General features: G+C 41.6%; 108 protein-coding genes, 1 other RNA gene and 3 pseudogenes (1 of these 112 running past the window's edge). 55 read left to right on the top strand and 57 right to left on the bottom strand.

Annotated elements, in window-relative coordinates:
- Positions 1 to 127: 127 nt before the first annotated feature.
- From upp to ndhC, 14 genes and pseudogenes are all read right to left on the bottom strand, one after another.
- Positions 128 to 454 (bottom strand): annotated as a pseudogene (gene upp / locus HYG89_RS07445) (uracil phosphoribosyltransferase); the annotation flags it as partial.
- Positions 455 to 580: 126 nt separating this feature from the next.
- Positions 581 to 2,074 carry an NADH-quinone oxidoreductase subunit NuoN gene (gene nuoN, locus HYG89_RS07450; RefSeq protein ID WP_154320447.1) on the bottom strand — a complete coding sequence of 498 codons (1,494 nt, stop codon included), beginning with the start codon at positions 2,072 to 2,074 and terminating at the stop codon, positions 581 to 583.
- Between the two features lie 3 nt (positions 2,075 to 2,077).
- A complete protein-coding gene (nuoM, locus tag HYG89_RS07455) occupies positions 2,078 to 3,691 on the bottom strand; it encodes an NADH-quinone oxidoreductase subunit M (RefSeq protein WP_004975471.1) in 1,614 nt (537 codons plus the stop codon).
- A gap of 1 nt (position 3,692) precedes the next feature.
- The gene (nuoL, locus tag HYG89_RS07460) at positions 3,693 to 5,588 is read right to left on the bottom strand and encodes an NADH-quinone oxidoreductase subunit L (protein ID WP_096901802.1); all 1,896 of its coding nucleotides are present in this window, start codon (positions 5,586 to 5,588) and stop codon (positions 3,693 to 3,695) included.
- A complete protein-coding gene (nuoK, locus tag HYG89_RS07465; protein WP_004975463.1) occupies positions 5,585 to 5,893 on the bottom strand; it encodes an NADH-quinone oxidoreductase subunit NuoK in 309 nt (102 codons plus the stop codon). The genes nuoL and nuoK overlap by 4 nt, the downstream gene beginning before the upstream one ends.
- Positions 5,893 to 6,411 (bottom strand): NADH-quinone oxidoreductase subunit J, encoded by a 519-nt coding sequence (gene nuoJ, locus HYG89_RS07470; RefSeq protein ID WP_171062597.1) that lies wholly within the window; start codon positions 6,409 to 6,411, stop codon positions 5,893 to 5,895. The genes nuoK and nuoJ overlap by 1 nt, the downstream gene beginning before the upstream one ends.
- The gene (gene nuoI, locus HYG89_RS07475; protein ID WP_004975460.1) at positions 6,411 to 6,953 is read right to left on the bottom strand and encodes an NADH-quinone oxidoreductase subunit NuoI; all 543 of its coding nucleotides are present in this window, start codon (positions 6,951 to 6,953) and stop codon (positions 6,411 to 6,413) included. Before nuoI ends, nuoJ begins: the two co-directional genes overlap by 1 nt.
- A gap of 18 nt (positions 6,954 to 6,971) precedes the next feature.
- Positions 6,972 to 7,991, bottom strand: a complete 1,020-nt coding sequence (nuoH, locus tag HYG89_RS07480; protein ID WP_004975457.1) for an NADH-quinone oxidoreductase subunit NuoH — start codon at positions 7,989 to 7,991, stop codon at positions 6,972 to 6,974.
- Positions 7,992 to 7,994: 3 nt separating this feature from the next.
- A complete protein-coding gene (gene nuoG, locus HYG89_RS07485; RefSeq protein ID WP_131261530.1) occupies positions 7,995 to 10,679 on the bottom strand; it encodes an NADH-quinone oxidoreductase subunit NuoG in 2,685 nt (894 codons plus the stop codon).
- 11 nt (positions 10,680 to 10,690) lie between these two features.
- Positions 10,691 to 12,028 carry an NADH-quinone oxidoreductase subunit NuoF gene (gene nuoF / locus HYG89_RS07490; protein ID WP_004975453.1) on the bottom strand — a complete coding sequence of 446 codons (1,338 nt, stop codon included), beginning with the start codon at positions 12,026 to 12,028 and terminating at the stop codon, positions 10,691 to 10,693.
- Complete coding sequence (gene nuoE, locus HYG89_RS07495; protein WP_004975451.1) at positions 12,025 to 12,534, bottom strand: NADH-quinone oxidoreductase subunit NuoE; 510 nt, start codon at positions 12,532 to 12,534, stop codon at positions 12,025 to 12,027. Before nuoE ends, nuoF begins: the two co-directional genes overlap by 4 nt.
- 14 nt (positions 12,535 to 12,548) lie before the next feature.
- Positions 12,549 to 14,336, bottom strand: a complete 1,788-nt coding sequence (gene nuoC / locus HYG89_RS07500) for an NADH-quinone oxidoreductase subunit C/D (RefSeq protein ID WP_178866900.1) — start codon at positions 14,334 to 14,336, stop codon at positions 12,549 to 12,551.
- An 85-nt stretch (positions 14,337 to 14,421) separates the two neighbouring features.
- A complete protein-coding gene (locus tag HYG89_RS07505; RefSeq protein WP_004975447.1) occupies positions 14,422 to 15,099 on the bottom strand; it encodes an NADH-quinone oxidoreductase subunit B family protein in 678 nt (225 codons plus the stop codon).
- A 6-nt stretch (positions 15,100 to 15,105) separates the two neighbouring features.
- The gene (gene ndhC / locus HYG89_RS07510; RefSeq protein WP_004975445.1) at positions 15,106 to 15,651 is read right to left on the bottom strand and encodes an NADH-quinone oxidoreductase subunit A; all 546 of its coding nucleotides are present in this window, start codon (positions 15,649 to 15,651) and stop codon (positions 15,106 to 15,108) included.
- Between the two features lie 440 nt (positions 15,652 to 16,091).
- Here ndhC and HYG89_RS07515 point away from each other — a divergent pair, with 440 nt between their 5' ends.
- Positions 16,092 to 16,448 carry a hypothetical protein gene (locus tag HYG89_RS07515; protein WP_096901797.1) on the top strand — a complete coding sequence of 119 codons (357 nt, stop codon included), beginning with the start codon at positions 16,092 to 16,094 and terminating at the stop codon, positions 16,446 to 16,448.
- A gap of 124 nt (positions 16,449 to 16,572) precedes the next feature.
- Here the strand turns inward: HYG89_RS07515 and HYG89_RS07520 are convergent, their stop codons facing one another.
- Both HYG89_RS07520 and prpF read right to left on the bottom strand, forming a co-directional pair.
- The gene (locus tag HYG89_RS07520) at positions 16,573 to 17,508 is read right to left on the bottom strand and encodes a polyprenyl synthetase family protein (protein WP_178866902.1); all 936 of its coding nucleotides are present in this window, start codon (positions 17,506 to 17,508) and stop codon (positions 16,573 to 16,575) included.
- Positions 17,509 to 17,702: 194 nt separating this feature from the next.
- Positions 17,703 to 18,893, bottom strand: coding sequence for a 2-methylaconitate cis-trans isomerase PrpF (gene prpF / locus HYG89_RS07525; protein WP_178866904.1), 1,191 nt, complete (start codon positions 18,891 to 18,893; stop codon positions 17,703 to 17,705).
- A gap of 321 nt (positions 18,894 to 19,214) precedes the next feature.
- Between prpF and HYG89_RS07530 the strand changes: the two genes are divergently transcribed.
- The 6 genes from HYG89_RS07530 to HYG89_RS07555 all read left to right on the top strand — a co-directional run bounded on the left by HYG89_RS07530 (position 19,215) and on the right by HYG89_RS07555 (position 27,817).
- Positions 19,215 to 20,570, top strand: a complete 1,356-nt coding sequence (locus tag HYG89_RS07530) for an amino acid permease (RefSeq protein ID WP_178867000.1) — start codon at positions 19,215 to 19,217, stop codon at positions 20,568 to 20,570.
- 283 nt (positions 20,571 to 20,853) lie between these two features.
- Positions 20,854 to 21,972: an ABC transporter ATP-binding protein gene (locus HYG89_RS07535; protein WP_178866906.1), complete on the top strand. Its 1,119-nt coding sequence runs from the start codon at positions 20,854 to 20,856 to the stop codon at positions 21,970 to 21,972.
- Positions 21,973 to 22,006: 34 nt separating this feature from the next.
- On the top strand, positions 22,007 to 23,023 hold the full coding sequence (locus tag HYG89_RS07540; protein WP_178318218.1) for an extracellular solute-binding protein: 1,017 nt from the start codon (positions 22,007 to 22,009) through the stop codon (positions 23,021 to 23,023).
- An 87-nt stretch (positions 23,024 to 23,110) separates the two neighbouring features.
- On the top strand, positions 23,111 to 24,733 hold the full coding sequence (locus HYG89_RS07545; protein ID WP_178866908.1) for an iron ABC transporter permease: 1,623 nt from the start codon (positions 23,111 to 23,113) through the stop codon (positions 24,731 to 24,733).
- A 355-nt stretch (positions 24,734 to 25,088) separates the two neighbouring features.
- Positions 25,089 to 26,360, top strand: a complete 1,272-nt coding sequence (locus HYG89_RS07550) for an OmpP1/FadL family transporter (protein WP_178866910.1) — start codon at positions 25,089 to 25,091, stop codon at positions 26,358 to 26,360.
- A 323-nt stretch (positions 26,361 to 26,683) separates the two neighbouring features.
- A complete protein-coding gene (locus tag HYG89_RS07555) occupies positions 26,684 to 27,817 on the top strand; it encodes an OmpP1/FadL family transporter (RefSeq protein WP_178866912.1) in 1,134 nt (377 codons plus the stop codon).
- A 73-nt stretch (positions 27,818 to 27,890) separates the two neighbouring features.
- Here HYG89_RS07555 and thrH read toward each other — a convergent pair whose 3' ends face one another.
- Positions 27,891 to 28,508, bottom strand: coding sequence for a bifunctional phosphoserine phosphatase/homoserine phosphotransferase ThrH (gene thrH, locus HYG89_RS07560; RefSeq protein ID WP_178866914.1), 618 nt, complete (start codon positions 28,506 to 28,508; stop codon positions 27,891 to 27,893).
- Positions 28,509 to 28,698: 190 nt separating this feature from the next.
- On the opposite strand from thrH, the gene HYG89_RS07565 reads away from it, so the two are divergent.
- Both HYG89_RS07565 and HYG89_RS07570 read left to right on the top strand, forming a co-directional pair.
- Positions 28,699 to 29,430, top strand: a complete 732-nt coding sequence (locus HYG89_RS07565; RefSeq protein ID WP_178866916.1) for a phosphoadenylyl-sulfate reductase — start codon at positions 28,699 to 28,701, stop codon at positions 29,428 to 29,430.
- Positions 29,431 to 29,608: 178 nt separating this feature from the next.
- Positions 29,609 to 30,988 (top strand): wax ester/triacylglycerol synthase family O-acyltransferase, encoded by a 1,380-nt coding sequence (locus HYG89_RS07570; RefSeq protein ID WP_004975420.1) that lies wholly within the window; start codon positions 29,609 to 29,611, stop codon positions 30,986 to 30,988.
- 59 nt (positions 30,989 to 31,047) lie between these two features.
- Here the strand turns inward: HYG89_RS07570 and HYG89_RS07575 are convergent, their stop codons facing one another.
- The 6 genes from HYG89_RS07575 to HYG89_RS07600 all read right to left on the bottom strand — a co-directional run bounded on the left by HYG89_RS07575 (position 31,048) and on the right by HYG89_RS07600 (position 35,809).
- Complete coding sequence (locus tag HYG89_RS07575) at positions 31,048 to 31,218, bottom strand: PA1571 family protein (RefSeq protein WP_004975418.1); 171 nt, start codon at positions 31,216 to 31,218, stop codon at positions 31,048 to 31,050.
- Positions 31,219 to 31,347: 129 nt separating this feature from the next.
- Positions 31,348 to 32,802 (bottom strand): ribonuclease G, encoded by a 1,455-nt coding sequence (gene rng / locus HYG89_RS07580; RefSeq protein ID WP_178866918.1) that lies wholly within the window; start codon positions 32,800 to 32,802, stop codon positions 31,348 to 31,350.
- 39 nt (positions 32,803 to 32,841) lie between these two features.
- A complete protein-coding gene (locus tag HYG89_RS07585) occupies positions 32,842 to 33,408 on the bottom strand; it encodes a Maf-like protein (RefSeq protein ID WP_004975413.1) in 567 nt (188 codons plus the stop codon).
- A complete protein-coding gene (mreD, locus tag HYG89_RS07590) occupies positions 33,396 to 33,902 on the bottom strand; it encodes a rod shape-determining protein MreD (protein ID WP_178866920.1) in 507 nt (168 codons plus the stop codon). Before mreD ends, HYG89_RS07585 begins: the two co-directional genes overlap by 13 nt.
- A complete protein-coding gene (mreC, locus tag HYG89_RS07595) occupies positions 33,889 to 34,746 on the bottom strand; it encodes a rod shape-determining protein MreC (protein WP_167846190.1) in 858 nt (285 codons plus the stop codon). The genes mreD and mreC overlap by 14 nt, the downstream gene beginning before the upstream one ends.
- Before the next feature lie 16 nt (positions 34,747 to 34,762).
- Positions 34,763 to 35,809, bottom strand: coding sequence for a rod shape-determining protein (locus tag HYG89_RS07600; RefSeq protein ID WP_004975408.1), 1,047 nt, complete (start codon positions 35,807 to 35,809; stop codon positions 34,763 to 34,765).
- Between the two features lie 137 nt (positions 35,810 to 35,946).
- Between HYG89_RS07600 and gatC the strand changes: the two genes are divergently transcribed.
- Genes gatC through gatB form a run of 3 tightly spaced genes read left to right on the top strand, consistent with a single transcriptional unit; the run spans position 35,947 to position 39,267 of the window.
- Positions 35,947 to 36,261 (top strand): Asp-tRNA(Asn)/Glu-tRNA(Gln) amidotransferase subunit GatC, encoded by a 315-nt coding sequence (gene gatC, locus HYG89_RS07605; RefSeq protein WP_178866922.1) that lies wholly within the window; start codon positions 35,947 to 35,949, stop codon positions 36,259 to 36,261.
- Positions 36,262 to 36,313: 52 nt separating this feature from the next.
- On the top strand, positions 36,314 to 37,792 hold the full coding sequence (gene gatA, locus HYG89_RS07610) for an Asp-tRNA(Asn)/Glu-tRNA(Gln) amidotransferase subunit GatA (protein ID WP_004975402.1): 1,479 nt from the start codon (positions 36,314 to 36,316) through the stop codon (positions 37,790 to 37,792).
- Positions 37,792 to 39,267: an Asp-tRNA(Asn)/Glu-tRNA(Gln) amidotransferase subunit GatB gene (gene gatB, locus HYG89_RS07615; protein ID WP_178866924.1), complete on the top strand. Its 1,476-nt coding sequence runs from the start codon at positions 37,792 to 37,794 to the stop codon at positions 39,265 to 39,267. Before gatA ends, gatB begins: the two co-directional genes overlap by 1 nt.
- A 47-nt stretch (positions 39,268 to 39,314) precedes the next feature.
- Here the strand turns inward: gatB and HYG89_RS07620 are convergent, their stop codons facing one another.
- Positions 39,315 to 40,085, bottom strand: a complete 771-nt coding sequence (locus tag HYG89_RS07620; RefSeq protein ID WP_256733958.1) for an SIR2 family protein — start codon at positions 40,083 to 40,085, stop codon at positions 39,315 to 39,317.
- A 490-nt stretch (positions 40,086 to 40,575) separates the two neighbouring features.
- On the opposite strand from HYG89_RS07620, the gene HYG89_RS07625 reads away from it, so the two are divergent.
- A complete protein-coding gene (locus HYG89_RS07625; RefSeq protein WP_178866926.1) occupies positions 40,576 to 41,181 on the top strand; it encodes a hypothetical protein in 606 nt (201 codons plus the stop codon).
- 76 nt (positions 41,182 to 41,257) lie between these two features.
- On the opposite strand, the gene HYG89_RS07630 is transcribed toward HYG89_RS07625, so the two are convergent.
- The 4 genes from HYG89_RS07630 to sbmA all read right to left on the bottom strand — a co-directional run bounded on the left by HYG89_RS07630 (position 41,258) and on the right by sbmA (position 45,102).
- On the bottom strand, positions 41,258 to 41,581 hold the full coding sequence (locus HYG89_RS07630) for a hypothetical protein (protein ID WP_178866928.1): 324 nt from the start codon (positions 41,579 to 41,581) through the stop codon (positions 41,258 to 41,260).
- A gap of 172 nt (positions 41,582 to 41,753) precedes the next feature.
- Positions 41,754 to 42,410: a hypothetical protein gene (locus HYG89_RS07635; RefSeq protein ID WP_178866930.1), complete on the bottom strand. Its 657-nt coding sequence runs from the start codon at positions 42,408 to 42,410 to the stop codon at positions 41,754 to 41,756.
- Positions 42,411 to 42,658: 248 nt separating this feature from the next.
- A complete protein-coding gene (locus HYG89_RS07640; protein ID WP_178867002.1) occupies positions 42,659 to 43,600 on the bottom strand; it encodes a hypothetical protein in 942 nt (313 codons plus the stop codon).
- 305 nt (positions 43,601 to 43,905) lie between these two features.
- Positions 43,906 to 45,102, bottom strand: coding sequence for a peptide antibiotic transporter SbmA (gene sbmA, locus HYG89_RS07645; protein ID WP_178866932.1), 1,197 nt, complete (start codon positions 45,100 to 45,102; stop codon positions 43,906 to 43,908).
- Positions 45,103 to 45,497: 395 nt separating this feature from the next.
- Between sbmA and HYG89_RS07650 the strand changes: the two genes are divergently transcribed.
- Positions 45,498 to 45,704, top strand: coding sequence for a hypothetical protein (locus HYG89_RS07650; protein ID WP_004975391.1), 207 nt, complete (start codon positions 45,498 to 45,500; stop codon positions 45,702 to 45,704).
- Positions 45,705 to 46,368: 664 nt separating this feature from the next.
- Positions 46,369 to 47,727, top strand: coding sequence for an NAD(P)-binding domain-containing protein (locus tag HYG89_RS07655; RefSeq protein WP_178866934.1), 1,359 nt, complete (start codon positions 46,369 to 46,371; stop codon positions 47,725 to 47,727).
- Positions 47,728 to 47,858: 131 nt separating this feature from the next.
- Here HYG89_RS07655 and glpK read toward each other — a convergent pair whose 3' ends face one another.
- Positions 47,859 to 49,343 carry a glycerol kinase GlpK gene (glpK, locus tag HYG89_RS07660; protein WP_178866936.1) on the bottom strand — a complete coding sequence of 495 codons (1,485 nt, stop codon included), beginning with the start codon at positions 49,341 to 49,343 and terminating at the stop codon, positions 47,859 to 47,861.
- Between the two features lie 130 nt (positions 49,344 to 49,473).
- Here glpK and ssrA point away from each other — a divergent pair.
- From ssrA to HYG89_RS07735, 15 genes and pseudogenes are all read left to right on the top strand, one after another.
- Positions 49,474 to 49,833, top strand: a transfer-messenger RNA (tmRNA) gene (gene ssrA, locus HYG89_RS07665).
- Positions 49,834 to 50,012: 179 nt separating this feature from the next.
- Complete coding sequence (locus tag HYG89_RS07670; RefSeq protein WP_178866938.1) at positions 50,013 to 51,242, top strand: tyrosine-type recombinase/integrase; 1,230 nt, start codon at positions 50,013 to 50,015, stop codon at positions 51,240 to 51,242.
- 150 nt (positions 51,243 to 51,392) lie between these two features.
- Positions 51,393 to 51,968 carry a hypothetical protein gene (locus HYG89_RS07675; protein ID WP_178866940.1) on the top strand — a complete coding sequence of 192 codons (576 nt, stop codon included), beginning with the start codon at positions 51,393 to 51,395 and terminating at the stop codon, positions 51,966 to 51,968.
- Positions 51,969 to 52,007: 39 nt separating this feature from the next.
- A complete protein-coding gene (locus tag HYG89_RS07680) occupies positions 52,008 to 52,499 on the top strand; it encodes a hypothetical protein (protein ID WP_178866942.1) in 492 nt (163 codons plus the stop codon).
- 135 nt (positions 52,500 to 52,634) lie between these two features.
- Positions 52,635 to 52,850, top strand: coding sequence for a transcriptional regulator (locus HYG89_RS07685; RefSeq protein ID WP_178866944.1), 216 nt, complete (start codon positions 52,635 to 52,637; stop codon positions 52,848 to 52,850).
- Positions 52,851 to 52,853: 3 nt separating this feature from the next.
- Positions 52,854 to 53,072 (top strand): helix-turn-helix domain-containing protein, encoded by a 219-nt coding sequence (locus HYG89_RS07690; RefSeq protein WP_019837972.1) that lies wholly within the window; start codon positions 52,854 to 52,856, stop codon positions 53,070 to 53,072.
- Entirely contained in the window at positions 53,069 to 53,320 is a 252-nt protein-coding gene (locus HYG89_RS07695; RefSeq protein ID WP_178866946.1) for a hypothetical protein, read from the top strand. The genes HYG89_RS07690 and HYG89_RS07695 overlap by 4 nt, the downstream gene beginning before the upstream one ends.
- Positions 53,317 to 53,700 carry a hypothetical protein gene (locus HYG89_RS07700; protein ID WP_256733961.1) on the top strand — a complete coding sequence of 128 codons (384 nt, stop codon included), beginning with the start codon at positions 53,317 to 53,319 and terminating at the stop codon, positions 53,698 to 53,700. Before HYG89_RS07695 ends, HYG89_RS07700 begins: the two co-directional genes overlap by 4 nt.
- Positions 53,693 to 53,974, top strand: a complete 282-nt coding sequence (locus HYG89_RS07705) for a hypothetical protein (protein ID WP_178866948.1) — start codon at positions 53,693 to 53,695, stop codon at positions 53,972 to 53,974. Before HYG89_RS07700 ends, HYG89_RS07705 begins: the two co-directional genes overlap by 8 nt.
- Before the next feature lie 2 nt (positions 53,975 to 53,976).
- Positions 53,977 to 54,267 carry a hypothetical protein gene (locus tag HYG89_RS07710; protein WP_178866950.1) on the top strand — a complete coding sequence of 97 codons (291 nt, stop codon included), beginning with the start codon at positions 53,977 to 53,979 and terminating at the stop codon, positions 54,265 to 54,267.
- A pseudogene (locus HYG89_RS07715) lies at positions 54,251 to 56,653 on the top strand (DUF927 domain-containing protein); the annotation flags it as partial. The gene HYG89_RS07710 and the pseudogene HYG89_RS07715, both read left to right, overlap by 17 nt.
- A 395-nt stretch (positions 56,654 to 57,048) precedes the next feature.
- Positions 57,049 to 57,561, top strand: a complete 513-nt coding sequence (locus tag HYG89_RS07720) for a hypothetical protein (protein WP_178866952.1) — start codon at positions 57,049 to 57,051, stop codon at positions 57,559 to 57,561.
- 10 nt (positions 57,562 to 57,571) lie between these two features.
- Positions 57,572 to 57,898, top strand: a complete 327-nt coding sequence (gene ssb / locus HYG89_RS07725; RefSeq protein ID WP_178866954.1) for a single-stranded DNA-binding protein — start codon at positions 57,572 to 57,574, stop codon at positions 57,896 to 57,898.
- A 332-nt stretch (positions 57,899 to 58,230) separates the two neighbouring features.
- Positions 58,231 to 58,830: a hypothetical protein gene (locus HYG89_RS07730; RefSeq protein ID WP_178866956.1), complete on the top strand. Its 600-nt coding sequence runs from the start codon at positions 58,231 to 58,233 to the stop codon at positions 58,828 to 58,830.
- 203 nt (positions 58,831 to 59,033) lie between these two features.
- Complete coding sequence (locus HYG89_RS07735; protein ID WP_178866957.1) at positions 59,034 to 59,255, top strand: kynureninase; 222 nt, start codon at positions 59,034 to 59,036, stop codon at positions 59,253 to 59,255.
- A gap of 88 nt (positions 59,256 to 59,343) precedes the next feature.
- On the opposite strand, the gene HYG89_RS07740 is transcribed toward HYG89_RS07735, so the two are convergent.
- Positions 59,344 to 60,009: a hypothetical protein gene (locus HYG89_RS07740; protein WP_178866959.1), complete on the bottom strand. Its 666-nt coding sequence runs from the start codon at positions 60,007 to 60,009 to the stop codon at positions 59,344 to 59,346.
- 1,004 nt (positions 60,010 to 61,013) lie between these two features.
- On the opposite strand from HYG89_RS07740, the pseudogene HYG89_RS07745 reads away from it, so the two are divergent.
- The 6 genes and pseudogenes from HYG89_RS07745 to HYG89_RS07770 form a co-directional block, all read left to right on the top strand.
- Positions 61,014 to 61,325: pseudogene (locus HYG89_RS07745) on the top strand (Arm DNA-binding domain-containing protein); the annotation flags it as partial.
- Between the two features lie 212 nt (positions 61,326 to 61,537).
- Positions 61,538 to 62,689 (top strand): efflux RND transporter periplasmic adaptor subunit, encoded by a 1,152-nt coding sequence (locus HYG89_RS07750; protein ID WP_178866961.1) that lies wholly within the window; start codon positions 61,538 to 61,540, stop codon positions 62,687 to 62,689.
- Positions 62,686 to 63,894 (top strand): ABC transporter permease, encoded by a 1,209-nt coding sequence (locus tag HYG89_RS07755; RefSeq protein WP_136144179.1) that lies wholly within the window; start codon positions 62,686 to 62,688, stop codon positions 63,892 to 63,894. The genes HYG89_RS07750 and HYG89_RS07755 overlap by 4 nt, the downstream gene beginning before the upstream one ends.
- 1 nt (position 63,895) lies before the next feature.
- Positions 63,896 to 64,603 carry an ABC transporter ATP-binding protein gene (locus tag HYG89_RS07760; RefSeq protein ID WP_178866963.1) on the top strand — a complete coding sequence of 236 codons (708 nt, stop codon included), beginning with the start codon at positions 63,896 to 63,898 and terminating at the stop codon, positions 64,601 to 64,603.
- A gap of 274 nt (positions 64,604 to 64,877) precedes the next feature.
- Complete coding sequence (locus tag HYG89_RS07765) at positions 64,878 to 65,135, top strand: hypothetical protein (protein WP_004975373.1); 258 nt, start codon at positions 64,878 to 64,880, stop codon at positions 65,133 to 65,135.
- 3 nt (positions 65,136 to 65,138) lie between these two features.
- Positions 65,139 to 65,921, top strand: coding sequence for a hypothetical protein (locus HYG89_RS07770; RefSeq protein ID WP_225543583.1), 783 nt, complete (start codon positions 65,139 to 65,141; stop codon positions 65,919 to 65,921).
- A 94-nt stretch (positions 65,922 to 66,015) separates the two neighbouring features.
- Here HYG89_RS07770 and HYG89_RS07775 read toward each other — a convergent pair whose 3' ends face one another.
- The 3 genes from HYG89_RS07775 to HYG89_RS07785 all read right to left on the bottom strand — a co-directional run bounded on the left by HYG89_RS07775 (position 66,016) and on the right by HYG89_RS07785 (position 67,984).
- The gene (locus HYG89_RS07775) at positions 66,016 to 66,333 is read right to left on the bottom strand and encodes a hypothetical protein (protein WP_004975369.1); all 318 of its coding nucleotides are present in this window, start codon (positions 66,331 to 66,333) and stop codon (positions 66,016 to 66,018) included.
- A gap of 140 nt (positions 66,334 to 66,473) precedes the next feature.
- Positions 66,474 to 67,256, bottom strand: a complete 783-nt coding sequence (locus tag HYG89_RS07780) for a sulfite exporter TauE/SafE family protein (protein WP_178866965.1) — start codon at positions 67,254 to 67,256, stop codon at positions 66,474 to 66,476.
- A gap of 44 nt (positions 67,257 to 67,300) precedes the next feature.
- A complete protein-coding gene (locus HYG89_RS07785) occupies positions 67,301 to 67,984 on the bottom strand; it encodes an MBL fold metallo-hydrolase (protein WP_004975362.1) in 684 nt (227 codons plus the stop codon).
- Positions 67,985 to 68,177: 193 nt separating this feature from the next.
- On the opposite strand from HYG89_RS07785, the gene HYG89_RS07790 reads away from it, so the two are divergent.
- Positions 68,178 to 69,515: a sigma-54-dependent Fis family transcriptional regulator gene (locus tag HYG89_RS07790; protein ID WP_178866967.1), complete on the top strand. Its 1,338-nt coding sequence runs from the start codon at positions 68,178 to 68,180 to the stop codon at positions 69,513 to 69,515.
- On the opposite strand, the gene HYG89_RS07795 is transcribed toward HYG89_RS07790, so the two are convergent.
- The 5 genes from HYG89_RS07795 to HYG89_RS07815 all read right to left on the bottom strand — a co-directional run bounded on the left by HYG89_RS07795 (position 69,510) and on the right by HYG89_RS07815 (position 74,426).
- A complete protein-coding gene (locus tag HYG89_RS07795) occupies positions 69,510 to 70,343 on the bottom strand; it encodes an SDR family oxidoreductase (protein WP_096902277.1) in 834 nt (277 codons plus the stop codon). The two genes, HYG89_RS07790 and HYG89_RS07795, sit on opposite strands and share 6 nt — an antisense overlap.
- A 40-nt stretch (positions 70,344 to 70,383) precedes the next feature.
- The gene (locus HYG89_RS07800; protein WP_178866969.1) at positions 70,384 to 71,238 is read right to left on the bottom strand and encodes a TauD/TfdA family dioxygenase; all 855 of its coding nucleotides are present in this window, start codon (positions 71,236 to 71,238) and stop codon (positions 70,384 to 70,386) included.
- A complete protein-coding gene (locus HYG89_RS07805) occupies positions 71,192 to 72,883 on the bottom strand; it encodes an AMP-binding protein (RefSeq protein ID WP_178866971.1) in 1,692 nt (563 codons plus the stop codon). The genes HYG89_RS07800 and HYG89_RS07805 overlap by 47 nt, the downstream gene beginning before the upstream one ends.
- A gap of 28 nt (positions 72,884 to 72,911) precedes the next feature.
- A complete protein-coding gene (locus HYG89_RS07810) occupies positions 72,912 to 73,706 on the bottom strand; it encodes a thermostable hemolysin (RefSeq protein ID WP_167846200.1) in 795 nt (264 codons plus the stop codon).
- 222 nt (positions 73,707 to 73,928) lie between these two features.
- A complete protein-coding gene (locus HYG89_RS07815; RefSeq protein WP_178866973.1) occupies positions 73,929 to 74,426 on the bottom strand; it encodes a thioesterase family protein in 498 nt (165 codons plus the stop codon).
- 120 nt (positions 74,427 to 74,546) lie between these two features.
- Here HYG89_RS07815 and hemB point away from each other — a divergent pair, with 120 nt between their 5' ends.
- Together hemB and thiO are read left to right on the top strand one after the other, a co-directional pair.
- Positions 74,547 to 75,560: a porphobilinogen synthase gene (hemB, locus tag HYG89_RS07820; protein WP_004975342.1), complete on the top strand. Its 1,014-nt coding sequence runs from the start codon at positions 74,547 to 74,549 to the stop codon at positions 75,558 to 75,560.
- 13 nt (positions 75,561 to 75,573) lie between these two features.
- Positions 75,574 to 76,692: a glycine oxidase ThiO gene (gene thiO, locus HYG89_RS07825; RefSeq protein ID WP_004975341.1), complete on the top strand. Its 1,119-nt coding sequence runs from the start codon at positions 75,574 to 75,576 to the stop codon at positions 76,690 to 76,692.
- A gap of 20 nt (positions 76,693 to 76,712) precedes the next feature.
- On the opposite strand, the gene HYG89_RS07830 is transcribed toward thiO, so the two are convergent.
- Positions 76,713 to 77,630, bottom strand: a complete 918-nt coding sequence (locus HYG89_RS07830; protein ID WP_178866975.1) for a TIGR01777 family oxidoreductase — start codon at positions 77,628 to 77,630, stop codon at positions 76,713 to 76,715.
- Positions 77,631 to 77,766: 136 nt separating this feature from the next.
- Positions 77,767 to 78,213: an ABZJ_00895 family protein gene (locus HYG89_RS07835; protein ID WP_004975337.1), complete on the bottom strand. Its 447-nt coding sequence runs from the start codon at positions 78,211 to 78,213 to the stop codon at positions 77,767 to 77,769.
- 481 nt (positions 78,214 to 78,694) lie between these two features.
- Here HYG89_RS07835 and HYG89_RS07840 point away from each other — a divergent pair, with 481 nt between their 5' ends.
- From HYG89_RS07840 to HYG89_RS07850, 3 genes are all read left to right on the top strand, one after another.
- Positions 78,695 to 79,945, top strand: coding sequence for an exonuclease SbcCD subunit D C-terminal domain-containing protein (locus HYG89_RS07840; protein ID WP_154320420.1), 1,251 nt, complete (start codon positions 78,695 to 78,697; stop codon positions 79,943 to 79,945).
- 9 nt (positions 79,946 to 79,954) lie between these two features.
- On the top strand, positions 79,955 to 83,566 hold the full coding sequence (locus tag HYG89_RS07845; RefSeq protein WP_178866977.1) for an AAA family ATPase: 3,612 nt from the start codon (positions 79,955 to 79,957) through the stop codon (positions 83,564 to 83,566).
- A gap of 139 nt (positions 83,567 to 83,705) precedes the next feature.
- Positions 83,706 to 83,963, top strand: coding sequence for a hypothetical protein (locus tag HYG89_RS07850; RefSeq protein WP_178866979.1), 258 nt, complete (start codon positions 83,706 to 83,708; stop codon positions 83,961 to 83,963).
- 378 nt (positions 83,964 to 84,341) lie between these two features.
- Here the strand turns inward: HYG89_RS07850 and HYG89_RS07855 are convergent, their stop codons facing one another.
- The gene (locus tag HYG89_RS07855; protein ID WP_178867005.1) at positions 84,342 to 85,031 is read right to left on the bottom strand and encodes a YggS family pyridoxal phosphate-dependent enzyme; all 690 of its coding nucleotides are present in this window, start codon (positions 85,029 to 85,031) and stop codon (positions 84,342 to 84,344) included.
- A gap of 124 nt (positions 85,032 to 85,155) precedes the next feature.
- On the opposite strand from HYG89_RS07855, the gene HYG89_RS07860 reads away from it, so the two are divergent.
- Together HYG89_RS07860 and HYG89_RS07865 are read left to right on the top strand one after the other, a co-directional pair.
- On the top strand, positions 85,156 to 86,193 hold the full coding sequence (locus tag HYG89_RS07860) for a type IV pilus twitching motility protein PilT (protein ID WP_178866981.1): 1,038 nt from the start codon (positions 85,156 to 85,158) through the stop codon (positions 86,191 to 86,193).
- Between the two features lie 21 nt (positions 86,194 to 86,214).
- The gene (locus HYG89_RS07865) at positions 86,215 to 87,333 is read left to right on the top strand and encodes a PilT/PilU family type 4a pilus ATPase (RefSeq protein WP_004975326.1); all 1,119 of its coding nucleotides are present in this window, start codon (positions 86,215 to 86,217) and stop codon (positions 87,331 to 87,333) included.
- 72 nt (positions 87,334 to 87,405) lie between these two features.
- On the opposite strand, the gene fur is transcribed toward HYG89_RS07865, so the two are convergent.
- Entirely contained in the window at positions 87,406 to 87,843 is a 438-nt protein-coding gene (gene fur / locus HYG89_RS07870) for a ferric iron uptake transcriptional regulator (RefSeq protein WP_004975325.1), read from the bottom strand.
- A gap of 118 nt (positions 87,844 to 87,961) precedes the next feature.
- On the opposite strand from fur, the gene HYG89_RS07875 reads away from it, so the two are divergent.
- Positions 87,962 to 88,360 (top strand): outer membrane protein assembly factor BamE, encoded by a 399-nt coding sequence (locus HYG89_RS07875; RefSeq protein ID WP_178318246.1) that lies wholly within the window; start codon positions 87,962 to 87,964, stop codon positions 88,358 to 88,360.
- 56 nt (positions 88,361 to 88,416) lie between these two features.
- Here the strand turns inward: HYG89_RS07875 and HYG89_RS07880 are convergent, their stop codons facing one another.
- The 10 genes from HYG89_RS07880 to HYG89_RS07925 all read right to left on the bottom strand — a co-directional run bounded on the left by HYG89_RS07880 (position 88,417) and on the right by HYG89_RS07925 (position 98,684).
- On the bottom strand, positions 88,417 to 88,737 hold the full coding sequence (locus HYG89_RS07880; protein ID WP_004975319.1) for an RnfH family protein: 321 nt from the start codon (positions 88,735 to 88,737) through the stop codon (positions 88,417 to 88,419).
- The gene (locus tag HYG89_RS07885; RefSeq protein WP_178866983.1) at positions 88,734 to 89,819 is read right to left on the bottom strand and encodes a hypothetical protein; all 1,086 of its coding nucleotides are present in this window, start codon (positions 89,817 to 89,819) and stop codon (positions 88,734 to 88,736) included. The genes HYG89_RS07880 and HYG89_RS07885 overlap by 4 nt, the downstream gene beginning before the upstream one ends.
- 147 nt (positions 89,820 to 89,966) lie before the next feature.
- A complete protein-coding gene (locus HYG89_RS07890) occupies positions 89,967 to 90,422 on the bottom strand; it encodes a bacteriohemerythrin (RefSeq protein WP_004975314.1) in 456 nt (151 codons plus the stop codon).
- Positions 90,423 to 90,685: 263 nt separating this feature from the next.
- Entirely contained in the window at positions 90,686 to 91,534 is an 849-nt protein-coding gene (locus HYG89_RS07895; RefSeq protein WP_096902262.1) for a class II glutamine amidotransferase, read from the bottom strand.
- A gap of 149 nt (positions 91,535 to 91,683) precedes the next feature.
- Entirely contained in the window at positions 91,684 to 92,484 is an 801-nt protein-coding gene (locus HYG89_RS07900; protein WP_178867007.1) for a GNAT family N-acetyltransferase, read from the bottom strand.
- 209 nt (positions 92,485 to 92,693) lie between these two features.
- On the bottom strand, positions 92,694 to 93,599 hold the full coding sequence (gene argB / locus HYG89_RS07905) for an acetylglutamate kinase (RefSeq protein WP_004975310.1): 906 nt from the start codon (positions 93,597 to 93,599) through the stop codon (positions 92,694 to 92,696).
- Positions 93,600 to 93,609: 10 nt separating this feature from the next.
- Positions 93,610 to 95,052 carry a phosphomannomutase/phosphoglucomutase gene (locus tag HYG89_RS07910; RefSeq protein ID WP_004975308.1) on the bottom strand — a complete coding sequence of 481 codons (1,443 nt, stop codon included), beginning with the start codon at positions 95,050 to 95,052 and terminating at the stop codon, positions 93,610 to 93,612.
- Positions 95,053 to 95,271: 219 nt separating this feature from the next.
- On the bottom strand, positions 95,272 to 95,724 hold the full coding sequence (dut, locus tag HYG89_RS07915; RefSeq protein WP_004975307.1) for a dUTP diphosphatase: 453 nt from the start codon (positions 95,722 to 95,724) through the stop codon (positions 95,272 to 95,274).
- Positions 95,725 to 95,821: 97 nt separating this feature from the next.
- Entirely contained in the window at positions 95,822 to 97,861 is a 2,040-nt protein-coding gene (locus HYG89_RS07920; RefSeq protein ID WP_154320416.1) for a UvrD-helicase domain-containing protein, read from the bottom strand.
- Positions 97,862 to 98,030: 169 nt separating this feature from the next.
- A complete protein-coding gene (locus HYG89_RS07925; protein ID WP_104852412.1) occupies positions 98,031 to 98,684 on the bottom strand; it encodes an OmpA family protein in 654 nt (217 codons plus the stop codon).
- Between the two features lie 256 nt (positions 98,685 to 98,940).
- On the opposite strand from HYG89_RS07925, the gene HYG89_RS07930 reads away from it, so the two are divergent.
- From HYG89_RS07930 to HYG89_RS07955, 6 genes are all read left to right on the top strand, one after another.
- Positions 98,941 to 99,867, top strand: coding sequence for an acyltransferase (locus HYG89_RS07930; RefSeq protein ID WP_104852413.1), 927 nt, complete (start codon positions 98,941 to 98,943; stop codon positions 99,865 to 99,867).
- 15 nt (positions 99,868 to 99,882) lie between these two features.
- A complete protein-coding gene (locus HYG89_RS07935) occupies positions 99,883 to 100,941 on the top strand; it encodes a hypothetical protein (RefSeq protein WP_004975298.1) in 1,059 nt (352 codons plus the stop codon).
- A 143-nt stretch (positions 100,942 to 101,084) separates the two neighbouring features.
- The gene (gene minC, locus HYG89_RS07940; protein WP_004975296.1) at positions 101,085 to 101,810 is read left to right on the top strand and encodes a septum site-determining protein MinC; all 726 of its coding nucleotides are present in this window, start codon (positions 101,085 to 101,087) and stop codon (positions 101,808 to 101,810) included.
- A 69-nt stretch (positions 101,811 to 101,879) separates the two neighbouring features.
- Positions 101,880 to 102,692 carry a septum site-determining protein MinD gene (minD, locus tag HYG89_RS07945; RefSeq protein ID WP_096902697.1) on the top strand — a complete coding sequence of 271 codons (813 nt, stop codon included), beginning with the start codon at positions 101,880 to 101,882 and terminating at the stop codon, positions 102,690 to 102,692.
- A gap of 2 nt (positions 102,693 to 102,694) precedes the next feature.
- Positions 102,695 to 102,967, top strand: a complete 273-nt coding sequence (gene minE / locus HYG89_RS07950; RefSeq protein ID WP_178866985.1) for a cell division topological specificity factor MinE — start codon at positions 102,695 to 102,697, stop codon at positions 102,965 to 102,967.
- Between the two features lie 242 nt (positions 102,968 to 103,209).
- Entirely contained in the window at positions 103,210 to 103,497 is a 288-nt protein-coding gene (locus HYG89_RS07955; RefSeq protein ID WP_178866987.1) for a PA4642 family protein, read from the top strand.
- Positions 103,498 to 103,627: 130 nt separating this feature from the next.
- Here HYG89_RS07955 and HYG89_RS07960 read toward each other — a convergent pair whose 3' ends face one another.
- Positions 103,628 to 106,816, bottom strand: a complete 3,189-nt coding sequence (locus tag HYG89_RS07960; RefSeq protein WP_104853253.1) for a DNA translocase FtsK — start codon at positions 106,814 to 106,816, stop codon at positions 103,628 to 103,630.
- A 341-nt stretch (positions 106,817 to 107,157) separates the two neighbouring features.
- Here HYG89_RS07960 and trxB point away from each other — a divergent pair, with 341 nt between their 5' ends.
- The 4 genes from trxB (at position 107,158) to HYG89_RS07980 (ending at position 111,436) form a co-directional block, all read left to right on the top strand.
- The gene (gene trxB / locus HYG89_RS07965; protein ID WP_178866990.1) at positions 107,158 to 108,108 is read left to right on the top strand and encodes a thioredoxin-disulfide reductase; all 951 of its coding nucleotides are present in this window, start codon (positions 107,158 to 107,160) and stop codon (positions 108,106 to 108,108) included.
- 112 nt (positions 108,109 to 108,220) lie between these two features.
- The gene (locus HYG89_RS07970; RefSeq protein ID WP_178866992.1) at positions 108,221 to 109,777 is read left to right on the top strand and encodes a class I SAM-dependent methyltransferase; all 1,557 of its coding nucleotides are present in this window, start codon (positions 108,221 to 108,223) and stop codon (positions 109,775 to 109,777) included.
- Positions 109,778 to 109,864: 87 nt separating this feature from the next.
- Positions 109,865 to 110,596 carry a leucyl/phenylalanyl-tRNA--protein transferase gene (gene aat, locus HYG89_RS07975; protein WP_178866994.1) on the top strand — a complete coding sequence of 244 codons (732 nt, stop codon included), beginning with the start codon at positions 109,865 to 109,867 and terminating at the stop codon, positions 110,594 to 110,596.
- Between the two features lie 24 nt (positions 110,597 to 110,620).
- Positions 110,621 to 111,436 (top strand): arginyltransferase, encoded by an 816-nt coding sequence (locus HYG89_RS07980; RefSeq protein WP_178866996.1) that lies wholly within the window; start codon positions 110,621 to 110,623, stop codon positions 111,434 to 111,436.
- Between the two features lie 39 nt (positions 111,437 to 111,475).
- Here HYG89_RS07980 and rimI read toward each other — a convergent pair whose 3' ends face one another.
- The 4 genes from rimI to fusA form a co-directional block, all read right to left on the bottom strand.
- A complete protein-coding gene (gene rimI, locus HYG89_RS07985; protein ID WP_178866998.1) occupies positions 111,476 to 111,934 on the bottom strand; it encodes a ribosomal protein S18-alanine N-acetyltransferase in 459 nt (152 codons plus the stop codon).
- A 106-nt stretch (positions 111,935 to 112,040) separates the two neighbouring features.
- The gene (locus HYG89_RS07990) at positions 112,041 to 112,922 is read right to left on the bottom strand and encodes a metal-dependent hydrolase (RefSeq protein WP_096902701.1); all 882 of its coding nucleotides are present in this window, start codon (positions 112,920 to 112,922) and stop codon (positions 112,041 to 112,043) included.
- A 501-nt stretch (positions 112,923 to 113,423) separates the two neighbouring features.
- The gene (gene tuf / locus HYG89_RS07995; RefSeq protein WP_004975768.1) at positions 113,424 to 114,614 is read right to left on the bottom strand and encodes an elongation factor Tu; all 1,191 of its coding nucleotides are present in this window, start codon (positions 114,612 to 114,614) and stop codon (positions 113,424 to 113,426) included.
- A 95-nt stretch (positions 114,615 to 114,709) separates the two neighbouring features.
- Positions 114,710 to 115,343, bottom strand: partial view of an elongation factor G gene (gene fusA, locus HYG89_RS08000; protein WP_096902149.1) — the end only. 1,502 nt of this gene lie beyond the right edge of the window; the window shows 634 of its 2,136 coding nt (coding positions 1,503-2,136); its start codon lies beyond the right edge, outside the window; the stop codon is at positions 114,710 to 114,712.

Genomic DNA, 115,343 nt, shown 5'->3' on the forward strand with positions numbered 1-115,343 from the left:
TCGCAAGAGATGCGATGGATGTCTGATTATTTGTAGTCATAAATTTAAGTCCCCACTTGTTTCTAAGTGGGGACTAAATTAAGGCTTATAGGATGAATTCAGAAGGTGTGTTCAGCGGACGCTTACCTTCTAAAGTTTCTTCATCACGTTCCAAGCCAAGTACAGACACTTTGGCACTTGGAATCAAGTTTAAGAAACCATCTAACATGCCAATACCTGCACGTAAAATAGGCACAACCGTAATTTTTTTACCCGCAATACGGTCTACAGTGACTGCACCATTCCAACCCGCAATTTCGTGCTCGACCATAGGCAAATCTTTGGTCGCTTCATAAGTCAGCAACATGGTGACTTCTTGTGCCAATTCACGGAAGTTTTTGGTGCTGATATCAGCACGACGTAATAGCCCTAATTTATGACGAATAAGCGGATGTCGGATTTCATGAATAGCCACGGGAGAACACCTAAAAGGAAAGAAAAGCAAATATCATTTTATTATATGCTGTTTTTATTGTGTATATAAACCAAAAAGCCCTCAATTTATGAAGGCTTTTTGACTGAAAGTTAAACTTCTTTCAAATTATTGCTGTGACAGCATGAAATGGATTGGTGACAAAATTTCAGCTTCAAGTGCAATTTTGATAATTGGGTCTGGATAAACACCAATCACCAATACCGCTAAAGCTGCAGCCAATACCATAATACCGCCCACTTTTTGACCCCAATGATCAACAGCGTCCATTTTTGGTTCGTCTGGTGGCGTCATGTACATCACCACCATTACACGTAAGTAATAGTACAAACCAATACCTGAACCCACAATGATCATAGCAGCCAAGAACCAGTGCTGAGTCGTAACAGCAGCCATCACCACCAAGAACTTACCAATGAAGCCTGCAGTGAGTGGAATACCTGCTAGAGAAAGCATCATGACAGTTAATACAGCAGTCAATACAGGACGACGCCAGAACAAACCACGGTAGTCTGCTAAGCTTTCTGCTTCAGCTACGTTGTTATACGGGCTAGACATTAATGCCACTGCACCGAACGCACCAATGGTGGTCAATACATAAGTGATCACATATACGCTGACATTGCCCAAACTTGCATAGGTCATGCTGATTAAACCAATCAACAAATAACCAAAGTGCGCAATAGATGAGTAAGCCAAAATACGCTTCAAGTTAACTTGACGTACAGCTAGGAAGTTACCCACCAAAATTGAAAGCACAGCAATAATGGTCATGATGGTTACAATTGAGTCGATCAGGATTGCACCTGAACCCAAAATGTAACGTACAAACAAACCAATGGTTGCTACTTTTGCTGCAGTCGCAAGAAAGGTTGCGATTGGTGCAGGCGCACCGTCATAAACGTCTGGCGTCCATTTGTGGAATGGTGCCAACGACAATTTAAATGCAACAGCAAAGACAATTAAGCCTAGACCTAAAACTACCAATGGCTGTTGGATATTTTGCATTAATGCTTGTACAGAGTCATAGAAAGACAATGAACCAGTGTATGCATAAATGTACGCCATACCCATGAGCAACATTGCAGATGCGGTTGCAGACAAGACTAAGTACTTCACGCCTGCTTCTAAAGATTTAGAACGTTGGTGAGTGTATGCCAATAAGCCATAAACAGGAATTGACATTAACTCAAGGCTAATGAAGAACGACGCATAGTGCGAGCTTGACACCATCAACATAGCGCCCGCCACTGAACACAACATTAAGATGTAGAGTTCTTCGCGGTTGTCTTTATACGTTTCAATATACGCATGTGACAAAGTAGAACATGCTAATGCAGCGATCAGAATCACCAGTTGATATAACAAGGTGAACGGATCAATCATAAACATGCCCATCACGCTGGCAGGAGCAAAATTCCCGCCAAACATCATGAGTAAAAGGTAAGCCGCAGCGAGGTTCAAGCCCACCACTGATGCTGTAGCAATTAAGTTATGGTTACGCTTAATTGCAGTAAGGATCATCACGATAATCGCAGTTAAAGCCACGATCATCACAGGAGCTAAAGGCATAAGCTCAGAAAATGACATTGTGAAGTTCATGGCTTATTGGATCTCCACATTTTCGAGTTGAGCTGTTACTTCTTGTGTAACTTCAACTACTTCTTGAACTGGGATGTAGCTATTTGCTAACCACGCCATACTTGAATTTGAAATATCAAGGAAGGTTTGTGGATACAGACCAAGCCATACTAGACCCAGCGCACAAATTGAAAGAATCACAACTTCACGTGCATTTAAATCTTTTAACGGATTTGCATAGTGTTGTTTTTGCTCTTCATTTGGTACACCAAATAAGGCTTTGTGAATCAGGATTAAACCGTAAACACCTGCAAAAACTAAACTGATTGCCGCAATAATTGTGAAGGCTGGGAACTGTTCAAATGAACCCATTAAAATCAGGAATTCACCAATAAAGTTACCTAAACCAGGAATACCGACTAACGCAGCCACAAAGAACATGAGGAAGAATGAAAGGTATTGGAATTGACCACGAATACCGCCCATTAAACGCATGTCACGTGTATGTACGCGCTCGTAAATTTGACCACACATAATGAACAATGCTGCAGATGACAAGCCATGTGCCAACATCATGATCATTAAGCCTTGGTAAGTCAGGATATTACCTGCATAAATTGCAAGTAATACAAAGCCCATGTGCGAAATTGAGGTATAGGCAAGTAAACGCTTCATATCGGTTTGCTGGAAAGCACACCACGCGCCGTAGAACACACCAATTAAACCCAAAATAATGGCAATGTCTGCAAACTGAGCAGAAGCCGCTGGGAAGAATGGAATCACGAAACGTAATAAGCCGTATGCCGCAGTTTTAATCAAAATACCTGCAAGGTCGACAGAACCCGCTGTAGGCGCTTGTGCGTGTGCATCTGGTAACCAACCGTGTAATGGGAAAACTGGAAGTTTTACCGCAAAACCGATGAATAAACAGATCATGAAAGCATAAGCGACTGCTGGTAATTGTGCGTCAAGGGTATTCGCTACAGCCAATAAATAGTTGTAGTTGAATGAAATAGTACCTGACATCATGTATCCATAGATCACTAGACCTAAGATACCAATCAACATGATTAAACCAGCAACTTGCGTGTAGATAAAGAATTTGGTTGCAGCGTAAACACGTGAACGACCGTTTGAACCTTTATGACCCCATAACGCAATCAGGAAGTAGATTGGTACAAGCATCATCTCCCAGAAGAAGAAGAACAGGAACAAGTCAATCGCAAGGAATACGCCAATTACCCCACCCAAAGACCATAAAAGGTTAAGGTGGAAGAAACCGACGTTCTTTTGAATCTCACCAAATGAACAGCCTACCGCTAAAATACCCAGTAATGCAGTTAAACCCACCATGAGTAAAGATAAGCCATCCACCGCTAAGTGAATGTTGATGCCTAGGGTTTGAATCCAAGGCAGCATAAATTCAGCCGACCAAGTTGGAACTTGAGCGCCTAATTCATAGTTATAGCTAGCACCTTGCCACAATGCGACAGTTAAGCCCAAAGTAACAAGCATGCCCACTAAAGCAATGTAACGCGGTAATTTATCGTCGAGTTTATCGACCAACCAGCAAATAAAACCTGCAATGAACGGAACAAGGATCAGCGCGGGTAGAATTAAATTGTTTGGAGTATCCATCTTATTTCCCCACGACCTGAATCACGATCAAGATCATTAGTAAGACCACCACACCAAGTGCCATACTTGATGCGTACTCACGCAATGAACCTGTTTGACGTGAACTTGTGAAGCTATGACCACCTTTCACCAGTGCAGGCAGTACCAACCACATACCATCAACTGGATCACGACCTAATAGTTTGGCAATCAGCAAGAATGGTTTTACAAATACGATGTCATACAACGCATCGAAACCAAGTGCATTACGGCAAATGTTGGCAAGGCCTGCGCCCAATGAAGTTTGCGCAAAACCTTTTACAGCATTGTAAGCAAAGGCAAATAACACCACACCTACTGCTAAACCAGCCAAAGCCACACCAATTGCAACATACTCTGCACCATGTGCGCCTGCTTCTAATGCTTCAGGAATCACAAATGCTGGGATTTTTGCAGCATCAAGAATGCTCATCACTGGTGCTTTTAATACAATCGCTAAACCAGTTGAAAGTACTGCAAGCACTGCCAATGGGAACCAGTAAGTTGCGCCTTTGATCTCGTGATACGGTGTGTTTTCTTTACCAAAGAATACAACCCAAATTAAGCGGAATGTATAAATTGACGTTAAGAATGCACCTGCTACACCCACCCAATATAAGGTGTTATATAGCGGAATACCTGCGATATGACTTTGCGTCCAAACTGCTGCCAAAATAGCGTCTTTTGAGAAGAAACCAATGGTCAAGAATGGAATCGCTGCCAATGCACCGCCACCAATTGCGAAACATGCAAATAGGAATTTGTTCTTGTAGAACAAGCCACCCATTTTGAAAATGTTTTGTTCGTGATGGTAAGCCAAAATCACCGCACCAGAAGACAAGAATAATAATGCCTTGAAGAATGCGTGAGTTAACATGTGGAATAGACCCGCTTGGTATGCTTCTGCACCAACTGCCATAAACATATAACCCAGCTGACTCATAGTTGAGTAAGCCAAAATACGTTTGATGTCGGTTTGAACCAATGCTGCAAAACCAGCAACTAGCAAGGTCACAGCACCTGTAATTGAAATGAATAACATCACTTCAGGTGCAAGTTCAAATACGCTGAACATACGGCAGCATAAGTAAACACCCGCAGTTACCATGGTTGCAGCGTGGATTAATGCAGATACAGGTGTAGGACCTGCCATCGCATCGGCTAACCAAGTTTGCAACGGAATTTGTGCAGATTTACCCGCAGCACCCAAGAACAACATTAACGCTGTCCAAATGGTGATCGACGAGCTTTGAGTCATTACATTGGCTGCATTTTCTACGATGTATTGTGTGTTCAACGTACCAAATTGTTGATACAACAAGAACAACGCGATCAGTAGGAAAACGTCACCCACACGTGTTACGGTAAATGCTTTGATTGCTGCAAAACCGTTTGCAGGGTTTTGGTAGTAATAACCAATCAGCAAGTAAGAGCACAAACCTACACCTTCCCAACCTAGGAACAATAACGCCAAGTTATCGCCAAGTACCAACAACAACATGCTCGCAACGAACAAGTTGAAGTAAGAGAAGAAACGTGCAAAGTCTTCTTCACCACGCATATACCATGATGCAAAGATGTGAATTAAGAAACCCACGCCTGTAATCATGCCCAGCATGAGCAAAGATAAACCGTCTAAGTGCAAGCTAAACGCAGGTGCAAAACCACCCACATTGAACCAAGTCCATAAATGTTGAGTCGTTGCAACCGAACCGTTGTTCACAAAGTCCATGCCTGCAATTAGCGCAAATAATGCAGACAGACCCACTGAACCTACGCCAATAATCGCAGCAACTTTTTCAGGTAAGTTGTTACGCCCTGCCGCTAAAAGGATAAAACCAATGAGCGGAAACAATACTGTTAGATATAAATAACTCATCCGCGCATCTCACTAGCAGCATCCACATCCAAATGATGGAAGCGATGATAGAACTGAAGGACGATCGCAAGACCGATACACGCCTCTGCCGCAGCAAGTGTCAAGATCAAGATAAACATGATCTGACCATCTGGTTGTACCCATGCACTACCAGCCAAGACAAACGCCAATGCCGCAGCGTTCATCATGATTTCAAGGCCCATTAAAATAAATAGTAGGTTGCGTCGCACCATCACACCGTAAAAACCGAGTGCAAAAAGAATGGTCGCGACAATCAAACCATGTTCTAAAGGGATGTTGCCCATTATTCTTTTTCCTCTTCTGCACTTGGTTCACGTTTACCGATGTGGAAGCCTGCAACCAAAGCTGCAAGTAATAACATTGCGGCAACTTCAACCAACAATAAGTACTGAGTAAAGAGTGCTTGACCCACTGCTTTTGGACCCACCATTTCGGTGCCCATAAGCGCGCTTGGTGCAGTGTAGTCTGAGCTTAATGACCACACTAAAACCAAACCAATTAGGAAGCTCATCAAAGCTGGGTATGCCCAAGTTGATGAAGTCAACCATTTACGCTCTTGCTCAACAGTTTGCTGACCAAGGTTGAGCATCATCACCACGAATACGAACAAGACCATGATCGCACCCGCATAAACAATGATTTCTAAGGCACCAGCAAATGGTGCACCCACGATCATGAACATGCCTGCAACCGCAAGTAATGACACGATCAAGCTTAATAAAGCATGTACTGGGTTCGCGTTAGTCACTACACGAACCGTAGAAACAATGGCCACGAGTGCCATCAAGTAAAACGGCCACATCATGGTAATAGACTCCGTACATCAATAGGTGCGCTTTCACGTTGCGCTTGACCTTTGTCTTTACCTGTAACAGCCATACCCGTTACACGGTAGAAGTTGTAGTCAGGATATTTACCAGGACCTGAAATGAGTAAGTGTTCTTTCTCATACACCAAGTCTTGACGCACATATTCACCTAACTCAAAGTCAGGTGTTAACTGAATTGCAGTCGTTGGACATGCTTCTTCACACATACCGCAGAAAATACAGCGTGAGAAGTTGATACGGAAAAACTCTGGGTACCAACGACCATCTTCCTGTTCTGCTTTTTGCAGTGAAATACAACCAACTGGACAGGCAACTGCACAGAGGTTACATGCTACACAACGCTCTTCGCCATCTGGATCGCGTGTTAACACAATACGACCACGGAAGCGTGGAGGTACAATTTCTTCGGCTGGCACTTCCGGATACAAAATGGTGTCACGTTTACGTGTCACGTGTGAGAAAACCATCCACAGTGAACGTACAATTGACCCAAACCCAGCTAGAAACTTAAACATATTGTTCTCCCTGCTGTCTTAGGCCGAATGATTCATAAGAATCACAGCACCAGTTACCAAAAGGTTAACAAGCGCCAATGGCAAGCAAATTTTCCAACCAAAGTTCATCACTTGGTCATAACGTGGACGCATTAAAGAACCACGAGCCAAGACAAACATCATCACAAAGAATGCTGTTTTGATAATGAACCAGAAAGCTGCTGGAATGAATGGAATTTCAAGGTTAAACGGCGCTAGCCATCCACCGAAGAATAGAGTCACGATAAGCGCAGAGATCAGTACCACGTTGACATATTCTGCAACGAAGAACATCCCCCACTTCATACCGCCATATTCGACGTGATAACCTTCAGCCAATTCTTGTTCTGCTTCTGGTTGGTCAAATGGGTGACGGTGAGTTACCGCAACGCCTGCAACCACGAAAATCAAGAAACCTAAGAATTGTGGAATCACAAACCAAACATCACGTTGCGCTTCAACAATTTCACGCATGTTGAATGAGCCTGCAATAGCAACCACACCCATGAGTGAAATACCCAAGAACACTTCATAAGAAATGGTTTGAGCGGCTGAACGTAAACCACCAAGCAATGCGTATTTGTTGTTTGATGACCAACCACCAAATAACACCGCATACACTGCGATACCTGCCATTGCCATAAAGAACAACAGGCCAATGCTCATGTCTGCCACACCTAAATAAGGTGATACAGGAATAACCATGAACGACAGTACCGCAGTTGCCATTGCAACTGCTGGTGCCATACGGAACGTAAGTTTGTCGGCAAATTTTGGTGTCCAGTCTTCTTTGAACATGATTTTCAGCATGTCGGCAACAATCTGGAACATACCGCCTGGACCTACACGGTTCGGACCATAACGGTCTTGCCATAAGCCCAGTAAACGACGCTCAATAAAAGACATGAGTGCAGCAATCAATACCACAACCAGTAAGATGACAATCGCTTGAATGACTGAATAGGCAATTGGCCAGTTCTCAGCCCACAGCGGCGTCTGACGGATTAATTCTTGTTGCATGAATTACACTCCTACCGCGACTGAAACAGGCTCTGCAAGAGATACCGTTGGTGCAAGACCAATTGGGTAGCCAATATAACCTGTAGGTAAATATTCAATCACTTGTACTGGCAACACGATAGATGTTTCGCCTGCTTGTACAGTAATTGTTTGACCATCTTGTAGATTCAAACGCTGCGCATCCTGCGTACCTACAGCAAATACTGCTTCAGGAATACGTGATTCCATTGCAGGAGTTTTCACCGTAAATTCCCCCGATGCAAAAATGTGATGCATTGGAATTAAACGGAAGCTGTCTGGATTTGCAAGTACTGGTGCAGGTGCAACATAGCTACGTGCAGGACGTTTCGCCAAACGGTCGAATAAACGAATACCTGCGTCACCACCTTTTAAGTGACCACCCACGTTGTCTTGGAATTTGTTCCAAGCTTGTGGCGAGTTCCAACCTGCAGACCAAGCAAATGGTACAAGTGCCGCTGGCGTTTGATTACCCACATAACCTTCCATAGAGAATGTTAATGCTGAATCTACATCGACAGGTTGTTTTGGTTCGTGAATGGATAACGGTGCACGCATAGCGGTACGACCTGAGTAACGACGTGGTTCACGCGCAACTTTTAAGCCATGTACACGGAAACCTGCATCTGGTGCAACATCTTGAATTGCTTCAAGTGCTGGAACATTCTTCACTACAGATTCAATCACGTCATCTAAAACAGTCCAAGCAATTGCTTTGCCTTTTAAGCCTGTTTCAAGTGCGTGTAACCAGCGCCAAGATTCTTTAATCGCCAATTCAGGTTTGTAGTAGCTTGGGTCATAAACTTGGAAGAAGCGTTGTGCACGACCTTCCTGACTCACCACCGTACCATCACCTTCCGCGAAGCTTGCTGCAGAAAGTACGATATTGGCTTTTTGCACAGTTGCGGTTTCAGCATGATCTAGCACGATGACATCTTGTGCTTTCGCTAAAGCTGCATCGACTTGTACTGCAGGTAAACGACGATATAAGTCATTTTCAACCACAATCACAGCATCATAATCTTGTGCAAATGCTTGCTCTAAGCTTTGCCCACCAAATATAGCCAAGCCCATTGAGTTCACTTCTGGCACAGTTAAGCTTAAACCTGCGTTTTCACCCAAGTTTTGTGCCACTTGTGCAGCCGCTTCCATAATGGCAGCGTCTAGTAAGCTTGTACCTGAAATCACCAATGGTTTTTTCGCAGCTTTTAACGTGTCAGCAATGGTTTGTGCAAATGCTTTCGCATCGTCATCTAAACCTGTGATCACGTCACCTGCAACCGCAGCAGCAATGGCAAAACCTAAACGTGCGATATCATTTGGAGAAGCAACCACTTCACCTGTTGCGACATCAGCTAAACGAGTTTGCGTTGCAGCCAAAATGTAAATTGGTGATTTTGCATCTTGCGCAATACGTTGCACAGGTTCAGCCAACCAATCTGGCGTACGACGCTCTGCCGCCATTTCTTTGGCTTTGTTTTTCGCCGCTTGACGAACAGACAACGCCATACGTGGTGCAGTTTGGGTTAAATCTTCACCCAAAATTAACACAGCATCGTAGTCTTCAATTTCACGCATACCCGGGTTGTAAATCCCTTCGGTTTGCATGATTGAAGCTGCAAGTTCAACCAAGTTTTGCTCTTTTTGCGATAAACCTGTTGAGTAGTTGTCTTGGCCAACCAACTCACGCAAAGCAAAGTTTGATTCAAGCGATGCACGCGGTGAACCAATACCCAAAACTTTTTTGCCTTGAACTTTGGCAATAATCGTATCAAGTGCAGCATCTACAGAAACGGTTTCTACGCTCGCACCGTTACGGAACTGAGGCTGACGTGGACGATCTTCACGGTTCACATAACCTGTACCGAATCGACCTTTATCGCATAGGAAGTATTGGTTGACTTCACCGTTAAAGCGGTTTTCTACACGACGCAATTCGCCATAACGCTCACCCGGAGAGATGTTACAACCTGAAGAACAGCCTTGGCATACGCTAGGCGCATACTGCATGTCCCACTTACGGTTATAACGCGCAGAGTGAGTTTTGTCGGTGAATACACCTGTTGGACAGACTTCAGTCAAGTTACCTGAGAATTCAGATTCCAAAGTACCCGATTCAGGACGACCAAAGTAAACACGTGATGCGTTGGCATAGACACCAAAGTCTGTACCGCCTGCATAGTCTTTGTAGTAACGCACGCAACGATAACACGCGATACAACGGTTCATTTCATGCGCGATGAACGAACCAAGCTCTTGGTTATAGTGAGTACGTTTAGTAAAGCGGTAACGACGACGATCGTGCTGTGTCATTACAGTCATATCTTGTAAATGACAGTGACCACCTTCTTCACAGACTGGACAGTCGTGTGGGTGGTTGGTCATCAAGAACTCTACAATTGAAGCACGGAACTCAGTTGCTTCCTTGTCTTCAATCGAGATATAGGTATTGTCAGCAGCAGGTGTCATACATGACATCACCAAGCGACCACGAGTATCTTCAGGGTTCGCATATTGGGTCACGGCACATTGACGGCAAGAACCGACAGAACCTAAGGATGGATGCCAACAAAAGTACGGAATGTCGATCCCAAGGCTCAAACATGCTTGCAGCAAGTTTTCCGAGCCATTGACTTCGTACGATTTTCCATCGACATGAATTGTAGCCATAGTCGAATTCCTTAAGCTTGTTCTACGTTGCTAGCTTGAGCAGCAGGACGGCTATTTGCCACTTTTGCTTCAAACTCGCCACGGAAATATTTGAGTGCGCCCATTAATGGCTCCATCGCACCTGGTGCGTGAGCACAGAAGGTCTTACCAATCCACAATTTTTTGGTGAGTTCTTGAAGATGTTGAATGTCTTCTTCTTTCCCTTCGCCATTTTCAATTGCTTTGAGTGCTTTTACAGCCCACGGTAAACCATCACGACATGGGGTACAGAAACCACATGATTCGCGCGCAAAGAATTCTTCTAAGTTACGGGTTGCAGAAACCATACATTGGGTTTCATCGACCACCATAAGCAAACACGTGCCTAAACGTGAACCTGCCTTCATGATGCTTTCTGCATCCATAGGCAAGTCAATGTGTTCTGCTGCCAAGAAGTCGGTAGATGCACCACCCGGTAACCATGCTTTTAGCTTCAAGCCATCACGCATGCCACCCGCATAGTCTTCAATTACTTCACGTGCAGTCGTACCAAATGGAAGCTCCCATAGACCTGGGAATTTCACCTTACCAGAAGCACCGTAAATTTTTGTGCCAGGGTCTTTCGATTTACCTGCAGATAAACCGATATACCACTCTGCACCACGCAACATGATTGCAGGTAAGTTGTTATAGGTTTCTACGTTGTTGACAATCGTTGGACGACCCCATGCCCCTGCAACTTGCGGGAATGGTGGTTTAGTACGTGGGTTAGCACGACGACCTTCAAGCGAGTTAATCAATGCGGTTTCTTCACCACAGATATAACGACCTGCGCCCGTGTGCACGTATAGTTCAAAGCCCCAGTTAGTACCTAAAATGTTTTCGCCCAAATAACCTTTGGCACGAATTTGCTCAATCGCTTCATTTAAGTACTGTGCAGCTTCGATGTATTCGCCACGAATAAAGATATAGCCGTGGGTTGCTTCAAGCGTGTACGCAGCAATCAGCATACCTTCAATCAGTTGGTGTGGAAGTTTTTCCATCAACAAACGGTCTTTGAAAGTACCCGGTTCCATCTCATCGGCATTACAAATCAGGTAACGTGGACCTGAATTGTCGTTTGGCGCCATCAGTGACCATTTGATCCCTGCTGGGAAGCCTGCACCACCACGACCTTTTACTGTCGCAGCTTTAATGACTTCAAGCACATCTTTAGGCGGCATAGAAATCGCTTTCTTAAAGCCTGCATAACCTTCTAGTGCTTCGTAATCATCTGCATTACGCACGTGCTCTTGCTTGCTTAAACGCCAAGTTAATGGATGCGTTTCTGGGTTACCGTCACCATAAATTGGTCTTGGTTCGGTATTCATACATACTTCTCCAATAACTGTTGCACCGATGTCACCTCAACTAAACCGTGAGTATCTTCATCAATCATCAAGGTTGGACCCTTATCGCAATTTCCTAAACAGCAAATTGGCAATAACGTGAAACGACCATCTGCAGTCGTTTGACCAAACTGAATGCCTAATTCACGCTGGAATGCTTCTGCCAGTGTTTCTGCACCCATCAAAAAGCATGCAATCGAGTCACACAATAAAATCACGTGACGACCTACAGGCTGGCGATAAATACGGTTATAGAATGTTGCGACACCTTCTAAATCAGCAACGCTGATGGTTAGAAGCTGTGCAATCGCATTGAGCTGCGCATCATCTACCCAGCCATTACGGCGCTGTACACACTTCAAGGCATCTAAAGATGCTGCACGTGGGTACGGATAATGACCAATGTGATGTTCAATTTCATGGATTTCTTCCGCAGTCAAAATCCCTTCAACATTCACACGTGGCTTTTTATCAGTCAAAATCATCATAATGCGTTTACCCCTTAGCGATCCACGTCTGCCATTACGACGTCAATGGTCGCTAAATAAATGATTAAGTCAGATACCAGACTGCCGTTAATCACAGAAGGCATTTGCTGTAAATGCGTGAAAGTTGGTGTACGAATACGGGTACGGTAACTCATCGTTGTCTTATCTGAAGTCAAGTAGTAATTCGATGCACCTTTCACCACTTCTGCCATTACAGATGCTTCACCAGCAGGCATTACAGGACCCCAAGACACGCTTAAGAAGTGCGTAATCAGGGTTTCAATATCTTGTAATGTCTTGTCTTTTGGTGGTGGAACAGCCAATGGATGGTCTGCTTTATATGGACCAGATGGCATGTTATCTAGACATTGTTTGATGATTTTCAATGACTCTTCGATTTCACGGAAGTGAACCAGTACACGAGCGTAAGCATCGCCTTCGTACTCTACAGGTACTTCGAAGTCATAGTTTTCATAACCACTGTATGGACGGTATTTACGCACGTCAAAGTCGATACCTGTTGCACGTAAACCAGTACCTGTCACACCCCAAGCCAAGGCAGATTTCGCATCATACTGCGCTACGCCTTGCGTACGACCCATGAATACCGAGTTGCGTAATGCCGCAGTGTAGTATTCGTTCATACGTTTTGGCATCCACTCTAAGATTTCACGAATCAGGTGTTGCCAATTGTTTGGTAAGTCGTGTGCGGTACCACCGATACGGAACCATGCTGGGTGCATACGGTAACCGGTAATAGCTTCAATCGCATCGTAGATTTTTTGACGGTCTGCGAACATATAGAATACAGGGGTCATACCGCCCGCATCCTGAATTGCAGTACCAATGAACAATAAGTGGTTATTGATACGGAACAATTCCGACATCATGACACGGATACATTGTGCGCGGTCTGGCACAGTAATGCCTGCCAGTTGTTCCACACCCATGACATACGGCATGTTTTGCGCACAACCACCCAAGTAGTCCACACGGTCTGTATAAGGAATGAATGAATGCCAAGTTTGACGCTCAGCCATCTTTTCCACACCACGGTGGTGATAGCCGATATCTGGCACACAGTCTTTCACTTCTTCACCATCCAACTGCAAAATTACACGGAACGCACCGTGCGCAGATGGGTGGTTAGGACCCAAGTTCAGGAACATGAAGTCTTCGTCTTTATTACCGCGCTTTAAGCCCCAATCTTCAGGCACAAAGCGAAGGTGTTCTTGCTCGAAGTCTTGTTTGGCTTGGTTCTGCATATACGGTGTATATTCCGTTGCACGTGCAGAATACTCTTTGCGTAACGGATGACCTTCCCAATATGTTGGCAACAAGATACGACGAAGCATTGGATGCCCTTCGAAGTTGATACCAAACATATCGTAAGCTTCACGCTCGTACCAGTTGGCATTTGGCCAAATGTTGGTTGCTGTTGGAATATTGAGATCACTCTCATTCAACGCAACTTTAATACGAATGTCCGTGTTACGCTCTAGCGATAACAAGTGATAGAACACAGTAAAGTCAGACGCAGGTAGACCATCGCGGTGAGTACGCAAACGCTCATCTACCGCAGACAAGTCGAACAACATCACGTATGGACGTGACACTGTACGCAAGAACATTAAAACTTCTTGTACACGTGCGCGCTCAACCCAGACTGTTGGAAAATCTTCAAAAGTCGTTTGCACATAGAAGTTCTCACCAAATTTGGTTTTGAGCTCTTCTACAATTGCAAATGCTGGGCGTGAATCAACTGCTGTTGATTCTGGCATAGCAATGTCAGTTTCAGCCATTGGCTTGGCTTCCTATTTAATACAAATTCAGTCAACCTAAACGACAACTACACCCGTCGGGTGCATCAATATTTGTACGTTTAAATTATTTAATTTCATCCATAGAGCGTAAGTTTTTCACCGCAATACGCTGCGCATTCTTACGGTCACGTTCTGGCATCATCTTCGGCTTATATACTGGCTTAAGATCATCACCAATCACCGCAGACAACGGACGACGCTCTAATTGAATTTGGTCTTGTAATAACATCAATGCTTGGATTAATGCTTCAGGACGTGGTGGGCAACCCGGAATGTACACATCCACAGGAATGATTTTATCCACACCTTGCACAACTGAATAAATGTCGTACATACCACCTGAGTTTGCACATGCGCCCATTGAGATTACCCACTTAGGCTCAAGCATTTGCTCGTACAAACGTTGAATTACAGGTGCCATTTTCACAAAACACGTACCTGCAACAATCATCAAGTCTGCCTGACGCGGTGAAGCACGAATAACTTCTGCACCAAAACGTGACAAGTCATGCACACCTGTTAAGGTAGTTGCATACTCTACGTAGCAGCACGATGTACCAAAGTTAAACGGCCAAACTGAGTTCTTACGTCCCCAGTTTACTGCTGTATGTGCCAAGTCCTCTAAACGAGTCATGAACACATTTTTATTCACTTCTTCTTCAAGCGGATCGGTTACGATCTGACGCTCTTGAAGTGGATATTGATCAGCATCGGGATTCGCACGGGTTAAGGTATATTTCATCCCGAGTTACTCCTTGTCAGATGAGGTAGTCGCAGATTTTTTTACACGACCAGAGGATTGAGCTGGAATTTGACCGGTAGGGTCCGTTACCAATTCTTCAATTGAGTTAAAGCGTGTGATTTCTGCAAGATCCATATTTGGCGAACCAATTTTAGGTTTAATCCCTGCTGCTTTACGCTTATCAGATGGAGCCCAGTTCAGCGCACCAGTTGATAATTCATAAATTAAGCCAACGAGTAAAACTAAAATAAATACAGCAGCCGTTGCAAAGCCCACCCAACCTACTTCACGAACAGAAGCTGCCCATGCGTATAGATAAAGTGCTTCTAAGTCGAAAACAACGAAGAAAATTGCAACCAAATAGAACTTTGCAGATAAGCGGATACGTGCTCCACCAGCACCTACAACACCCGACTCAAACTGCTCTTGCTTCGCACGCCCCCATGATTTACCCCCAAGGAGTAAAGGAACGGTCAGCATAAAGACGCATAAAAATGTAACGCCGATCACGAAGGCAATAATTGCCCATTCGTATGGAGTAATGGCACTCATGCGGGGATAACTCCTGGCAGGCCTATTTATTAACAAAGAATGTATGTATTGGCCTTCAAATACACCAAACACAAAATTAATCACGCCAATTGTACCTGATTTATGATTTCACTTGCTAGTTCATAAGTCTTAGTCTTTCGGATGATTTTTTATTCAAATACTTGATATTTTAGAATTCCACTACTCCGTAGGGCTCTTAATCGCTTTAACAAATAGATAAGTCAGTTGTGATTATTTTTTCCAAAACACCAATTGAGCGGTTCGTTGCAAAGTTTTTAAATTTATAGAGAGATCATCGCAACTTCAGGTTTCAGCTTAGTTTAAGCCGCACAAAATTTTGTGTAGTTTTTGCAACTTAGACCCTGAGTTTCTTTAATTTTTCACCCAGAGTGTGCTATTCCTAGTAAGCATTAAAAATTTGAATAATAAGGAGTAAACACATGAGCTTAGACTATACCCACAAACCAAATTACTTTATGTTTGCGCAATTATTTATTCGTCATTTGCAAAATTATTTTGAAAAACATCCTGACGCACAAAATGCAATTTTTGACCTGCGTGATATTTACGAGTTATTTCGCCAAGACAAAGCATCTGCCACCATTAATTTAGACGGCATTATGAATATTGCAGATGAATACCGCCTTGAAACCTTACAAGGCGATCAAAAATTAATTAGCCGTTATGCGATTGATCCACAAAATAATTCTTTGTTGGTAGATTTTAACCGCGAGGCTTTAGACAGCTTAAAACAAGGCAAAGCAATTTTACCACCTGATGCAACGCTACAAGAATAAAGCCGTATAGAATCTGCATTAAAGTGTGTTGCTTAAAACAGCCAACACTTTCATAAAGCACAAAAAAGCGAGCATCTGCTCGCTTTTGAGTATTGAGAGCCACAAGCCCTCCATCTAGAATAATTTAGCTTTTACGTGACAATAAAAACTCGGAAATTTGCTGTAACTCTAAGACGGTATCAGTTTTAAAATATGCCAACGCAGCAAAGGCTTGATCGTGCAATTCTTGTGCATAAGCTTGTGCTTTTTCCAAGCCCATGAGTGCAGGATAGGTCGATTTTTCAACTTGTTCATCTTTCCCTGCAGTTTTACCTAGTACTTCAGTATCCGAAATAATATCTAAAATATCGTCTTGTACCTGAAAGGCTAAACCAATCGCCTGTGCATATTCACGCAATTGCGGAATCGCTTTATCTCGCCCATCAAACACGGTCACAGCTGCCATCATCACCGCTGCAGAAATTAAAGCCCCTGTTTTATTGCGGTGGATATTCTCCAAAGTCGCCTGGTCAACCTGTTTACCTTCAGACTGCAAGTCTAAAACCTGTCCACAGACCATTTTTGAAGAAGCAGTGGCTAAAATTTGCATCTGTTTGAGCACAATGCCTTGATCTACTGCAACAGCCTGATCAAACAAACGACTGCCTAAAATTTCAAATGCCATCGACTGTAAGATGTCGCCTGCCAACAATGCTGTATCTTCACCATACGCTGCATGGCACGTCGGTTGCCCACGACGCAACAAGTCATTGTCCATACACGGCAAGTCATCATGTGCCAATGAATAGCAATGAATCAGCTCAATCGCAACTGCAGCACGGCGTACCGCAGCAGAGTTTTGATTCGGTCTTAATGCTGCGGTGGCATAACACAAGGCAGGGCGAACACGTTTTCCACCCAACATGACGGCATGATGCACGGCAGACTTTAACGGTTCTGGCAATGCAAAAGCCTCTAAAGCGGTAAGCAAGTCTTGCTGAATACGTTGTTGGGCTGCGGTTAATGCATGCGCCTGTAAATCGTGAAGTGATGACACATTCGCCTCGAGTGGTTGGTTCATGTCTAATAAGCAGTAAGCTGCCTGTGTTGCAGCATTGTACCTGTAATTCAAAGTTTTTTAAGCCTTAACTGAACTGATATAACATTTCAGCCATAAGAAAGCCCCTATCGAAATAGAGGCTGTATTTAGTTAACTAGAGTCTATGACACTTCGTCTATCCTATCCTTCACTGCGCCTTGCACTGCAAACAAAACTTATTCTAATGTTTCCGCAGGTACACGCACCCAACCTTCCATTAATACACGTGCACTACGGCTCATCAGGGCTTTTTTCACTTGCCATTGTCCATTTTCGTGTAAGGCTTGCGCACCCACACGAAGCGTACCTGATGGATGTCCAAAGCGCACTGCTTCACGCTCTCCCCCGCCCGCAGCCAAGTTGACCAATGTTCCCGGAATGGCTGCAGCTGTACCAATCGCGACTGCTGCTGTACCCATCATGGCATGGTGTAATTTACCCATCGACAATGCACGTACCAATAAATCGGTATCTTCAGCCTGAATTTGTTTACCACTTGAAGATACATAACTTTTTGGCGCAGAAACAAAGGCAATTTTTGGCGTATGCTGGCGTTTTTCAGCTTCAGCAATTTCCTGAATCAACCCCATTTGTTTAGCCCCATAAGCGCGAATAGTTTCAAAACGAGCCAAAGCTTGCGCATCACCATTGATTGCATCTTGCAGTTCTGTGCCTGTATAACCAATTTCTTCTGCATTTAGGAAAATTGTTGGAATACCCGCATTAATAAAGGTCGCTTGGAATGTTCCAATATCTGGCACATGCAAAGTGTCCACCACATTTCCAGTTGGGAACATCGCCCCACCTTCTTCGCCATCATCGGCAGGGTCTAAGAATTCAATTTGTACTTCTGCGGCAGGAAAAGTCACGCCATCCAACTCAAAATCACCCGTTTCCTGCACCTGACCATGCGTCATTGGAACATGCGCAATAATGGTTTTTTCAATATTTTTCTGCCAAATACGTACGGTACAAATGCCGTTTTGTGGAATTTTACTGGCATCAACCAAGCCATTGCTGATCGCAAATGCACCGACTGCAGCTGTTAAGTTACCGCAGTTGCCACTCCAATCGACAAATGGCTGATCAATCGAAACTTGCCCAAACAAATAATCGACATCGTGATCGGGTTGAGTGCTTTTGGCTAAAATTACGGTTTTACTGGTACTTGAGCTTGCACCGCCCATTCCATCAATTTGTTTGGCATAAGGGTCTGGACTGCCAATCACACGTAATAAAATTTGATCTCTAATTTTGCCTGGCTGCTGTGCCGCTGCAGGTAAATCATCAAGTTTAAAAAATACGCCTTTACTGGTACCGCCGCGCATATAAGTCGCTGGAATTTTAACTTGTGGTGCAAAACGCATGAATTTTATTCCCTTGTTTTTTGATTGTTATGGCCATATAAAAAGACCCTTTTGCATCATAACGGTTTTTATTCAAAAGGTATCGCGGTCTTGACTTAAGTATAAAAAAACAACATTTGGTAAATTTTACCCTAACCAGTCATCTTGATTTATAAGGCAAAAATAAAATTAATATATTGATTCACTTATCTTTTATACAAATAAAAACCATAAAATATTTTAATATTTATCATAAATTTATTTCATTATTGTCTAGCTACTAGGCTAATGAAATTTGATCTATTACAATCTTGTCACTTTTTCCTTGTCGGGCTGAATACTTTGAACAACGAGTCTTCACAACTTCAGCGTGGCTTAAAGAACCGCCATATTCAATTGATTGCCATGGGTGGCGCAATTGGTACAGGCTTATTCTTAGGTTCCGCGCAGGTCATCCAATCTGCTGGCCCTTCTATTATTTTGGGTTACGCCATTGGTGGTCTTATTGCATTTTTAATTATGCGCCAATTGGGGGAAATGATTGTTCATGAGCCCGTTGCAGGATCATTCAGTCACTTTGCCTATAAATATGCAGGTAAATTCCCTGGCTTTTTAGCAGGTTGGAACTACTGGATTTTGTATATTTTGGTGGCAATGGCAGAACTCACCGCAGTTGCCAAATATATTAACTACTGGTGGCCGCATATTCCTGCTTGGACTTCGGCATTGTTCTTTTTCATTGTGATTACCATTATTAACTTGGGCAATGTAAAGTTCTATGGTGAGTCAGAATTCTGGCTAGCAATCATTAAAGTCGCTGCTGTGGTTTCGATGATTGTGTTTGGTTTATATCTCTTACTTTCTGCAGATGCCAATTCAACCGCATCATTCAGCAACCTTTGGGCGCATGGGGGGTTCTTCCCGAATGGCTTTGAAGGTCTGTTCTTCATGCTTGCATTCCTCATGTTTGCCTTTGGCGGCATTGAGTTGATTGGTATGGCTGCCGCAGAAGCGCAAGATCCTGAAAAAACCATTCCTAAAGCCATTAACCAAGTGGTGTTCCGTATTCTAATTTTCTATATCGGTTCACTCACCATTCTATTGTCTTTAGTGCCTTGGAATCAGTTAGATTTAGGTGGTTTAGATAAAAGTCCATTCGTAATGATTTTTAGTCAAATGGGCATTGAATGGGCAGCGCACTTACTGAATTTCGTGATTTTGACTGCGGCACTTTCTGTGTATAACAGTGGGATGTATGCCAACAGCCGTATGCTGTTTGGTTTGGCCAAACAAGGTAACGCACCAAAAATTTTCCTAAAAGTGAATAAACAAGGTGTGCCAATTCCAGCAGTATTATTCTCTGCGGTATTAATTTTCGGCTGTGTATTGTTGAACTACTTTGTACCTGAAGAAGCTTTAAGCCACCTCATGTATATTGTTGTGGGTGCATTGGTTTTAAACTGGGCGATGATCAGTTTGACTCACCTCAAATTTACCAGCACACTGAAAAAATTAGCGATTCCAACCAAATTCCCTGCACTCTGGTCACCATTCAGCAACTATTTGGTTTTAGCGTTTATTGCAGTGGTACTTTATATTATGTGGACACAAGGCTTTAAAGAATCAGTCATTATGATTCCTCTATGGGTGGTCTTGATGTACATTTTATTTAGAGTGCTTAATGCGAAAAAACCTTAATTTGCATAGTACGCATAGTACAGATTTCTAAAAATTAAAAAGTTATTGCTTCGGCAGTAACTTTTTGCTTTTAAGCCCCCCTTTTAATAGCCCATAAATAAAGTGCTGCACTTAAAATAATTTAAATTCCAACCCATTCTTTTCAGTTGATATTTCAACTTTTTTGTAGCAAAAGCTACATCATTTACATTCTAATCATTTACATTCTAAATGATAAAAAGACTCTACATGAGAAGAGTTCTTAGTTATCATTTGAGCACAAAATTTGTCGTGTGAATAAACTATGAATGCGTACGCTGCTCAACCTGCCAATGTCTTGACGATCCAACAGCTCAGTAAAAAGTTTGGTTCGCGTTTTGCAGTGCAACAAGCAACATGGTCAGCGATGAGTGGACAAATTGTGTGTTTATTAGGTCATTCAGGCTGCGGCAAAACCACAATGCTACGTCTGATTGCAGGCTTGGAAACACCAAGCAGCGGCACAATCCAACTGGAACAAAATACCTTGTGGAGTGAGCAAGCACAGATTCCTGCGGAAGCACGCAATATTGGTTTAGTGTTTCAGGATTATGCACTTTTCCCACATTTAAGTGTGTTAGACAATGTTATGTTTGGCTTAAAGAAATTTCCCAAAGCGCAGCGGGAAACCATTGCCAAACAAGCTTTAGCGCATGTTTCCATGTTGCATCATCAAGATAGCTACCCATATACACTTTCAGGCGGCGAACAACAACGCGTTGCCTTAGCACGTGCCTTAGCACCAGAACCGCAAGTTTTGTTGATGGATGAACCTTTTTCAAATTTGGATCATCGTCTGCGTGATCAAATTCGTCAAAATACCATTCAACTCCTCAAACAAACTGCAACGACTACGGTTATCGTGACACATGACCCAGAAGAAGCATTGCAAATTGCCGATCAAATTATTTTGATGCATCAAGGGCAAATTATTCAAATTGGTTCACCGAAACAACTTTATTTACAGCCTAAAACGTTATTTGCTGCACGCTATTTTTCCACATTGAATGAAATCCCAGCGCAAATCGATCACCAAGAAATTCATACCGTATTTGGCAAGATTGATTTGCCAGAACATACCACCGCTCAAGATTCACTGGTCTGCTGCTTCCGTCCGCATCACTTGCGTGTCAGCCAAACACCAAGTGAAAATGCGTTGCCCGCAAGCGTTGTGTCATCCAGTTTTATGGGTCATGCACAACAACTGCATCTAAAACTACGCGATCATGATCTCACGCTTTTAGCACAAGTGAACCACCTTCAAGATATTCAACCTACTGATCAGGTCTATGTTTCTGTCGATTTAAACAGCTGTTATTACTTGGCTTCTGATGAGCAATCAGCCACCACACCGCCTTCTTCTCAGACCGCGATTCAGGTTTAGATTTCAATTTAAATTTTTTAATTAGGAATACTGTATGAAACCATTGTCGAAACTATCATTGCTTGTTACAGGTCTACTTGCATTTGGTGCAAGTGTCGCACAAGCAGCGGAAGTCAATTTATACACCACACGTGAACCTGTGCTCATTCAAACTTTATTGACTGAATTTACCCAAAAAACTGGGGTAAAAGTGAATACGGTTTTTATTAAAGATGGTTTATTAGAACGTGTGAAAGCAGAAGGCCGTCGCTCGCCTGCCGACGTTATGTTGACTGTAGATTTTGGGAATTTGGTTGATTTGGTTGAAAGTGGTCTAACTCAGCGCGTGAGTTCTAAAACCTTAAATAGTGCAATTCCTGCCAATTTACGTGCTGCCAATGGTCATTGGTATGCCTTGTCGATGCGTGCACGTGCAGTCTACGCCTCTAAAGACCGTACACCGCTTAATGCGATTACTTATGAAGATTTAGCCAATCCAAAATGGAAAAATAAAATCTGTATTCGTTCAGGCAACCATCCATATAACACTGCTTTAATTGCAGCGTATATTGCCCATCATGGCGAAAAACAAGCCGAAACTTGGTTGCGTGGCGTAAAAGCCAATTTAGCCCGTCCAGCCAGCGGTGGTGACCGTGATGTGGCACGTGATATTTTAGGAAAAATTTGTGATATTGGCGTAGCCAATACCTACTATGTCGGCACGATGCGTACAGGCGATGCCGAACAACAACGTTGGGGCAATGCCATTAACGTGGTACTTCCGCGTTTTAAAAATGGTGGAACGCATGTCAACGTATCGGGTGCAGTGGTTTCAAAACATGCACCAAACCGCAAAGAAGCCGTGCAACTGCTTGAGTTTCTAGCTTCAGATCATGCACAAGCCATCTACGCACAAAACGGCTTTGAATACCCAGTCAAACCTGGGGTAAAAATTGACCCTATTATTGCCAGCTTCGGTAAACTCAATATCGACTCGATTCGCTTAAGCGATATTGCACGTCACCGTAAAGCCGCCAACTTATTGGTCGATAAAGTCCAGTTTAACCGCTAAAATTTCCTGCTTTTGTCTTACAGTGCAGCGCTTTGCACTGTAAGATGCTCTGCTGCTCCCTCCCCCTTATTTAGTACCTCTATCGCAATGCTTAAAAATAAATTTAATTTTTTATTTTCGCTCAGTGGGTTATTGACGCTACTCGCCTGTTTACCTGTGCTCGCTTTAATTTGGACAGCATTACAAGGTGATAGCGAAATTTGGGGGCATCTGCTGCGTTATGTAATTCCACACACGTTGGCAGAAACAGGGATTTTATTGTTGGGTGTGGGTATTCTCACCATCCTGATTGGTACAGGCAGCGCATGGATTGTAACAGCATATCAATTCCGAGGTCGTGCATTTTTAGATTGGGCCTTACTGCTGCCTTTAGCCGTACCAACTTATATTATTGCGTATAGTTATATCGACATTTTGCACCCCATTGGCCCTGTGCAAAGTATCCTGCGGGATGGGTTTAATTTAGAATTACAACAGTTTTGGTTTCCTAATATTCGTACAGTTTGGGGCGGCATCTTCTTGCTTAGCTTTGTACTGTATCCGTATGTGTATTTAAGCACCCGTGCAATGTTTCTGATGCAATCGGCCAGTTTAATTGAGGTTGCACGTACATTAGGATTAAAACCCGATCAAGTGTTTTTACGTGTTGCAATTCCACTGGCACGTCCTGCAATTGCTGTGGGTACTAGTCTGGTTTTAATGGAAACCATTAATGATATTGGTGCAACAGAATTTTTAGGCATTAAAACCTTAACTTTGTCGATTTATTCAACCTGGACCAATCAGTCCGATTTAGCCAGTGCTGCACAAATTGCCATTTTCATGTTGATGATTATTACCTTATTGGTGTTAGTAGAGCGTTTAGGACGACGTAAACAGCGCTATATGAACTCGGCTCAACGCAGCCGTTTAATGCCTGCACAATCGGTCAAAGGGCTTAAAGCGCTTGTGTTACTAGGCGTGGGCTTAATTCCTGTTTGTATTGGCTTTTTAATTCCAACCAGTCATTTATTGGTCGAATCCTATAAACGCATTCAATATGCAGGCTTTTCAGATTTCCTATTACAAGCCTCAATCAACACACTAATCCTTGCCAGTCTTGCAACTGTGGTAACTATTTTGATTGGTTTCTTTATTGTCAGTGCGGCACGTTTTAGCAAACACAACTGGTTTAGCCGTATTGCCAGTTTAGGTTATGCCATTCCAGGAACTGTTTTAGCCATTGGTCTCATGCTAGCTTTGGGCAAAATTGATCGTGCCATTGCAGATTTTTTAGAATTTAAGTTAGGGATACACACAGGTTTATTATTTCTCGGTACTAGTTTTACCCTTATTTATGCTTATGCTGTGCGTTTTTTAGCTATTTCGGTGGGCGGCATTGAGTCAGGCTATAACCGTATTCATGGTGTTTTTGATGATGCTGCACGCAATTTAGGGCAAAACAACTTTGCACTGTTGTGGCGTGTACACCTGCCATTATTACGCCCTGCTATTATTTCTGCAGCTTTATTAATTTTTGTAGATTGCATGAAAGAGCTACCTGCCACTTTGTTGCTCCGTCCCTTAAATATGGAAACACTCGCTACTCAGCTATATGCAGAAGCCTCTAGGGGCACTTATGAAGATGGTGCCGTAGCAGCTTTATTAATTGTATTGGTTGGGCTGATTCCTGTCATTCTTTTGGCAAAGCTTGGAAAAACCACACGTTAATGCACCCCATTTTGTTGCAAGATATGCCTTACAACAAAATGAAATTCGATAAAAAGTATTTTTTTTAACCAATTAAAAACATTTAAACAAGAGATTGATTTTTAAATTTTATTATTTAATTTCAATCACTAACAAGCCAAAATCCCAAACCAATTAGAACAAATACTCTATTCAGCGTGTTTTTTATACTGATTAGTTTTTTCTAGAGCATTTACTCTTATTTTAATTGTGATATTTTTGTCACATGGAGTAACAAATGGTCTCGGTTTGCACAAATCGAAATCATCCTAAATGAAAGCTTAAAGCATCAACAAAAACTGTCATAAAAGACTTTATAGCCCAAGGGAAATGTATAATGAAACTAAAAGCACTTAGCACAGCAATGATTTTAGCAACTGTACCAATGACGGGGGCATTTGCTGCTGCTCTAGATCGTTCAGGTCAGTCAATCTCTGCATTTTTGCAACCTGGTAACTACTTTGAAGCAGGTATTTCTGTACTAGATCCAAATGTCTCAGGTAAAGTACGTAATGGATATTCACCAAGCGCAGCACCTCCAAGTGCGATTGGCTTACAAAATACTAATCTAAGTGACATGGGCGATGATTATTATTTTCCAAGTGCTGCACTAAAACTACAAGTAACAGATCATTTTTCTTTTGGTTTACTTTACGACCAACCATTTGGTGCAGATGCTACTTACTCACTATCTGATACAGTATCAGTTGCTGCTGGTGGTGTAGGCCTTTTTCATAATGGTACTGAGTCAACAGAAGTTGAAGTCAAAACGCAAAGTATTTCAATGATATTTGGTTATCAACCAACTGAAAATTTTAATTTTTATGCTGGCCCTGTCTATCAAACAGTTGAAGGTGATGTTCAACTTCGTGGTTTAGCATATGGTGGAAATGCTACTTTTGGTGGCTATAATGCAAGTATTAAAGAAACTGGTGATATTGGCTGGTTAGCTGGTGCGGCTTTCCAAATTCCTGATATTGCATTAAAAGCATCTGTTACATATCGCTCTGAAATTGAACACTCTGTAAATGTTAAAGAAAGTTTTAATTCAGCTGGTCTATTTGCTGGTTTAAATGCAGCACCTTCTCTAAATACAGATATCACGACCCCACAATCTGTAAACCTAGATTTCCAAACAGGCATCATGGCAAATACAGTTGCTTTTGCTAATGTTCGTTGGGTTGATTGGTCAAATTTCTCTATTCAACCTTATAAGTTTGGTTTAGCAAGTAAAAATGCACTTGTACAAAGTCAAAGTGGTAAGCCTGAATTTGATCTTGTTGCATATACTGACGACCAAATTTCTGCAACAGTAGGTGTTGGACGTAAGTTAAATGATCAATGGGCAGGTAACGTTTCTGTAGGTTGGGACTCTGGTGCAGGTAATCCTGTAACCACGCTAGGTCCAACAGAAGGTTATTGGAACGTAGGTTTAGGTGCTCAATTTAGCCCAACACCACAAACTTTCATTGCTGGCGGCGTGAAATACTTCTGGTTAGGTGATGCTAAAGCCCAAACTGGCGCTCAGTTTGATACAGCAGGTTATGTAGCAGAATTCAAAGATAACCATGCAATTGCATACGGCCTAAAAATGGGCTACAAATTCTAATTATTAATGCTGAAAAAACCATCTGTAAAGATGGTTTTTTCTTTTTCAACAATGACATCCACGCTCTTTTTTATACACTTGCGATTCATTTGAGCAACAAATAAACACTTAAATATTTTGCATAATATTCAATCAGCCACTCAGCATCCAAAAATAAATCTATATAAATCATAAAATTAATATTTTTTTTAGTGTTTTTACTCTACACAAGTACATTTTTTAACTTTTAAGTTCATTTATTCTGCGAAGTCGAGCATTTACTCTTTTTTTAAATATGTTACTTTTCCTGCACTTTTTGTTACATAAAGCATCAGGGAACGACCATGAAGCTCAATAAAATCTATTCGGCTATTTTACTTAGCACTCTCCCACTTACACCTGCGCTTGCTGCTGGTTTAGATCGTTCTGGTCAGTCTATTGCTGCATTTTTACAATCAGGCAATTATGCAGAAGCAGGTATTTCAGTTTTAGATCCAACAGTTAAAGGAAAAGATCTTATAAAAAATAACGTCAGCGATATGGCTGAAGATTATTACTTCCCTTCCGCTGCAATTAAAGTACAAGCGACTGAACAAATTTCTTTAGGTCTTTTATATGACCAGCCATTTGGTGCAGATGCGATGTATAGCCTAGAACAGAGCATGTTTACTAATGGAATTGAAGGCACAAAAGTAGAAGTGGAAACACACAACCTTACTGCTTTAATTGGTTACCAACCTACAGAAAACTGGAATTTCTACGCTGGTCCAGTTTGGCAAACCGTAAAAGGCACAGTATCGTTACGTGGGCTTGCATACGGAGGTGAGGATAAACTTGGCAGCTACGACATTAATTTAAAAGAAGATGATGCTTACGGCTGGCTTGCTGGTTTTGCTTATCAAATTCCTGAAATCGCATTGAGAGCTGCGGTTACCTATCGTTCAGAAATCAAACATGAACTCGATACAACTGAAACTTTTGGGTTTGGCGCAATTCAACGACCAAATGCACTCACTGAAGTTGTAACTCCGCAATCAGTAAACATTGATTTTCAAACAGGTGTTGCAGCCAATACTTTAGCTTTTGCAAATATTCGCTGGGTACATTGGGATCAATTTGCCGTTAGCCCTAAATTTTTAAATACAGCATCTGGCAACAACCTCATCGACTACTCAGATGACCAATGGTCTGCAACAGTCGGTGTAGGCCGTAAATTTAACAATCAATGGTCTGGTTCTGCTTCTGTAGGTTGGGATTCTGGTGCAGGTAACCCTGTAACTACTTTAGGCCCTGTTGAAGGCTTCTGGAGCGTAGGTTTAGGTGGTCAATATAGCCCTGCGGAAAATTATTTTATTCAAGCTGGCGTAAAATACTTCTGGTTGGGTGATGCCACTGCACGTACGGGTACAACAGACGTTGGTGAATTTGAAGACAACTATGCTTTGGGTTATGGTCTAAAAATCGGCTACCGCTTCTAAATCAATGCACTGTTAATATCGCATAAAAACAAAGGGCATCAAATGATGCCCTTTATTGTATTCAGCTTCGGAATTAAGCTGGAATATCACGTACCGAAGCACCACGAATTGCTTCTTTTAATGCTTCATAACCATAAATTGCAGGGAATTGTGGGAATTCTGCAATCACATTTTCAGGTGCATCAAATAAGAAACCATGATCCGCTTCACCTAGCATCGTGGTGTCGTTATATGAATCACCTGCAGCAATTACACGGAAATTTAAACCGTGTAAGGCTTTAACAGCTTGACGTTTTTGATCAGGTTGACGCAATTTATAAGCGGTAATCATGCCATTTTCATCTGATTCTAACTTGTGGCAGAAAATTGTTGGCCAACCCAATTGCTTCATCAACGGATGTGCAAATTCATAGAACGTATCTGAAAGAATAATCAATTGGAAGTGTGTGCTCACCCACTCGACAAACTCTTTCGCGCCAGGGAATGGCCCCATATCAGCAATCACCGCTTGAATATCATTCAAACCCAAACCATGCTGTTTTAGAATATTTAAACGCTGAGTCATCAACACATCGTAGTCAGGAATATCACGTGTAGTTGCTTCAAGTTCTTTAATGCCAGTTTTTTTAGCAAAGTTAATCCAAATTTCTGGAACTAACACACCTTCAAGATCAAGACATACGATTTCCATGGGTTCTCCCAAAATACCTGTAAAAGTTTTTCCCTATCATAGCCGAAGATTTGCTATTTGCCTTGTTCTTTTTTAAATCTATTTCATTCATAAGCATTTATTTTTTAGTGATAAGACCTTTTTAGGAATTCCATTAAAATAATCCGCTCAAGAACAAAGATTAGCCCTCAAGCCGACTGCAGGAAGACTTATGCACACCATTCCCACCATAGATATCGTTGATGCACTCGCAACCGAATATGCAGACAAATCGCCTAGCGAGATTTTAAAACTTGCTTTGAACCAGCAGGGTGAAGTTGCAATTTCTTTTTCTGGCGCAGAAGATGTGGTACTGATTGATATGGCGTCTAATTTAGGTTTGCCATTTCGTGTATTTAGTTTAGATACAGGACGTTTGCATCCTGAAACCTATCAATTTTTAGAAACTGTACGCAAATATTATAATATTGAGATCGAAATTTGCTTTCCTGAAACCGAAACAGTCCAACAATTGGTACAAGAAAAAGGCTTATTTAGTTTTTTTGAAGATGGACATCAGGAATGTTGCGGAATTCGTAAAGTTCAGCCTTTACGCAAAAAGCTGGCAACACTAGATGGCTGGATTACAGGACAACGTAAAGACCAAAGTCCGGGTACACGCCAAGATATTCCTGTCGTACAAGCAGATGCAGGATTTTCAGGTCCTAACAAGCAATTAATCAAATACAATCCACTGGCAAACTGGTCAAGCAGTGACGTGTGGAATTATATTCGCATGATGGAAATTCCATACAATCGTTTGCATGAAAAAGGTTTTATTTCAATTGGCTGTGAACCTTGCACCCGGCCTGTGTTGCCAAATCAACATGAACGTGAAGGTCGTTGGTGGTGGGAAGAAGCAACGCACAAAGAATGCGGTCTACATGCTGGAAATTTAAAATAATACATCTATTACTACAATAAAAATCACAGTTTTACTGTGATTTTTATTGACTTGCGATGGCGCAAAAATCACTATATTTGTTTGATAAAAAAGATATACTGAATTAAATCTTATATAACTCTAAAAACCTTGTTCAGATAAGAACAAGCGTAGAAATTGCAGTGAGGCAATCCACAATATGCGTCCATTACACCCTATTGATTTTATTTTCCTATCACTCGAAAAACGTCAACAGCCCATGCATGTGGGTGGATTATTCTTATTCCAAATTCCAGAACATGCGCCAGACACTTTTATTCAAGACTTGGTTGCCGATATTCGCAATTCAAAGTCGATGCCTATTGCACCATTTAACAATAAGCTCAATGGTCTATTTTGGGATGAAGATGAAGAGTTCGATCTCGATCATCACTTCCGTCATATTGCCTTGCCAAAACCAGGTCGCATTCGTGAATTATTAACGTATATTTCACAAGAACACAGTTCACTGATTGATCGCGCCAAACCTTTATGGACTTGCCATATTATTGAAGGTATTGAAGATAATCGTTTTGCGATGTTCTTTAAAATTCATCATGCTATGGTAGATGGCATTGCAGGCATGCGTTTGGTGGAAAAATCCCTATCGCATGACGAAAATGCAAAAAGAATTGTACCACCTTGGTGTGTGGAAGGCCCACGTGCTAAACGTCTGAAAGAACCGAAAGTCAGCCGTTTAAAGAAAATTTTTGGTGGGGTTAAAGGTCATGTTGAAGCAACCCCTCGCGCAGTTTATGAAGTATCACAAACCGTTGCTAAAGATATGGGACGTAACCCCGATTATGTTTCTAGCTTCCAAGCACCAAGCACCATCTTAAACCAACGTGTGAGCGCCTCACGTCGTTTTGCCGCGCAATCTTTTGAGTTTGCACGTTTGCATCGCATTGCTAAAGCTTTGGGCGTAACCATTAATGATGTGGTACTGGCAATTTGCTCAGGCGCATTGCGTGAGTACTTACTCAGCCAATATGCTTTACCGAAAAAACCTTTAATTGCGATGGTGCCTGCCTCTATTCGTGATGACGATTCTGAAGTATCTAATCGAATCACCATGATTTTAGCCAACTTGGGTACGCACAAAGAAGATCCGCTTGAGCGTTTAAAAATTGTGCGCCGCAGTGTACAAAATGCCAAGCAGCGTTTTAAGCGCATGAATGCCAATCAAATTATGAACTATAGTGCTTTTGTTTACGGCGCTGCTGGTTTAAATATTTTGTCAGGCATTATGCCAAAGCGTCAGGCCTTTAACTTGGTTATTTCCAATGTACCTGGCCCACGTGAACCTTTGTATTGGAATGGTGCAAAGCTAGATGCACTATACCCTGCTTCAATCGTGTTAGATGGACAAGCTTTAAACATTACCATGACCAGCTATTTAGACAAATTAGAAGTTGGTTTAACTGCTTGTCGTCATGCCTTACCGAAAATGCAAAACTTATTGCAACACTTAGAAGATGAAATTCAGCGCTTTGAACAGATTATTGATGCGCCTGAAGGGGTCAATAAAATCGTGGATTGATACGTCAATCCATCAGAAAAATAATTCAATAGAATCAATTAAGGGGCAATTGCTGCCCCTTATTTTTGAATAGTACGACACTGTTTTAATAATTGCTGACAAACTGCGCTAACCATTGCAGTGGTAATTTGAGTTTCTTTACCTTGCTCATCCACAATATAACCGTTATGTGTCACTTTACGATCTAATACTTTTAAACTCTTTTGAATCACAACTTTACTCATACCCATGACATACCTCATTTGCTAAACCGAGGGAGATGTTCGGCTTTGGCTACTCTGTATGCTTAGTATTGAGAATTCACTCAAAAAAGTAAAATTTCAGATGTAACAACTGTTTAGCGATATCCTGTTACAATTTCAGCTCAGAATGATATCGTATTGCTCTTGCGTATATAAATTTTCCACCTGAAATTTAATCACACGGCTGACAAAGTGCTCTAAATCCGCCACTGCTGGCGCTTCGGCAGTTAACAATCGGTCAATCACCGATGGGTGTGCAACGACAGTAAAGCCACGTTGTGATTCAAATGCGCGTGCATATCTTAAAATTTCTCGAAAAATTTCGTAACACACTGACTCTGCTGTTTTGACATATCCCCGCCCCTGACAAGTTGGACAGGCTTCACAAAGTAAATGTTCTAATGATTCACGGGTGCGTTTACGGGTCATCTCGACCAAGCCCAATTCAGACACTTGGGTAATTTTGGTCTTGGCATGATCTCGTTCAAGCATACGCTCAAACTGACTCAAGACTTCATCACGATGCTGTACTTCTTGCATATCAATGAAGTCAATAATGATGATGCCACCCAAATTACGCAAACGTAACTGGCGGGCAATGACCTGTGTCGCTTCCATATTGGTTTTAAATACGGTGTCTTCTAAAGTCCGACCACCGACATAAGAACCCGTATTCACATCAATAGTGGTCATGGCTTCGGTCTGATCAATCATCAGATAACCGCCTGACTTTAATGCCACACGGGTTTGCAACGCTTTTTGAATATCTTCTTCGACATTGTATAAATCGAACAGTGGACGCTCACCAGGGTAATGAATCAGGCGATTGTGCATATTGGGCACAAACTCATCCACAAATTCTTTTAATTTGGCGTGAATTTCACGTGAATCGACATAAATTTTAGCGGTGTTATCATTTGCCAAATCACGAATTACACGTTGCGGTAACGGCAACTCTTCAAAAATCAAGGAAGGCACAGCAATGCTTTTTTGTTTACGCTGAATGTATTCCCACAATTTTGCTAAGTAACACATATCTTGCACTAAAGCCGTTTCATCGACGCCTTCGGCAGCTGTGCGTACAATCACTGAACCTGGCAATTTATGCTCGGCCTGAATGGTTTCAATGATCCCGCGTAGACGCTCACGTTCTTCACTCGATTCAATGCGTTGTGATACGCCAATATGACTGCCATACGGCATTAGAACCAAATAACGCGAAGGAATGGAAAGATCAGTGCTCAGTCGTGCGCCTTTAGTACCGAGCATATCTTTCATCACTTGCACGGTTAGAATTTGCCCAGGCTGCAATAATTCAAAGACATTCGGTGTAGGTTGGCTGCGCGGCCAAATCATGTCATTGATATGCAAAAAAGCAGTACGCGATAAACCAATATCGACAAAAGCGGCTTGCATGCCTGGCAGCACGCGCACCACTTTGCCTTTATAAATATTGCCCACCAAACCACGCTTGGCTGTACGCTCAACGAATAGTTCATTGACCGTGCCGTTTTGAATTAACGCCACCCGACACTCCATCGGTGTGACGTTAATCAACAACTCGTCAGACATAATAAAACTCAAAACATTATAAAAATTTTTGTGCAGCAGTTAATTTAGTGCCTTAACTGTCTGTAATAACTGTACGGTTTCATAGAGTGGCAGGCCGACAACATTGCTATAACTGCCCTCAATACGCGGAATATAACGTGCTGCGATGCCCTGAATCGCATAAGCACCCGCTTTTCCAATCGGCTCACCTGTTGCCCAGTAGCTTTCCATATCATCTAGGCTAAGCGATTGAAATTCAACCTGTGTACGTACCACTATACTGGATTTTTTCTGTTTTGTACGCACACAAACCCCTGAAAAAACATCATGTTTTCGACCAGAAAGTTGTGACCAAATGGCAAAGGCATGTGCTTTGGATTCTGGCTTGCCCAAAATCTGCCCATCTACGCCTAGACTGGTATCGGCAGCAATCACAATAGCATCAGGAAATAGCCGTAAAACCGCATCGGCTTTGGCACATGCCAACCGCTCAACATACGCGGCAACATCTTCGCCCGCTAAAATAGATTCATCGATGTCTGGACTGTAAATTTCAAATTCCAGCCCAAGCTGTTGCAGGAGTTCCCGACGGCGCGGTGAACTTGAGGCAAGAATTAAATGCGCCATTTTCGCAAGAAATAATACAGCACAGGCCAGAGCAAAATACTACTCAGCAAAGGTTGCCAATGACGGGCAAATGGGAACTGAATCCCACCCATGACTTGCATCACCCAAATCAGGGCGAGGTGTGCCAAAATTGCGATTACACTAATGACCCATAAATTCGCAAACGTCATAATACGGCGCTCACGAGTCAGGAAACGCGCCACAAAAGTAATCACCACAAAACTTAGGGCATTCATGCCCAAAGGTGCATCGAGGAGCAAGTCTGCAAACAAGCCTGTACCAAAGGCAAACCAAATACCACACCAAGTTGGTTGCCCAAGCACCCAAAACAAGGTCACCATCAACATAAACAATGGTCGCCAACCCGAGCCTGTATAAGACAGCGGATACACCATGAGTACAGATGCAGCAATTACAGAAATAATAATCGGAAATAGTGGATCTTTATTCTTGTTTTGTCCGAGTCGGGTTTGTCCAATTTTAGCGATTGGCATTTGGCTGCTCCTTCGCTAAAGATTCTGAGAACAGCACCACCACATGATGACCACCCGCCAATTGTGCTGCAGGCATCACATCAATTTGTGCAAACTCACCAGAATTATGTCGGCTGATTTTGGCAATGCTTCCAACCAAATATCCTGCAGGGAAATGCTCGCCCAAGCCTGAGCTATAGACTTTCTCTCCAACCTGAATATTGGCACTGGTCGGTACATATTCCATTTTCAAACGCCCTAAATCGCCCGTACCCGACACAATGGCTCGCATGCCTGTATGTTCCAAACGCACTGAAAGTGAGTGTTCTTTGTCAGAAAGCAACATGACACGGCTACTGTGTGGATACACAGCAATGATCTGCCCCATAATGCCTTTATCATCCAAAACGGTTTGCCCGACTTTGAGCTGATTTTGTGAACCACGGTTAATCACAATAATGTGGCGCAAAGGATCGGCATCGGTACCAATTACTTCAGCAATTTCCATGCGTCCATCAATGATTAGAGGCGTATCGAGTAGACCACGCAGGCGGGTATTTTCTGCAGAGAGTTCAGACAATTTTTGCAAACGGACTTGAGCCTGTAATAGCTCTGCCTGCATCGCGGTATTTTCACGACGCAATTGAGCCTCAGACTTACTTTGTTGACTTAGCCATTCTCGCGACAATACAGGATAGCTTGCAAGGGCATAAATTGGATTATATGCCGCATACAAAACATCACGTGCAGGTTGAATTACATGCGGGACACGCCAGTTAAAGAACAGGATGACCAAGCAAGTAATGACCGCAATTATAAAAGAGCGAAAAGATGGCGGTTGTCTGGAAAACAGATTTGTTTGCACCGCCGAATCCTATGTATTAGCCAACAAATAACATATCGTGGTTTGGATTATCAAAGAATTCCAAGACCTTGCCACCACCACGGGTAACGCAAGTTAATGGTTCTTCTGCGACTACCACAGGCAAGCCAGTTTCTTGTGCCAAAAGCTTGTCTAGGTTACGCAATAACGCACCGCCACCGGTGAGCACAATTCCACGCTCTGCAATATCGGAAGAAAGTTCTGGTGGAGTTTGTTCCAGTGCAGATTTTACTGCCGATACAATGCTTTGTAACGGATCAGAAATGGCTTGGGTAATTTCATCAGAAGTTACAGTAATGGCACGTGGCACACCTTCTGCCAAGTTACGACCACGCACTTCAATTTCCAGTGGTTTAGCACCTTCATCTGGCAATGCCATGCCAACTTCTTTCTTAATGGTTTCTGCTGTGGTTTCACCAATCACACAACCATGTGCCTTACGCACGTAGTTAATGATTTGCTCATCAAATACATCACCACCAATACGCAATGAATCTGAATAAACACAACCTTGTAATGAAATGATCGCGATTTCTGTCGTGCCACCGCCAACATCTACCACCATTGAACCACAGGCTTGCTCGACTGGCATACCTGCGCCAATTGCTGCTGCCATTGGCTCTTCAATTAAACGTACATCACGTGCGCCTGCGTTAAACACGGCTTCACGAATGGCACGGCGCTCTACCAAAGTAGATTTGCATGGTACACACACCACTACACGCGGTGCAGGTGGGAATAAACGTTTTTCATGCACTTTGCCAATAAATTGGTTCAGCATGGTTTCAGTCACTTCAAAATCAGCGATGACACCATCTTTCATTGGGCGAATTGCAGAAATGTTTGCAGGGGTACGACCCAACATTTGTTTGGCATCAAGACCGACTGCGGCAACAATTTTCTGTGAACCGCTGTGACGAATTGCCACAACTGTCGGTTCATTTAATATAATGCCTCGTCCTGGCGCATAAATAAGTGTATTTGCTGTACCTAAATCAATGGCTAGGTCTGGCGAAAACAAGCCAATTAGTCGTTTTAGAATCACGGAGTCGTTCTCGATTAAACTTTATGTGGACGCAAGTTGGCAACTTTAACTAAATGTGGTGCGTTGAACAAGTCAATCGCTTATTATAACGCACGATATTTTGAAATTTTTTATTAATACTGATTTTAGGTGATGTTATGTCTACCTCGGATGCTCAGCATTCTGCAGATTTAAATGCACAAACAGTTTCAGCAATTGCCCATCTTGCTCGTCTTAAACTCAATGATACGCAATCTGCTGAGTATGCTCAAAGTCTAAATAAAATTTTAGGCATGATGGAAAGCTTAAAAGGCATAAATACCGATGACGTTGAGCCTTTAAAAAGCCCATTTGACCACCATCAACCATTACGTGAAGACGTCGTAACCGAACAGAATCATCGTGAGCAATATCAAGCTGTTGCCCCTGCAGTTCAGGATGGCTTGTACCTTGTTCCACGTGTGATTGAATAATTTATTCGGCTGTTACATTTTGACTTCATAAAAAGGTAAAAGAATTTTTCTCATGACAGATTTACATCGCTTATCGATTCGTGAAATCTCTGAGGGTTTGGCGGCAGCCAAATTCTCCTCTCGCGAACTAACAGAACATTATTTAAAACGTATTGCCAAAATTGATCCGCAAGTGCGCTCTTATGTCACCGTGACCAATGAAGTAGCACTGGCACAGGCGGATGCAGCCGATGCATTACGTCAGGCGGGTCAAGCGACAGCACTGACAGGTATTCCTGTTGCACATAAAGATATTTTTTGTACCCAAGGCATTAAAACCTCTGCGGGTTCAAAAATGCTGGACAATTTTATCTCGCCTTATGACGCAACTGTGGTGGCACAAGGTAAAAATGCAGGTTTGGTCACTTTGGGTAAAGTGAACATGGACGAATTCGCAATGGGTTCAACCTCTGAAAGTTCGTTCTATGGCGCGACCAAAAACCCATGGGCACTTGACCATGTACCGGGTGGTTCGTCAGGTGGTTCTGCTGCTGTCGTGGCGGCTGACCTTGCACCATTTGCTACAGGTACAGATACAGGTGGTTCAATCCGTCAGCCTGCGTCTTTCTGTGGTTTGACTGGTCTCAAACCAACTTACGGACGTGTTTCACGTTACGGCATCATCGCTTATGCATCATCTTTAGATCAGGCAGGCCCAATGGCACGCTCTGCAGAAGACTGCGCATATTTAATGAATGTAATGGCTGGTCATGACGCCAAAGACTCAACCTCTATGGATAAAGCGGTTGAAGATTATGTGGCGAACCTGAATGCAACAACGCTCAAAGGCTTACGCATTGGTATTCCGAAACAATACTTCAATGTGGCTGGTTTAGATGCTGCGGTGAAAGCACGTGTTGAAGAATCACTAAAAAAATTAGAAGAATTGGGCGCAGTATTGGTTGAGATTGATCTCAACATGACTGAAAGCTACGTGCCAACTTACTATCTGATTGCCCCAGCAGAAGCATCATCTAACCTTTCTCGTTACGATGGTGTGCGTTATGGCTACCGTGCAGAAAATCCTCAAGATATTTTAGACCTCTACAAACGCTCGCGTTCTGAAGGTTTTGGTGCAGAAGTGCAACGTCGTATCTTGATTGGTACGTATGCTCTTTCTGCGGGTTATTACGATGCTTACTACGTGAAAGCACAAAAAGTCCGTCGTTTAATTCAGCAAGACTTCTTAAAAGCCTTTGAACAGGTCGATGTGATTGCAGCACCAACTGCACCAACAACTGCCTACAAAATTGGCGCGTCTTTAGACCCTGTTGAAATGTATTTGGGTGATATTTACACCATCGCAGTGAACTTAGCGGGCTTACCAGCAATTAGTGCGCCTGTTGGTTTTGACCAAGATCACTTGCCTGTGGGTTTACAATTGATTGGCAATTACTGGTCTGAATCACAATTGTTATCTGTGGTACATCAGTATCAACAAGCGACAGATTGGCATACTCAACGCGCTGCAATTGCTGAGGAGAACGCATAATGGCGAAGAATACTGCTAAACCCAAATCAAACCTGATTGATGGCTGGGAAGTCGTAATTGGTATTGAGATTCACACTCAGCTTGCAACCAATTCTAAAATTTTCTCGGGCTCATCAACCGAATTTGGTCAAGACCCAAATACGCAAGCCAGCCTTGTTGATTTAGCTATGCCGGGCGTCTTGCCTGTGTTGAATAAAGAAGTGGTGGATTTGGCAATCCGTTTTGGCTTGGGTATTGATGCCTACATCGACCAAGCCTCTGTATTTGCACGTAAAAACTACTTCTACCCGGATTCTCCAAAAGGCTACCAGATCAGCCAGATGGATAACCCGATTGTAGGCTTGGGTCATATCGACATCCAACTTGAAGATGGCACAACCAAACGCATTGGCGTAACCCGTGCACACCTTGAGGAAGATGCAGGTAAATCGATTCACGACCAATTTGAAGGCATGTCAGGTATTGACTTAAACCGTGCAGGCACACCTTTATTGGAAATAGTATCTGAGCCAGATATGCGTTCGGTTGAAGAAGCGGTTGCTTACATTAAAGCGATTCACACACTGGTTCGTTGGTTAGGTATTTCTGACGGCAACATGGCTGAAGGTTCGTTCCGTGCGGACTGTAACGTGTCGTTACGTCGTCCGGGTCAACCCTTCGGTACACGTTGTGAACTTAAAAACCTGAACTCATTCCGTTTCATTGAACAAGCGATCAATGTTGAAATTGAACGTCAAATGGAAATCTTGGAATGGGATGGTACGATTGACCAAGAAACACGTTTGTTTGACCCTGTGAAGATGGAAACGCGTTCAATGCGTTCGAAGGAAGAAGCCAACGATTACCGTTACTTCCCTGATCCAGACTTGTTGCCTGTGATTATTCCTGATGCGCAAATTGAAGCCATTAAAGCCACTATGCCTGAGCTTCCTGCTGCACGTCGTGCACGTTTCGTGGCGGACTTTGGTGTAACTGAGTACGATGCTCACGTGCTCACATTGACTCGTGAAATGTCAGAATTTTACGAAGCTGTGGTTGCTGCGGCTGGTGGCGCGGCACAAGGTAAAGTATCTGCAAACTGGGTAATGGGTGAATTCTCTGGTGCTTTAAACAAAGCAGGCTTAGATTTGGCGGACTCTCCTGTTTCTGCGGAAAAACTTGGCGGTATGATCGCGCGTATTGTGGACAACACAATTAACGGTAAGATCGCGAAGCAAGTATTCGGCTTTATGTGGGACGAAGGCAAATCTGCGGATGAAATTATTGCTGAAAAAGGCTTGAAACAGGAAACTGATACAGGCGCGATTGAAGCGATTATTAAAGAAGTTCTTGCTGCCAATGAGAAGATGGTTGAAGAGTATAAATCTGGTAAAGACAAAGCCTTTAACGGTCTTGTTGGTCAAGTGATGAAAGCTGCGAAAGGCAAAGCCAACCCTGCACAAGTGAATGAATTGATGAAGAAATTGATTGGTTGATCTGATCTTTTTTTTTAAATAAAACCCGCTTTAGAGCGGGTTTTTTATTACCATGATGTAAATTGAGTAATATCGGGCATTCTCTGCAACGTGACATTAGCACCTAGCTCACTATCCCAAAACTGTTGACGCTGTTGAGTTGTTTGTCCATCACCGTCCCATTCAATAATTTTTTTATTTTTTGAACTAGCATGTACCTTTAAAATTTTATTTAAATGAATATCACAACCTGAGTATCCAAATAAAATTATCTCTTTTACTTCACTTAAAGATAGAATCAAGTAGCTCCAATAAGTTGATAAAACCTCTGAAGCTGTGATTACACTTGGCTTATGAGGAATATGCGTTAATACTATGTGCTTACTACCAAAGATATTATTGGTTGAAATCTGTGAAGTTTTTAATTTGTAGGTTATCCCGCTTATATCTTTAAATAATGGGCAGCCATGTAAATGCATATAATACCCAAAGTCTCTTCCAAAAAGTCTTTCCATGTTACTAGGTGCGAAACCAGTATCATAAAAACCATCAACCAAATATCCTGAATAACCTTTACAAATCTCTTCCTTGATAAATTCATCATATAAAAGTTTATCGTAATTCAGGGTAGCAACATGTGATTTTGTATTTTTAATAAAATCAATTAATGCATTCTTAAAATTACTAGGTAAGGTATTTGATGAATCGAACAAATGAGACGCTACAGTATGAATATATTCTTGAACTGCTTCAGTAAAATCTTTTCCATAACTTGATAACCAATGAATATTATTAGCAGCATTTGGAAAACCGTTCAGAAAATCACATGATGTAGACACTAAGTGCAGTTTGTCTAACTCATCTTCCGAAACAGGACAGTTTCCAGTTGGTATAGGCTTTGTTGCACAAAGATTTCATAACTATATGATTTTAAAAGTTTTGATTATTTTTTGATCCAAAATTAAATTTATTTAAATCAGATGCTTACATATTTATGCAACAAAGCCGTTGGTATACAATTCTGAATCAATCCTCTATGCTGAATATCACTCCACATTGAAGTGTCATTCCAAACTGTGTTCAAAGCATTATTTAAAGAGTAATGATTAGAATCAATAGCCATCCCTAGACCATTGCCAAAAATTAAGAGTTTTCTATCCATGAAAATAATTATCTTCGAAAATATTGAATAGTATTAAACATCAAAAAATTAGACAGTTACAAAAATATTTTTCTCCAATAGATAGATGCGTATATTTTCAGAATCCCCTTTTTCAAAGAACGACTTTATTAATACAATCTTCCTAAGCACTTCACACCAAAAACAACATGACCATCAAAAAAGTATCCGCCATCGCCAAACTCGAAGACCTAGGACGTATTCAACTATCAAGGTCCTTCTTTATGCGCGATTTCCTCTATAGTGAAATCGCTAATTGGTATGGTGTACCCAACTTCCCAGATCATCCTGAAAAAGCCATCTACACAGGTACACAACTGTGCGAGCAACTGCTCGAACCACTCCAAGATAAATTTGGACGAATTGCGATTCGCTCGGCATATCGCTCACCAAGCGTAAACCAACTTGGTAATGAAAAAGGACATAACTGCGCCAGTAACGAGAAAAACTTTGCCAGTCACATTTGGGACTATCCCGATGCAAAAGGTTATGGGGCAACGGCGTGTATTGTCATTCCATCATTTTTAGCACTGTATGAAAAAGACCAAAGCAATTGGCAACAACTCGCCTATTGGATTCATAATAATTTGAATTACAACCATCTACAATTTTTCCAAAAACTTTGTGCATTTAATATTGGCTGGCATGAACAGCCTGCACGAGAAATTTATAGTTATATTCAGCCCAAAGGCTATTTATTACGTGGCGAAGCAGTGAATAAAGAATTTGAGAAGTTATATCCAAATCTTATTTAATTTTATCTCCCATTCCCACAGCGAGAGGAAATATCACACCCTCAATAGAATATTAAAATTACCAACAAACCTTCTCTTAAAAACCGAGGTCTTTACAAACATTCTCCTTGTCTAAACCCTTGAGTAATACACGATATTCTTTGGTTTCTGCATCAATTTTCTTTGGATTAAAATGTCGATTGGCTTGGTTTAAAGCAATAACATCTTGATAGTACTTACGAACATCCACACACAAAATACGGATTTGCTCGCGCTCATCGCCCCTGAGTCTGGCTCGTGTCATCTTTTCATCTATAGCACGATTAGAATCTAGCCCCAAATAATAACGCTCTGTCACATAATCATGCGCAGTGGCTTGTTTCAGGCTTTTGGCAGAAATATTAAAACTGAATAAAGCCAATATACTAAATCCTGAAATTTTAATTGTGCTATGCAGCAAATGTTTTAACTTCATAACGGCTTTGTTGCATAAATATGTAAGCATCTGATTTAAATAAATTTAATTTTGGATCAAAAAATAATCAAAACTTTTAAAATCATATAGTTATGAAATCTTTGTGCAACAAAGCCCTTCATAACTGTGGATGCTCCGTCGGTAGTCGATTCCAAAACCAATGAATACGGCCTTGTGTATCAAGCAAAGTATGTGTCTTAATCTGCTCATGTGTAACATTGTTGCCCCAGCAGGCATTTGCACTATTTCGGTTATTATGTAGATATATTTTTTCAGTCGTATCATCAATTTTTTGTGGTGGAATGCAGACTGCATAGCCAGCAGGAATCCATAAATCTGCCACAACTAAAGCTTGTTGTTTGGTGTCATATAGACCAACAGAAATCACCAAGTCCAAATAAGGGTCGCTGGAAACGAACAAATGCGGAAAATTATGCCCTTCTAAATCTGTGCAAATTGTAGGAAATAAAGTCCGATCTTGCCCTGAAGATGCTGTGTCTAAATATGGATTGGCATAAGCTGCAAATTTTCCGTAAATGTATTCACAATAACTAACGATATCGTACTCATTTTCAATCTTGATACTTTTGCCCTGTCCAATCAAATGCATACCAAAAGCTGCTGCCAATTCTGGCGTGATTTTGAAAGGTGGATAAACAATTGATTGTGTAACCTCAGGAAAATCAAGTTCTGTGATCACCCCCCATTTGGTTTTTTTCTGATTTTTTGCTCGAACCCGAATGGGTGCTAAACAACTTAAATCAGCTGCTGTCACAGCTTCGGTCTTAAGCAAAGTTCTCTGAATTCTTTTATTCAATGCGGTGAAATGTGGCCTGCCCCGTTCATTAAAAAATACGGTGTCGCGCTTAAATCTACCGTAATTTCATCGACCATCTCATTCAACAGCATGCGTGAAAAATAAGTCCCCGTATCTACACGCTGCTCTGTGTTTCTTTTTTCATTTTATTTTCTTTTAAATGACTCAATTCATTTGAATACCCAGCTTATAAAGCTAGGGGTTGGTTATTTCATTTGATTTAACATATTTTTTGCGCCCGCATGATTATAATTTTTGGCTAAATTCTGCAAAATGCGCTTGGCTTGCACTTCTGCGTTTGGAAAACGACTGCGATAACTCGACACACTGGTTAAACAACGTGCCACCAACATGCCAGATTCTGTATAAATACGCGTACCCTCTGCGCCCTGTAACTTGCCATAGTTATAAGCACGTTGCGCATTATTACAGGCATTAATTTGATTACGCCCACTGTTTAAATCACGACGTGCCGCCACATATAAACGTGTCTGTTGCTGTTGTGGTGTCTCAACCACGCGTGGTGGAGCTGTTTTTACTGGCGCAACTACAGGCTCTTTTTTCTCTTCAGGTTTTTCTTTCATTTCAGCAACTTTGGTTGCATTTGTTGTTTTTGGATTACTTTGAGCTGCTTTAGGTGCAGCCTTTGCAGGTGTAGAAACCGCGCGGTAAAAACGTCGTGCTTCATCTTCAGACATTATTTTAGTGACCAAACTCACTACTCGCGCTTCACCACGCTGTTCCAACTGGCGCTCTGCCACAGGTTCAATAGATACAATCCAACTTTCGCCCTGATTACCTACACAGCGGTATGCCCCAATCCCCTGTTTTACATCTCGATAAGTATTGAGTAGTTTTTTAGACCATGCATTTTTGACTAAACTCATTGAGCTTTTATAGGCCAGCGTTAAGCGTCCATTTTGTGACTGACAATAGCTGCCCATATATTTACGTGGAATCATAGATTCAGCAGGCTGATCTTTGCGCTGTGGCCCCCAATAATAGACATATTCTTTAGCGGCACCACTGGGCTGATTTAAGTTTTTTTGAACAATCAGTTCTTGTGCAGATGCAAAATGCTTCACCGAATTTGGGCTATATTGATCGACTGTTGCACAACCAAATAATAGGCTGCCCACCCCCCCCATCAAAAGTATTTTTTTGCAGGTCACGTTTCAATTCTCAATTGTTTTTATAGGAATGAAAATATATGAATTAGCGGAAAATAACAAATCTAACACCTTGATTTTATAGTTAAATAATCATCGCTTTATTTGAATCGCGTTTGATATTTTTATAAAACAATCCAATTCATCACAGTTTTTTATGATTTTGAATACTAACACTCATATTATTTTTTATACAACTGTTCAGATCTATTTATATTTAGCAATCATGGCTCTGAACATGTGAACGCGACATCCACAACAAATCATGGATGTCGCCACCACAACTAGTGATCCAATGTCGATTCAAATGCTTTTAAACGCTTATAGATAGACAAGAGCTCAATAATGGTTGGCCAAGATGCAATCAGATACTGAAAAGATTCACGGACTTTGCCAAATACGTTGGCAATTTGCATCATCAAACCCAATGTAATAGCCCCTGCGGCAATACTTGGGAACAACACAAATAAACCATAAATATTGTCCAATTGCATGTACCAAATGCGTACCAAGTTAAAATAGGCATAGTGGAAATATAAACGGAAATAGTTCAAACGCACTTTGCTAAACAGTTCTTTTAAACTCAGCGGATCAGCACGTTCAGCGTGATCTTCACCATAAACCAATTCTTTACGATAAGCCGCCTCAACTTTTTGGTTATTGAATTCCAGACCTGGTAACTTCGCACCCACCACAATTAACACCACTGTACCAAATACTGCCCAACCCACTGCAGCCCAAACTAAGGCATACGAAATTTCCCCCACTATAGGCAGGGCTTTGACATGCACAGACAAACTAAACAGCACAGGTAAAAATGCCAACAAAGTCATTAGGGCTTCGACTAAATTTACCCCTAAAGTTTCCGTGGTTCTGGCAAAGCGCATGGTATCTTCTTGAATACGCTGTGAAGCCCCTTCAATATGTCTGAGTTTTTCCCAATGTGCGGTGTAATAATTATTCATTGCCGTACGCCAACGAAAAACATAGTGACTAACAAAAAATAAATTCAAAACCATTAAGGTCACTGCCACCATGGCGATGTATAAAAAGGTCAGCACACCTGCATAGAGTTCATTGACATCTCCACCGCCACTACTGAGCATTTTTTGAATCAGGTCATAAAATGGGTTGTACCAGGCATTCACCACAACATTGACTTGTACCCCAAACCAAATATTAAACAGGATGAATGCCGATCCCCATACCGACCAGCGCTGCCATGGGTGATTTGCTTTAAGTTTCCAGAAAATGGCAAACAGCGTCGTTGCCACAAAAAACCACAGATAAAACCATAAAAATGCAGGTGACCAAAAACGGCTGACATCGATGGGTAATGTTGCTTCGGCATAGCCTTGCGGGAAGCCAATCCAACTACCCCATGCGCTACCGCCCGAGTACCATAAAGCCAGATTGATCGCGAACCAAACAAGCAATGAAATAAAAAACCACTTTGGATTTGGAAAAAATGACTTAAACATGCAGACAAAAAGCCTTTATTTTTTAAATTGGAATGTAAAACCCAGTGCCTTCACCACTTAAAAAAGCGTGAATGGATACTTTAACTTTTATACTTTATACGCTGTTTTTTCAGCAATAATTTTATTTTTATACTGAAAACTGTAAATTTCATCAATCGGCTATATTTTACTGCGCTGTTCATTTGCCATTCATCTAAGAAATTACATCAAATTTCAATTTCTTATATTTTTAAAATGTCAAATTATGAAGTATTGGGCAAATTTATTGCGATTTTTTGACCAACAATTCAAGTACAAAATATTTAAACCCGACACAAATTTACGATTTTGTGTAGATTATTCATCAATTTACTATATAATACAGTTGATTAAAAATAACTCATTTAGGGTGCGGTATGGAATCTCCAACAGAAAACATTGCTATTGAGCTACTTGAACCTATTGTTCTACGTAAAGAAAACTGCGCACCAATTGAATTCGAGCAAGGTACAATTTTAAAAGTTTTATTGGTTAATCCTAACTCCTACTTGGTTACCGTAGACGACGAATTTAACTTTACTGTCTCTTTAGAAGATGAAAATAAGGTGTGGCGTAAACTTTAATTACTGAGTCGCCACAAACTTTAATGATTGAATGTACGCAAAGCACATTCAATCATTAGATAAAGCTTGATAAATACGCTACTGCTTTCATGGCTTATAAAAACTAAACTTTCATTACACCTATCAATCACAGCATCCTTTTAATTTTTCAGAAGTCCACTTCGGGTATGGCTCTCTGAAAATGTTGCCTAAGATTCAGTTTTCAATCCTCTGTATATCATTGTAGATTTTGCAACAATCTCATCAAAATCACCTTTATATTGGGCAAAATGAGATAAAAATTAGCTTTAAATTTTCATCTTATTTTCTCTATAAAAATCAATAAAATATACCAATTGATCAAACCAAAACAACAACAGCAATGACTTTAAATTCACTTTTACAACTAAGCAAAACCAAAATTAATCAAAAATTATGATAAGATCATGCTTCTTGTAAAATACATTTTTTTATAAAGATGAGTTGCTTAAGCAATTTTTACTGTCTTTAGTGTGTTTTATTTTTTCTATTTTTTTAATTCACATCCTATTTTGACAAGATCTACTTGATCTCTAAATTTAGGATTGTATTTGCTTATTTTTATAATGCGGATATTTAAAATCCTGAATTGTGTCACTCAAAATTGGAGAAGTAATTAAGAACTCAAAAACTAATGGAGATAGCAATGGATCGAATTGCAATTATTGGCGCTGGCCCAAGCGGCATGGCCCAATTAAGAGCGTTTCAGTCAGCAAAGGCCAAAGGTCTACAAGTTCCTGAAATTGTATGTTTCGAAAAACAAAATGATTGGGGTGGACTCTGGAACTATACTTGGCGCACAGGTATAGATGAACATGGCGAACCTGTCCACGGCAGTATGTACCGTTATTTATGGTCAAATGGCCCTAAAGAAGCGCTAGAATTTGCCGATTATACTTTTGATGAACACTTCAAAAAACCAATCGCGTCTTATCCGCCACGCGCAGTGTTGTGGGATTATATTCAAGGTCGTGCAGAAAAAGCACAGGTGAAAGACTTAGTCCGCTTTAATACCGCCGTTCAGCATATTCATTATGATGATGCGACGCAAAAATTTACGGTTGATGTCGAAGATTACGCACAGCAACGTCATTATTCAGAACAGTTTGATTATGTTGTGGTGGCCTCTGGGCACTTTTCTACCCCGCGTGCCCCTGTTTATGAAGGCTTTGATCAATTCCATGGTCGTATTTTACACGCGCATGATTTCCGTGATGCACTGGAATTTAAAGGTAAATCAGTGCTGTTGGTGGGCAGCAGCTACTCTGCCGAAGACATTGGTTCGCAATGTTATAAATACGGCGCCAAACAAATTTACAGTTGCTATCGCAGTAAAGCCATGGGCTTTAAGTGGCCCAAAAACTGGTCTGAAAAACCACAATTACTGCGTGTAGATGAAAATACTGCTTATTTTGGTGATGGAACATCGGCCAAAATTGATGCCATTATTTTATGTACGGGCTATTTACACCACTTCCCGTTTATTGAAGATGGCTTGCGCCTCAGAACGCATAACTGCCTTTATCCACTAGGTTTATATCAAGGTGTGGTTTGGGAAAAGAATCCTCGTTTGTTCTATTTAGGCATGCAAGATCAATGGTACACCTTCAATATGTTCGATGCGCAGGCATGGTTTGTCCGTGATGTGATTTTAGGCAAAATTGCATTGCCAAGTACAGATGAAATGCAAAGCCATACCCAAACCTTGCATGAAAAAGAGCAACGCTTAATCAGCGATGAACAATCTGCACGTTTCCAAGGGGATTACATCAAACGCCTGATTGCGCAGACCGACTATCCATCTTTCAATATTGATGCAGTACACGATATTTTCATGCAATGGAAAAAGCATAAAAAAGAAAATATTATGGGCTTTAGAGATAAAGTTTATCGCTCAGTGATGACAGGAAAAATGGCTAAACCGCATCACACACCATGGCTTTATGCACTAGATGATTCTCTGGAAAGTTATCTAGAAGATGAAGCTCAACGTGAGGCGATGTAAGGCGTGATCTCAAAGATTAAAGCAGGCCTGCCGTAACGAAAAAAACAGCTACAAGCCTCAAAAGTTTTGCTGATGAGGCTTGTGGTTTAAAGATTTATTTCAACTTAGCGTTATTTTAGAAATAGCGCTGATTATAAGTCTGACTTAGCACGTTTTAAGGCTTGTTGCCAACGCGCTAAATGTTCTGCACGCTCTGCTTCATTCATTTGGGGTTCAAATACCCGATCTAACTGCCAAGATGCTGAAATTTCAGATAAGTCAGAAAATACACCCGCCTTTAAACCTGCCATAGCTGCTGCTCCCCAAGCGGTTGATTCCAACATTTTAGGACGTAACACAGGCACATTTAAAATATCGGCTTGGAATTGCATCAACATATCATTTTGACTAGCACCACCATCGACTCGAAGCTCTTTCAGTGGATGATCTAAATCGGATTGCATCGCAGTGAGTACATCCGACACCTGAAATGCAATGGATTCCAAGGCAGCACGGGCAATATGTGCCTTGTTGGTGCCACGTGACATTCCACATAAAAGCGCTCGCGCTTCACTGTCCCAATGTGGCGCACCAAGCCCTGTAAATGCAGGAACTAGCACTACACCATCGCTAGAAGTTACACTATTGGCAAGTTGTTCCACATCGCTGCTTTTTTGGATAATACCCAAACCATCGCGCAGCCATTGCACCACCGCGCCTGCCATAAAAACACTGCCTTCAAGGGCAAAATGGGTTTGATTTTGACATTGCCACGCCAAAGTGGTGAGTAACTTATTTTGGCTAAATTGCACCTGATTGCCTGTATTAAACAACATAAAACAGCCTGTACCATAGGTGTTTTTTGCTGTTCCAACTTCAAAGCACGATTGCCCAAACAACGCCGCCTGCTGATCGCCTAAAATACCTGTAATTGGGATATTCGCGCCCAATAAACCCGTTGCGGTATCTGCAATATAGCTGTCGGATGCAATAATTTTGGGTAAGACCGATGCGGGAATTTGAAATAATTCCAGTAATTCTTCATCCCAAGTTTGGCGATGTAAATTCATCAACATCGTTCTTGAAGCATTACTCGCTTCAATGACATGCTCTGCGCCTTGGGTCAAATTCCAAATTAACCAACTGTCGATGGTGCCAAAAGCCACGTGCCCCTGTTGTGCCAATGCTTTTAACCCATCGACATGCTCAAGCAACCACACCAGTTTGCCTGCACTAAAATACGGATCGATACGCAGACCTGTTTTTTCCTGAATCAATTGCATCTGGTTATTTTGAATCAAGTGATGACACCAATCCGCCGCACGACGATCTTGCCAAATTATGGCAGGTGCCAGTGGTTTGCCTGTGCGTTTATCCCACACTACAGTCGTTTCACGTTGATTGGTCACGCCAATCGCACAAATGTCTTTAGCCAAAATACCTGCAGTCGCCAAGGCTTGTTGCACCACAGCAATTTGATTTGACCAGATTTCTTGGGCATCTTGTTCCACCCAACCTGAATATGGGGTCTGGATATGGGTTTCTCGTTGTGCCGTTGCCTGAACTTGTCCGTGTTCATTGAAGATGATGGCGCGACTAGAAGTTGTGCCTTGATCGAGTGCCAGTAAATAACTCATATTTTTTATTGTGTTTGACTTGAAAAATAAAATATTAGCGCAATTATGTAACTAAGCGCATCGAAATGTGTAATTGTGCAGAAAATACATCGTAATTTTTGCCAGCTATGCTATGATTGCGCTGTGATATGGGGGTGTTATTGGCTTCGACGCTGATGATGAAGCTCATAGATGCATGCCGAGAGCGCATTTTCTCTCGTAAATCAAATTTGCATTAAAATAGTCGCAAACGACGAATCTTACGCTCTAGCTGCCTAAGGGCCGCTTGTCCGCTTCACTGAATACTTGTGGTCAGTGAACCCGACTGAAGCGCACGCACACAAGTCCGTATAGAGTTGAGCCTCGGGACTTTATACCAAACTTAGAGGATCGCACTCTGAACCCTGTTCGTCGGGTCTTAGAGTGTTAAAACAATAGACGATATCTAAGCATGTAGTATTCTCGAGTGTAGTGTTGGCGGACGCGGGTTCAACTCCCGCCACCTCCACCATATACCTAACAAAACATGGCAAAATATGCCAAGTTTTAAAAGATAAAGGCTTGATTCTAAAGGGATTGAGCCTTTTTTCTTGCCTAAACATAACCAAATATAACTAGCCATAGGGATACATGCCATGTATCCTAGCGTGTATCCCCTCATATTTATTGAACTGGCAGGGATACAAGAAAATGAAACGAACAGACATAAAACGCAGACCACTAGCAGACACCGTACTTGCAACCCTTGAGCCTGAATTAAAAGAATATCGGGAGCTAGACGGCAACGGCTTATATTTTCGTGTCAAACCTGATGGTAATAAATCGTGGCAACTACGATATAAAAAAGCTGATGGTAAATGGTCATGGTTAGGTATCGGTGGCTACCCTGAAATATCAGGACAGTTAGCACGTAAAAAAGCGCAAGAACTTTTAAACGATATTTCAAAGGGCGATAACCCTATCATCACCAAACAAGAACGCAAGCGAAAAGAGATAGAGCAGCACAGTGCTACTTTTGAAGTCTTAGCACGTGAATGGTTAGACACAAAAAAGGAATCATGGGTACAGGACACCATGACCCGAAATAAGGGCGCACTGGAAAAACATATATTCCCTATTTTTGGCAAACGCCTATATGCCACTATCAAGCCGATTGAATGGATGAACTTATTAAAAAGTATTCAGCAAGAGAAAGGTATTTTTGAGCAAGTGAACCGTATGCGCTCGATGTGTCGTGACATTTACGATTTTGCAAAGGTCACTGGACGTATGGACTACAACCCAGTTGAGGGCATTCAAAAATACTTACAGCAAGGCAAGAAGCAAAACATGCTGCATGTGAGCGAACTTGAGTTACCCCCACTGTTAAGAGCTATCAATAATTATCCGACTATGGATGTGCGTATAGGCTTGCAACTTTTAGCTATGTTGTTTTGCCGACCAACTGAACTAAGACAAGCCAAGTGGCAAGAATTTGATTTAGAGCAAGGCTTATGGAATATCCCTGCTGAACGTATGAAGAAACGCCGTGAGCATCTTGTACCGTTGCCAACTCAAGCCACTACCCTATTAAAAGAATTGCAAAGCTATGAAACCAATTCTGAATATTTATTTCCGAGCAGATCGGACAAGAGCAAGCCAAAGTCAGACACAGTTTTTATTATGGCTTTGCGCCGTATGGGTTATGAGGGCAGACAAACCCCACACGGATTTAGACATATTGCGAGTACCTTGTTAAACAATCGTGGCTTTGATGAACGTCATATTGAAGCAGCACTGGCACACGTAAAGGACGGTGTGGCAGGTGTATATAACAAGGCTCAATATTTAGATGACAGAGCAAGCATGATGCAATGGTACGCCAATCATTTAGAAGAAGTTGCAGATCAGAGCATTATTCAATTCAAAAAAGCACAGTGACAAGGCTTGTCGCACTACTAGCCAATAAATGCACAAATAAAGGTAAATATAGATTATATTCAGATTGCTAAGTCTAGGTTAGCTCCCGAAAGTCGGACACCCAATCCGATTGGCTTAGCAGCTTTTTTGGGGATGCTGTGGGAGGCATGAATGGGCTTAGCTCAAACTATATTTAATTCTATTAAGAAAAATTACTTTTCGGTATGGGATATTATTTCCTTAATAGAGCAGAAAACTAATAATGATTTATTTGATATTGGGCTATTTTTAGGTCATATCAATATAGAAGAACATATAACTATATATCAAAGAGATAGATTCTATAATTTGCATGAAATTGACATTAACTATAATAAAAATCCTTTAGGGGGAATTATTGATTGTTTAATGAATATCATGCCTTTTGATTCCGATGAAGAACAACAAGAGGGTAGGATGAGAGTACGCTCAGAATCTGATAAATTATTTTTTTCTAAGCAAGATATTTATAATTTTAAGCCTATTATGGATTTAGGCTTTATTGAAAAACCAGTACTTCAGGTTATTGAAGCTGAATCAATACAAGAAGCAGAGCCAAAAGATAAGTATAAATTTCTTTTATATAAACAACACCTATTTAGTATAGATGAATGTGCGTGCATAATTTCAGATTATGACCCATTAGAAATACAAAAGCTTCCTCATAATGATGTTGATGAAATTGCCCCAGACTACTCAAGAGCTTAAAGCTTTATCAGATCGGCAATAGAGGCAGATAAGTTAAATGTGTTTAACTATAAAATTTATGCTGATGAGTTTAGGGAGTATTTAGTCAGTGAAAATATAATTATTGCTGGCTTTAATGATGACCTACAGGGTGCTGAATTAGAGAAAAATACAGATGCAAGCAACATAGAGTTGCAGCAGTTAAAACTAGAAAATGAAAAGCTGAAAGCAGAACTTGCAGAGAAAGACCAAAAAATAAAAGAGCTTGAATCATTAAACCCAAAAAATGATATGGATTTATTGAGTTTAATTTTTGATGAATCTGCTACAGAAAGATATGCACCTGATTTAGCTTTATCAATTAAGTTATGGGAGCATATTTATATAACTAATCCAAAGAGTGATAGTCATACAAATAAAGCCATTAAATGGCTAGAGAGCAATACAGGCTATGAGGTAAGTAAAAAAGCTGGATCAGCTTCAAAAATACGGGAAATCACAACTCCTTTTGTAAGCTGGGGCAATCTAAGAGATAAAAATTATAAAAAATAAATACCATCTAAATAATTGATTTATATATACCCTACCTACCCAAGCTAGGGTATTTTCTTTCATTACCCCAGTTACCCCACCTATCAATATTTTTGCTTTTATGCCCTAACAATATTTAGCTATGTAGGTGCATAAATGACCATTAATCCAATCCGTGTTCAATTCAAAACAGCTTGCCAAATTCTTGATGTAAGCCGTGAATCATTGCGCCATATCGTGCGTACAGATGCCACCTTTCCCCGACCTATTAAGACTGGCGACACCAAACAAGCACCAGTCTATTTCGACTATACCGAGCTTGTAGAGTGGCACAACAAGCAGCGTTTAAGCCTTGCAACTATGGAGGTTTAATCAATGAATAACACCCAATTAAAACAAGTCCTAGCACACCTTAAACAAGGCAAAACCCTTTCACAAGCTGAGGCTATCGACCTATTCAATTGCTACCGACTGAGCGCAATTATTCAGCGTTTACGAAATGCAGGCTATGACATTGTGACCCATAACGAACGCAATAAGTCAGGCATTGGCAGACATGCACGTTATGAACTTATTAAGCAGGTGGCAGCATGAAAGATGTATATACCTACGTCCTTGCTTCATTCTCCCCAACAGATCAAGCCGACATTGAGGCAGATTTAATCGTAAATGATGAGCCTATGAAATTCTTACAGGTCACTGGCATAGATGGCGACATTGCAGGCGTTATCGAGGCAAGAAAGCAGCTTTTAAATGATGGAAATGCAAAGGATGTTTTGATTCTACATTTAGGCAGCCTTGCCACATTGAATGATGCAATTTTGAAAGGGATAGCAGCATGAAAGAGCTATTTTTAGAAATGCTTAAAGGACTACTTTTAGGCGTGTGCTTTGTTTTGTTTTGCTCTGTTATTGCAAGTCTAAGCCGTTCCGCTTATGCTGTAGACCTCTCAAAATCTGTAAGCGTCACCCCACAGCGTCATTGTGGTTTTATTGTGCCTAAGTTTTGCCTAGCCTCTCAAGCTGTGCAAGAAACAAGCGCAAGCATTTCAGCTATGCAAACAAGGCTGTACTCCCTCTATGAGGGGATGACACGACAAAATAAGGTTTTGCCGAATATGTCGGGCGGTTCTTACAGACCGAGAGTGAATCCTCTCACCATAATTTCTCAAGTTGTGGTGAATCTCAAAACTCAGAACTGTAAGGAGGCACTCCATGCCTAATCAAACTAAAAAACCATACAAACCAGAACTTAGTTGCACACAGGCGTTTTTCATTCCACACCCTGATGCCAACCACTTAAACGCTCAAGATACTGTGCAGAGCTTAGTAGCCAGTACAAAAGACCTTTCAACAGTCATTTTTAACTGCTTTGATGATGGCACAAAACTTGTCATTAAAGATGAAGTTGTAGCCAATCTTATTTATGAGATGCAAACCAAGCTAGAAATGATTGAGGCTATTTTGCCAATGGCTTTCAATGATGGGGAGGTTTAATCATGTCAAATTCTAAAAAATATGATGCTACCGATGTGCTAGACATGGCGACCTTGATTGAAGCAGACATGCAATGGGCTAGCTTTATGGTTACTGACATTAAAAAGCGTTTAAAAGCGGTCAGAGCAGAGTTAAACAGCAATAGTGCTATAGCACTTCACTATTTAGAGCAGGCAGTAGACTTATATCAATACGTTGCTGAATGCCGTTTAGATTACCACTCAAGAGAAACGGAAAGACTTGCGCTTGAGTGCAGCAATATAAAAGGGGGTGAACATGACACTACACCATGACACCCCCGAGCTACTCAAGCCGTTGGATATTCTAGCGCAATGCACAGAGCTTATGCCAACAGATAAGGCACACATTGAGCATGAGCTTATACAGCGTTTTGGCAGTCCTGAACAAAAGATTCATATTGATGACAGCATTGTCACCATTAACGGCGTTAGCTATGACAGTCCTATTGTTTTGCCTATCTACAATGGGCATCTTGAGCTTGTTCAATGTGCTGTGATGCAAGACAGCAAGCCTGTGGCAGTCATGCCCGATGGATTGGCTAAAGGCTTTGCAAGGTATGGTCATTTTGACCATGCCAAGCCTGTGATTGTGACCTACAACCTAGAAGCATTTTTCAAGATTGCTCAAACAGGGTACGCCGTTGCTTTGGTGCTACTCCCGACTTTGTGCAATTCAACCCTACCAGTGTTAAAGCCGTTTGATTTTGGACAGATGCAATTTGTGATTAATCAATTAACACAGGCAGGCTATCAGCAGCTTTATATGCCAGTCCGACCTGAACACCTAGAGGCATTTCAACCACTGGAAGAAAACACCGCCGTCAGATTGTTGAATCAATATCAAGATGACTTTGCATGTGACTTGTCACAATATGAAAGCGTGGAGGATGTGCAGTCATTTTTAAATGATGCGATTGAGCAATTACCTAAAGGTGAGGTATTGCCTAAAGGACATTTAGCCAAGCCGATGAAGTGGGAAAACGGTCATTTCCACATTACAGAGGCAGGCTTATATTTTGTTGAAGAAGATAAAAACGGCATAAGCCATAAGCGTTTTATCTCAAGTCCTGTATTGGTCACAGCAAAAACAAGGGACGACTCTAGCAACAACTGGGGTGTGTTGCTTCAATGGAAAGATGACAACGGCGTAAAGCATATTCAAGCCTTGTCTATGGAGCTATTTCAAACCGATGGCGCAGACCTACGCAAAGCCTTAGCCTATCAAGGTGTAACCATTGCACCCGACCAACGAGCAAGAAACCTTTTCCAGTGCTACCTAATGAGCTATCGGGCAAACCGTTATGCCTTATGTGTAGATCGTGTGGGGTGGCATGAAAATGTGTTTGTATTGCCTCATGTGCAGATCGGACAAACAGCCGATAATGATTTAATTGTTTATCAGGCAAGCAACACCCTAGATAACCGCTATCAGAGCAAAGGCACGTTGGCACAATGGCAAAGTAATGTAGCTCAATTGGTCGCAAGCCATAGCTTGTTAGTGTTTTCTCTATCTACGGCGTTTACTGGACAGCTACTCACACCACTAAATCAACAAGGGGGTGGCTTTCACATCAAAGGCGGTTCATCTAAGGGAAAAAGCACAGCCTTAAACTTGGCTTGTTCAGTATGGGGAAATCCTAAAAACTTCTACCGTACATGGAGAGCAACAGGCAATAACCTAGAGCATACCGCCTATATGCACAATGACGGCTTTTTAGTGCTAGATGAGATTGGAGAAATCAATAACCCGAAAGAGTTAGGAAACATTGTTTATATGCTTGCAAATGGCATGGGCAAAGGTCGCATGACTAAAAAAATTACAGCAAAGCCAATGCACCAATGGAAAGTTATATTCTTATCTAGTGGAGAAAAAAGCCTTAAAGACATCATGCAAGAGCAAGGACAAAAGACCAAGCTAGGGCAAGAGATACGCCTTGCTGATATTGATATAGACCAATCAGAGCATGGCATTTTTGACTGTATAGACTTTGCAGAGGATGGAGCAAAACAGTCCATTGAACTTGCTAAGCGTTTAAATCAATCCTATGGCGTGGCAGGCATTGCATGGCTTGAATATATCACCAGTCACAAAGACCAAATGATTAAACAGGCAGAGCAGTTGCTAGACCAATATCGAGAAGCCTTAGCAGCCCATCATACGCAAGGGCATATTGTACGAGTGGCAAATTATTTTGCCCTTGTAGCCGTTGCAGGCGAATTAGCATCTCAAGCCAATATTACAGGGTGGCAATCAGGCACAGCGTTTAACGCCGTACAACAGGTATTTAATCAATGGTTAGGCAGTTTTGAGCAAGTCGGAGATTTTGAGGACAGGGAAATGCTTGCACACGTTAAGGCATTTTTTGAGGCAAACGAGTCTAGCCGTTTTGAATCTATTACACCCGACCCCGACCATGCAGAGCGCATTTACAACCGTGTTGGCTACTGGAAGATAGAGAACGGCGAAAAAGTCTTTTATGTAATGTCAGAGCAATTTAAAAACGAAATTTGCAAAGGCTATGACAGTCGCAAGGTAGCTAAAGCCTTAATCAATTATGGACTACTGGAACACGACACAGGCAAGCCAACTAAAACCGTGCGATTACCTAATCGAACTAAAGCCTTGAGAGTTTATGCAGTTAAGGAATCTATCTTTAGCTCAGATATAGATAATTTTAAGGGCAACAAAGGCAACAAGGGCAACAACCTTGATTCTAAAGGCTTTGAGCATGTTGCCCAAGTGGAAATGCAAAAGGCAACAAAGGCAACAAATCTGCAAAAGGTGCAACAAGATACTCATGTGTTGCCCTTGTTGCCCAATGGAAATAAAAAAGGCAACAAGGAAAACTCTAGCAATATCAACAGTGTTGCCTGTGTTGCCCATGTTGCCCAAGAAAAACAGTCATGCCGTGACCTAGTGAGTGAATCGGCACAGTTAAAAACTCAACCGATGGAGCAACCAACACCAAAAAAACAGGTAAAGGCTAAAGCATCACCGCCTAAAGAAGTGATAGACACAAAGACGCTTGATATGTTCGGGGGTGGAATATGAACATGCAAAAAGCATTGGACTTGATACAGCTTGCCAAGTCGCACCAGTGCAGATTGTTTATCGCTCCCCCTAATCAGTTGAGATGGGAAAGCCCAATCATGCCACCTGATGAACTACTGGAGGAATTGAGAGCCAACAAACCCATTTTGATTGAGTACCTGAAACATACAAGCCGTGACCTATCAATGTTGGTTAAACGTGCGCTAGATGGCTACCATTGGCTGCTAGACCGCAAGCGCACCCATTACCGCTATAACGGTGTACCTATTGTGACCGCACGTATAGCAGCAAGCGAATGGAGGGAAACAGTTAAGAGCGTGTTAAAGGTCAATGATGCTGAGTTGCATATCATCGAAAGATTGCTCATTCAAAGCGAGCAGCTTGTATATTTTGACCATGCAAAAACATTGCTCACAACTCCCGACCAACTAGAACAGGACTATATGCCCAATGACAACACAGGGGCAGCATTTAATGCTTGGTTATCTATGCCATGCGAATTTATACACAGTTGAGAATTGAACAATGCCAAACGTGAACAAAGCAATCGTGATGGGTGTGTTAGGTCGTGACCCTGAAACTAAGAATTTTCCTAACGGCGGTAGCGTTACCAATTTTAGCGTTGCAACTACCGACCACTGGAAAGACAAGACCACTGGAGAGCGCAAAGAGGCTACAGAATGGCACAGAATCAGCACCAACAACCGATTGGCAGAGATTGCTAGTCAATACCTCAAGAAAGGCAGCAAGGTTTATATTGAGGGCAGCTTGAGAACAAGGAAGTGGAAAGACCAAAGCGGTGCAGATCGGGAAGTCACAGAAATAAAAGCCGATGTTCTGCAATTGCTATGATGCACTTCACTTTCCGACCAACTGCAAAGCAAGTGAGCAGTAAACTGTTTTATAATTGATGTAGAAAAATCGCTGTAGTTTTTAGTTTTGCCCATACTCCCCAGTATGGGTATTTTTTTGGCTGTAATTCAGTATTCAAGTATTACTTGATAACTGGGCATCTTAGACCGCATTAGATCGGCAAAGTCTAATTAGACAAAACCTAGACCATGATTGCCAACCTAAATCATTAGTGAAATCTCTTATTGAAAAACACTGTAAAATGACTGAAACACAGAGTACATAAGGCATTGAGCCTGATTTAATACCTATCAATTAAAGCGAGGTTATCAATGGAAAAAACACACGGTCAAATTGAAGATTGTTTGAGCTTGGACAGCCGTGTCATGGCTCGATATAAGGTATTTGATGGTGGAGGAAGTAACTCATGGGCATGGCGAAAAGGTAAATCTCAAGAAGTATTTTCATCTATAACATATCACTACGATAACGGCGGTTTAGTATTAAGCTACACATGCAACGAGCAGCAACACCGCTATTTAGTGGATGTTGTCACCACACCATGCAACTACGGTGGCAAACGCTATTGGTTTAATTGCCCAAAGTGTTCTAAGCGAGTTGCAAAGCTATACCTACGCAATTCAATGTTTTTCTGTAGAACTTGCCACAAACTGAACTACAGCACACAGCAGAGTTGCAAACTAGAAAGCACCCGAGTCGGCATGTATAAAATCAGGGATAAACTTAACTGGCAGTATGACACCGCATTTATGAAGTCGTGGCATAAGTTGAAGCCTAAAGGGATGCACCATTCAACCTATAACAGATTGGTGCAGAGGCATGACGAACTAGAGCGAAAGTCAGAGCAATATTGCATTGCAAACTTTCATGCCTTTATGAATAGACATGGTTTAAAACCATCATGGGATTAAACAGGACTTGCACAGTGCTACACCCTTACAGATGCGATAGCAGCAGGCTTGCACCCTTTTTATAGAAGTGCAAGTGTTGATTGTTCTATCAATAATTTATTGTTTTCTAGGGTGAGCGCAAAATTGCGTTGAGTGGGTATGGTCAAGATAATTTAGCAAAATTTCTGTATCATTAACTTAATTATTTAAATAAGAGTATGATTATGAAAAATATAATATTAATTTCAGCGTTGCCATTAATCTTGATTGGTTGCGGAAATCCTAATAGTAAGCCTACCTATGGCGATTATGGATTACCTAAGAATTGTCGAGCACTTATACAAGCAAATATTGATGGATGGCGTTCTAAGCAATATACATCTGAAGAAGCCATGAATTCTATCGAACGTAACTGTGGTGCTAATGGAAAAAATTGGGACAATTAAAAAAAGCACTATTAAGTGCTTTCCTGATGTATAGAAGAAACCCCACATGTATTCGGCAACAGTGGGGTTTATTGGCATCTCTCTTTAATCAAAATAGACCCATCATTTTCATGCCTGCAACTTGACCAATTGCACCAGATACACCATTCCACATATCAGCACTGGCTTGACCTTTCGCCAATGCTGCACCTGCCTGAGCTGCACCAGATTGTTGATACAGGTTAGATATGTTGCTAGCTGTTTGCATGCCTGCGTTACCTGTGCCTGCTGCTGCGTTTTGCCCCAATGATGTTAATCCAGCATAGTTTTGGTAACGTTGATTAATTAACTGATTGAGCAATTGTGGTCTAAATTGAGCTAATGCGGCTTGAGTATTGCCACCACGCAAACCACCAGTAGCAGACGCATTTTGCAAAATGGCATTTTCGCCTTGTTGCAAATATGTCTGCATTTCAGAGCTATTGTTAATATTGTTAATCGCGGCTTGCTGGGCTGCTGCACCGTTAATACCAAGTAAATTTTGCTGACCACTCAGACCACTAAGACCTGCATCCGCATAAGGCTTTAAGATTTTTTGAACTGCATCAAACTGGCGACGCTGTTCTTCTACACCCATTTCAGATGCTTCGATCTGGGCGTTTGCTGCTGCATTTGCTGATTTTCTTTGTGCTCTGGATGACAAAGCACCACCAACCACACTAGCACCTACCATACCTACTGCGAGTTTTGTTCCTATTGCTGCTGCAATTGGCATAAGCATTCTCCTGTTTTTAAAATTACTTTTTTAGTGATTAATAGCCTCTTTTAGCTATTCAAAATTTTTAGTAAATTAGCCTTAATAGACTGCTATTTTTCACCAAAAATTTATTCTTAATTTTACCATGCTATTATTTAAATTCATTTAATAATTCAATAATTTATGTAAGTTTTTACGTAAAAATTAGACATGATTTTTATACGTTTTTAAACTGATATTTTCATCAGAAAATAGGGTTCTAATTTCAGGTTTATCAGGTTCAAACCATAACAATTGATAACAAACGCAGCGTTTTAAATGTCAACAAATGTCAACAGCATGGCATCTTTGAATATTAGGTTTTATAAGGTTTTGTATTTTTAAAGCAGTCCGAAAAACTAACATTTACTAACATTATGACAGCGCAAAATTGCGTTGGCTAAATCCTTGTTTTATAAGGTAAGCGCAAAATTGCGTCCACCTACACGCGCGCGTAGTTGTTGCGAAACTCTATTTTCCATAGTAGACCGCCGAAAAGTTGCGTTGGTTAATGAACTACGAAACTATCGTACAGTCACCAGTAAGGTGAACAGCTTTAAATACTCTATTCCGCTTCAATTAAATGGTGGGAGCGAAAAACACAGCAAACAATTGTTGAAGTGCTAGAGAATTAAAAAAAGGCGTGGGCGTGCGAGCGAGTTTGAATCCTGAGTTGGACTCCCCTTTTCCCCACCAAACCCGACATGAAAACAGCCTAGCAGCACATAATTTGTATCCCAGTTTGTATCCCTAACTTTTCAATAAAATTTTTATTATTTATAAACAATAGCTTATTAAGTTTGTTCAATTGACGCCACCATGGCAAAATATGCCAAGTTTTAAAAGATAAAGGCTTGAATCTAAAGGGTTTAAGCCTTTTTTCTTGCCTAAACATAACTAAATATAACTAGCTACAGTGTACATATGCCGTGTACACCACCATGTACATTGCAAGATTTATTGAATCCGTTGGTGTACAAGCCATGAAAAGAACAGAAATAAAACGTAGACCTTTATCAGATACCGTACTAGCTAACCTAGAGCCTGAATCAAAAGAATATCGGGAGCTAGACGGCGATGGCTTATATTTCCGTGTAAAGCCTGATGGTAATAAATCGTGGCAACTACGATACAAAAAAGCTGATGGTAAATGGTCATGGTTAGGTATTGGTGGCTATCCTGAAATATCAGGACAGTTAGCACGTAAAAAAGCGCAAGAACTTTTAAACGATATTTCAAAGGGCGATAACCCTATCATCACCAAACAAGAACGCAAGCGACAGAATTTTGAACGCCCTCTTTTCTACCCATTAATTCAATTAAAAATGAGGGTATTACCAAGCGATCTAGGTTCAAATTCACTTTTAGTGGTTTGAGCCTTTTTATTGGGTGGTTTATTCATCTCCAAACATTTTTCGCTTTCACTCCCCAAACCGAATAACTCCCCCGCACAACAACAAAATAGATTATATTATCCTTAATTGATAAAAAATTATGCGGAGTACACATGCAGGTATTTCCCTTAGGAAAGCGAACTATTTCCGTGATTGTGGTCATTGTAGCTCTGGTTTTATTGTTAATTTACGTGGTCTTACGCACAGGCCCATTTGCCCCTGTCAACGTCACCCTCACGCAAGTCAAATATCAATCCATTCAACCTAGCCTGTTTGGCATAGCTACCGTTGAAGCGCGTTATAACTATAAAATTGGCCCAACTGCAGCAGGTCGCTTAAAAAACTTAAAAGTAGATATTGGCGATAACGTACAAGCAGGACAACTGTTAGGCGAAATGGATCCTGTCGATTTGGAAGATCGTTTATTGGCTCAACGTGCGATAATCCAAAAAATTACCGCTCAGCAACAAGACACTCAAATCCGTCAAAATTTTGCGCAGCAACAAGTCAAGCGTTATCAACAACTGGCCAAAATCAATGCCACCAGCCAAGAATCTTTAGCCATTAAACAACAAGAGCTCGATTTGGCAACGGCGGCACTCAGCGCGATGCAACAAGAACTCAATAAAGCACGCGCAGACTTAAACACCTTACAAGCACAGCGCGATAATTTAAATTTAGTGGCCACAGCCGCAGGTGTCGTCACTGCACGTTATGCAGAACCGGGTTCAACAGTCGTGGCAGGTCAAACAGTACTAGAAATTGTCGATCCTAACTCCATTTGGATGAATGCCCGTTTCGATCAATCCAGTGCGATTGGTTTAGCTGCAGGTTTACCTGCTCAAATTCATTTACGTTCACGGCAAAATAATGCTTTGGCAGGTCATGTGTTATGGGTAGAACCTCGTGCCGATGCCATTACCGAAGAAATTTTAGCTAAAGTGGTTTTTAATCAACCTCCAACGCCTCTTCCGCCTTTGGGTGAGTTAGCAGAAGTCACCATCAGCCTCGCACCATTGGCACGCAGCTTAACCATTCCCAATGCGGCAGTTCACCGTATCAATAACCAAGTAGGCGTGTGGAAAGTTGTGGCCGAAAAGCCGCAATTTGTTGAAGTTCAATTAGGACGTTCAAATTTAGCGGGCGATGTGCAAGTGCTCGCAGGCTTATCCGAAAATGATCAAGTGGTGCTGTATAGTGAAAAACCCCTACATGCCAAAAACCGTTTACGGGTTGTCAAGCAACTTGCAGGAGCAGCTAAATGATTAGTCTGGCAGGTCGTGATATTTTCCATTCATGGGGTAAATTTGTATTTACTGGCTTTGGACTCGGCTTGCTGATTGGTGTGACCTTAATTATGGCTGGCGTGTATCGCGGCATGGTAGATGATGCCAAAGCCCTGCTGAATAACAGTGGTGCTGACCTATGGGTAGTGCAGCAAGATACACTTGGCCCTTATGCAGAACCTTCAAGTGTGCGTGATGATTTATATCGCAGCGTGATGAATATGCCCGGGGTGGCGCATGCTTCAAATATTACTTATTTAACCATGCAAGTGCATCATCAAGATAAAGATATTCGCTCGATGGTGGTCGGGATTCAAACAGGTGAACATGCGTGGAATAACTTGGGGTGGCCGCCACATTTATTGGCAGGACGTCAATTGACCCGCGGGCACTATGAAGCCGTAGCCGACATGAGTACGGGATTAAAGTTGGGTGATCGTATTAAAATCCGTCGTAACACCTTTACCGTGGTGGGTTTAACCCGACGCATGGTGTCTTCGGGTGGTGACCCGATGATTTTTATTCCGCTGAAAGATGCACAACAGGCGCAATTCCAAAAGGACAATGCTGCCATTTTACAAGACCGTAGACGAATTGCAGTAAACCCAATTTATAACCGCCCTGCTTATCCTGACTTGCTTGAAAGCGTACTCAATGCACAAAGTAGCAACCGTTATGTGAATGCTATTTTAGTCCGTTTAAATGCAGGTGCTTCAGCTGAAGAAACAGCAGCACATATTCAGCGTTGGCAACAACTAACAGTCTATACCCGCCCGCAGATGGAACACATTTTAATCAGCAAAATGATTGCCACATCCGCCAAACAAATTGCCATGTTTTTGGTGATTTTGGCCTTGGTCAGCGCCGCGATTGTGGCATTTATTATTTATACCCTGACTATGGACAAAATTCGTGAAATTGCGGTCTTAAAATTAATTGGCACACGCAATCGCACAATCGCTTGGATGATCTTGCAACAAGCACTCGCGCTTGGATTAATTGGGTTTGCTGTTGGTAAAATCAGTTCAACCTTTGCCGCACCATATTTCCCGAAATATGTCTTATTGGTTCCGCAAGATTCTATTTTTGGATTTATTGCGGTGATGCTGATTTGCATGTTAGCCAGTTTGGTTGCAATTCGGATGGCACTGCGCATTGACCCTGCCGAAGCAATTGGGGGATAACATGACACACGGCATTTTAATTGAAGGTTTAAAAAAGCGTTTTGGACAAGGTGACAATGCCTTTTATGCCTTAAAAGATGTCAAAATGCGGGTTGCACCCGGTGAAGTGGTTGGGCTGATTGGCCCCTCAGGTTCGGGTAAAAGCACCTTGCTCAAATGTTTAGGTGCCGTGATTGATCCTACCGAAGGACGCATGACTTTGGGCGATGAGGTGATTTTTGATCAACGTTGGTTAGTCAAAGACTTAAGTGCCTTACGCCGCGATAAAATTGGTTTTATGTTCCAAACCCCGTACTTAATTCCTTTTTTAAATGTTTTGGATAATGTAGCGCTGCTGCCGATGTTAGCAGGCGTAGCCAATGACATTGCCCGCGCCCGCGCATTGGAAATTTTAACGGCGCTCGATGTGCAGCATCGGGTACATGCTATGCCTGGACAATTGTCTGGTGGTGAACAACAGCGTGTCGCCATTGCACGTGGCTTGATTAATCAACCGCCTGTGATTTTAGCCGATGAACCCACTGCACCATTGGATAGTGTACGCGCGATGACCGTGATTCGCTTATTACACGAAATGGCAGAAAAATTTCAAACTGCAATTATTGTAGTCACACATGACGATAAAATCATCCCTACCTTTAAACGCTTGTACCACATTCGAGATGGTGTGACTTATGAAGAACAAGGCGAAGGACGTCCTTTTAAGTAGGCTCTAAAGTTTTCAGCGCTGGAAACTGATGTTTTAGCTCAATATCAAAAGCAATAAAATATCTGCATTTCAAGTTACATGCGACACAATGCTAAAAAACGGTTGATGTGGTATTCTGATAGCATCAGAAATGCAAAAATATAATACTTACTAGCTTCATACTGTTCTTGGAATTTAATCAAAATACGCATATATTGATTAAATAGAGCAATTTATTCTTAATCCAAGAATTGACGCGCTAACCATGAAACTTAATCACCTAGAGGTTTTAGATATGTCAACTAGAAACCGAACCAATGAAAGTGAAATCGCTACAGCTGCAGCTGACGTTTTGCGTGAACGCTTCATTGCAGTAGCTCACAGTGATCGAGTACTTTATGTGGAAAATGATGCCTTAGTCAGCAAAACCCCGAATGGCAAACCAGTTTTAATCAAACAGTTATCTGGTCGGAACCCTGATCTAGCCCGCCAGTTTAATGGTCGCAGAACCTTTAAAATTAGAAAACGTAACATAGAGGCTACTGCAGAATAATTTATGTTGCCAAAAACACCTCGAATCAGAATGTTTGCGGGTCCAAATGGATCGGGCAAAAGTACGATGATTAATGGTTTAGATAGCCGTTTATCTAAATTGTTTTTGAATGCTGACAACCTTGAGCGCGATCTTAAAGCCACACCCATTCTTGATCTAAGTCAATTTGATATACGCATTAATGCAAACATATTGGTTGATTATCTTACTCAAGCAAGTCGACCACTAAAAAATGCAGATGGTACTCTAAGCAAAAGTCCTCTCCTCTCAGTAGATCCTGTGATTGATGGAAGCTTAATCGACTTAAGCGGGAACACGATTGATTCCTACCTCGCAGCCCGAATTCTTGATGTCATCCGTAAAGAGTTACTTACGCTTAAGGTTGGATTTACATTTGAAACCGTAATGTCTCATGAGAGTAAAATCGAGTTTTTGCGAGATGCTAAAACGCAAGGCTATCGTACCTATTTATACTTTGTGACGACTGAGGACCCTGATATTAATGTGGACCGAGTTAAACAACGTGTGAAAAATGGTGGTCATCCAGTCGAAGAAATTAAAATCCGTGAACGCTATTTCCGCACTATGCACATGTTGATTGATGCGATTGAAGTATCTGACCGAGCGTATTTATTTGATAACTCAAGTAATGCGACCAAGAATATGGCTTCTTATATCTGTGAAGTGACTAACGGAGATACATTGATCATTAATCCAGATTTTAAAGGAGAGTTTCCGATCTGGTTTGAAAAATATGTACTTGTTCATTTGGTTGATGAAGAATAAAAAAACCGCGCTTGAATCATTCAAACGCGGTTTTTTAAATATTCACAGGTCAGTAAACTGAACCCATCGGCATCTTACTCAGCCAACATTTTACTCAGTATTCATAGCCATTGTTGATTGACCATTGCTGCAATTTGCCATAATAGATTTCATCGTTGAACAGTAGGTCTGCTTTAGAGGCAGCATTACTTTCTTCAGTTGGGCAGAAACCATCATCACAATCGGCATCGACAACCCAGCAACCACGAACGAACAATACTTTATTGCCTTCTTGCTCCAGTTGTTTCTGAACGCGATCAATCGCTTCATGTAAGTCATCTGCGCCTAAATATGCGGTCAAATACGCATAAGAGCCTGTTTCATCGGATGCTTTGCGGAACTCGACACCCACACAAAATAAATGTTTTTTCATTCTTGGCTCCTTGTCATCTTATACAGCTAAACTAATCTTTAATTTGGTCTAGGTCTAGTGCTTTTTCTTACACTTAACAATATGTTACCTATTCACAATACTGCAGTTCAAAGTAAAAACATAGTATCCAAATATTAGACTTAAGCCATAATCGCTGTATAAATGAGGTAGAGCGCAACACCAATGACTGTTGTAGCAAATACCTTTTGTACAGTATTGCTATTCATGCGATGTACCAAAGTACGTCCAAGTAACATCCCGACAATACACGCCAGAACAAAGGTGATGGTGACTGCCATTGGGTACTGAAAGCCATCTAAAACGTGTGCTGAAATACTCACGCCACCAATCAGGAAAATAATCATCAAAGAGGTTGCGACGATACTGCGCATATCCAAATCGGTAAATTTACGCAATAACGGCACAATAATAAAACCACCGCCCACACCCAACAAACCCGTCAATAAGCCTGCAATTACACCCACACCACCAAGCAAAGACGCCGTTTTAACATTCCAAATTAAGCGTCCTGTGTTTTGGTTTACCTTACACGGTGGATTAGTTTGGTCGTTGACCTTATTAAAGAAAATACGATACGCCACAATAAACATGACCAGACTGAACGCCAGTGTTAACCACATGGGCGGCACAATACCTGCCAAATGCACCCCATAACGCGCAGATGGAATACTGATTAGGGCAATCCACAATGCAGCACGATAACGTACAATACGTTTGAACAAGCCTTCAACTGTGCCAACCAAAGCCGCCAAAGTGACTGCCAATAAACCGACAGGTGCAGCCTGCGCCACAGTCCAGCCCTGACTTGCCATAAGTGCAGGAACGGCAAGAATACCGCCCCCTGCCCCAGTTAAACCCAGCAAAGTACCAATCGCCAAGCCTTCTAGGATTAACATCCACATGCGTATTTCCCCCTATTCCATCACTATGTTGTGCTGTGCAAACATCACTTGCCACAAACTTTGTTGGCAGGCAAAGCCACATCAATATGTTTTGGATAAGGCAGGTTTAAATTCTGCATGAGGGTAATAAATTCCGCTTTGGTACGTCCTTGTCCTAAACGCGAGTTATTGCGTTTTTCCTGCCCAACGGTAGAAGATAAACGCCCTTTATAGTCATGCCCTGGATACACCAAAGTGTCATCAGGCAAGCTAAAAATTTGTAGATGAATGCTGTCATATAAAGTCGCTGGGTTGCCTTCCTGAAAGTCAGTACGACCACAACCATCAATTAACAACGCATCGCCAGTGAATACCATGCCATTGACCACATAGCTGGTACAGGCGTTGGTATGACCCGGGGTATAACGTGCTTCAATCAATAATTCACCCACACGAATGGCGCTGCCATCGGTAATGAAAATATCGCCACACACCACACCTGAATTACGATGTAATACAGTTTTACAACCAAAACGTGTTCTGAGTTCGTTGGCAGCAGTAATATGGTCAGCGTGTACGTGCGTATCTAAGCTATACACCAATTGCAAATCATGCTGTTCTAGAAAAGCAGCATATTGCTCAACCTCTGAAATTACAGGGTCAATCAGCACCGCTTCACGGGTTTGTTCAGATGCCAATAAGTAAGTATAGGTCGAGCTGTCAGCTTCAAAAAATTGATGAAAGATCATGAGATATACACCAAGTTTTATATTTTGTTATTCTTAATTTTGCAAATATAATGCCAACTTAATCTCTTTTAAATATATTAATAAAATACAATATATTAAGAAATATTATTTAATTTAGGTCATATTCCATGTTTCACATCTGTTGCATTTTATGTTTCAATTGAATCAATAATGAAACAAAAGATGAAACATCATGAATGCGATACATGACTTTGAACAACAAGCCAGTCTTGAAAGCTTTTTGTTTCATTTACAACAACTTTGTCCAGACAGTTTGCTCTATGTTTATGACGACATTGCTCAAACATGGATTTATGAATATGCACAAGATGCTTCTGTTTCTGCAGCTACGGGTAAAACATTAAAAAATCAATTATTGAAATTAAAACTACAATCACAATCAGCATCACAACCACAGACAGGTCTGCTGCAACTCCCGAATAGTGCTAAGGCATGGCACTACCACAGCTTAAATATTCGTGTCCATACAGCCGATTTCACAGGATGTTTATTCTTTCTGCAGCCTAGCGTTGCAACAGTGTCATCACAAACACTCACCCCATCTGCCCAAGCACAAAATAGTTTGGCGGAGTTTTTCCATAGTGATTCGCCACAAATGCAGCATATGTATTCCATTATTGAACGGGTAGCGATTACTGAGTTTCCTGTTTTGGTGCGTGGTGAATCTGGTAGTGGTAAAGAGTTGGTGGCGCAAGCAGTACATGCACGCAGCCAACGGCATACACAAGTCTTTATTGCGATTAACTGCGCGGCTTTAAATGCCAATATTTTAGAAAGTGAATTGTTTGGGCATGTGAAAGGTGCATTTACAGGGGCAATTCGTGAGCATAAAGGTGTGTTTGAACGTGCGGCAGGCGGTACTTTATTTTTAGATGAAATTGCAGAAATTCCACTGGAACTGCAAGCTAAATTATTGCGGGTATTAGAAACGGGCGAATTCACCCCTTTAGGCGGTGAAAAAGCGATTAAATCGAATGTTAGAATTATTACCGCAACCCATCGCGCTTTACGTGAAGAAGCACGTTTAGGCAGATTCCGCCAAGATTTACTTTATCGTTTACGGGTGATTCCAATTTTTGTGCCGCCGTTACGTGAACGCAAGCAAGATATTCCCAAAATTGCCGCATTTATTTTGCAGCAGCAAGTCCAGTTTCAGGTCACGCCACATTTAACCGAGCAAGCACTGAAGGTATTAATCAATTACGACTGGCCAGGCAACGTACGTGAATTAAAGAATACCTTGCTGTATGCATTGACCATGTCCGCAGGTAAAACGGAAATTGATCAACACGATTTACCCGATGAAATTGTGCATGCTAGTTTGAAACTCGCCACAGCTACCCCAACGCCACAACCTATTGAGCTGCCCATCAAAACCAACAATAAAGTAGATAAAGACACACTGCAGGATTTACTGGAAAAATATCAGGGGCAAACTGAATTGGTGGCACAAGCCTTGGGCATTAGCCGAACCACCTTATGGCGTTATCGAAAAAAATATCATTTATGAGGCGGAAGTTTGCTGAATAAAGGACGCTTTGCTTTGATCTGCATATTCATAAATGGTGTCTAAATCTTTTTGAATGGCAGCTGCGACTCGGCTAGGCATCAACTGATTAAGTTTTACAAAGACTTTTTCAGGATAACCGACCTGATAGGATTGACGGTCTGTTTGTAAAAATTGATACAGTTCTTGTGCCACAAATTCAGGTGAATCCACTTTTGTACCCATTTTGATATTCATTTCAATCACATCGGGATTATTCATACTGGTATTGGTCGCGCGTGGGGAGAAATATCTAAAACGAATGGCAGTCTGACAATACTCTCGCGCCAACGCTTCAGTTGCACCACGCAAGGCAAACTTACTGGCGCAATAACTCACATAGCCAGGATAGCCGATGCTGCCAAAAGTCGAGCCAATATTGATGATCTGACTCGGCTGACTGTCCGACATATATGGAATCACATCCTGAATCAGTTGCAGCGGATAAGCCACATTGACCAACATCATTTGCTCAATGGTATCCTGTGATTGCTGCGCAAACAGACGAAAATCATTCATGCCTGCATTGTTAATATAGTAATGAATCGGCTGTTTTAATGCGGCAAGTGCCTGAATAAAATCATGACGACTGCTGGCATCAATTAAATCACAACGCAGACTGTGTAATTGCAACTGAGGATACTGCTGCGCCAGACTTTGCTCTAGTTGTTGCAAGGTGTCTTGCTTACGCCCAACCAAAATTAAGTTTAAGCCTTTTTCAGCAAAATGATGCGCAATCGCATGACCAATCCCGCCTGTTGCCCCGAAAATCACCGCAGTTAAATTTGACATAAAAGATACTCTCAATTTTAAGATATTCGATACAACTCAATTATAAAAATGCAGGATTCAGTCCCAAGCCCATACAAATATAGAGTTTACGATCTTCTAATGGCACCAATATTTCACGTCTGCCATGCATAAAGCGCTTGTTATCAATGAGCACCACATCACCATCTTGCCAGTCAATTTCTGAGGTTTCACGCTCGCATCGCTCTGCCAACTCTTCCAATAATTCCGCTTGGATTTCGCTGCCATCGGCAAAGTAAAAACGCGGCTTTTCGTAATTATAAGAAGGCCCCAACAAGGTGTTGGCAAAGGCAGGCACAGCTTTTAAATTGTCATGGCGAATCATCGGCATGCTTAAATCGTACTGTACGCCTTCATCATGCGCAGGGCGAATCCGTTGTCTAGGAATCATCTCAATAAAATGAGCGAGTTCCTGCTGCCCAACCTGTACGGCATCGGCAATATTGAGTGCTGTCGCCACATACTTTTGCCACATCGCTTTGGGTAAGTAACGGCTGATGGTCATCGGTTCAGCAAATTTCTGCTTCAGTGTGTCAGGCAGTTTTTGCCATACCTCATGTCCATCACATAAAGTAGTCTGCGAACCACGCGAAGCACTTTTTTCACTAAAAAAAGCAATAATATCAGGCGGCATTGGGGTTGAACCATTTTCTATATGCAGTCCCATTGCCTGTGTACCTGCATCTACTTTTTGCGATTGTCGGGTCACATTTTCACGTGCAGGGTCATAGGTCAGCTTTTGGCAAATATTGCTCATCAGCCCACTAAACGCATTCACATCATAATGTTCATTTCTAAGTAAAACCCAACCGTGCTCCACCAAACGATCTTTAATTTGTTGTGGGGAATGTTTGAATTGCTGTTGTGCAATATTCATGTGATTTCTCTCTATCTCTATTGATGACTGACAGGTTGATGTCTATCTGTGAAACATCTCCAAGATCAGCCATTAAATACGTTGTAGGATGTGCCAAAGCTGTCTGATACTGTTGCTGAATGACTGCTCTACGCAATTTTCCGTTATCGGTTAACATCTGATTATTTAAAGAAAAAGGTTGTTCAGCACGGCACCAGTGTTTAATTTGGGCATAATCAGGCATACGGGTATTGGCACGATAAATCGCGGCTGCCAATTGCGCATCTGAACGATGTTCCTCGGCATAAATCACTGCAGATAATGACGGCTGCGCTTCACCAAACACGGCAATCTGTTGAATTTCAGGCTCACTCAAACTGTTCGATTCAACCCATTCTGGTGAAATATTGCGCCCAAAACTGCTGACAATAATTTGCTTGATACGCCCCGTGATATATAAATAGCCATCTTCATCAAAATAACCTGCATCGCCTGTGTGAATATCGGCTGATACCGCATCCTGCTCACGCCCAAGTTCATGCATATATCCCAACATGGCATTGCCCTTGACCACCACTTCTTGATTGGCAGCAATTTCGACTTGAACATGCGGTAATACGCGGCCAACACTGCCAATTCTGCGAGCTTCAGGCAGGTTTAAACTCACGACCGATGCACATTCAGACAGACCATAACCTTCATAAACAGGTAAATTGAATTGCTGACACTGCTTGAGTAAATCTGCAGACACCTTGCCACCACCCACGGCAATAAACTTCAAAGTGCGCAAGCCCAAATCGCCGTGTTGATGGATATATTCCACAATCGCTTTGAGCATTTGCGGCAATAAAATCACGCTTTCAATGCGATATTGCTGCACGGCATCGACAAAGCGTGAAACATCAAACTCATGGTTGGACAGCAAACCGAACTGGCTGACTTCACCCACCACCACTGCACGTCCCATGTGAAAAGGCACATACACGCCTGCGATATTTTCAAGCAATGTTGCAAATGGAATTAGACACAAATGCCGCCCAAGCTGGCTACTTTGTAATGCCTGACTTAAAGAGTGTGTAATTGAATTGATGGTGGCTTCTGCCAAACACACACTTTTGGGTGTACCTGTACTGCCCGAGGTATAAGTAATTTTTGTAGGCTGCTCAGCAGAATTTGGGGATAAATGCGGTTGTGCTGTTTCAACGCTTAGACGAAACAACTGCTCTTGATATAAATCTGATGGTGGCAAAACCTGTGCCTGAACTGCATGGATCATTTCCAACAAAGCTTCTGGAATAGCAGTATTTCCGATAGTCAAGTTAACATTGGACGGAGTATCGCTTTGTGCAGTATCCGTCAAAATACACAGCAACTCCGCTTGGCTGTCTTGCAGTAAATGTTGCACTTGTGCAGCAGTAAAAAATAAAGGCACAGGAATGACTGTCATTGCAGCTTTACGTGCGGCTAAATCGACCACAATCCAATCGGCCTGATTCACACCCCACAACGCCAAACGCTGTACTTGATAAGTTGCCAATTCTGCACTGAGCAACTCAATCCGTTGTTGTAATGTGGCATAACTCAGTGTGGTTTGTGCCGTCACAATTGCTTCACGCTCAGGGTCTGTTTGGGCATAGTGATTCAGGTTTTCAAACAACTCATTCATCTTTCAATTTCCGCCTTTCTGCATGACCTTAGGCATAAAAACAATATTGCTGTTGCGTGACCGCCAACGCTGCTGCAACGTCAATCGCCAGTACATAAGGCTTCTGTTGGTAATAACTGCCCCATTGATGCTGTGCATCGCCCAAGGCTTCGGGGTTGGCTTTTTCTAGTACCTGAAAATGCAAACCCATTTGCTGTAACACATAGCGCACTGCTGCTGTTCCTGTGCAAACTGCCCACGACACATTGTTCTGCGATAAGTGAAAGACCAAAAAAGCCACCATCAATTTGGCTTTGCTCATGTCTTGCGCTGCCAAGTTGCCAATTTCAACAATCTGCGCGCGCGTTACAGGCACTTGGCTCAATTGGGTTAAAATGGTTTCAATGGGTGCACCTAAATACTGTTCCAAAAAGGCTTGGTTTGCGCCCAATGGTTGCATGCCAATCACCACTTGCATGTCGTGGTTTACATAGCCTGCAAACAAGGTATCGGAAAAAGTATTTATGGATGCCTGATGGACTTTTTGGTATTTATCTCGAATAAAATGCTCTAATGCCAAGCGTTGTTTGCTAGCATCTTGGGTCACAGTTGTCACATTTAAATGTTGTGCTGTTGTGTGTGCTTGAATCACCGAGGCATAGCTGTGTAATACATCTAAATGTGGCTGTTCTAGGTTCAACTGTTTTGGGTTCGTTTGTGGTTTATACGGCTGCGCTACAGATGCATACCCGTTGAATTGTTTTTTATTTTTTTGCTGATGAAAATTCGCATCCAGAAAATGCGTTTGACTGGATGATTGAGCATCAAAATTAAATTTGATCATGTGCATCACATTGGATAGAAAATAACTCAATGCTCAAGATAGAAATCTAAACTTAAAGAAAACTTAAGTCGCTACAAACTGTCACAATTCAAAAAACTCTTCATGCACACAAAAAAAGGAGATGATCACTCAACTCCTTATATGTTTAAAACAATAAACTAATCAAAAATAAACAGTCATCCAATTATGCAAAACACAATTGTTCGCGCCCTACCTTAGATTTTAATAGGCATAAGACGCAATTGCCGTTGTAATTGGTTTATCTTCATCATTGACCATCGTCATGCGCATGGTGCAGCCTTTACGCCCTAAACGTAAAGTTTCCGCACGGGCAATAAAATACTTACCGCGTCCCGGTGCTAAGTAATCCACCCGCATATCTACCGTAGCCAAACGGGTGACTTTTTTTATGGTATCGGGCAAGTCGTCAGGTTCAGTTCTTTTATATAACTCACCCATCGCCACAATACCGCCCACACTGTCCAAAATGGTTGCAGCAACACCACCATGTAAAATTTGGAAAGCCACGTTGCCCACCATATACGGTTGCATCTCAATATAGGCTTCAATTTGACCATCGACCACACGCATGCTCATGCCATTGTGTTGAAAAAATGGCGATCCATTAAATGCATTGACCAATTGTCTTAGCACGACATCAATATCGACTTTCGCGCCTAAATGTATATTCCCAGTCCAATTTTTCTCTGCATTACTCATAACGTGCCCAAAAGTCCAAACAACTCAATTTACCAACAATAAAAACAGCCAATGTATGCCCAAATGAAATTTAAGGGGCTACAATAGTCGTCTAGTTTAATACTGATCAGTGAGATTTTTATGACCTATACGTTCAATCGTCCTGCATTTCCTGCCACTCGTATGCGTCGTATCCGTAAAAATGATCAATTACGCGCCATGGTTCGCGAAACTCACTTAACCACAGATCACTTGATTTATCCTGTATTTGTTTTACCGGGACAAAATCAAACCCAAGATATTCCAAGCATGCCCAATATTCAGCGTTTATCGGCAGACTTATTACTCAAAAAAGCCGAGCGTTTAATGCAGCTGGGTGTGTCTAAACTGGCATTGTTTCCAGTCACGCCACAAGAAGATAAAAGCCTGACCGCAGAAGCAGCATGGCGTGAAGATGGCTTGGTGCAAAACACGCTACGCCTGCTGAAAAAAGAATTACCAGAGATGGTACTTATTACCGATGGCGCACTCGACCCGTACACTACTCATGGTCAAGATGGCATTATTGATGACACAGGCTATGTACTGAATGATGAAACCGTTGAATGTCTAATTAAACAGGCTTTAAGCCATGCCGAAGCGGGTGCAGATGTGGTTGCGCCAAGTGACATGATGGATGGCCGTATTGGTGCGATTCGTCAGGCGTTGGAAAGCAATGGGCATATCTATACCTCTATCATGGCTTATTCAGCCAAATATGCCTCTAGCTTTTACGGTCCTTTCCGTGATGCAGTCGGTTCTGCCAGCAACCTCAAAGGCGGCAACAAATACAATTATCAAATGGATATTGGCAACCGCGCCGAAGCCTTGCATGAAATTGCACTGGATATTCAAGAAGGTGCAGACATGGTGATTGTAAAACCAGGTATGCCTTATTTAGACATTGTACGTGAAGTGAAAGATAACTTTGGTGTGCCAACCTTTGTCTATCAAGTGAGTGGTGAATACGCCATGCTTGCTGCCGCGATTCAAAATGGCTGGTTGTCGGACAGTGTGATTATTGAATCGCTAATGAGTTGCCGCCGTGCAGGTGCAGATGGTATTTGGACATATTTTGCCGAAGAAGCAGCACTCAAACTTAAAGATATGGCATAAACAGGCGACTTTCATGCACATCGCAATCATTGGTGCAGGCATCAGCGGTTTGTTGTCTGCACTCGAACTGGTAGAGCAGGGCTGCTCTATCAGTATTTTTGATCAACAACAAGCAGCACAAGCGGCATCATGGGCAGGTGGTGGAATTCTTTCTCCCATGTATCCATGGCGTTATCCTCAAGCGGTCAATGACTTAGCCCAATTTGCCAAACCGCAGTACCAAGCATGGAATGAAAAACTCAAACCTATTACAGGCATTGATTTTGAAATCCATGAAACAGGCATGTTGATTTTTGATGAAGATGATTTTGAGATTGGTATAAATTATGCCGAACGTCATCATGAACCGATGCAGCAAGCTGAATGTCTGAATCGGGAACAGCTCGAACAAATTAACCCGCATATCCACCCCAAATTTAAACAAGCCCTGTATTTCTCACAACTTGCCAATGTGCGCAATCCGCGTTTATTACAATCGCTCACGCAATATTTGAAACAACATCCGCGCGTGCGATTTTTTGAACACTGCCCAATTCAGCAATTTCAGATCACTGAAGATCGTATTCAAGCCATTCAATCTGCCGATGGTCGCTTGCATCGTGCAGATCATATCGTGCTTGCGACAGGTGCATGGTCACAGCACTGGGCGGCACAACTGGGTTTAGAGATTCCTGTACAGCCTGTACAAGGGCAAATTGTGTTATTTAAAACCCCTGCACAATGGTTGCCAAGCATGTGCATGAACAAGGTGATGTACTTGATTCCACGTCAAGATGGGCATGTGCTATGCGGTTCCAGTATGCGTCACGTTGGTTTTGACACCACACCAAACCCGCAAACCCAACAAGATATTTTAACGGCTTGTTTTGAAATGGTGCCTGAATTGGCACAGTTCCCCATTGTGAAACAATGGGCTGGTTTACGTCCAGGCTCGCCTACAGGTGTGCCGTATATCGGCAAAGTGCCAAGCCTAAATAATGTATGGATGAATTTCGGACACTTCCGTAATGGCTTATGTATGGGCACTGCTTCAGCGCAGTTATTAAGACAGCTCATGCTTGGGCAAGAAACGATTGTTGATCCTGCCGCTTATGATCCAAAGCAGTTACAGCCCACCTCAATCTGTGCATAACACTCAGCAGCATCCTCTGTTTAAGTAGAGGATGATGCACCCAGACAAGCCGCTAGCGCCTGTTCAAGTTTTGGATATTGAAAGCAATAACCTGCTTGTTCTAACGCTTGTGGTTTGACATATTGCCCATTCAGCACCAATTGCGATTGCTCGCCCAATAACCAACGCAAGACAAAAGCAGGTAACACCAAAAATGGACGACGTTTTAAAAGCCGAGCTGCGGTTTCAGCAAAGTCTTGCTGACTGGTTTTTTCAGGTGCAACCACATTCAAAATTTTGGCGTCTACAGGTTGCATCATTAACCAGTGAATGGCCTGTAAAACATCTTGTATATGCACCCATGCAACAGGCTGCCGTCCATGCCCAATCCGCCCGACGGCATTTAAACGAATTGGTAATAACATTTGCGGTAAAATGCCGCCACCGCGTCCAAACACCACACCCAAACGCATAATTTTAGTATTTTGCTGGCTAAAGCTTAAAGCAGCTTGTTCCCATTGCTGACACAGTTGCGACATAAAAATATCTTGTGCTGTACTGTGCTCGGTACACAATGTAGACCATTGTTCCTGCGGGTCAATTCCGTAATACCCCACAGCCGAGCCTGAAATAATACACTTGGGGAAAATACGGCGCTTTTCAAGATATTGATATAAGTGCAGTGTGGTCTGAACTCGACTATCAAGCAATTTTTGTTTGCGTGCTGCTGTCCATCTGCCCTGCCCAATACTTTCTCCCGCCAAATTAATCACATAATCAATTTGGTCGGTGTCGAGTTCATCTAACTGCTGAATCCAGCGTAATTGTGGATGTTTGGATACTCGATTGGGCTGTCGGGTTAGCCCCACCACCCGATAATCCTGTTGCAATAAAAACGGCAACAATTGTGAACCAATAAAACCACTTGCCCCTGTTACCAGTACCAAAGGTTTATGCATCTTCCAATCTCAGCATGATGAAAAATATAGTTTTAGCTATACGTGATTTAGACTGAATGTTCAAGTCTAAGCAAATCATCATCACATAACTGATCATGTATATTTGAAGAAAATCAGATATTAACAACTTCTTTTATCAGCCAAACATTTTAACTGCCATACGCTGTGCCTGTTTACCATAAAACCAATAGGTCAGCAGATACAATGGAATTGCGATCAACAAGAACATGATCACCACCACACTCATAAATTGCGGCTGTTGCAAATACTGTAAAAAATCTTGCCAAATGCTTGGGTTTTGGCGAGAAAATATCGCCAAACCTAATAATAAAAACGCCAAGTTATAGCCCCAAAAAATCAGGCTAAATCCTAAAGTAAATGTCTTGCGTTCCTTGTCATTCGGCGCACGGCGTTGTTGTTTTAAAAACTTATACAGCACTAAAATCATGGCAACCAAATAAGGCACCGCAGTTAAAATCCCGCCTACACCCGCAGGTAATAATGCAGCCAATACGCCACAAATACAGGTCATCACAAAGCAATACAAGAAAAACCAGATAAAATAACGGCTTAGCGATACCATAAAGATGACTCAGACAAAAGATTCAGCCTAGTATAAAAAAAATTGATTTTTTTTTCATGAAATTGTCAACCGAATACAAAAGCCTGACGTTATATAGTCTACAAGGTCACAACAACCGTTAATGTGTATGGCATCCACAATATTTTCGGTGACCTGACTAAAGCAATAAATCGCATACAGTCATGCTTTGAACAGCAGCCAAAGCTTTACTGTATCGCAAGTTTTTCTTTGACCGACGATTTCATCATCACTCGAATCGTCGGTCTTTATTTTTTAAGGTCTTTTTTTAGCCTTTCTAACATCAGTATTTTAACTCTCTATATTTTTCTATACAGATCACGACAGATTTTACTTTCCCTTCTCTTTAAAATCTCTGCGACCTAAATTGTCGCTTTAAAAGCAGAAAACTGGTTTTTTGCCGCAGTGTTGCGCTCAGTTATGTTAAGTTATCCCATAATTCAACATCAAGATTGGAACACGCATGGCTGTTCATTTTTTACATACGTCTGATTGGCATTTGGGGCAATTTTTCCATCACCATGAACGTGAATATGAACATACTGAATTTTTAAATTGGCTCTTAACTCAAATTAAAAGCAAACAGCCGAATGCCCTGCTCATAGCAGGCGATATTTTTGATGTGGTCAATCCTGCTTCGAGCGCTCAGAAACAACTCTATCAATTCCTTACCGATGCGCATGTGCTTGCTCCACACATGCAAACCTTAATGATTGCAGGCAATCATGACTCTGGGTATCGCATTGAGCAAGTTGAACCCTTTTTAGACCGCTTCAACGCCAAAGCTGTGGGCGTGATTGGTAAAACAGCCGAGCAAAAATTAGATTTAGATAAACTCCTAGTGCCTATTTATGACGCTGCGCAAAATATTGTGGCATGGTGTCTGACCCTGCCCTATTTACGCAGTGCAGAAATTACAGGTTTAAATGAACATAGCAGTGACAATCAATCTGCGGTTGCTTACTTACATCAACAACTGATTGCAGAAGCCAAAGCCCGTAAACAACCCGATCAAGCCCTGATTTTAATGTCACATGCACACATGCAAGGTGGCGAAACTTCCGACTCAGAACGCCCAATTGTAGTGGGGAATGAAGAAGCCTTATCGACTGCGCTGTTTGATGAGGTGATTGACTATGTCGCACTCGGACACTTACACAAACCGCAACAGGTCGGACAGCCACACATTCGCTATAGCGGCTCACCCATCCCTTTATCATTTAGCGAGCTGAATTATAAACACCAAGTCCTTGAAGTTAGGATTGATCCATTACAGGCAGATGCACAGCGTTTCCAATATGAAAGCTTGCTTATTCCACGTACGGTAGAGCTGCTTCGGATTCGCTGTGAACTTTCTGAATTAATCACCGAACTGAATAAATTGCCAAAAGATGAAATTGCAGAAGTTTGCGCACGGCATTTTTTAGAAATTGAATATATCAGCGATGCCCCGCCACCCATTGATTTACGCCAACAAATTGAACAAGCACTGCCTGCCAACCGCTATCGTTTACTGCGCATTGCACGACGCTTTCAAAACTGTGAAAACTCGAACGTGCAACAATCAAAAATTGATTTAGAGCCGCCTACGCCTGAAAAATTATTTTTAGATTTATGGGAAAAAATGGGCTATCAACCTGACCCAGAAGTGAGCCAAGATTTTTTACAGCTTTTGGCCGAAGCCCAACAAGAACTTGATCAGAATAAAGCTTAAGGATTTGCCATGAAAATTTTACGTTTAAGTTTAAATAATTTGGCATCTTTGGCAGGCACGCATGTCATCAATTTTGAAGATGAGCCACTGGCACAGGCAGGTTTAATTGCAATTACGGGCAAAACTGGTGCAGGCAAATCGACTTTGCTGGATGCCATGTGTTTGGCACTTTATGACGAAATTCCACGTTTGAGAGGTGCTACAGGCAGTCTGACCGATACCGCAGGCAAAGAAATTTCCTTAAAAGACTCTAAACATATTTTACGTCGTGGTACGACTTCTGGCTTTGCAGAACTTGAATTTATCGCGCTCGATCAAAAACGCTATTCGGCACGTTGGCAAATTCGCCGTGCACATAACAAAGTGGATGGAAACTTAAAAGTTGAACGTGCCATCACCTGCTTAGATGAACAACGGGTTTTAAATCAAAAAATTTCTGAAGCTACGCCAATTGTAGAGCAGTTGATTGGCCTTAGTTTTGAGCAATTCACACGCGCAGTATTATTGGCACAATCGGAAGTTGGGGCATTTTTAAAAGCCAAAGACCATGAACGGGCAGATTTACTTGAATATTTAACCAATTCGCAAATTTTTACCGAAGTCAGTAAACGTGCAGCCGTTAAATTTAGTGAAATTAAACAAAAGCGAACAGATCTTGAAAATGTCATGGGGCATGTGGTGCTCCTCAGCGATGAAGCACTAAAAGACTTAGAAACCCAACAACATGACCTAAGTCAACAATTAGCTTTGCTGACCCAAACCGAAAAACTGTATGAAAATGATGTGAAATGGCACAAAGATTGCCATGAACTCTATGCCAGCACCCAAGCTAAAAAAGAAATATATGATGTTCAAGTCGATGCCGATCTTAAACTCGCCTCTCAAAAACAATTGCTCAAACATTTAGATGAATTTCAAACCATCCGCGAGCAATTTGTCTTGCGTCAGCAAGCAGATACCGAGCTAAAAAATCTGAATCAGCAGCTTTTGAAATTTGAACCAAACTTGCAACAAGCGGAATACGCACAACAGCAAGCGATTAGTCAGCAACAGCAAGCGGAAAAAGACCTTCAGGCATGGCAGCAGCATGTTGAACAATTGAAACCACAACTTGAAATTGCGGCACAGTTACAACATGAAATTTCTAGCAAACTTCAACAATATACCGCTTTGGATGCTGCACAAAAATTATTTGCAGAGCAGCAAATTCAGCCTGTGCAAAATAATTTGAAGCAACTGACGACTCAACTTGCAACCGAGCAACAACAACAGCAACATTTACAACAGCAATTCAAACAGACTGCGGCATGGGCAAATTTTGATGATAATTTAGCCCTTACGTTGCAACGTCTGCAAGATTATTTGCAGCTTGAACAGCAGCTACGTCAGCAAAACCCTACGCTGTTCCAATCTGCATTAGATACTTTAATTGAGCAACAACAACATACACAGCAACAACTGTTGGTTTGGGAAAAACAATATCAACATCCTGAACAACTTGAGCAGCAACTCACGGCAGAGCAACAGCAATTACAACATGCTTTAAAGAGTGTGCATGTTTTAGAGCGCTTGCAACAGGCACTTGAACAATGGCAACAACAGACCACCCTATTTGAGCAGTTACAACAGCGTCAGCAAGAAACTTTAAGTCTGCAACAGCAGACACAGACTCAAATTCAAACCCAACAGCAGCAAGTGCAAATTACTGAACAAGCCTTGCAACAATTACAGCAGATCTTTGAACAGCAGCGTTTATTGCAGCATCAAAGTGTGCAGGATTTACGTGCCCAATTAAAACCGAATGAAGCCTGTATGGTCTGCGGCAGCCATGAACATCCGTTTATTCAGCATGAAAATTTACTCAGTGACGCTTTAAACCAATTGCAGGATCAGCAATTGCAGCAGGCCAAAACTGAATTTGAGCATGCGCAAAAACAGCTACAACAATTGGAGCGTGCTCGCAGTCAATACGATGCAACTTATCATCAACAACAACAACGCAGTCTTGAACTGCAACAGCAACTTGAACAACAACAGACATTGGTGCAACAGCTTGCAACATCCTTATCTTTAGATTTGGATGCAGCGCTGCCTGTTGCAAAGCAAATTGAACACGTACAGCAACATTGGGCAACAACACATCAATCCACTCAACACTTGCAGCAGAGTATTCAACAAGCAAACGATACCCTGAAACAATGGCGCAATGCTGCACAGCAGGCAGAACAACTCAAATATGCTATTCAACAACGCCAAGACCTCGCTCAGCGTTTACAGCCTATTTTGTCGCTTTTAGATGCAGAACAAAGACACGCTTGGCTCAATCAACCGATTGAATACTATCAAAATGCCTTACAACAGTTAGAGCAACGTCATCACTTGCAGCAGCAGCAAGTTCAACTGAGCAAAACGATTGAACAACTGACTCAACAACAGCAGCAAGTGCAAGAAAAGTTGCTATTTTTACAACAGCAACATGCAGAGAAAACCCTACAACTGCAGCAGATTAAAACTGCAGGAAGTGAGCTGCGTGATCAAATTAAGCAGCTTACAAGAACTCATGCGGGATGTGAATATCAGACCTATCAAGAATGGCAGCAGGCTTTAGATCAGCAACAACAGCAACTCAATCTTGCACTTAGCACACAACGAACTGTACTTAATCAAGCAGAACAGGTGTTAAAAGACTTACAACTGCAAAAACATGGTTTGGATAGTAGAATTCAACAGCGCATGCAGCAACACACTGAATGTCAGCAACACATTGCAACGTGGCAAGCGACACACACGCATTTTCAAGCCAGCATCATTGATAAATGTTTACAGATTTCTTATGCCGAACATCAGCAAATACGCAACATGCTGCAGCAACAACAAAACAGTTTGGAGAGTGCTAAAACGGCTTGGCAAACATTGGAAGAGCAATATCAAAAACACTTAAAGCAACAGCCACAACTGAGTTTTGACGAGGTCACCACGCAACTGGCAGCGCTACAAACAGACAAAGCCAAACAACAGCAAAACTATAATGAGATTGAGGCACAGCTACGCCTGAATAGCACCAATCAAGGGATTTTTGCTACCTATCAAACTCAAATTGAAAGTATCAAAGCTGAAGAATACCGCTGGGGACGTATTTACGATTTAATTGGGCATAAAGAAGGTACGAAATTTAAGAAAATTGCTCAAGAACATCACTTGGATATTTTGGTGGAATACGCCAATCAGCAATTGCTGCCACTGAGTTCGCGTTATCAGTTGCATCGTATTCCTGACAGTTTGGGGTTGGCGATTATTGATTTAGATATGAACAGTGAAATTCGCCCTGTTCTGTCTTTATCGGGTGGCGAAACCTTTTTGGTTTCTTTAGCTTTGGCACTGGCAATTGCCAATATGGCATCTGGCTCAATGAAACTGGAATCGCTATTTATTGATGAAGGCTTTGGCACTCTCGACCCGACTTCCTTGCACATGGTGATGAATGCCTTAGACCATCTGCAAAGTCAGGGACGTAAAGTGGTGCTGATTTCGCATATTCAGGAAATGCACGAACGAATTCCTGTGCAAATTCAAGTCAAACCAGTGGGTGCAGGGGCAAGTGAAGTCAATGTGGTGGGTTAAAGCCAATACTGCCTAAAATCTGAAGATTATTTGTCGATTGAAGAATTATTGAGATGACTGTGAGATTTCAGATTTTAGGCTTCCATGAAGTTGTATTGAATTTATTTTAAAATCACCCACACTTTAAGTACTTAATTTTATGGATATAAAAACGATTATTCTCTTTGCTGTATTGCCCAGTTTAAGTATTATTTTTCTCACATGGTTAATACGTTTCCCTAAACCTTGGGTTTTTAAAGCGGTTTTAATTTTTGAAATCATTCTCACCGTCTGCACTTTAGTCATTGAGTTGGATGCAAGAAAAACACCTGGAAATAGCGGTTGGACCATCATTTTCACAGGCTTCTTTCAGTTCTGTTTTTTGCTATTTTTACTGATTGCCCGTATTCGAATCTGAATAGAAAATAAATCTTGAATGTCTACTTCACCTATTTACTGGACGGAAGTGGCGCTTTCTAAAAATAGTGAAGGTTATTAAAAATAATCTACACAAGCCAAAACTTTGACAGCTTTACAGCATACATAACTAAAAAAGCCTCGACATCCTGTCGAGGCTTTCTAGATTCAGTTTTTGGTATAACTCCTGTCGTACCAAGCACTTCCGTGTTGTTCTATTTCTTATTCTTCTTATTTAGGAAACTCCCTGTTTCCCGATAAGTTCATATTAAGAAAATCCAACCTTCAGCACTAGCCGCAAAATTCCGCATTTCATGTCAGCCAAAACGTACAAGATAATGTTTGCAAAATCTTGGCAGATTCTTTGTTCATCTAGCAATTAAGCCTTGGAATAGTCACGTGCGCCAAACAATGCTGTACCAATCCGTACCATAGTTGAACCTGCTGCAATTGCGGCATTTAAATCGCCCGACATCCCCATACTCAAAGTATCCCAATCTTCAGGTTGTGCATGTTGTGCTTTCACTGCATCAAACAATTGTTTGGCATCTTGAAAAGCTTGAGGATGATCAGGTGCAGGAATCACCATCAAACCGCGTAGTTTTAAATGCGGTAATTGGCTGATCTGTCGGACTAATTCTGCAACTTCGCTCGGCTGACAACCATCCTTCGTGTCTTGCGCATCAATATTTACTTGTAAACAAATATTCAGGGGCACTTGTTGAGCATCGCGCTGATTCGATAAACGCTCGGCAATAATCAAACGATCTACCCCATGCACCCATGCAAATTTTTCTGCCAAATGTTTGGTTTTATTGCGCTGCACATGCCCAATAAAGTGCCATTCAATTTCTAAATCACTCAGGGCCTGCATTTTATCCAAAGCTTCTTGCAAATAATTTTCGCCAAAAGCGCGCTGCCCTGTCGCATACATTTCACGCAAGGCTTCACTCGGATGAGTCTTAGACACTGCCAACAATTGCACCGTATTTGGCTCGCGCTGTGCCAATTCACAGGCCTGTTGAATCTGCTCCAAAACCTGAGTACGTGATTGCTGCAAATTATTCATTGATGGATTTCTCATTTCATTCATCTTTTTTTACCTTGCCCAGCAACTAACAGTTGGTTAAGCTGATGGAAAGCCGTATTATTCTATCAAAATAATTAAGATTTAATTGATCTCGGGGACTTTCATGGACATTACAGAATTATTGGCGTTCTCCGCTAAAAACGGCGCTTCGGATTTACACTTATCTGCTGGTATGCCACCAATGATTCGTGTGGATGGTGAAGTACGTCGTATTAACTTACCCGCATTAGAACATAAAGAAGTACACAAATTAGTGTACGACATTATGAATGATAAACAACGCCGTGATTTTGAAGAAAACCTAGAAACTGACTTTTCTTTTGACGTGCCTGGCGTGGCACGTTTCCGTGTGAACGCATTTAACCAAAACCGTGGTGCAGGTGCGGTATTCCGTACCATTCCATCAAAAGTATTAACACTTGAAGATTTAGGCATGGGGCAAATCTTCAAGGATATTTGTGAATATCCACGCGGTTTGGTTTTGGTGACAGGGCCAACAGGTTCAGGTAAATCGACCACCCTTGCGGCGATGATCGATTATATTAACGACAATCGTTATGACCACATTTTAACAGTCGAAGACCCTATCGAATTTGTACACCAATCTAAAAAATGCTTGGTTAACCAACGTGAAGTACACCGTGATACACATGGCTTTAATGAAGCACTGCGTTCAGCGCTGCGTGAAGACCCTGACATCATCTTGGTGGGTGAGATGCGTGACCTAGAAACCATTCGTTTGGCACTGACTGCTGCGGAAACAGGTCACTTGGTATTTGGTACGCTACACACCACCTCGGCGGCAAAAACCATTGACCGTGTCATTGACGTATTCCCTGCAGAAGAAAAGGACATGGTTCGTGCCATGTTATCTGAATCTCTACAAGCCGTCATTTCACAGTCTCTGCTGAAGAAAAATGGCGGTGGTCGTGTTGCAGCCTACGAAATCATGATTGGTATTCCTGCGGTACGTAACTTGATTCGTGAGAACAAAGTAGCGCAAATGTATTCGGCTATTCAGACTGGTGCAAACTACGGTATGACTACACTCGACCAAAGCCTGAAAAACTTGGTATCGCGCGGTGTAATTAGTCCACAGACTGCACGAACTGTTGCGAAGCAGCCTGAATCATTCTTATAAGTTTAAAATTCGAGATACGCGATGGACTTTAATGATTTACTGAATTTGATGATTCAGCAAAAAGCGTCTGACTTGTTTATTACTGCCGATGTTGAACCGTCCATGAAAATTCATGGACAAATTGTGCCTGTAGCCAAAAGTAAACTTACAGGTGAAATTGTCGGTCAGCTGCTTAACTCAATTATGAGTGAAAAACAGCGCAAGGAATTTGCCGAAACCCGTGAATGTAACTTTGCGATTACCAACCGTGAAAAAACAGCACGTTTTCGTGTCAGCGCATTCCAACAACGTGATGAGCCGGGCATGGTACTCCGTCGGATTGAAACCAAAATCCCGACCATGGATGACTTGAAACTGCCACCTATTCTCAAAGATTTGGCGATGACCAAACGTGGCATCATCATTTTTGTAGGTGCGACTGGTACAGGTAAATCGACTTCTTTGGCGTCTATTATTGGTTACCGCAACCAAAACTCCAAAGGTCATATCATTACCATTGAAGACCCGATTGAATTTGTGCATGAACATGCAGGCTGTATTATTACCCAGCGTGAAGTCGGAATTGATACCGACTCCTTTGAAATCGCATTAAAAAATACCTTGCGTCAAGCGCCTGATGTAATTCTGATTGGTGAGATTCGTTCCCGCGAAACCATGGATTATGCAATTGCCTTTGCCGAAACAGGTCACTTGGTATTTGCCACCCTACACGCCAACAACGCTAACCAAGCAATTGACCGTATTATTCACTTCTTTGAAGCAGACCGACATAACCAGTTGTTCATGGATTTGTCGCTAAACCTGAAAGCGATTGTGGCACAGCAATTAATTCCAACCATAGATGGCAACTCACGTCGTGCTGCGATTGAAATTTTAATTAACTCACCATTAATTGCAGATTTAATCCGTAAAGGTGATGTGCACGAAATTAAAGACCTAATGAAGCGTTCTCGCGAATTGGGCATGCAAACCTTTGACCAAGCTTTATACGACCTCTATAAAGCCAAGCAAATTAGCTACAAAGACGCACTTAAACACGCCGACTCGCCAAACGATTTGCGTCTACAAATCAAATTATCAGAAGAAGGTGGCGAGCGTTTGTTACATGCAACCTCGAATATTACCTTCGATGGGCAATAACTTCGCAACAATGCTTAAACACAAACAAAATAGGCTTCCATACGGAAGCCTATTTTTTATACCTACAGCAAATTATTTCTTGCGCAACGCTTCACGACATTCTGGCGCATCACAATAACCATATAAATTCAGCGAGTGCCCTGTGAGCTCAAAACCAAATTTCTCTGCCACATCATGCTGTTCTTTTTCAATAGTATCATTAATAAATTCAACCACTTTGCTACAGTTCAAGCAAACTAAGTGGTCGTGGTGATCTTCCTGCATGATTTCAAACACAGAATGATTGTTCTCAAAATTATGACGCTCAATAATGCCTGCAGCTTCAAACTGTGTTAACACACGATACACAGTTGCTAAACCCACATCTTCACCCTGATCGAGTAAAGTTTTGTAGATATCTTCTGCACTTAAATGATGTTGTTTTGAATTTTCTAATAATTCTAAGATTTTAATTCGTGGAAGGGTAACTTTAAGTCCAGCTTTGCGTAATTCTTGATTTGAAATAGGCATGAAAAAAGGTCTCTCAACAAAATTAAAGTTGGAATATGCAACAAAGTTAAGATGCAGTATGATCTAACACTGGATCAAGATCAAATGCATCATAATTAATTTGGGATAGTGTAGCAAAATGCAAAAAATCATGTTGACGTTATTGGTCACTTCACTGCTCGCAGGCTGTTCGACCTTGGGCGTTTATAAAGTCGATATTCCACAGGGTACACCATTAACCCAAGCTCAAGCGTCTAAAGTCCAAGTCGGTATGAGTCATCAACAAGTCCGCTTTTTGCTGGGCAGTCCAACCATCGCCGATCCGATGAATCCATTACGTTGGGACTACATTTACAACTATATCCCAGGAACTTATGCTAAAAAAGCCAAGATCCCTGCCGCGCATGGTCAGCATTTGAAAATCTTTTTCAATCCAAATGGTATTGTAGAAAAAGTTGAAGGCTTGGAAACGATTCCAGAATCTCAACCAGGTCTACCAGGATCGAAAGAAGCGATTCTCAACGCGCCACCACTATAGCCGCTTTAGAATAAAAAGAAACCCCTCACTGAAATTCATCTGAGGGGTTTTTTAAATCATTGCAATTGTCTCAAGCGATTGCTTTTGGCATAACGCCCTACTGGGTTCTTTGCGGCACGTTTACGACGAATATCTTTCGGGTTAATGGTCAAAGCACGATAAATCTCAACCCTATCACCTGCTTGTAATACATGCTGCGGCTCAACCCGTACACCAAAAATACCCAGCATCAACGGTTCAGGTAAAGTCGTTGCTGTCACAAGTCCACTCTGCTGAATTGCATCCAGTACAGTCATGCCCTGCTGAAATGCGACAGCCACATGCCATTGTTGTTCTGGTGTGGCATACGCCACCCAAACCTGCGCCATTTGACTCATGCGATCCACTGTCCAATTAACGCCACCATCGCCACTACGATAGATACAGGTAACACCACACGTACCGCAATACGCCAAATGTTATAAAAGGCTTCACTGCTAAAGTTCATGGCTTTACGCAAATGGCTGATTTTCATAATCCAGCCTGCAAAAATTGCGTAAATCAAACAAATAACTAAGCCCCAAAGCAATAAGGCAAAATTAAATACAGGACCAATGGCAGGAATTGCCCAAACCAAAGTTGCTGCAATCAATACAATCCACTGAATCGCAACCGCCATTTGACGTTGTGCCAATTGTTCACGTGCCAATTGCAATAGAACCGCTGCTGCTGCAACAGTTGCCGCCACCAAAGCCAACGCTGGAATTTGTGCTTGCACGGCAAAGAATGCAAAAGCAACGACTGCCAATAGCTGTGCAATCCAAATTGGCAATACCGTTGAAGTTGCTGCAGATTGTTGCTGTACTTGCGGCAAACTAGTTTGCCAGTACAAGCCCATGCCTAAACCACTGGCCACCAAAGCCAAAACGGTTGCACTGCCCCATTCGCTAAACTCAATTGAGGTGACTTGCCATGCAGGGAGTTCTGAACCCATCACCATCGATAAAACCAAAGCCGCCACAACAGCAACAGCGGTACATAGCAATAAAATTTGACGCGGCACTAATGACAATGCCAGTGCTAAAACAGCCACAATCACAAACAAGACATGACTAGCCAAGTCTGCAGCGGCATATTGATTTAAAATTTGCGCAGCATTAGACAACAAACCGCCTGCTAAAAATGGAATGAACACCACTGCAAGCCAGCCCACCAAACGCCATTTTTGAGAAGCATCGGCATCACGGGTTAAACTTAAAAGTGCTTGTAATGCTGTCGTTTTTGAGCGTTTGGCTAAGGCAATTTCCAAATAAGTAATCGGTAATGCCAAAATCAGCATAGTTGCTAGCCACAACAACCAAAAGTCGAGCTGACGCTCAACCTGAATACCTGTCATTGGTGCGAGTGTGGCAATAATAATGAATGATAAACCAAATGCCATCAGCGGCGATAACCATCGTGACATAGCATTGTCCTGCATGACGCTGTCCTAATAAAAATCTACGGCTATTTTGCCTTTGTCATCAAGGAAAAGCAAAACCTCAAAAAAGAAAAAAGCAAACTATCGTTAGACAGTTTGCTGCGCAAATTTATAATTTTTATTCTTTCATTTTTTATGGCTTCAGACTTATGAGAAGAAACGAGCGAACCAACCTTTACCTTTCTTCTTCTCATTTTCCTTAATAATGCCCATCATATTCTCTTTCACAGCACCAACATAATCGGCGTCATCGTGTTGAATATGATTAATTAACCATTTTGATAAGACTTCATGCAATTCGCCTTCAATGGATTGTCCCATTTCATAACGATCGCGATAAGACTCAATTTTTTTAATGAATAAATCATGCACACGTTTATGTGGTACGCGGTATTTATAACCCGCTTCTTCTTGTAATGATTCTTCAAACGTAAAATGCGACTGGGTGTAATCAATAATATTATCTAAAATCTGCTTTACACGTGCTCGATCTGTACCATCGCTAATTTCAACAATTTCATTAATATAATCGAGGATACGTTTATGCTGATCGTCAATCACATCGATACCAGTATTGTATTCTGGAACCCATTTCATCTTCATACGACCACCTTACAGAAATAAATGATTAATCACATTGCGGAATGGTAGCCGTATTTCCCATAAATAAAAATGAAGCGAATTGGTAGGGATTGGTTTAAATCGCACAAAAACAACACAAGACATTGATTTAAATAAATTTTAACAAAAATACCCGACTAAAAGAATCAATTATTAATTAACCAATTTATACATTTTCATTCTTGATTTAATTGAATTATACAATAATAAAATGAATATTTTTCAACCACACATACCCGTATAAATTAGTATTGATCCGCTTTGGTGATCCGTCTTAATTCAGGATTTAAACGCTCACGTTCCAAACGCGCAATATGTGTCATTTGGGTTTTAATTGGGCGTCCATGTTGAAATAAAATCATTTCACCTGGCTGAAATGCTGTCCATGTTTCATTTTGAGTCAAGGGTTCAGTGGTAATCACTGCCACACAATCCTCTGCTGTGGTGACTTGGCTAAAATCAACCTCAACATCTAAATCAATTAATTGTGCAGGCTGAAATGGATAAGCACGCACCAACCAATGTAATTTGGTCACCGCATAACTAAATAATGCCTGACCATTGGACAAACAAAAATTAAAAGTGCCATGTTCTGCAATTTTAGGAGAAATTTCGGCTAACAAGTCAAAAATTTGCGTCAGGCTCGGTTCATCATAACCAAAACGATTTACCAATTGATCTAACAAATAACAAAATGCACGTTCACTGTCGGTATTGCCCACAGGGGTAAAACGACCTGATAAACGTGGATGAAAGTCATGTAAATCACCATTATGGGCAAAAATCCACTGGCGTCCCCACAACTCACGACTAAACGGATGTGAATTTTCTAAATTAATTTTGCCTTGTGTCGCTTTACGAATATGGGCAATCACATTACGCGATTTGATGGGATAGTTACGGATCAATTCTGCAATCGGTGACTCCACTGCAGACTGGTTATCGACAAATAAACGGCAAGCTTTATCTTCAAAAAAAGCAATGCCAAAGCCATCAGAATGATCTGAGGTGATTCCTGCGCGCTGCGAAAATCCCCGAAATGAAAAGGTAATATCGGTAGGTGTCGCACAATTCATTCCAAGCAACTGACACATAAGGCCTTATCTTTATACAAATAATGAAATTATCTGATTATTGTGCATCAGCCATGTGGATAATTCAAATCTGAAAAATATAAATAGATTTCTACAGTACCACTTCATAGATATGCAGTGCTGTAGAAATCTCTGCTTAATTATTCTAGTTAAGATGCTTTCACTTTCTTTTGGCGAATAAAATGTTTCGCCATTTGTTTCACATCTAACAAAACAAAATAATCTAGACAGTTAAACTCACGGTCATAAAATGCTTGCTCAGACAGCTTAGCATTCATTTTCAGATAAACATCAAACAGTTTAGGTATTCGTTCATCTTGGCTAAAGCTATGACTTGGACAACTTGGCTCAAACAGCTGCTGTGACTGAATATCGCAGCGTTGATTTTCTGCCAATTGTTGAATCGCTTGATGGGTATGATACGCGCGTGCTTCATTACCTTCCAAACGAATACTGACACAGCCAATCATGTGTTTGGCACGCATTTCCCATAACACTTTAGGCACTAAATTCAGCCATAAAATAGAGAGTGTTTTGCCTGAACGATAACGTGGATGCACACAAGTACGCCCCATTTCGACAATATTCGAGAGATGCCCTAACTCATCTATAATTTTAAACTCGTGCGCACTATAACTGTTGGCTAGCTCATGCCCTTGCCAAAGTTTTAAACGAGTATAAGCAACAATTTCACCCGTAGATTTATCTCTGAGTACGGCGTGTTCACAGCCAAAATCGTACAAATCCTGATCTAAACCCGATTCAAATTCAATGCCAAATTGCTTGGAAAATTGCTGTGCACGAAAGCGCTGTACTTCTTGTAGTTGCTTTAAATTTTCAACCCATTCAAACGCATATTGCGTAGCTTTGCTGTTTTTTTTCTGTGCTTTACCCACTTTAACCATAGGAAAGCTAAACTGCTGACGATACTGATTTAATTTTTGTAGCATCATAGATACCTCATGTTTTCTCCTACACTAGGACAGCAGCATGACACTATGATGACCGCGATTTTAGCGACTACAATTTTAAGATTGCAGGATAGGTGCAAAGCAATTTCAAGGATGCTGAATCAACAAAATTTCAGTTTCTTGCCGTAAATTTGACATAAAAAAGAGCTTCAATTGTGAAGCTCTTTTAGGGATCATCTTATAGAGTTTTATTTACGCGTTTGGACACGGTTGGTAATTAATGTTCCCACACCATGATCAGTAAAGATTTCCAATAAAGTAGCATGTGGCACACGACCATCTACAATATGTGCACTGATTACACCGCCTTTAACTGCATCCAATGCACAACCCACTTTTGGAATCATGCCACCGTAAATCACGCCTGTATCAATTAAACGATCTACTTCCTGCGTAGTCAAACCAGTTAACAGGTTTTTATTTTCGTCTAATACACCCGTAATATTGGTCAGCAAAATTAACTTTTCCGCACCCAATGCTTCGGCAACTTTACCTGCGACTAAATCGGCATTAATGTTATAGGTATTGCCTGCATCATCGACACCTAAAGGTGCAATCACTGGAATAAAGTCGCTGCTAGTAAACATTTCCAACACGTCGGTTTTGACACCCACCACTTCACCCACCAAACCAAGGTCAATTTGTTGTACTTCGCCTGTTTCAGTAGTTTTTTGCATCAATAATTTTTGTGCGCGAATCAAGTTACCATCTTTACCCGTCAAACCAATGGCACGACCGCCATGTTGGTTAATCAGATTGACGATAGATTTGTTGACGCTACCACCCAAGACCATTTCTACGACTTCCATAGTCGTAGGATCGGTGACACGCATGCCATCAATACGGTCAGACTCACGTCCCAATTGCTTGAGCATAGAATCCACTTGTGGGCCACCGCCATGCACCACAATCGGGTTTAAGCCTACAGTCTTTAACAACACGATATCACGAGCAAAAGAACTTTCCAGCTCAGGATCGGTCATGGCATTGCCGCCATATTTCACAACAAGGGTCTTGCCCGCAAAACGTTGAATATACGGCAAAGCTTCAGTCAAAATTTGCGCTTTGTCGATACCAGTCTGTTGATGTGGCATTCGCCTCTCCTTATTGAGCATCTAAAATGTCTTGGGCGATTTCAGGGTATCGCTCACTTAACATGGAAACAAATGTATCGCGAATATCATTCAGTCGTGATGGATTATCGGCATCAAAACGCACCGTAAAATATTCGCCTGTATTGGATGCTCGAATAATGCCAAATCCATCTTCAAAATCAAGTCTTACACCATCTATTTTACTTAATTCTGCACCACTGCGATGGCTAGAACTTTCAACATCATTTAAAACCGCACTCGGTTCAATATTCCGTGTGCTGATATACGTGTCTTCAGTGCAGCAACGCTCAGGGTATTTCTGCATCAATGCCGAAAGGCTGCTGTAATTACTGTGGCTTAAGTATTCCAACACGCGCAGCGCTGCGTAAATACCATCGTCATAGCCAAAACCACGTCCATCATTGAATACATAATGTCCTGCGTATTCGCCACCGAACACAGCCTTGCCTTGCGACTGCGCCAAATAACGCCGCAAGAAGGTACTGCCCGTGCGAATCATCACCGCTTCGCCACCCAAATCACGCACGGTATTGCGCACCATAGTGGAGCATTTTACATCAAACACCACTTGATGCTGAGGATGAGTTTTTAAACACATTTCTGCAAATAAAGACAGCAAACGATCTGCTGAAAGCACATTGGCATGTTCATCCAAGAGGACGACACGATCACCATCGCCATCTAAAGCAATGCCAATGTCCGCCTGATGTTCACGCACCGCAGCTTTTAAATGTTGTAAGTGTTTTTCTTGTGATGGATCGGGTGCATGTTCTGGAAAATGACCATTGGCTTCGCAGCGTAAAGCAATCACCTCACAGCCCATTTTTTGCAAAACCAAAGCAGCGCAATGACCTGCCGAACCATACATCCCATCTAAAACCACTTTAAAAGTGCCCGCCAGTTGAATATCGTTCAACATTGCCTGCTGATATTGCTGACACGCATCTTCAATAAATTCATGTGAAATATTGGTGGCGTGTTGTGAGGCGATGGATGGTGCTGCATCGGTATTTAAATAATATGGCGCTGCATCGTGTGCCACGTGTTGAATCATTTCAGGGGTTGGCGGTTCGCCCTGCACAATCCATTTAATGCCGTTGTCTGATTTTGGATTATGACTGGCCGTAAGCATAATGCCATTGCCTGCCGTGTGTCGTGCCATAAAATACAACATCGGGCTAGAACAACAACCCACCATCGTCACTTGAAATTGATGGGCAAGAAAGACTTGGCGCATAATTTCAGCATAAGCGGGGCTATTTAAACGCGCATCATAACCAATACTAATTTGAGTTTGCTTTTCTTGTTGATATTGTTGCACCAATCCTTGTGCAATGGCGTGTACCAATTTCGCGGTCAGCACAGTTTCTTTGCCACGAATGTCGTAAGCGCGAAAAATATGCTGAGGAAAAAGTGTTTGTGGATTGTTCATAGGCTTACAACTACAAAGATGAGCCAACATAAAGTGAATAAATCTTGGCTCGAGATATTTTGAAAATTCTAATTAGATTTTTTAATAGATGTGCAATGGTCTCATCAGAGCTAGTGATTTACTTGTCATTATTAGTACATCTTTCGTTACTTTTCAAGAATTGTTGGTAAAGTTTCAGATAAAACTTTACCAAACGATATAGGCTGAAACCTAAGTAACTTAGTTTTTGCCCGTATGCCCAAAACCACCTGCACCACGTTCGGTGGCAACAAATTCATCTACTTGTTCAAACTTGGCCTGTACCACAGGAACCAAAACGTATTGCGCTAAACGCTCACCAGGTTCTAAGCTAAATGCTGTTTGGCTACGGTTCCACACCGAAACCATCAATTCACCCTGATAATCTGAATCAATCAAACCCACCAAGTTCCCCAACACGATGCCATGTTTGTGACCCAAGCCTGAACGCGGCAAAATCATGCCTGCAAAACCTGTATCTTGAATATAAATCGCTAAACCTGTTTTGACCAAGACTGTTTGACCCGGCTCAATCACGGTGCTGCTGTCTACACAAGCACGTAAGTCCAAACCTGCCGAACCTGCGGTTGCATAAGTTGGCATTGGCCATTCTGTGCCTAAACGTGAATCTAAGACTTTAACTTGAACTTTCATGAAGTTTATCCTGTTTTTAAATTTTCAATTTTCTTTCGATTTTCGATGTGCCATTTGATGCTGTACTTGCATCAATGCCCTAAGTATTTTCAAAAAATTAGCGCTTGATTAAGGCACGTAAATTTTCCAAATAATGCTGTGCCTGTAATTTCGGATCGACATCACCGGCTAACTTTTTCTTACGTCCGAGCCATTCCAATTCATCTTGTGGTAATTCATCCAAAAAACGACTTGGGGTCATTTGTTTCATTTGCCCGCCCGCTTTGCGCTGCTCTGCCAAAGTAATGGTTAAGCCCTGACGTGCACGAGTAATCCCCACGTACATCAAACGGCGTTCTTCCTCGACAGTATCTGCCACAATTGAGTTTTTATGCGGTAAAAGCTCTTCTTCCAAACCAATCAAATACACGTACGGAAATTCCAAGCCTTTGGACGCATGCAGGGTGAGTAAATTGACTTTATCAGTGTCTTCTTCTTCCTGTTGCTGTTCGAGCATATCGAGCAGCACCATTTTACGAATCACGCTTTCAATATTCTTTTCATCGACATCTTCAGCACGGTTAATCAAACTTTGGATGCTGCTATATAGAACTTCGATATTATCTAGCTTGGTTTTTTCCTGCGCAGGGGTAGCTGCTTGCTCTTTAATGTAGTCGATATAACCTGCTTCGAGCATCATTTGACGGATGATTGGCACAGGTTCATCATCTTCCAATAAGTTACGCGTAAAATTGCTAATAAAATCTGAAAACTCTGCCAACTGCGTCGTGGCTTTTTTCGGAATTGCCATGGTTAGGCGCTGATCACCTGCAGCAGCCAATAATGACAAATGGTTTTCCTGTGCAAACAGCCCTAGTTTTTCCAAAGTCACAGGACCAATCGCGCGTTTAGGCGTGTTAATAATGCGTAAGAATGCGCTGTCATCTTCAGGGTTAATAATCAGACGCAAATAACTCATGATGTCTTTGATTTCAGCACGTGCGAAGAATGACTGCCCCCCCGAAAGCTTGTAAGGAATTTGCATTTGACGTAATTGGGTTTCCAGAATACGTGCCTGAAAGTTCCCTCGGTACAAAATTGCATAATCTTTCCAGCTTTTACCATTCATCAGTTTATGCGTGAGTAAGTCTTTAACCACGCGTTCTGATTCATCATCATCATTGCGGCATGTAATTACCCGAATCACTTCACCATGACCTTTATCTGACCACAGTTTTTTGTCAAAAATATGTGGATTATTGCCAATGACGGTGTTGGCCGCTTTTAAAATGCGACTGGTCGAGCGATAGTTTTGCTCAAGTTTAATCACTTTTAAATTCGGGAAATCATCTTTCAGCAAGGCCATATTTTCAGGCTTCGCACCGCGCCAAGCGTAAATCGATTGGTCGTCGTCACCTACCGCAGTGAACTGCCCCATTACGCCCACAAGTAATTTCACCAAGATATATTGTGCGGTGTTGGTGTCCTGATACTCATCGACCAATAAATAACGAACACGGTTTTGCCACTTGTCACGCACTTCGGCATTTTCTTGCAAAAGTCGTGTCGGCATTACAATTAAATCATCAAAATCTACCGCGTTATAGGCACGTAAATTACGTTCATAAAGTTGATATAAATGTGCAAACTGGATGTCTTCTGGCGTTTCGCAGGTGGTATGCGCCTGCTCGGGTGCAATCAGATCATTTTTCCAGTCTGAAATCATCTTCATGGCTTTGGCAATCAATTCTTTGCTTTCTGCACCCGACAAATTATCGCGGTGCATTAAATCCATCAGAATACGTTTGCAGTCATCGGCATCTAAAATAGAGAAGTTGGCTTTTAACGGCGTGTGTTTTAATTCAAGACGTAATAAATTCAGACCAAAGGTGTGGAAAGTCGAAACCGATAATCCTTTAGCTTCTTCACGTGACAACAATTTGGTCACACGCTCTTTCATTTCTCGTGCTGCTTTGTTGGTAAAAGTCATCGCTGTAATACGATGCGCAGGAATCCCGCAATGCTTAACCAAATAGGCAATTTTTCGGGTAATCACCGAAGTTTTGCCTGAACCTGCACCTGCAAGCACTAACAAGGGTCCTTGAGTGTATTTCATCGCTTCAAGTTGCTTGTCGTTTAACTGACTTGCCAGTGTCATAGTATTTCCTCTATTTCGGTTCGAGCTCGATTATAGTCATCTCCGCCAAAGATGACTAATCTAAAATGCTACTTTAGACGTCATTGTCTATTTGCTGAGTAGACCCTAGAAATTGCTTGCATAAAAAAACCGCCCGAAGGCGGTTCTTTACAATCTATACAATGCCAGATTATTGGATTGCATAAATGCTGATTTCTACACGACGGTTTTGCTCACGACCTTCTGCAGTAGCATTCGATGCGATTGGGTTTGCAGCACCGTGACCTTGTGCATTAATACGTGAAGTTGATACACCACGGCTAGCCAAGTAGTTTGCAACCGATTGTGCACGTGCTTGTGACAATGGAATGTTGATTGCGTCGTTACCAGTGCTGTCAGTATAACCTGTTACCAAAATACCGCTCTTGTTATCTTGGGTTAGCGTTTGCGCTACTTTGTCCAAGGTAGAATAGAAGTTTGGTTTGATGTTTGATTTGTTAGTATCAAACGTGATGTTACCCGGCATGATCAAGCCAACAGAACCATCGGCATTACGGTTTACTTCTACGCCTGTACCAGCCATTTGTTGACGAAGTTGTTTTTCTTTATTGTCAAGATAAACACCCGCAGCAGCACCCACTACAGCACCAATCGCTGCAGCACGGTTGTTTTGTGCGCTTGTATTTGCGTTACCTTTAGAGATGCCATAACCCGCAGCAGCACCAATTACTGTGCCTAACGCAGTTTTGTCATATTCCATACCACCAAGGTTGTTACCAGTCGTTTGACAACCAGTTAAAACCATTGCCCCTACGACTGCTGCCGAAATTGCTAATGCACGCATGGCATGCCTCCTTACTTGTGTTTTGTTGTATATGCTGAATATTGAATGAAAAAATATACTTAGACCATTGATTTTTTGTTAATAAAAAAACTTTTACTTACAAATATACATGATCATGTACAAATCTTGGTATAACTTCATCACAATTTCTACACACTTTCACTTCAACACTTTTTTATTTTAAAAACAACATTTATATTGGAGTCATCTACAAACACGTGACGCATTGGACGATTTATCTTCAGGATTGATTTATATGTCATCGCAAGCAAAGAAACACCCTTTATTAAAAAAAATCACAAAAGGTCTCACCGTGGGTACAGTCATCACTGGCAGTACATTTTTTCACGGCCCTCCTGTGTTGGCTTTGGGCTTAACCAAACTGTTAAAGCAGTCACGTAAGGTCGATGAAACCAATATTCAAATTACCAACAGTTGGCTCAGTGTAAACAACTGGCTGATTGATCATGTATTACCCAATACCCAATGGGATATCAGCATTGATGAAGATTTGCAACTGAGCATGCAAGGTCGTTATCTCATGACCTGTAACCATCAAAGTTGGGTCGATACCACAGTAAATCAGTATTTTGGCTTAACCCGTATGCCATTGACCCGCTTTTTTACCAAGTGGGAACTGATCTTTATTCCCTTTGTAGGACAAGCCTTTAAAATTTTAGGCTTCCCAATGATGAAGCGTCACAGCAAAGCACAAATTGCCAAAAAACCTGAGCTGAAAGACCGCGATATGGAAGAAGCGCGTAAAGCCTGCCAACAGTTATTAAGTCAGCCCTTTACCCTGCTGAATTATTTAGAAGGCACACGCTTTACCCAAGAAAAACATGATCAACAACAATCGCCTTATCAACATTTATTAAAGCCAAAAGCTGGTGGTTTAGCTTTGGCATTGAATATTTTGGGTGATCAAATTGATGCCTTGGTAGATATGACCATTGTGTACCCAGATGGCGTGCCGGGCTATAGCGAGTTTTGGTTAGGTGAGGTGCCGCGCATTGCGGTGAATTTACGCAAAATTAATATTCCAGATTGGGTGTTGGGCGGCAATTACGAAGATGATGCTGAATATCGTGAGCGTTTTCAGCAATGGGTGCATGAACTGTGGCTGGAAAAAGATCAATTGATTGAAAGCATGCAACAAAAACTTGCAGCTCCGACTGCATAACCATTCAGGTACGCCATGAAAAAGTCTGAAGAACCTGTCATCAAATCCTCTTTTCATCCCCTGCGTAAAGATTCATGGGGATGGAAAATTGCCTTGGCTTATGACTTGTTTTTGATGGGTTTAATCATCTTTAACTTGTTCTGTTTAAGTGCCAATGCCATTTTAATGAGTGATTTTGGCGAATGGTTGTTCGATTTTATTCGTCTACCTGAAATTTTACAGTTTTATCGAACAGAATTGCGCCCTTGGGTGGTGATTACCGAAGGCTGGTTTACCACGTTTTTAATTGTAGAGTTGGGCGTGCGTTGGGGTATTGCAATTATTTTCAAACATCATCAGCGTTGGTGGTTTTTCCCGTTTATTCACTGGTATGAAATTCTTGCAATTATTCCGCAATTGCGTTTTTTACGTTTATTACGTGCCATCGCGATTGGTTACAACCTGCATAGCCATGGCTATAAAGTCATTCCAGACAGTTGGTATAAACGCGGCAACTTTTACTACAACTTGCTAATGGAAGAACTGAGTAGCCGTGTGGTGCTCACGGTACTTAATGGTGTGCAACGTGAATTGACCACCAGTACCACTCACAAACAATTTATTGATGATTTGGTCGAGCATCATCGTCAATTACTCGCGATTGCCCTAGCCGATATTTTGCAGGAATCCTTAGGCAAAGAATTACAAATGCAGCGTCACATGATTGCGAAAAATGTCGGGTTGGTGGTGAATCAAGCCATTGAAGATACGCCTGAACTGACGCAATTGCTGCGCCTGATTCCATTGGTCGGTGGACGTATTGAACAGCAAATTCAAAGTATCGGACAACGATTGGGCGAAAATATCACCCAAGGTTTAATTGAACCTTTTGCACAGCAGCATCAACAAGTACAAAATCCAACTTATCAAATGATTGCTGAAAAAATTAGTCAGATTGAGATTGAACATAATCAGCATATTGATAAATTAGTAGAATCAGCGATATTTGAAAGTTTAGAAGCAATTCGCAAACAAGTAAAAGTTAAACAATGGCAACAAATTTTAAATGAAGGACAACAACACGATATTTCATAAAGGTCTTTCGATAATTTTAGCTAAAACAATGTGAAATATTTTTAGTAACTGAACTAGAGAATTCACCCAATTTGTTCTAGGATTTGCTCTATTTATAAGATGACTTCAACAACCAGCAAAGTTAGAAGTGTTAAGGAATTATTATGGCTGACATACGGATAAAAGGCAGATTGGTCAATGCGATTCGCATTAGCTTAGACACCAATGATCATGATGCGATCCGCCAGCAACTAAGCCCAATGTTGCAAAAATCATTTCCACCAGGGGTTTTGGTGGTCATTGAAAGTTCAGTCGAACAAGAATTGATTGCGCTAATTCAATTGCTAATTAGCCTAGAAGCACAGCCAATTGCTGTGACTGAAGGCATTATGGCAGATCAGGCACGTGCTATTCAGTTCCCTGTCATCCCGCAAGACCGTCCATTGCAGGAAGTGAAAGCCACCAAAGAACAAGTGGTTGAAGTAAAACCTGAACCTGCGGCAGAACAGCAACAGACGGAAAATCAAGTTGCTGAAACTACACCTGCTGTAGCGCATATTACGTCTTATCACGATGAAATTTTGCGTACAGGTCAATGCTTGGTACAACATCAGGGCGACATTATTTTAACCGCAGGCATCAACAGCGGTTCTGAAGTGATTGCTTCAGGAAATATACATATTTATGGTAGTGTACGTGGTAGAGTCATTGCCGGCGCGGGCGGGAATATTGCGGCACGAATTTTCTGTCATTCCCTAGAAGCAGAATTGGTATCTATTGCAGGCACGTATTGCGTGGCGGACGATATTCCTCAGCATGTGACTAAAAAACCTGTGCATATTTACTTAAATGATAACCAAGAGCTTGTATTTGAAGCTCTACAATTTTAATGTATAAATAATCACCAAAAATCCCCGAAAAAATATAGGGGAATTTAAACCATAACAGGAGTGGATTCGGTGGCGAAAATTGTTGTCGTAACATCAGGCAAAGGTGGCGTAGGTAAAACCACTACAAGTGCATCTTTTGCAACAGGTTTAGCCCTACGTGGTCACAAAACTGTTGTTATCGATTTTGACGTGGGTTTACGTAACCTTGACTTAATTATGGGTTGTGAACGTCGCGTTGTTTATGATTTTGTGAATGTATTAAATAATGAAGCGCGTTTACAACAAGCATTAATTCGCGATAAAGATATCGAAAACCTTTATATTCTTCCAGCTTCACAAACCCGTGATAAAGATGCCCTCACCGATGAAGGTGTGGCACGTATCATGGATGAGTTGGCACAAGAATTTGATTACATTATTTGCGACTCACCTGCAGGGATTGAGCGCGGTGCCATTCTTGCAATGTACCATGCCGATGAAGCGATTATTGTGACCAACCCTGAAATTTCTTCAGTACGTGACTCTGACCGTATTATTGGTATGCTTGACAGCAAAACCAAAAAAGTAGAACAAAACGAAGGTCGTGTGCGTAAGCACTTGTGTATCACACGTTACAACCCAGAACGTGCCGATAAACAAGAAATGCTAACCATTGACGACATTTCTAAAGATATTTTACGTGTACCAACTTTAGGCGTTATTCCTGAATGTAAGAGCGTACTTCAAGCATCTAACGAAGGCAAACCTGTCATTCTGTATAGCGATGCTGCTGCAGGTCAGGCGTATGATGACTTGGTTGCACGTTTCTTGGGTGAAGAACGTCCGTTTCGTCATATTGAAACAAAACCGAAAGGTTGGTTAGCACGATTATTTGGAGCGTAGACATGGCAGGATTTTGGAGCAAATTATTTAGCGGTGAAGACAAGACATCTAGCGCACAAACAGCAAAAGATCGCTTAAAAGTGATTGTTGCTTCTGAACAAGGTCTAGGTAAACGCTTAAGCCAAGACAAAATTGATCAGATGAAAAAAGAAATCATGCAAGTGGTAAATCGCTACGTGCGTGGTGTCGATGAACAACATATTCAAATGTCTGTGCGTTCAGAAGCCAATATTGAAATGTTGGAAATGAATATCAATTTGCCTGAAGAGCGATAATCTGAATACTGATTAGTCAAGCAAATTGAATCAGGGCAGAATATGAGACTGGAATAGCAAAGCACTGCTTTGCCCAGTCGCAAGACGAGAAGCTGTGCTTCGAGTGGACTGGATGTACAAAGTTTACTTTGCCGTCGCAAGACGAGAAGCTATGCTTCGAGATAAAGTGTACTAAAACACTTTTCCGCTTGTGAACTCATATTTTGCCTTTTTTATTTATAGAACAATACCTGGAGATTGCCATGGCATTATCTCAACCTGCGACCTTTAACGAAGCATGGTCGGATGAACGTGTATTTGCCTATTTGAATCAACTTCCACCTGCAGGTGTGAATGCAGATTTTCACGTACTCTATCACGCATTTAAACACATGCGTCCAAGTGACTATGAACGTCTATTGACACAATTTGTTGCCGATGGTCGCGATGTCAATGCCACTAATCCTGAAGGTCAGCGTATTCACGATGTGATTGCTGAATTTCCATGTCAAAAAGATGGTTTTTTAGCAGTTTTAGCCAAGTTTGCTTAAACTGTTTAAACACAATCTCTGGCTAAATTCAGCCAAAAAGATTGAGTGTAAAAAGAAAAAATCCCGCAATTGAATTGCGGGATTTTTTTATAGCACTACTTGATTCAAAATCAAACAGAAAGTGAAAGCTTTACACTAAAATTTCACGTTTCCCATTTGCTCCTTGCTCGCTCACAATGCCTTGCTCTTGCATCTGATCGACAATACGTGCCGCACGGTTATAGCCCAAGCTAAATTTGCGCTGTAAAGATGAGGTCGACACTTTACGTGTTTCCAAAACAAATGCTACACACTGATCATACAACACATCACGGTCTGGACTGCCTTCACCATCTTCAAAACCACGTGAAGATGGTTCTTCATCAAATGGCGTCAAGATTTCATCGACATAGTCAGGATCGCCACGCTCACGCCACGCATCACAAATACGGTTGACTTCATCATCCGAAATAAATGCGCCATGCACACGTTCTGGCTCAATTTTACCCGGCCCTAAAAATAGCATATCACCATGACCAAGCAGGTCTTCTGCACCGCCCGCATCCAAGATAGTACGTGAGTCAATTTTCGAGTTCACACGCAAAGCTACACGGGTTGGAATGTTGGCTTTAATTAGACCTGTGATCACATCCACCGATGGACGCTGAGTTGCTAAGAGTAAGTGAATCCCTGCTGCACGTGATTTTTGTGCCAAACGGGTAATCATTTCTTCCGCTTTCTTGCCCACTTGCATGATCATGTCGGCAAACTCATCTGCCACAATCACAATAGATGGCAATGGTGTTAAACGCGGTGCACGTTCTTGCGTTGCTGAATCTCCCGGCTTCCAAGTTGGATCAATTAAATCTTCACCATTGGCAATAGATTCTTCAACCTTACGGTTATAGTCGCTTAATTTACGAATTTTCAGGAAAGACATTAGCTTATAACGACGTTCCATTTCATTGACACACCAATTTAAAGCGCTGACGGCATCTTTCATATCAGTCACTACAGGCGTCAATAAGTGTGGAATATCGTTATAGTTGGCGAGTTCCAATTGTTTCGGGTCAATCAAAATTAAGCGTAATTGATCAGGCTTGTATTTCAGCAACATCGACAAAATCATCGAGTTCACTGCCACTGATTTACCTGAACCCGTTGTCCCTGCTACGAGCATGTGTGGTGCTTTGCCCAATTCAGTAATCACAGGATTGCCTGAAATGTCTTTCCCCATCGCCATAGATAAAATGCCGTTTGGATCTTCAAAAGCAGGCGTTTGTAATAACTCAATCAAACGTACCATTTCACGTGAACTATTCGGTACTTCAATGCCAATATACGGTTTGCCCGGAATCACTTCGACCACACGTACCGATGCCATCGACATTGAACGCGCCAAGTCACGAGAAATATTGGTTACTTTTGAAGCTTTGACCCCAGGTGCCAAATCCAGCTCAAAACGGGTCACGACAGGACCAGGCTGTGCTTCAACCACTTTGGCTTTGACATTAAATTCCTGTAATTTAATTTCCAGCAATTCCGACAAGCGCGATAATTGTTCTGCGGTGAAGTTCACTTTTTTGTTTGGATCGACTTTATCAAGCAAATCCAAACCCGGTAATGGCGATAAATCACGACGTTTTTCTGCAACCTGCATGGCGCGTGACATCGGACGACCATGTGCATCGGTCAGCGGCGCATCAAAATCAAAGTCATCTTCGTCTAGTGGTTTGCCTGCGGTTTCCTGCCAAGCTTCGATAAATGCTTCTTTGGATAACGCCACTTTTTCTGCTTGTTCAGCCTGTGTAGCAGTCGCTGCGTTTGCCATCACTGCGGCAGTGGCTGCCGTCTGAATAGGTGCCTGAACAAAAGCAGAACTTTGTGCATAGCTACTGGTACTACGCGCTACAGGCGCTTGATCTTGAAATGCATCTTGCTGTAACTCATCACCCAAAAGATCATCCACCAACAAGTCATCTAAACTGTCTAAATCATGCTGCAAATGGCGCTCTTGGCGTACAGCATGATTTTGCGTATTCGAAGCACTTGACGATGGCGGGTTAAAATCTGACTCAAATCTGCTGAGATCATCGTTAAAATTGTGAGCCGTAGGATTCGAGTGCGGATGCACTGTTTCTTGCTGGGTCACAGACTCATCTAAAGTATCCATTGCCCCGCTGTTTTGGAATGGGCTGTGTAAATCACTTGCAGCTTTGCCTTGCGGAACTGCTGCGAGCAATTCATCAAAAATTTGATCATCATCCCAATCTAACGAAGATTTTGCAGTGGCTTGAGATGCCGTAGATGCAGGACGCACTTCATCAAAAGGATTCGATTGTAGATGTGGCTCTGGTTCTTCAGAAGCACGTAATAATGCATGAATGTCTTGGTTATGCTGACTGTCGGTATTTTCTTGTAAAGCACGCCACACTTCGCCTGTCGCAACAATACGCTGGCTGTCTTGTTCTAAGCGATGCGCCTTTTCGATGGTTTTTTCTAACTCAACATCATCAATTTCATCTTGCACCAATAGCTGTTGCTGCGCCTGTTGCTCTTCTTCTTCACGTTGCTGCATGTGATTAAACATACGCTCTGCCGCAGGATGTGGCGCAGTTGTTTCAGCTTCTTTCGCCTGTGCAACCACGGGTTCACTTGCTGCTTCTAAATCAGTTGATGCCACTTCAACAGCAACCACAGGTGCAGCAGCGACAACGGTCTTTTTCACCTGTGGTGTAGAACGGTCAAAGTCAGATTCTGCTTCAGGTACATTGCGATAGAACAAATCTTGCAGATAAGCAGGTGTAGCTTTTAAAGTTGCCCACGTTCTGTTCCACTTCACCCCAAATGCGAGGGTAAATAAGAAAATCCAAAAGACGACTAAAAAAAGTGTTGCTCCATAAATGGTTAAAATTTGCGATAAACTTTTCCCAAGTTCAAAACCAATGATGCCGCCTGAGGCATTGTCTAACGTATCGGCAGGTACTTGCCAAAATAAATACAGCAAACTTGCTGTTGCCAATAAAATGAAGAATTGTGCAGCATAACGAAATGGACGGTTTAAAAAACTACGCGGCCACCAGACTTGTAAGGCTTCAATAAAAAAATAAGCAGGAAGAAGCAGACTCGCCCAACCTAAAAAGCCAAACAGTAAATCGGCAATCCACGCACCTGCGATTCCACTCGCATTTGAAACCTGTTGGGTGTCACTGGAAATGTGCATCCAACCTGGGTCAAATGGAGTATAGGTCACCGTTGCAAGGAACAGATATATTCCAAAAGAGACCAAAAATAATGTCGCTATTAAGCGATGTGCATAAGCACCCGACACCGCAGTCATATATTGTCCTGTCGCCAATTCTTCATCAATGTTTTTTGTTTGTTCGATGGTCTTAAAAAGCCACCTGATTCGGAGCGTCTGTATTTCATTTAGCTGTGTCATTTAAGTTGCATTTCACGATGCAAGCTTCACCACACAGCAAGCTATAAATTATAACAGACCTTCTATTATGCATGTGTTGCCTAGAAAAAGATGCAAGATTATTGAAGTGTGTTGTTAACTTTTTCTATATAGCTCAAATCGATTTACATGATCAGTAATATCGACTTTAATCACACAGCAAACTCATCCTGTTTCACGTATAATTCCATAAATTTCTAAATAAAAAAAGGATGCTGTGCATGAGCGCTCGTCACTCACGTTTAATTATTTTAGGTTCAGGCCCTGCAGGTTATAGTGCTGCAGTATATGCTGCACGTGCCAACTTAAAACCGACTTTAATTGCAGGCTTACAATTGGGTGGTCAACTCACCACAACTACGGAAGTTGATAACTGGCCAGGTGATCCTGAAGGTTTAACAGGCCCAGCGTTAATGGAACGTATGCAAGCTCATGCGGAACGCTTTGGCACAGAAATCGTGTATGACCATATCAATGAAGTAAACCTGAATGTGCGCCCATTTGTACTCAAAGGCGATATGGAAGAATTTACCTGTGATGCTTTAATCATTTGCACAGGTGCGACTGCACAATATTTAGGTCTTGAGTCTGAGGCTGCCTTTATGGGTCAAGGTGTAAGTGCTTGTGCGACTTGTGATGGATTCTTCTATAAAAGCCAAAATGTAATGGTTGTCGGTGGTGGTAACACCGCTGTTGAAGAAGCACTTTACCTATCTAACATTGCTGCGCATGTAACATTAGTTCACCGTCGTGACAGCTTACGTTCTGAGAAGATTTTGCAAGATCATCTTTTTGCTAAAGAAAAAGAAGGCAAAATCAGTATCATTTGGAACCATCAAGTTGATGAAGTGCTCGGTGATAAAACTGGTGTAACGTCAGTTCGTATTAAATCGACTCAAGATTCAAGCACTCAAGATATTCCAGTTCAAGGTTTATTTGTTGCGATTGGACATAAGCCAAATACAGGTATGTTTGAAGGTCAATTGAACTTGCGTGATGGTTATATCCAAGTACAAAGCGGCACTTCAGGCAATGCGACTCAAACTTCTGTGGCTGGCGTATTTGCTGCAGGTGATGTGGCCGATTCAATTTATCGCCAAGCGATTACTTCTGCAGGTTCAGGCTGTATGGCAGCACTGGATGCAGAAAAATATTTAGACAACTCGAACTAAGTAACAATTTAAGAAAAAACCACCATTTTTTTGGTGGTTTTTTTTACAAATCATTCATACAATCAAAAACATGAAGACTTTTTAAACAAAAATTGATGAGTGGATTACATAAATGACAACGACATGGACTAACGGCTATCAAACTGAAGTTAATTACACCTATGGTTACTATCGAGATTTGAGTCCAAATTTTCAAAAGTTTTGCTTGCTACTAAACGGTATTGAAAGTCCTGATTTTCAAGAAACCCATAATCATTGCGAACTCGGTTTTGGACAAGGTGTCAGCATAAATATCCATGCGACATGTAATGAAGCAAAATTTTATGGTACGGACTTTAACCCTGCTCATGCTGCCCATGCCAATCAATTAGCAGAACAAAGCCATGTTGAACATTTTTTCTATGATGATAGTTTTGAAGAGTTGTTAAATCGTCAAGATTTACCGATGTTTGACTCGATCAGCTTACATGGTATTTGGAGTTGGATTAGTTATGAAAATCAACATATTATTCTAAAGTTCATTCGCAAATTTTTGAAACCAAATGGCATCGTGTATATCAGTTATAACTGTGTAACGGGTTGGGCTGCAAATATGCCAATTCGTGAACTATTTCATAGTCATTTTAAGTTTAATAGCAAAAGCACCAATCCAATTCAGAAAGTGAATGAAGCACTCAATTTTAGTGATGAATTACTGAAAAAAAATCCAGTTTTTGCTCAACGCAATCCAAATGCTTTACAAAAGGTTGCGGATTTAAAACAACAGAATCAAAATTACTTAATTCATGAGTATTTAAATCAAGATTGGCAATGTTTTTCATTTCAACAAATCGTTCGTATACTTGATGAAATCAAATTGTCTTACGCTGGTTCTACTGATCTTGGTGCCCATTTAGACAATATTAATTTCTCTGATGAACATCAGCAATTTTTAAATGCGATTGAGCATCCAATCTTTAAAGAACAGTGTCGAGACTATTTCGCAAACACGCAATTTAGACGTGACCTATTTATTCGCGGAAAAAATAATTTAACACCGCTACAAGTCCAAGAAAAATTACGTAACACTGCTTTCGTGCTGCTTACAGCTAAAGAGCAACTACCAACGAGTATTAATGGACTATTAGGCACATTCAATTTAATTGAAGAAATATATCAACCTATAGGTAATCTCTTTGCTGAATGTAATTACCAGCCACTTACAATTGCTGAGCTTGAACCTAGTTTTCCAGAATTAAATTATGCAAAGATTCTAAATGCATTAGTGATTTTGTGTCATCTAGGCTTGGCTCAACCTTGTCAGAACCTTCAACCAAGCGAAAAAACAATTTTGCATTGCCAAAATTTAAATCATTACATTTTAAAACAAGCCAGTTTTCATCAAAACTATAGTGTGTTAATCAGTCCAATTACTGGAATTGGTATTGCTACAGAACATTTTCATCAATTATTTTATCGAGCACATTTTATTGATGGCTTAGAGACTGCGAGTGATTTTGCACATTATGTCCAAGAGGTGATTGGTCAGCTTGGATGGCTTGTTTTAGACAAAGATGGAACTACTGTCTCTGATCAAACCAAAAGTCTTGAAATTATTCAAACCAAAGCACAATTGTTTATTGACAGTAAAAAAATACAAATCGCTAAACAACTTCGATTATTTAACTAACCTATTACTTGAGTGGCAATCTTCAATGATTGCCATTCAATTTCAGTTACGTTAGTTTAGAATTATTCATATTTACTTACTTCAATCATGCAACAACTTCCCCCATCTGAGTTTATCTTTCCAAACCCCATTGAAGTCGATCCTGAGGGTGAAGGCTTGATTTGTGTAGGTGCAGACCTCTCCCCTTCTACGCTCTATGAAGCCTATACACATGGCTTATTTCCATGGTTTTCAGAAGGTGATCCTATTTGCTGGTGGAGTCCTGAACCGCGTTGTGTGATTATTCCGCAATATTATCAGCCCAGTAAATCTTTAATCCGTAACATGAGAAAAATGGATTATCGCATTACTGTCAATCACGCCTTTGAACAAGTGATTCGCAATTGTGCCTTGCCCCGTAGCTACGCCAATGAAACTTGGATTTCTGAAGAGATCATTCAAGGGTATTGTCAGCTTTTTGCAGCAGGTTATGGCTACAGTGTCGAAGTTTGGGAGCAAGATCTTTTGGTCGGTGGTTTATATGGGGTCAGCATTGGCAAGGGCTGTTTTGGTGAGTCCATGTTTAGCCATCGCACTGATGTATCTAAAATGGCATTTTATAGTTTGATGCTGCTCGGACAAGAACAACAATTGCCTTGGATTGACTGTCAATTGGTCAATGATCATTTAATTAGTCTGGGCGCATGTACACTTTCTCGCCAAGACTATCTTAAATCGTTACAAGATGTTGTAAAACAGCCTGCTATCAATTGGAAAAAATATCAGGACAGTGTATTTTCAAGTAAAACAATAGCGCAGTATGCGCGCCTATTTGAATGACAATAACAGAGAGGGATCTTGAAAATGAATTCATATCACCCAAAATCCCTGCTAAATGATTTGCAGTATTACATTACTCCGCCGCATGATTGCAGCTATTTACCCGAAAAATCTGCGCGGATGGTTTTTTTAGACCCTGCACATAAAATTGATGTGCTGACTTTGTCTGAACTCTCTCGGGTCGGTTTTCGTCGCAGTGGCGATTTTGTCTATCGTCCTGAATGCCATTTGTGCCGCCAATGCCTTTCTTCGCGTATTCCTGTCGCTGAATTTAAAATGAACAGCACCCAAAAAAAAGCTTGGAAACGCAATCACGATTTACAAATCAAAATCACCAAGCCACAAGATGCAGGTGATTTGCATTATGCGCTGTATGAACGCTATATCAATGAACGACATGCCGATGGCGATATGTTCCCTGCCAGCCGTGACCAATTTGAAAAATTTTTAATCCACAGTTGTACCAGCAGCTTCTTTTTAGAAGTTTGGCAAGCAGATCGCCTAATTGCGGTATCGACCTGTGATTATTTAGATGATGGTATTTCTGCGGTCTATACCTTTTTTGACCCAGACGAAAGTCGTCGCTCACTCGGAACATTTGCGGTATTAAAACAAATTGAACAGGCACAGCATTTGGGACTGCAATATGTTTACTTAGGCTATTGGGTACCACATTCCAATAAAATGAATTATAAATCGCAATATGGGCCCCTTGAGCTACTACTCGATGGTCAATGGCGACGCATTAACCGCAGCCTAAATACCGATGAGGTGCAGCAATTGGGAAACTCCTTAATGACCACGCTGCCCTTAGGCTGGAATAACTCCATCATCAAATAAAAATGTAATGATGCAATACTATTTTTGCATCGATCAGATTTACTTAAACAAACTGGCAAAATCATCGCTACAAGATTTCACCATAATAATGGCATGCTCCCGTGTGCCATCCGTTTTAGGATAATAATTTTTACGTAAATCAATTTGATGAAAACCTGACTTTTCATACAGGGCTATCGCAGCTAAATTACTTTCACGTACTTCTAAAAAAATCTGCACAGGTTGGTTTTTCAAACCTGCAATAGAATGTTCTAGCAGTTGATAACCTAAACCTTTGCCTTGCTGACTTGGATGTACCGCCATCAACAACAAATTCGCTTCATCCAACACAGGTTGTAAAATACAAAAACCCACCACTTTCCCTGCGTGTTCAATCACGGTACTGTGATAACTGTCCACCGCTTCGGAAAATTGTTTGGCACCCCACGGATGACTTTGTACCAAATTTTCAATCGCAACTACATCAGCGACATCATGGGCTTGCATTAAACGAATCATAAGAAATGATCTTGTGCTGTTCTAAGATGTAGGCATTATAGATTTCACTACAAAAAAATCGAGCAAAAAAAAAGGCAACTTGCGTTGCCTGACCAAAGGGAAAAGTTTAAAAGCCTAATTTAGCTTTCCAAGTATTTAATAATGTTGTGGTATCAAAATCGTTAGGATGAAAATTCGGTTTGAAATAGAACAACATTTCTTTGCCCATGCCTGTAATAATCCCTTTAGATGGACTATAGGCATAACGATAAATCATGCGTAAATTTTCCAAATTCAACTGCTCGTCTTGTTTTAGTAAACGCAACAAAAAATAGTTTTGTACAAAAAATAAAGTCAGCATCGAAATAACCAAAGAACTTGTACGTAGTGCATAGGCTTTCAGACCTTTGCCAAACACACCTTCAAATACATCATACGCAACAGCTTTATGTTCGTTTTCTTCAATCGCATGCCACAACCACATAGTTTTCATGGTGTCATCGGTCATCAATTCTTGAATATGTGAATTGGTCAATAATTGTGAGGCAATCGTAGCTGTGAAATGTTCTAGCGCAGTGGTCGCAGTTAAATCTACCATTTTCTGTGTAATGCCAATCGGTTTAGCCAACTTTGCCATAAATTTGCGTGTAGTTTGAATCACAGTATCTGTATAACAATCCAAAGTATCAACATCATGCCCAAATTTCTGTGCAGAGGCATTAAAACCGACATGCTCATGCGTGTGCATGGCTTCTTGTCCAATAAATGCACTGATTTCTTTCTGTAAATCTGCATTGTCTTTCAGCATTGGGTGATAACGCACAGCACGCACACTGTCTATAAAGAACTTCTCACCTGCGGGAAATAACGCAGATAATGCAGTCATAAAATGCGTTAGACCTGCATTACCATTCATCCAATATTCAGGTACAGCATCAAAGTTGAAATTCATTCGACGGACAGGAAAACTCGCCCCTGCACGTTCACTAATACTCACTTTAGCATTCATGTTGCTCACTCCTGAGGTTACAACAATGAAGTCATTCATTTCCTGTAACCCGCTATATTTTTTATTTTTCGGTATGAGTTCATATTACGGTTTTCTGTGCGGTATTTAAGTGCAGTTAAGGACAGTGAGTTGTCAGTTCAGGACATGAGGAATAAAAAATAATGATAAGTGAAATTATTTTTTGTGACGCAAGAGTAAAAAATAGACAATGAAATTATTTTTACGACGCAAGAGTAAAAAAATAGACGATAATTTTTTATGACGTAAGAGCAAGAATAATTAGACAGCAAAATTATTTTTATGATGTAAGAGAAAAAAGGCAACTAAACCGCAGCAAAAGAATGTTCATAAAATGGTTTTAGATTGATTCAAGGTTTAAAGAACAGCTATTTCATCCATCAATACAGTAGGACAAGCTTTCATCCATCTGGAAACTAGCACACAAAATACAGCCATAAAAAAAGCGCCCCAAATGGAGCGCTTTTTCACACTATAAAGTGATTATGCTGTTACTTTAGCAACAACACCAGCACCTACAGTACGACCACCTTCACGGATCGCAAAACGTAGACCTGGGTCCATTGCGATTGGGTGGATTAATTCTACTGACATTTCAACGTTGTCACCTGGCATTACCATTTCAACGCCTTCTTTCAACTGGATTGCACCAGTTACGTCAGTTGTACGGAAATAGAATTGTGGACGGTAACCGTTAAGGAATGGAGTGTGACGACCACCTTCTTCTTTAGAAAGTACGTATACTTCCGCATCGAATTTAGTGTGTGGCTTGATTGTACCTGGTTTAGCAAGTACTTGACCACGTTGTACGTCTTCACGCTTAGTACCACGTAAAAGAACACCACAGTTCTCGCCCGCACGACCTTCGTCAAGAAGTTTACGGAACATTTCTACGCCAGTTACAGTTGTTTTAACTGTGTCTTTGATACCAACGATTTCAACTTCTTCGCCTACTTTCACGATACCAGTTTCTACACGACCAGTTACTACTGTACCACGACCAGAAATAGAGAATACGTCTTCGATTGGCATTAAGAATGCTTGGTCGATTGCACGTACTGGCTCTGGGATGTAAGTATCAAGCGCTTCAACAAGAGCAACTACAGCATCTTCACCATATTGACCTGATTCACCGTTAAGTGCAGCAAGTGCTGAACCACGGATTACTGGAGTGTCGTCGCCTGGGAAGTCGTAAGTAGAAAGAAGTTCACGAACTTCCATTTCAACTAATTCGATTAACTCTTCGTCGTCTACGATATCGCATTTGTTTAAGAATACGATGATGTAAGGTACACCTACCTGACGAGAAAGAAGGATGTGTTCACGAGTTTGTGGCATTGGACCATCAGTCGCTGAACAAACAAGGATCGCACCGTCCATCTGAGCAGCACCAGTGATCATGTTTTTAACATAGTCGGCGTGGCCTGGGCAGTCTACGTGCGCGTAGTGACGAGTTGGAGAATCGTATTCTACGTGAGAAGTATTAATTGTAATACCACGTGCTTTTTCTTCTGGTGCAGAGTCGATAGCAGCGTAATCTTTCGCTTCACCACCAAACTTACGTGCACATACTGTAGCAATCGCAGCTGTTAAAGTTGTTTTACCATGGTCAACGTGACCGATTGTGCCCACGTTAACGTGTGGCTTATTACGTTCGAACTTAGCCTTAGCCATGAGATCTTCCTTTTTAAAACAACTCATGGAGGATCACTCCATGAGCATTAGGTTTTTTAACTATGAATTAGTTTGCGCTTATAGTAATCGAAAGATTACTCGTCGTCACCTTTTTTACCACCAGACTGGAATTTAGCAATGATGCCATCTGCCACGTTACGTGGAGTTTCAGCATATTTAGCAAATTCCATAGAGTAAGTCGCACGACCTTGAGACATAGAACGCATGTGTGTTGCGTAACCAAACATCTCTGCAAGTGGAACTTCTGCACGAATTGCTTTAGTACCACCAGGTAAGTCGTCCATACCTTGAACCATACCACGACGACGGTTTAAGTCACCCATGATATCGCCCATGTAGTCTTCTGGAGTTTCTACTTCAACTTTCATGATTGGCTCAAGAAGAACAGGATCTGCTTTCATGAAACCGTCACGGAATGCGTAAGAACCCGCCATTTTGAACGATAATTCGTCAGAGTCGACATCGTGGTAAGAACCGTCGAATAATGTCGCTTTAATGCCTACAACTGGGTAACCAGCCAAGACACCATTCTTCATACGTTCTTGGATACCTTTGTCTACTGCACCGAAGAATTCTTTAGGTACTACACCACCTACAACTTCTTCAGCGAATTCGTAGTCTTTACCAGCTTCAGGATCAAGCGGCTCTAAACGTACGAATACGTGACCGAATTTACCTTTACCACCAGTTTGACGTACGAATTTACCT

The organism is Acinetobacter sp. SwsAc5 (assembly GCF_013391485.1).
Classification (GTDB): Bacteria; Pseudomonadota; Gammaproteobacteria; order Pseudomonadales; family Moraxellaceae; genus Acinetobacter; species Acinetobacter towneri.

Bases quoted from the DNA above. Each gene is read 5' to 3' on its own strand.
- HYG89_RS07920 (WP_154320416.1), bottom strand. From the start codon at position 97,861: ATGACACTGGCAAGTCAGTTAAACGACAAGCAACTTGAAGCGATGAAA.
- HYG89_RS07550 (WP_178866910.1), top strand. From the start codon at position 25,089: ATGAAACTAAAAGCACTTAGCACAGCAATGATTTTAGCAACTGTACCA.
- HYG89_RS07900 (WP_178867007.1), bottom strand. From the start codon at position 92,484: ATGCTACAAAAATTAAATCAGTATCGTCAGCAGTTTAGCTTTCCTATG.
- HYG89_RS07980 (WP_178866996.1), top strand. From the start codon at position 110,621: ATGAATTCATATCACCCAAAATCCCTGCTAAATGATTTGCAGTATTAC.
- HYG89_RS07850 (WP_178866979.1), top strand. From the start codon at position 83,706: ATGGATATAAAAACGATTATTCTCTTTGCTGTATTGCCCAGTTTAAGT.
- HYG89_RS07585 (WP_004975413.1), bottom strand. From the start codon at position 33,408: ATGGCGCATTTAATTCTTGCCTCAAGTTCACCGCGCCGTCGGGAACTC.
- prpF (WP_178866904.1), bottom strand. From the start codon at position 18,893: ATGCGTTTTGCACCACAAGTTAAAATTCCAGCGACTTATATGCGCGGC.
- HYG89_RS07575 (WP_004975418.1), bottom strand. From the start codon at position 31,218: ATGGGTATGAGTAAAGTTGTGATTCAAAAGAGTTTAAAAGTATTAGAT.
- HYG89_RS07880 (WP_004975319.1), bottom strand. From the start codon at position 88,737: ATGAGTCAAATGGCGCAGGTTTGGGTGGCGTATGCCACACCAGAACAA.
- nuoJ (WP_171062597.1), bottom strand. From the start codon at position 6,411: ATGTGGCCGTTTTACTTGATGGCACTCGTGGCCATTGTTTCTACGGTT.
- argB (WP_004975310.1), bottom strand. From the start codon at position 93,599: ATGCCACATCAACAGACTGGTATCGACAAAGCGCAAATTTTGACTGAA.
- nuoC (WP_178866900.1), bottom strand. From the start codon at position 14,336: ATGGCTGAAACTGACATTGCTATGCCAGAATCAACAGCAGTTGATTCA.
- HYG89_RS07730 (WP_178866956.1), top strand. From the start codon at position 58,231: ATGGAAAAAACACACGGTCAAATTGAAGATTGTTTGAGCTTGGACAGC.
- fur (WP_004975325.1), bottom strand. From the start codon at position 87,843: ATGCCTATTTCAAATCAAGAATTACGCAAAGCTGGACTTAAAGTTACC.
- HYG89_RS07910 (WP_004975308.1), bottom strand. From the start codon at position 95,052: ATGAACAATCCACAAACACTTTTTCCTCAGCATATTTTTCGCGCTTAC.
- HYG89_RS07540 (WP_178318218.1), top strand. From the start codon at position 22,007: ATGAAACCATTGTCGAAACTATCATTGCTTGTTACAGGTCTACTTGCA.
- HYG89_RS07625 (WP_178866926.1), top strand. From the start codon at position 40,576: ATGACCATCAAAAAAGTATCCGCCATCGCCAAACTCGAAGACCTAGGA.
- HYG89_RS07800 (WP_178866969.1), bottom strand. From the start codon at position 71,238: ATGAATATTGCACAACAGCAATTCAAACATTCCCCACAACAAATTAAA.
- rimI (WP_178866998.1), bottom strand. From the start codon at position 111,934: ATGATTCGTTTAATGCAAGCCCATGATGTCGCTGATGTAGTTGCGATT.
- nuoI (WP_004975460.1), bottom strand. From the start codon at position 6,953: ATGTTTAAGTTTCTAGCTGGGTTTGGGTCAATTGTACGTTCACTGTGG.
- HYG89_RS07895 (WP_096902262.1), bottom strand. From the start codon at position 91,534: ATGTGTCAGTTGCTTGGAATGAATTGTGCGACACCTACCGATATTACC.
- HYG89_RS07935 (WP_004975298.1), top strand. From the start codon at position 99,883: ATGAAAAAGTCTGAAGAACCTGTCATCAAATCCTCTTTTCATCCCCTG.
- rng (WP_178866918.1), bottom strand. From the start codon at position 32,802: ATGTCTGACGAGTTGTTGATTAACGTCACACCGATGGAGTGTCGGGTG.
- nuoL (WP_096901802.1), bottom strand. From the start codon at position 5,588: ATGAGTTATTTATATCTAACAGTATTGTTTCCGCTCATTGGTTTTATC.
- HYG89_RS07520 (WP_178866902.1), bottom strand. From the start codon at position 17,508: ATGAACCAACCACTCGAGGCGAATGTGTCATCACTTCACGATTTACAG.
- minC (WP_004975296.1), top strand. From the start codon at position 101,085: ATGGCTGACATACGGATAAAAGGCAGATTGGTCAATGCGATTCGCATT.
- HYG89_RS07735 (WP_178866957.1), top strand. From the start codon at position 59,034: ATGAAAAATATAATATTAATTTCAGCGTTGCCATTAATCTTGATTGGT.
- HYG89_RS07690 (WP_019837972.1), top strand. From the start codon at position 52,854: ATGAATAACACCCAATTAAAACAAGTCCTAGCACACCTTAAACAAGGC.
- HYG89_RS07535 (WP_178866906.1), top strand. From the start codon at position 20,854: ATGAATGCGTACGCTGCTCAACCTGCCAATGTCTTGACGATCCAACAG.
- HYG89_RS07685 (WP_178866944.1), top strand. From the start codon at position 52,635: ATGACCATTAATCCAATCCGTGTTCAATTCAAAACAGCTTGCCAAATT.
- nuoG (WP_131261530.1), bottom strand. From the start codon at position 10,679: ATGGCTACAATTCATGTCGATGGAAAATCGTACGAAGTCAATGGCTCG.
- HYG89_RS07855 (WP_178867005.1), bottom strand. From the start codon at position 85,031: ATGAATAATTTGCAGCAATCACGTACTCAGGTTTTGGAGCAGATTCAA.
- minE (WP_178866985.1), top strand. From the start codon at position 102,695: ATGGCAGGATTTTGGAGCAAATTATTTAGCGGTGAAGACAAGACATCT.
- HYG89_RS07960 (WP_104853253.1), bottom strand. From the start codon at position 106,816: ATGACTGCGGTGTCGGGTGCTTATGCACATCGCTTAATAGCGACATTA.
- HYG89_RS07925 (WP_104852412.1), bottom strand. From the start codon at position 98,684: ATGCGTGCATTAGCAATTTCGGCAGCAGTCGTAGGGGCAATGGTTTTA.
- gatC (WP_178866922.1), top strand. From the start codon at position 35,947: ATGTCTACCTCGGATGCTCAGCATTCTGCAGATTTAAATGCACAAACA.
- HYG89_RS07700 (WP_256733961.1), top strand. From the start codon at position 53,317: ATGAAAGAGCTATTTTTAGAAATGCTTAAAGGACTACTTTTAGGCGTG.
- nuoM (WP_004975471.1), bottom strand. From the start codon at position 3,691: ATGGATACTCCAAACAATTTAATTCTACCCGCGCTGATCCTTGTTCCG.
- nuoK (WP_004975463.1), bottom strand. From the start codon at position 5,893: ATGGGCAACATCCCTTTAGAACATGGTTTGATTGTCGCGACCATTCTT.
- HYG89_RS07705 (WP_178866948.1), top strand. From the start codon at position 53,693: ATGCCTAATCAAACTAAAAAACCATACAAACCAGAACTTAGTTGCACA.
- HYG89_RS07675 (WP_178866940.1), top strand. From the start codon at position 51,393: ATGGGCTTAGCTCAAACTATATTTAATTCTATTAAGAAAAATTACTTT.
- gatB (WP_178866924.1), top strand. From the start codon at position 37,792: ATGGCGAAGAATACTGCTAAACCCAAATCAAACCTGATTGATGGCTGG.
- HYG89_RS07930 (WP_104852413.1), top strand. From the start codon at position 98,941: ATGTCATCGCAAGCAAAGAAACACCCTTTATTAAAAAAAATCACAAAA.
- HYG89_RS07835 (WP_004975337.1), bottom strand. From the start codon at position 78,213: ATGGTATCGCTAAGCCGTTATTTTATCTGGTTTTTCTTGTATTGCTTT.
- HYG89_RS07670 (WP_178866938.1), top strand. From the start codon at position 50,013: ATGAAACGAACAGACATAAAACGCAGACCACTAGCAGACACCGTACTT.
- HYG89_RS07720 (WP_178866952.1), top strand. From the start codon at position 57,049: ATGCAAAAAGCATTGGACTTGATACAGCTTGCCAAGTCGCACCAGTGC.
- HYG89_RS07565 (WP_178866916.1), top strand. From the start codon at position 28,699: ATGCACACCATTCCCACCATAGATATCGTTGATGCACTCGCAACCGAA.
- HYG89_RS07760 (WP_178866963.1), top strand. From the start codon at position 63,896: ATGACACACGGCATTTTAATTGAAGGTTTAAAAAAGCGTTTTGGACAA.
- HYG89_RS07740 (WP_178866959.1), bottom strand. From the start codon at position 60,009: ATGCCAATTGCAGCAGCAATAGGAACAAAACTCGCAGTAGGTATGGTA.
- HYG89_RS07640 (WP_178867002.1), bottom strand. From the start codon at position 43,600: ATGGGGGGGGTGGGCAGCCTATTATTTGGTTGTGCAACAGTCGATCAA.
- HYG89_RS07955 (WP_178866987.1), top strand. From the start codon at position 103,210: ATGGCATTATCTCAACCTGCGACCTTTAACGAAGCATGGTCGGATGAA.
- HYG89_RS07765 (WP_004975373.1), top strand. From the start codon at position 64,878: ATGTCAACTAGAAACCGAACCAATGAAAGTGAAATCGCTACAGCTGCA.
- HYG89_RS07830 (WP_178866975.1), bottom strand. From the start codon at position 77,630: ATGCATAAACCTTTGGTACTGGTAACAGGGGCAAGTGGTTTTATTGGT.
- HYG89_RS07695 (WP_178866946.1), top strand. From the start codon at position 53,069: ATGAAAGATGTATATACCTACGTCCTTGCTTCATTCTCCCCAACAGAT.
- HYG89_RS07650 (WP_004975391.1), top strand. From the start codon at position 45,498: ATGGAATCTCCAACAGAAAACATTGCTATTGAGCTACTTGAACCTATT.
- HYG89_RS07780 (WP_178866965.1), bottom strand. From the start codon at position 67,256: ATGTGGATGTTAATCCTAGAAGGCTTGGCGATTGGTACTTTGCTGGGT.
- dut (WP_004975307.1), bottom strand. From the start codon at position 95,724: ATGAAAGTTCAAGTTAAAGTCTTAGATTCACGTTTAGGCACAGAATGG.
- HYG89_RS07840 (WP_154320420.1), top strand. From the start codon at position 78,695: ATGGCTGTTCATTTTTTACATACGTCTGATTGGCATTTGGGGCAATTT.
- thiO (WP_004975341.1), top strand. From the start codon at position 75,574: ATGCACATCGCAATCATTGGTGCAGGCATCAGCGGTTTGTTGTCTGCA.
- HYG89_RS07860 (WP_178866981.1), top strand. From the start codon at position 85,156: ATGGACATTACAGAATTATTGGCGTTCTCCGCTAAAAACGGCGCTTCG.
- nuoN (WP_154320447.1), bottom strand. From the start codon at position 2,074: ATGAACTTCACAATGTCATTTTCTGAGCTTATGCCTTTAGCTCCTGTG.
- HYG89_RS07515 (WP_096901797.1), top strand. From the start codon at position 16,092: ATGAGCTTAGACTATACCCACAAACCAAATTACTTTATGTTTGCGCAA.
- HYG89_RS07970 (WP_178866992.1), top strand. From the start codon at position 108,221: ATGACAACGACATGGACTAACGGCTATCAAACTGAAGTTAATTACACC.
- HYG89_RS07805 (WP_178866971.1), bottom strand. From the start codon at position 72,883: ATGAATGAGTTGTTTGAAAACCTGAATCACTATGCCCAAACAGACCCT.
- nuoH (WP_004975457.1), bottom strand. From the start codon at position 7,991: ATGCAACAAGAATTAATCCGTCAGACGCCGCTGTGGGCTGAGAACTGG.
- ndhC (WP_004975445.1), bottom strand. From the start codon at position 15,651: ATGAGTGCCATTACTCCATACGAATGGGCAATTATTGCCTTCGTGATC.
- HYG89_RS07795 (WP_096902277.1), bottom strand. From the start codon at position 70,343: ATGTCAAATTTAACTGCGGTGATTTTCGGGGCAACAGGCGGGATTGGT.
- HYG89_RS07990 (WP_096902701.1), bottom strand. From the start codon at position 112,922: ATGAATGCTAAAGTGAGTATTAGTGAACGTGCAGGGGCGAGTTTTCCT.
- HYG89_RS07710 (WP_178866950.1), top strand. From the start codon at position 53,977: ATGTCAAATTCTAAAAAATATGATGCTACCGATGTGCTAGACATGGCG.
- HYG89_RS07875 (WP_178318246.1), top strand. From the start codon at position 87,962: ATGCAAAAAATCATGTTGACGTTATTGGTCACTTCACTGCTCGCAGGC.
- mreD (WP_178866920.1), bottom strand. From the start codon at position 33,902: ATGCCAATCGCTAAAATTGGACAAACCCGACTCGGACAAAACAAGAAT.
- HYG89_RS07845 (WP_178866977.1), top strand. From the start codon at position 79,955: ATGAAAATTTTACGTTTAAGTTTAAATAATTTGGCATCTTTGGCAGGC.
- HYG89_RS07885 (WP_178866983.1), bottom strand. From the start codon at position 89,819: ATGCAGGACAATGCTATGTCACGATGGTTATCGCCGCTGATGGCATTT.
- thrH (WP_178866914.1), bottom strand. From the start codon at position 28,508: ATGGAAATCGTATGTCTTGATCTTGAAGGTGTGTTAGTTCCAGAAATT.
- HYG89_RS07545 (WP_178866908.1), top strand. From the start codon at position 23,111: ATGCTTAAAAATAAATTTAATTTTTTATTTTCGCTCAGTGGGTTATTG.
- HYG89_RS07785 (WP_004975362.1), bottom strand. From the start codon at position 67,984: ATGATCTTTCATCAATTTTTTGAAGCTGACAGCTCGACCTATACTTAC.
- gatA (WP_004975402.1), top strand. From the start codon at position 36,314: ATGACAGATTTACATCGCTTATCGATTCGTGAAATCTCTGAGGGTTTG.
- aat (WP_178866994.1), top strand. From the start codon at position 109,865: ATGCAACAACTTCCCCCATCTGAGTTTATCTTTCCAAACCCCATTGAA.
- glpK (WP_178866936.1), bottom strand. From the start codon at position 49,343: ATGAGTTATTTACTGGCACTCGATCAAGGCACAACTTCTAGTCGCGCC.
- HYG89_RS07505 (WP_004975447.1), bottom strand. From the start codon at position 15,099: ATGAAATATACCTTAACCCGTGCGAATCCCGATGCTGATCAATATCCA.
- HYG89_RS07655 (WP_178866934.1), top strand. From the start codon at position 46,369: ATGGATCGAATTGCAATTATTGGCGCTGGCCCAAGCGGCATGGCCCAA.
- HYG89_RS07555 (WP_178866912.1), top strand. From the start codon at position 26,684: ATGAAGCTCAATAAAATCTATTCGGCTATTTTACTTAGCACTCTCCCA.
- HYG89_RS07790 (WP_178866967.1), top strand. From the start codon at position 68,178: ATGAATGCGATACATGACTTTGAACAACAAGCCAGTCTTGAAAGCTTT.
- HYG89_RS07770 (WP_225543583.1), top strand. From the start codon at position 65,139: ATGTTGCCAAAAACACCTCGAATCAGAATGTTTGCGGGTCCAAATGGA.
- nuoE (WP_004975451.1), bottom strand. From the start codon at position 12,534: ATGATGATTTTGACTGATAAAAAGCCACGTGTGAATGTTGAAGGGATT.
- HYG89_RS07810 (WP_167846200.1), bottom strand. From the start codon at position 73,706: ATGATCAAATTTAATTTTGATGCTCAATCATCCAGTCAAACGCATTTT.
- HYG89_RS07755 (WP_136144179.1), top strand. From the start codon at position 62,686: ATGATTAGTCTGGCAGGTCGTGATATTTTCCATTCATGGGGTAAATTT.
- HYG89_RS07750 (WP_178866961.1), top strand. From the start codon at position 61,538: ATGCAGGTATTTCCCTTAGGAAAGCGAACTATTTCCGTGATTGTGGTC.
- trxB (WP_178866990.1), top strand. From the start codon at position 107,158: ATGAGCGCTCGTCACTCACGTTTAATTATTTTAGGTTCAGGCCCTGCA.
- HYG89_RS07890 (WP_004975314.1), bottom strand. From the start codon at position 90,422: ATGAAGATGAAATGGGTTCCAGAATACAATACTGGTATCGATGTGATT.
- HYG89_RS07570 (WP_004975420.1), top strand. From the start codon at position 29,609: ATGCGTCCATTACACCCTATTGATTTTATTTTCCTATCACTCGAAAAA.
- tuf (WP_004975768.1), bottom strand. From the start codon at position 114,614: ATGGCTAAGGCTAAGTTCGAACGTAATAAGCCACACGTTAACGTGGGC.
- HYG89_RS07815 (WP_178866973.1), bottom strand. From the start codon at position 74,426: ATGAGTAATGCAGAGAAAAATTGGACTGGGAATATACATTTAGGCGCG.
- hemB (WP_004975342.1), top strand. From the start codon at position 74,547: ATGACCTATACGTTCAATCGTCCTGCATTTCCTGCCACTCGTATGCGT.
- HYG89_RS07865 (WP_004975326.1), top strand. From the start codon at position 86,215: ATGGACTTTAATGATTTACTGAATTTGATGATTCAGCAAAAAGCGTCT.
- sbmA (WP_178866932.1), bottom strand. From the start codon at position 45,102: ATGTTTAAGTCATTTTTTCCAAATCCAAAGTGGTTTTTTATTTCATTG.
- HYG89_RS07775 (WP_004975369.1), bottom strand. From the start codon at position 66,333: ATGAAAAAACATTTATTTTGTGTGGGTGTCGAGTTCCGCAAAGCATCC.
- ssb (WP_178866954.1), top strand. From the start codon at position 57,572: ATGCCAAACGTGAACAAAGCAATCGTGATGGGTGTGTTAGGTCGTGAC.
- nuoF (WP_004975453.1), bottom strand. From the start codon at position 12,028: ATGAATACCGAACCAAGACCAATTTATGGTGACGGTAACCCAGAAACG.